The sequence below is a fragment of the Bacillus sp. TH25 genome, assembly GCF_016650935.1.
GTDB lineage: Bacteria > Bacillota > Bacilli > Bacillales > Bacillaceae_G > Bacillus_A > Bacillus_A mycoides.
In genome coordinates, this window is the sequence record NZ_JAEKEU010000037.1 from 230686 (window position 1) to 346028 (window position 115343).

The 115343-nt window shown below is 35.9% G+C and carries 93 protein-coding genes, 16 tRNA genes, 3 rRNA genes and 4 pseudogenes (2 of these 116 only partly in view); 94 read left to right on the top strand and 22 right to left on the bottom strand.

What is annotated here, in order from left to right:
* The 13 genes from nagE to JFT89_RS20280 all read left to right on the top strand — a co-directional run.
* Positions 1 to 117: the final stretch of an N-acetylglucosamine-specific PTS transporter subunit IIBC gene (gene nagE, locus JFT89_RS20220; RefSeq protein WP_016097031.1), read on the top strand. The gene continues 1377 nt to the left of window position 1, outside the view; the window shows 117 of its 1494 coding nt (coding positions 1378–1494); the start codon falls outside the window, past its left edge; its stop codon occupies positions 115 to 117.
* 262 nt (positions 118 to 379) lie between these two features.
* A complete protein-coding gene (locus tag JFT89_RS20225; protein ID WP_201040530.1) occupies positions 380 to 1630 on the top strand; it encodes a serine hydrolase domain-containing protein in 1251 nt (416 codons plus the stop codon).
* Between the two features lie 86 nt (positions 1631 to 1716).
* Complete coding sequence (locus JFT89_RS20230; protein WP_002201859.1) at positions 1717 to 2532, top strand: hypothetical protein; 816 nt, start codon at positions 1717 to 1719, stop codon at positions 2530 to 2532.
* Between the two features lie 169 nt (positions 2533 to 2701).
* On the top strand, positions 2702 to 3103 hold the full coding sequence (locus tag JFT89_RS20235) for an LSm family protein (protein ID WP_033706368.1): 402 nt from the start codon (positions 2702 to 2704) through the stop codon (positions 3101 to 3103).
* A 16-nt stretch (positions 3104 to 3119) separates the two neighbouring features.
* Positions 3120 to 3314, top strand: a complete 195-nt coding sequence (locus tag JFT89_RS20240; RefSeq protein WP_002063684.1) for a hypothetical protein — start codon at positions 3120 to 3122, stop codon at positions 3312 to 3314.
* A 13-nt stretch (positions 3315 to 3327) separates the two neighbouring features.
* Positions 3328 to 4878 carry a glycosyltransferase family 2 protein gene (locus tag JFT89_RS20245; protein WP_016097033.1) on the top strand — a complete coding sequence of 517 codons (1551 nt, stop codon included), beginning with the start codon at positions 3328 to 3330 and terminating at the stop codon, positions 4876 to 4878.
* Complete coding sequence (locus tag JFT89_RS20250; RefSeq protein ID WP_201040531.1) at positions 4865 to 6109, top strand: nucleotide sugar dehydrogenase; 1245 nt, start codon at positions 4865 to 4867, stop codon at positions 6107 to 6109. The genes JFT89_RS20245 and JFT89_RS20250 overlap by 14 nt, the downstream gene beginning before the upstream one ends.
* Positions 6106 to 7071, top strand: coding sequence for an NAD-dependent epimerase/dehydratase family protein (locus tag JFT89_RS20255; protein WP_201040532.1), 966 nt, complete (start codon positions 6106 to 6108; stop codon positions 7069 to 7071). The genes JFT89_RS20250 and JFT89_RS20255 overlap by 4 nt, the downstream gene beginning before the upstream one ends.
* Entirely contained in the window at positions 7064 to 8608 is a 1545-nt protein-coding gene (locus tag JFT89_RS20260) for a glycosyltransferase family 2 protein (protein WP_201040645.1), read from the top strand. Before JFT89_RS20255 ends, JFT89_RS20260 begins: the two co-directional genes overlap by 8 nt.
* Positions 8580 to 8798 (top strand): hypothetical protein, encoded by a 219-nt coding sequence (locus JFT89_RS20265; protein WP_201040533.1) that lies wholly within the window; start codon positions 8580 to 8582, stop codon positions 8796 to 8798. The genes JFT89_RS20260 and JFT89_RS20265 overlap by 29 nt, the downstream gene beginning before the upstream one ends.
* 152 nt (positions 8799 to 8950) lie before the next feature.
* Complete coding sequence (gene pflB / locus JFT89_RS20270; RefSeq protein WP_002063690.1) at positions 8951 to 11200, top strand: formate C-acetyltransferase; 2250 nt, start codon at positions 8951 to 8953, stop codon at positions 11198 to 11200.
* A 69-nt stretch (positions 11201 to 11269) separates the two neighbouring features.
* Positions 11270 to 12001, top strand: coding sequence for a pyruvate formate-lyase-activating protein (gene pflA, locus JFT89_RS20275; protein WP_002010313.1), 732 nt, complete (start codon positions 11270 to 11272; stop codon positions 11999 to 12001).
* A gap of 411 nt (positions 12002 to 12412) precedes the next feature.
* Complete coding sequence (locus JFT89_RS20280) at positions 12413 to 13579, top strand: diglucosyl diacylglycerol synthase (RefSeq protein WP_002139554.1); 1167 nt, start codon at positions 12413 to 12415, stop codon at positions 13577 to 13579.
* 523 nt (positions 13580 to 14102) lie between these two features.
* Here the strand turns inward: JFT89_RS20280 and JFT89_RS20285 are convergent.
* The 4 genes from JFT89_RS20285 to JFT89_RS20300 all read right to left on the bottom strand — a co-directional run bounded on the left by JFT89_RS20285 (position 14103) and on the right by JFT89_RS20300 (position 17314).
* Positions 14103 to 14222, bottom strand: a complete 120-nt coding sequence (locus JFT89_RS20285; protein WP_000358484.1) for a YfhE family protein — start codon at positions 14220 to 14222, stop codon at positions 14103 to 14105.
* 110 nt (positions 14223 to 14332) lie between these two features.
* Positions 14333 to 14890, bottom strand: coding sequence for a GNAT family N-acetyltransferase (locus tag JFT89_RS20290; RefSeq protein ID WP_201040534.1), 558 nt, complete (start codon positions 14888 to 14890; stop codon positions 14333 to 14335).
* A gap of 240 nt (positions 14891 to 15130) precedes the next feature.
* A complete protein-coding gene (locus JFT89_RS20295; RefSeq protein ID WP_002010318.1) occupies positions 15131 to 16261 on the bottom strand; it encodes an amidohydrolase in 1131 nt (376 codons plus the stop codon).
* A gap of 147 nt (positions 16262 to 16408) precedes the next feature.
* Positions 16409 to 17314, bottom strand: coding sequence for a TIGR01777 family oxidoreductase (locus tag JFT89_RS20300; protein WP_042889942.1), 906 nt, complete (start codon positions 17312 to 17314; stop codon positions 16409 to 16411).
* Positions 17315 to 17395: 81 nt separating this feature from the next.
* Between JFT89_RS20300 and recX the strand changes: the two genes are divergently transcribed.
* Positions 17396 to 18208, top strand: a complete 813-nt coding sequence (gene recX / locus JFT89_RS20305) for a recombination regulator RecX (RefSeq protein ID WP_002029629.1) — start codon at positions 17396 to 17398, stop codon at positions 18206 to 18208.
* A 9-nt stretch (positions 18209 to 18217) separates the two neighbouring features.
* Positions 18218 to 18535, top strand: coding sequence for a YfhH family protein (locus JFT89_RS20310; RefSeq protein ID WP_002063694.1), 318 nt, complete (start codon positions 18218 to 18220; stop codon positions 18533 to 18535).
* A gap of 64 nt (positions 18536 to 18599) precedes the next feature.
* On the opposite strand, the gene JFT89_RS20315 is transcribed toward JFT89_RS20310, so the two are convergent.
* Both JFT89_RS20315 and JFT89_RS20320 read right to left on the bottom strand, forming a co-directional pair.
* A complete protein-coding gene (locus JFT89_RS20315) occupies positions 18600 to 18752 on the bottom strand; it encodes a YpzG family protein (protein WP_000122093.1) in 153 nt (50 codons plus the stop codon).
* Between the two features lie 32 nt (positions 18753 to 18784).
* On the bottom strand, positions 18785 to 18943 hold the full coding sequence (locus JFT89_RS20320) for a small, acid-soluble spore protein K (protein WP_002010326.1): 159 nt from the start codon (positions 18941 to 18943) through the stop codon (positions 18785 to 18787).
* Positions 18944 to 19065: 122 nt separating this feature from the next.
* Here JFT89_RS20320 and JFT89_RS20325 point away from each other — a divergent pair, with 122 nt between their 5' ends.
* A complete protein-coding gene (locus tag JFT89_RS20325) occupies positions 19066 to 19332 on the top strand; it encodes a YfhJ family protein (RefSeq protein ID WP_002010328.1) in 267 nt (88 codons plus the stop codon).
* A gap of 24 nt (positions 19333 to 19356) precedes the next feature.
* On the opposite strand, the gene JFT89_RS20330 is transcribed toward JFT89_RS20325, so the two are convergent.
* Positions 19357 to 20337 (bottom strand): metal-dependent hydrolase, encoded by a 981-nt coding sequence (locus JFT89_RS20330; RefSeq protein ID WP_002010329.1) that lies wholly within the window; start codon positions 20335 to 20337, stop codon positions 19357 to 19359.
* Positions 20338 to 20486: 149 nt separating this feature from the next.
* Between JFT89_RS20330 and mutY the strand changes: the two genes are divergently transcribed.
* Positions 20487 to 21584 carry an A/G-specific adenine glycosylase gene (mutY, locus tag JFT89_RS20335; protein WP_201040535.1) on the top strand — a complete coding sequence of 366 codons (1098 nt, stop codon included), beginning with the start codon at positions 20487 to 20489 and terminating at the stop codon, positions 21582 to 21584.
* 238 nt (positions 21585 to 21822) lie between these two features.
* Here mutY and JFT89_RS20340 read toward each other — a convergent pair whose 3' ends face one another.
* Complete coding sequence (locus tag JFT89_RS20340; protein ID WP_002091123.1) at positions 21823 to 21999, bottom strand: hypothetical protein; 177 nt, start codon at positions 21997 to 21999, stop codon at positions 21823 to 21825.
* A 124-nt stretch (positions 22000 to 22123) separates the two neighbouring features.
* On the opposite strand from JFT89_RS20340, the gene JFT89_RS20345 reads away from it, so the two are divergent.
* The 4 genes from JFT89_RS20345 to JFT89_RS20360 all read left to right on the top strand — a co-directional run bounded on the left by JFT89_RS20345 (position 22124) and on the right by JFT89_RS20360 (position 25512).
* Positions 22124 to 22405 carry a gamma-type small acid-soluble spore protein gene (locus tag JFT89_RS20345; protein ID WP_002125062.1) on the top strand — a complete coding sequence of 94 codons (282 nt, stop codon included), beginning with the start codon at positions 22124 to 22126 and terminating at the stop codon, positions 22403 to 22405.
* 187 nt (positions 22406 to 22592) lie between these two features.
* Positions 22593 to 22847, top strand: coding sequence for a YgaB family protein (locus JFT89_RS20350; protein WP_000997588.1), 255 nt, complete (start codon positions 22593 to 22595; stop codon positions 22845 to 22847).
* Positions 22848 to 23166: 319 nt separating this feature from the next.
* Positions 23167 to 23697 carry a nucleoside tri-diphosphate phosphatase gene (gene ntdP / locus JFT89_RS20355; RefSeq protein ID WP_000506630.1) on the top strand — a complete coding sequence of 177 codons (531 nt, stop codon included), beginning with the start codon at positions 23167 to 23169 and terminating at the stop codon, positions 23695 to 23697.
* A gap of 54 nt (positions 23698 to 23751) precedes the next feature.
* Complete coding sequence (locus JFT89_RS20360; protein WP_002063695.1) at positions 23752 to 25512, top strand: ABC transporter ATP-binding protein; 1761 nt, start codon at positions 23752 to 23754, stop codon at positions 25510 to 25512.
* Positions 25513 to 25525: 13 nt separating this feature from the next.
* Here JFT89_RS20360 and JFT89_RS20365 read toward each other — a convergent pair whose 3' ends face one another.
* The 3 genes from JFT89_RS20365 to hemL form a co-directional block, all read right to left on the bottom strand.
* Positions 25526 to 26614 (bottom strand): aromatic acid exporter family protein, encoded by a 1089-nt coding sequence (locus JFT89_RS20365; RefSeq protein ID WP_002063696.1) that lies wholly within the window; start codon positions 26612 to 26614, stop codon positions 25526 to 25528.
* Between the two features lie 424 nt (positions 26615 to 27038).
* The gene (locus tag JFT89_RS20370; protein ID WP_002063697.1) at positions 27039 to 31475 is read right to left on the bottom strand and encodes a glutamate synthase-related protein; all 4437 of its coding nucleotides are present in this window, start codon (positions 31473 to 31475) and stop codon (positions 27039 to 27041) included.
* A 203-nt stretch (positions 31476 to 31678) separates the two neighbouring features.
* Positions 31679 to 32977 carry a glutamate-1-semialdehyde-2,1-aminomutase gene (hemL, locus tag JFT89_RS20375; RefSeq protein WP_002010346.1) on the bottom strand — a complete coding sequence of 433 codons (1299 nt, stop codon included), beginning with the start codon at positions 32975 to 32977 and terminating at the stop codon, positions 31679 to 31681.
* Positions 32978 to 33104: 127 nt separating this feature from the next.
* On the opposite strand from hemL, the gene JFT89_RS20380 reads away from it, so the two are divergent.
* From JFT89_RS20380 to perR, 6 genes are all read left to right on the top strand, one after another.
* Complete coding sequence (locus JFT89_RS20380) at positions 33105 to 34118, top strand: ABC transporter ATP-binding protein (RefSeq protein ID WP_002010347.1); 1014 nt, start codon at positions 33105 to 33107, stop codon at positions 34116 to 34118.
* On the top strand, positions 34111 to 34902 hold the full coding sequence (locus tag JFT89_RS20385; protein ID WP_000521522.1) for an ABC transporter permease: 792 nt from the start codon (positions 34111 to 34113) through the stop codon (positions 34900 to 34902). Before JFT89_RS20380 ends, JFT89_RS20385 begins: the two co-directional genes overlap by 8 nt.
* A gap of 4 nt (positions 34903 to 34906) precedes the next feature.
* The gene (locus tag JFT89_RS20390) at positions 34907 to 35692 is read left to right on the top strand and encodes an ABC transporter permease (protein WP_002091114.1); all 786 of its coding nucleotides are present in this window, start codon (positions 34907 to 34909) and stop codon (positions 35690 to 35692) included.
* 72 nt (positions 35693 to 35764) lie between these two features.
* Positions 35765 to 36169, top strand: a complete 405-nt coding sequence (locus JFT89_RS20395; protein WP_002063698.1) for a potassium channel family protein — start codon at positions 35765 to 35767, stop codon at positions 36167 to 36169.
* Positions 36170 to 36213: 44 nt separating this feature from the next.
* Complete coding sequence (gene bcp, locus JFT89_RS20400) at positions 36214 to 36669, top strand: thioredoxin-dependent thiol peroxidase (protein WP_002010353.1); 456 nt, start codon at positions 36214 to 36216, stop codon at positions 36667 to 36669.
* A gap of 300 nt (positions 36670 to 36969) precedes the next feature.
* On the top strand, positions 36970 to 37398 hold the full coding sequence (perR, locus tag JFT89_RS20405; RefSeq protein WP_165762387.1) for a peroxide-responsive transcriptional repressor PerR: 429 nt from the start codon (positions 36970 to 36972) through the stop codon (positions 37396 to 37398).
* 86 nt (positions 37399 to 37484) lie between these two features.
* Here the strand turns inward: perR and JFT89_RS20410 are convergent, their stop codons facing one another.
* Positions 37485 to 37841, bottom strand: coding sequence for a YgzB family protein (locus JFT89_RS20410; RefSeq protein WP_002063699.1), 357 nt, complete (start codon positions 37839 to 37841; stop codon positions 37485 to 37487).
* 352 nt (positions 37842 to 38193) lie between these two features.
* Between JFT89_RS20410 and JFT89_RS20415 the strand changes: the two genes are divergently transcribed.
* From JFT89_RS20415 to JFT89_RS20500, 18 genes are all read left to right on the top strand, one after another.
* Positions 38194 to 39745, top strand: a 16S ribosomal RNA gene (locus JFT89_RS20415).
* Between the two features lie 146 nt (positions 39746 to 39891).
* Positions 39892 to 42813 (top strand): 23S ribosomal RNA (locus JFT89_RS20420).
* A 101-nt stretch (positions 42814 to 42914) separates the two neighbouring features.
* Positions 42915 to 43030 (top strand): 5S ribosomal RNA (rrf, locus tag JFT89_RS20425).
* The 16S, 23S and 5S rRNA genes sit together here with 15 tRNA genes alongside, the layout of an rRNA operon.
* Positions 43031 to 43038: 8 nt before the next feature.
* Positions 43039 to 43113 (top strand) — tRNA-Asn (locus JFT89_RS20430).
* A 2-nt stretch (positions 43114 to 43115) separates the two neighbouring features.
* A tRNA-Ser gene (locus JFT89_RS20435) sits at positions 43116 to 43207 on the top strand.
* A gap of 19 nt (positions 43208 to 43226) precedes the next feature.
* Positions 43227 to 43301, top strand: a tRNA-Glu gene (locus tag JFT89_RS20440).
* Between the two features lie 5 nt (positions 43302 to 43306).
* Positions 43307 to 43382 (top strand) — tRNA-Val (locus JFT89_RS20445).
* A gap of 24 nt (positions 43383 to 43406) precedes the next feature.
* Positions 43407 to 43483 (top strand) — tRNA-Met (locus tag JFT89_RS20450).
* A 3-nt stretch (positions 43484 to 43486) separates the two neighbouring features.
* Positions 43487 to 43562, top strand: a tRNA-Asp gene (locus tag JFT89_RS20455).
* 9 nt (positions 43563 to 43571) lie between these two features.
* A tRNA-Phe gene (locus tag JFT89_RS20460) sits at positions 43572 to 43647 on the top strand.
* Between the two features lie 14 nt (positions 43648 to 43661).
* A tRNA-Thr gene (locus JFT89_RS20465) sits at positions 43662 to 43737 on the top strand.
* 10 nt (positions 43738 to 43747) lie between these two features.
* Positions 43748 to 43831: transfer RNA gene (locus JFT89_RS20470), tRNA-Tyr, on the top strand.
* 8 nt (positions 43832 to 43839) lie between these two features.
* Positions 43840 to 43913, top strand: a tRNA-Trp gene (locus JFT89_RS20475).
* A 19-nt stretch (positions 43914 to 43932) separates the two neighbouring features.
* Positions 43933 to 44008, top strand: a tRNA-His gene (locus tag JFT89_RS20480).
* 64 nt (positions 44009 to 44072) lie between these two features.
* A tRNA-Gln gene (locus JFT89_RS20485) sits at positions 44073 to 44147 on the top strand.
* A gap of 5 nt (positions 44148 to 44152) precedes the next feature.
* Positions 44153 to 44227 (top strand) — tRNA-Gly (locus JFT89_RS20490).
* 14 nt (positions 44228 to 44241) lie between these two features.
* A tRNA-Cys gene (locus tag JFT89_RS20495) sits at positions 44242 to 44312 on the top strand.
* Between the two features lie 9 nt (positions 44313 to 44321).
* Positions 44322 to 44403: transfer RNA gene (locus tag JFT89_RS20500), tRNA-Leu, on the top strand.
* Between the two features lie 209 nt (positions 44404 to 44612).
* Here JFT89_RS20500 and JFT89_RS20505 read toward each other — a convergent pair.
* Positions 44613 to 44933, bottom strand: a complete 321-nt coding sequence (locus JFT89_RS20505; protein WP_016097179.1) for a DUF3884 family protein — start codon at positions 44931 to 44933, stop codon at positions 44613 to 44615.
* A gap of 658 nt (positions 44934 to 45591) precedes the next feature.
* On the opposite strand from JFT89_RS20505, the gene JFT89_RS20510 reads away from it, so the two are divergent.
* The 19 genes and pseudogenes from JFT89_RS20510 (at position 45592) to JFT89_RS20595 (ending at position 72209) form a co-directional block, all read left to right on the top strand.
* Positions 45592 to 46311, top strand: a complete 720-nt coding sequence (locus JFT89_RS20510) for a YebC/PmpR family DNA-binding transcriptional regulator (RefSeq protein ID WP_002113875.1) — start codon at positions 45592 to 45594, stop codon at positions 46309 to 46311.
* A gap of 304 nt (positions 46312 to 46615) precedes the next feature.
* Positions 46616 to 47041, top strand: coding sequence for an NUDIX hydrolase (locus JFT89_RS20515; RefSeq protein WP_201040536.1), 426 nt, complete (start codon positions 46616 to 46618; stop codon positions 47039 to 47041).
* A gap of 554 nt (positions 47042 to 47595) precedes the next feature.
* Complete coding sequence (locus tag JFT89_RS20520) at positions 47596 to 48372, top strand: transglycosylase domain-containing protein (protein WP_002029649.1); 777 nt, start codon at positions 47596 to 47598, stop codon at positions 48370 to 48372.
* Between the two features lie 186 nt (positions 48373 to 48558).
* On the top strand, positions 48559 to 49212 hold the full coding sequence (locus JFT89_RS20525) for a DsbA family protein (RefSeq protein ID WP_002091101.1): 654 nt from the start codon (positions 48559 to 48561) through the stop codon (positions 49210 to 49212).
* A gap of 115 nt (positions 49213 to 49327) precedes the next feature.
* A tRNA-Gly gene (locus JFT89_RS20530) sits at positions 49328 to 49401 on the top strand.
* Positions 49402 to 49601: 200 nt separating this feature from the next.
* Positions 49602 to 50744: a tRNA epoxyqueuosine(34) reductase QueG gene (gene queG / locus JFT89_RS20535; RefSeq protein WP_002063702.1), complete on the top strand. Its 1143-nt coding sequence runs from the start codon at positions 49602 to 49604 to the stop codon at positions 50742 to 50744.
* A 44-nt stretch (positions 50745 to 50788) separates the two neighbouring features.
* A complete protein-coding gene (locus tag JFT89_RS20540; RefSeq protein WP_002063703.1) occupies positions 50789 to 51676 on the top strand; it encodes an amidase domain-containing protein in 888 nt (295 codons plus the stop codon).
* A gap of 58 nt (positions 51677 to 51734) precedes the next feature.
* On the top strand, positions 51735 to 52223 hold the full coding sequence (gene trmL / locus JFT89_RS20545) for a tRNA (uridine(34)/cytosine(34)/5-carboxymethylaminomethyluridine(34)-2'-O)-methyltransferase TrmL (RefSeq protein ID WP_000538149.1): 489 nt from the start codon (positions 51735 to 51737) through the stop codon (positions 52221 to 52223).
* A 123-nt stretch (positions 52224 to 52346) separates the two neighbouring features.
* Complete coding sequence (locus tag JFT89_RS20550; protein ID WP_016097180.1) at positions 52347 to 54416, top strand: sensor domain-containing protein; 2070 nt, start codon at positions 52347 to 52349, stop codon at positions 54414 to 54416.
* A gap of 402 nt (positions 54417 to 54818) precedes the next feature.
* Positions 54819 to 56714, top strand: a complete 1896-nt coding sequence (locus tag JFT89_RS20555; protein ID WP_002029658.1) for a PrkA family serine protein kinase — start codon at positions 54819 to 54821, stop codon at positions 56712 to 56714.
* A gap of 448 nt (positions 56715 to 57162) precedes the next feature.
* Positions 57163 to 58338 (top strand): sporulation protein YhbH, encoded by a 1176-nt coding sequence (gene yhbH / locus JFT89_RS20560; protein ID WP_002063705.1) that lies wholly within the window; start codon positions 57163 to 57165, stop codon positions 58336 to 58338.
* Positions 58339 to 58489: 151 nt separating this feature from the next.
* On the top strand, positions 58490 to 61933 hold the full coding sequence (locus tag JFT89_RS20565) for a leucine-rich repeat domain-containing protein (RefSeq protein ID WP_201040537.1): 3444 nt from the start codon (positions 58490 to 58492) through the stop codon (positions 61931 to 61933).
* 303 nt (positions 61934 to 62236) lie between these two features.
* Positions 62237 to 65134 carry a collagenase ColA gene (colA, locus tag JFT89_RS20570; protein WP_063218800.1) on the top strand — a complete coding sequence of 966 codons (2898 nt, stop codon included), beginning with the start codon at positions 62237 to 62239 and terminating at the stop codon, positions 65132 to 65134.
* Positions 65135 to 65377: 243 nt separating this feature from the next.
* Positions 65378 to 65926 carry an NfeD family protein gene (locus JFT89_RS20575; protein ID WP_002063708.1) on the top strand — a complete coding sequence of 183 codons (549 nt, stop codon included), beginning with the start codon at positions 65378 to 65380 and terminating at the stop codon, positions 65924 to 65926.
* A 12-nt stretch (positions 65927 to 65938) separates the two neighbouring features.
* Positions 65939 to 67513, top strand: a complete 1575-nt coding sequence (locus JFT89_RS20580) for a flotillin lipid rafts scaffold protein FloT (RefSeq protein ID WP_201040538.1) — start codon at positions 65939 to 65941, stop codon at positions 67511 to 67513.
* 254 nt (positions 67514 to 67767) lie between these two features.
* A pseudogene (locus JFT89_RS30825) lies at positions 67768 to 68805 on the top strand (HAMP domain-containing protein); the annotation flags it as partial.
* Between the two features lie 120 nt (positions 68806 to 68925).
* The gene (locus JFT89_RS30830) at positions 68926 to 69744 is read left to right on the top strand and encodes a methyl-accepting chemotaxis protein (RefSeq protein WP_374191883.1); all 819 of its coding nucleotides are present in this window, start codon (positions 68926 to 68928) and stop codon (positions 69742 to 69744) included.
* Positions 69745 to 69912: 168 nt separating this feature from the next.
* On the top strand, positions 69913 to 71517 hold the full coding sequence (locus tag JFT89_RS20590) for an ATP-binding protein (protein WP_002063711.1): 1605 nt from the start codon (positions 69913 to 69915) through the stop codon (positions 71515 to 71517).
* The gene (locus tag JFT89_RS20595) at positions 71517 to 72209 is read left to right on the top strand and encodes a response regulator (RefSeq protein WP_002029668.1); all 693 of its coding nucleotides are present in this window, start codon (positions 71517 to 71519) and stop codon (positions 72207 to 72209) included. Before JFT89_RS20590 ends, JFT89_RS20595 begins: the two co-directional genes overlap by 1 nt.
* Before the next feature lie 69 nt (positions 72210 to 72278).
* On the opposite strand, the gene JFT89_RS20600 is transcribed toward JFT89_RS20595, so the two are convergent.
* Positions 72279 to 73583, bottom strand: coding sequence for a CitMHS family transporter (locus JFT89_RS20600; protein ID WP_002063712.1), 1305 nt, complete (start codon positions 73581 to 73583; stop codon positions 72279 to 72281).
* A gap of 256 nt (positions 73584 to 73839) precedes the next feature.
* On the opposite strand from JFT89_RS20600, the gene JFT89_RS20605 reads away from it, so the two are divergent.
* Positions 73840 to 74094, top strand: a complete 255-nt coding sequence (locus JFT89_RS20605; RefSeq protein WP_002063713.1) for a hypothetical protein — start codon at positions 73840 to 73842, stop codon at positions 74092 to 74094.
* Positions 74095 to 74230: 136 nt separating this feature from the next.
* The gene (locus JFT89_RS20610; RefSeq protein ID WP_201040539.1) at positions 74231 to 74734 is read left to right on the top strand and encodes a nitrous oxide reductase accessory protein NosL; all 504 of its coding nucleotides are present in this window, start codon (positions 74231 to 74233) and stop codon (positions 74732 to 74734) included.
* A gap of 60 nt (positions 74735 to 74794) precedes the next feature.
* On the opposite strand, the pseudogene JFT89_RS20615 reads toward JFT89_RS20610, so the two are convergent.
* Positions 74795 to 75988 (bottom strand): annotated as a pseudogene (locus JFT89_RS20615) (IS3 family transposase).
* Between the two features lie 354 nt (positions 75989 to 76342).
* Here JFT89_RS20615 and JFT89_RS20620 point away from each other — a divergent pair.
* The 18 genes and pseudogenes from JFT89_RS20620 to JFT89_RS20700 all read left to right on the top strand — a co-directional run bounded on the left by JFT89_RS20620 (position 76343) and on the right by JFT89_RS20700 (position 95084).
* Positions 76343 to 77215, top strand: a complete 873-nt coding sequence (locus JFT89_RS20620; RefSeq protein WP_201040540.1) for an ankyrin repeat domain-containing protein — start codon at positions 76343 to 76345, stop codon at positions 77213 to 77215.
* A gap of 153 nt (positions 77216 to 77368) precedes the next feature.
* Positions 77369 to 77476: pseudogene (locus JFT89_RS20625) on the top strand (GNAT family N-acetyltransferase); the annotation flags it as partial.
* Between the two features lie 307 nt (positions 77477 to 77783).
* Positions 77784 to 78350 carry a glycerol-3-phosphate responsive antiterminator gene (locus JFT89_RS20630; protein WP_016097186.1) on the top strand — a complete coding sequence of 189 codons (567 nt, stop codon included), beginning with the start codon at positions 77784 to 77786 and terminating at the stop codon, positions 78348 to 78350.
* The gene (locus JFT89_RS20635) at positions 78347 to 79444 is read left to right on the top strand and encodes an ABC transporter ATP-binding protein (RefSeq protein ID WP_201040541.1); all 1098 of its coding nucleotides are present in this window, start codon (positions 78347 to 78349) and stop codon (positions 79442 to 79444) included. Before JFT89_RS20630 ends, JFT89_RS20635 begins: the two co-directional genes overlap by 4 nt.
* Positions 79444 to 80376, top strand: coding sequence for a carbohydrate ABC transporter permease (locus JFT89_RS20640; RefSeq protein WP_201040542.1), 933 nt, complete (start codon positions 79444 to 79446; stop codon positions 80374 to 80376). The genes JFT89_RS20635 and JFT89_RS20640 overlap by 1 nt, the downstream gene beginning before the upstream one ends.
* A complete protein-coding gene (locus tag JFT89_RS20645) occupies positions 80373 to 81194 on the top strand; it encodes a carbohydrate ABC transporter permease (RefSeq protein WP_016097188.1) in 822 nt (273 codons plus the stop codon). Before JFT89_RS20640 ends, JFT89_RS20645 begins: the two co-directional genes overlap by 4 nt.
* 27 nt (positions 81195 to 81221) lie before the next feature.
* The gene (locus tag JFT89_RS20650; RefSeq protein ID WP_002010409.1) at positions 81222 to 82598 is read left to right on the top strand and encodes an ABC transporter substrate-binding protein; all 1377 of its coding nucleotides are present in this window, start codon (positions 81222 to 81224) and stop codon (positions 82596 to 82598) included.
* A 419-nt stretch (positions 82599 to 83017) separates the two neighbouring features.
* Positions 83018 to 83722 (top strand): metallophosphoesterase family protein, encoded by a 705-nt coding sequence (locus JFT89_RS20655; protein WP_002010411.1) that lies wholly within the window; start codon positions 83018 to 83020, stop codon positions 83720 to 83722.
* Between the two features lie 212 nt (positions 83723 to 83934).
* Complete coding sequence (locus JFT89_RS20660) at positions 83935 to 84606, top strand: response regulator transcription factor (RefSeq protein ID WP_016097190.1); 672 nt, start codon at positions 83935 to 83937, stop codon at positions 84604 to 84606.
* 11 nt (positions 84607 to 84617) lie between these two features.
* On the top strand, positions 84618 to 85856 hold the full coding sequence (locus JFT89_RS20665; RefSeq protein ID WP_002063722.1) for a sensor histidine kinase: 1239 nt from the start codon (positions 84618 to 84620) through the stop codon (positions 85854 to 85856).
* 235 nt (positions 85857 to 86091) lie between these two features.
* Positions 86092 to 86913, top strand: coding sequence for a hypothetical protein (locus JFT89_RS20670; RefSeq protein WP_002063724.1), 822 nt, complete (start codon positions 86092 to 86094; stop codon positions 86911 to 86913).
* Positions 86914 to 86956: 43 nt separating this feature from the next.
* Complete coding sequence (locus JFT89_RS20675) at positions 86957 to 87685, top strand: C39 family peptidase (RefSeq protein ID WP_002010417.1); 729 nt, start codon at positions 86957 to 86959, stop codon at positions 87683 to 87685.
* Positions 87686 to 88121: 436 nt separating this feature from the next.
* A pseudogene (locus JFT89_RS30920) lies at positions 88122 to 89024 on the top strand (HAMP domain-containing protein); the annotation flags it as partial.
* A 120-nt stretch (positions 89025 to 89144) separates the two neighbouring features.
* Positions 89145 to 89963, top strand: a complete 819-nt coding sequence (locus JFT89_RS30925) for a methyl-accepting chemotaxis protein (RefSeq protein ID WP_452086908.1) — start codon at positions 89145 to 89147, stop codon at positions 89961 to 89963.
* Positions 89964 to 90041: 78 nt separating this feature from the next.
* Complete coding sequence (locus JFT89_RS20685) at positions 90042 to 91646, top strand: sensor histidine kinase (protein WP_002134308.1); 1605 nt, start codon at positions 90042 to 90044, stop codon at positions 91644 to 91646.
* A 2-nt stretch (positions 91647 to 91648) separates the two neighbouring features.
* Positions 91649 to 92356 carry a response regulator gene (locus JFT89_RS20690; RefSeq protein WP_002063727.1) on the top strand — a complete coding sequence of 236 codons (708 nt, stop codon included), beginning with the start codon at positions 91649 to 91651 and terminating at the stop codon, positions 92354 to 92356.
* Between the two features lie 122 nt (positions 92357 to 92478).
* Positions 92479 to 93825 carry a 2-hydroxycarboxylate transporter family protein gene (locus tag JFT89_RS20695; protein ID WP_002063728.1) on the top strand — a complete coding sequence of 449 codons (1347 nt, stop codon included), beginning with the start codon at positions 92479 to 92481 and terminating at the stop codon, positions 93823 to 93825.
* A 59-nt stretch (positions 93826 to 93884) separates the two neighbouring features.
* Positions 93885 to 95084, top strand: coding sequence for an NAD(P)-dependent malic enzyme (locus JFT89_RS20700; protein ID WP_016097194.1), 1200 nt, complete (start codon positions 93885 to 93887; stop codon positions 95082 to 95084).
* Between the two features lie 286 nt (positions 95085 to 95370).
* On the opposite strand, the gene JFT89_RS20705 is transcribed toward JFT89_RS20700, so the two are convergent.
* Entirely contained in the window at positions 95371 to 95895 is a 525-nt protein-coding gene (locus tag JFT89_RS20705) for a DUF4871 domain-containing protein (protein WP_002063730.1), read from the bottom strand.
* A gap of 182 nt (positions 95896 to 96077) precedes the next feature.
* Complete coding sequence (locus JFT89_RS20710) at positions 96078 to 97004, bottom strand: DMT family transporter (RefSeq protein WP_201040543.1); 927 nt, start codon at positions 97002 to 97004, stop codon at positions 96078 to 96080.
* A 120-nt stretch (positions 97005 to 97124) separates the two neighbouring features.
* Here JFT89_RS20710 and pdxR point away from each other — a divergent pair, with 120 nt between their 5' ends.
* Positions 97125 to 98525: a MocR-like pyridoxine biosynthesis transcription factor PdxR gene (gene pdxR / locus JFT89_RS20715; RefSeq protein WP_201040544.1), complete on the top strand. Its 1401-nt coding sequence runs from the start codon at positions 97125 to 97127 to the stop codon at positions 98523 to 98525.
* A gap of 34 nt (positions 98526 to 98559) precedes the next feature.
* Here pdxR and JFT89_RS20720 read toward each other — a convergent pair whose 3' ends face one another.
* The 3 genes from JFT89_RS20720 to JFT89_RS20730 form a co-directional block, all read right to left on the bottom strand.
* On the bottom strand, positions 98560 to 99072 hold the full coding sequence (locus tag JFT89_RS20720; RefSeq protein WP_000351210.1) for a GNAT family N-acetyltransferase: 513 nt from the start codon (positions 99070 to 99072) through the stop codon (positions 98560 to 98562).
* Between the two features lie 146 nt (positions 99073 to 99218).
* A complete protein-coding gene (locus JFT89_RS20725; RefSeq protein ID WP_002063733.1) occupies positions 99219 to 100664 on the bottom strand; it encodes a HAMP domain-containing sensor histidine kinase in 1446 nt (481 codons plus the stop codon).
* A gap of 77 nt (positions 100665 to 100741) precedes the next feature.
* Positions 100742 to 101413: a response regulator transcription factor gene (locus JFT89_RS20730; RefSeq protein WP_002010439.1), complete on the bottom strand. Its 672-nt coding sequence runs from the start codon at positions 101411 to 101413 to the stop codon at positions 100742 to 100744.
* 333 nt (positions 101414 to 101746) lie between these two features.
* Here JFT89_RS20730 and JFT89_RS30530 point away from each other — a divergent pair, with 333 nt between their 5' ends.
* Positions 101747 to 101869 carry a hypothetical protein gene (locus tag JFT89_RS30530; RefSeq protein WP_002010441.1) on the top strand — a complete coding sequence of 41 codons (123 nt, stop codon included), beginning with the start codon at positions 101747 to 101749 and terminating at the stop codon, positions 101867 to 101869.
* Positions 101870 to 102230: 361 nt separating this feature from the next.
* Here JFT89_RS30530 and JFT89_RS20735 read toward each other — a convergent pair whose 3' ends face one another.
* A complete protein-coding gene (locus JFT89_RS20735) occupies positions 102231 to 102737 on the bottom strand; it encodes a GNAT family N-acetyltransferase (protein ID WP_002010444.1) in 507 nt (168 codons plus the stop codon).
* Between the two features lie 501 nt (positions 102738 to 103238).
* Positions 103239 to 104045: a formate dehydrogenase accessory sulfurtransferase FdhD gene (fdhD, locus tag JFT89_RS20740; protein ID WP_016097197.1), complete on the bottom strand. Its 807-nt coding sequence runs from the start codon at positions 104043 to 104045 to the stop codon at positions 103239 to 103241.
* Between the two features lie 295 nt (positions 104046 to 104340).
* On the opposite strand from fdhD, the gene fdhF reads away from it, so the two are divergent.
* The 8 genes from fdhF to JFT89_RS20780 form a co-directional block, all read left to right on the top strand.
* On the top strand, positions 104341 to 107283 hold the full coding sequence (gene fdhF / locus JFT89_RS20745) for a formate dehydrogenase subunit alpha (protein WP_201040545.1): 2943 nt from the start codon (positions 104341 to 104343) through the stop codon (positions 107281 to 107283).
* Between the two features lie 12 nt (positions 107284 to 107295).
* Positions 107296 to 107778: a helical membrane plugin domain-containing protein gene (locus JFT89_RS20750; protein ID WP_002063738.1), complete on the top strand. Its 483-nt coding sequence runs from the start codon at positions 107296 to 107298 to the stop codon at positions 107776 to 107778.
* Between the two features lie 157 nt (positions 107779 to 107935).
* Positions 107936 to 109807, top strand: coding sequence for a glycerophosphoryl diester phosphodiesterase membrane domain-containing protein (locus tag JFT89_RS20755; RefSeq protein ID WP_201040546.1), 1872 nt, complete (start codon positions 107936 to 107938; stop codon positions 109805 to 109807).
* Between the two features lie 369 nt (positions 109808 to 110176).
* Positions 110177 to 111310 (top strand): alanine dehydrogenase, encoded by a 1134-nt coding sequence (gene ald, locus JFT89_RS20760; protein ID WP_002091029.1) that lies wholly within the window; start codon positions 110177 to 110179, stop codon positions 111308 to 111310.
* A 103-nt stretch (positions 111311 to 111413) separates the two neighbouring features.
* Positions 111414 to 112829, top strand: a complete 1416-nt coding sequence (locus tag JFT89_RS20765; RefSeq protein ID WP_002063741.1) for an amino acid permease — start codon at positions 111414 to 111416, stop codon at positions 112827 to 112829.
* 126 nt (positions 112830 to 112955) lie between these two features.
* Positions 112956 to 113507 (top strand): class I SAM-dependent methyltransferase, encoded by a 552-nt coding sequence (locus JFT89_RS20770; RefSeq protein ID WP_201040547.1) that lies wholly within the window; start codon positions 112956 to 112958, stop codon positions 113505 to 113507.
* A gap of 209 nt (positions 113508 to 113716) precedes the next feature.
* Complete coding sequence (locus tag JFT89_RS20775) at positions 113717 to 114094, top strand: ArsR/SmtB family transcription factor (RefSeq protein ID WP_002010461.1); 378 nt, start codon at positions 113717 to 113719, stop codon at positions 114092 to 114094.
* 20 nt (positions 114095 to 114114) lie between these two features.
* Positions 114115 to 115343, top strand: partial view of a heavy metal translocating P-type ATPase gene (locus JFT89_RS20780; RefSeq protein ID WP_002063744.1) — the 5' portion only. The gene runs 1126 nt beyond the window's last position; 1229 of the gene's 2355 nt are visible here — the first part of the coding sequence; the start codon lies at positions 114115 to 114117; its stop codon lies beyond the right edge, outside the window.

The following is a 115343-nucleotide window of genomic DNA, read 5'->3' on the forward strand; positions in this document are numbered from 1 at the left end:
GCGGCATTAAAACGCGCAGGTGCAAAAGGTGTTATGAAATTAAGTAATACAAGTGTACAAGTTATCGTAGGCACAAACGTTGAATCTGTTGCCGATGATATGAAAAAACACGTGTAAATAGTTAGATAAGAGGATATCCAAAAAGATTGATAACAACAGTCTTTTACAGGATATCCTTTTTTTTTGTTAATTTTTTAAAGGGAATCTTACTTTTGTAAATTTTCTTTTTCTTTTTTGAACATATAGGTTGGTTATATGTTCGGTGCGTGATAAAGTAGTGATGACATAGAATGGAGTGTCTATAATCTACAGAAATGATTTGGAAAAAGTCTTGTGTAGATGAATTAAATTATCGGTAAATAAGGGGAAAAAGGTAATTATGGATCAGGAAAAAAATAATGTTAATGGGAAAGCAAATCGGTCGATTGTATACATAAAAAGAACAATCATTCTAGCCCTACTACTTTCACTTGTATATTTCATGTATACAAAAATTGTTGCGCATAATAAAAAAGAGGAAACTTTAAAAGCAGCAGCAGAAATGAAGAAGCAAGAAGAGATAAAAAAGAAAGAAGAAATGAAAAGGCAAGAAGCTGAAAAACAAAGAAAACAAAAAGAACAGGAAGAACAGATAAAGCAGGCGCAAGTTATAGAGAAACCTGCTGAAGGACCGCCTCAAGAAATTAATGAAAACGCTCAATTGGATCAATATTTACAAAACGCAGGATTTAGTGGAACAGCTGTTATTGTGAAGAACGGGAAAGTTCTTTTGAATAAAGGGTACGGTATGGCGAATAAAGAGAAGCAAGTACCGAATAATTCAGAGACGACCTTTTATATTGGCTCTATTTCAAAGGCATTTGTAGCGACTGCTATTATGCAATTAAAAGATCAAAATAAATTACAAGTAGAGGATACGGTTGCAAAGTATATTCCAGATTTCCCTCAAGGTAATAGCATTCAGCTAAAACATTTATTAACACATACATCAGGGATTCCAGAATATGAGCAGGGAACAGAAGATATCTCTCATGAAGAGTTGATAAAACGGATAGGAAACCAAAAGCGTATTGCAGGCCCAGGAGAGAAATGGAAGTATTCAGATTCGAACTACTCTATACTTGCCTACATTGCCGAGAAAGTAAGTGGACAACCATTAGAAGAATATATTAAACAACATATTTTTGCAACTGCTGGTATGAAGCATTCTGGTTTTGGTAAAGCGTTAGAGCAAACAAGGTTCCCATCAACGGGTTATAAAATAGTGAATAACAACATGACAACACCTAACATTCCGAGCATGTCACAACTATATGGTTGCGGTGATATATATACAAGCGCGCATGATCTATATTTATTTAATGAAGCGCTATTCTCTGGAAAATTAATTTCAAAAGAGAGTTATGATCAAATGTTTACAGCCGTGAAAAAGGATTACGGATTTGGCTGGTATGTAGATCCGGGCAGTTATTCCAATCACGGTGTAATGCCAGGTTGGAATTGCTTAAATGGATTTAGTAAAAATGGTAGTGTATACGTTGTTTTATTATCTAACATTCAAAACAACATCAAATCATTTGGTAAAGTGAATAACGACATTTATACAATGTTACGAAATATAGAAGTGTAAAAGACTGTCCTTTTGGATAGTCTTTTTTGCATTGAGGAAATATATGTGCGGTGCGATAATGAAATAAATGGAAAAGGGGGAGGTTTATGAGTATACATAAGCATCATGCACGCAATGCGAAACGAACTTTGTTTATAGCTATCATTGTATGGATTATCGTTGTAATTGGATTAGTTATGGAATATAAAAAAGGAACAATATTCACTTCAGATAAAGAAATCCTGAAATTAATAGGTATTTTGCTACCAGCGTTTGGATTACTAATATATAGTTTTATAGAAAAACGAAGAGCAAAAATGCTTAAACAGGACAATTGTAATATAGGGAGCTCTAGATTATTTGAACAACAAAAGTTCGTTGTTCGTAGAGAGGTAGGAGTATTTCAAGTAATAACGTACTTTGGATTAGATGGCAAGGCAGTAGGTTTTTTAAAAGAAGAGTATAATTCCGTTATTCAAAGTATATGGAAAGGTGCACTTTCTTTTCTTTTTAAGGGACTACATAAGCAACAATTTTATTTATATAATCAATCGGGAGAAAGATTGCTGCGTGTTCAAAAGAAGATGGGCGTGCGTAACTTCTATATATTTTATAGTATAAATGGAAAGAAAATTGGAGAATTGAAACAAGTACTAAGTTTAACAAAATGGGAATGGATATTTTTAGAGATGAATGGTAAGGAAATTGGTAAAGTGACTGGGGACTTTTCAGCAACAATGCAGAAAATAGACTGGCAAGATGGAACACATATTGATGTGAAAGAAGATGGTATTCCGTTAGAAGCTGCAAAATATTTTTCGGCAAGTGGTGGATCCCTTGTTACAGCTTCTATATCCGAACAAGCAGAATTATCAAGAGCGGTATATTACGGCGTAGCTGCCATTGTGACAATTAAAAATTAAAGATTAGCAAAGAGATAGATGGGAAACCATCTATCTTTTTTATGCCCTGAAACAATTATTTCTTTTAGAAAATGTATGCCTTACCTATCACAAAAAAAGTCTGCTTTGTATAAATTAAGATGTATGGATGTAAATTTTTATACTTTAAAAATAATAGGAGGAGAAGCATATGTGTCTGTTCAGAAAATATTGGCATAAATTATCCCGACTGTTTAATAGACAATTAGGTTATTTTTTAGATGACAAGTTACTGCCTGCTGTGGAGCGACTTTTATTTTCACAAAACTTTGCGAAATTTATTCAAAGAAATTCTAAGCAAGCTACGGAAGAATTTATAGAATCAAGTCAATTTCAATCTATTATTTGTAGCATTTTAAAAGAATGCAATACATCACCTTTTAAAGAAATTGCAAAGCAATATTTAGGTAAAAACGTAGAAATTACTGTGACAGTTGGACAGTTAACAGGTGTTATTGTAGCAGTTGGTGACGATTTCTTAACACTGCAAGAAGGAATAGGGACAGAAGTTTTATTACCATTTACAAGTATTATATCAATGAAAGAAGCGTAAGAAAGGAGACTTATATATGTTATTTACTGATGAATTGCGTAACCATGTTGGTGAACTAGTGCAAGTTGTGACAGCTGTTGAAATTGTTGCGGGCATTCTTTTATCTGTGACGGACGGGGCAGTAAGTGTTCGTACTTCTCCTTCTTATGGACCACCGGAAGATGTACTTGTGCGTACTCCTATTATTGCTTATGTTCGCTTGGAAGGGTAAGAGTGATACAAATATGAGAGTATCAGTTGTTATTCCAGCACATAATGAAGCAAGTACTTTATCACAAGTTTTAGTAGAAGTGGAGAAGTTGAAACCTTATGAAATTATTGTAGTAGATAATGGGTCGACAGATGGGACAAAAGAAATAGCATTACAACATCATTGCCGTGTAATTTATTATAAATATTCTCTTGGCAATGATGTTGGACGGGCAATTGGAGCTAGAGAAGCAAAAGGTGAAATTGTATTGTTTTTAGATGGTGACATCGTTATTGAGAGTAAAGAGCTACAACGTTTCGTGAAAGGAATTCAGCTGGGGCATCAAATTGTTGTGAATAATTTAACATGGTCGGTTTATTTAAAGGTGAGACCACATTATACGACAGTTGGAAAATTCATGTTGAATCGTTATTTGAATAAAAAAGAGCTTGTTGTTGGTTCTTTAATCGCAATTCCACATGCGATGAGCCGGGAAGTTATCGAGAGACTTGGATGGTGGAATTTAGCAGATCCCGTATTATTTCAAGCGATGGCGATGTCTAGAGGAGTAGATATTATCGATATGGCTTCGGTCGATGTAATTCACACAAATAAAGTTCGTCCTGTGCATACGGGTACATCACCTGGTTCTCCTTATCCGAAAGCGACTAGTCGTATTATGGGTGATCATTTGCGTGCTTTACAATACGTAATTGAAACATATGGTAAACGCGTCGGTTTTTCGGAAGGAAACAGGGATAGAGAGTTTATAGGGAAGTATAAACCAGTTTTATTACAACGGAAAAAGGCGAAATACAGTGCGATTATACCAGTGTCAGAAGAAAAAATGACTATAAGATCTGTTATACAAGAAGTGAAAAAAGCAGGAGTAGATGAAATTATTGTTGTTGCGAATGGAGCGGATATCGAGACTATTAAACAAGCAAAACTAGAGAATGCTATTGTTGTTGAATTTGGGAAGGCGCTTGGACATAATGTAGCGCGAGCGATAGGGGCCATGCATGCTACGGCAGATATTTGTTTATTTGTTGATGGTGATTTTGCTATTCCTGCAAAAAAGTTAATTCCATTTTTGCATGCTATTGAAGACGGAAATGATGTGGCGTTAAATGATTTGCAATGTTTGTTAGATATGTTTCACCCGGCAGATCCAATTAGTATGGGGAAATATTTCGTGAATTTGGTAGCGAAACGACCAGATTTATGGAATAACTCTTTAACTGCTGTACCACATGCTATGCATAAAAAGGTAATAGAGAAAATAGGGTATGATTCTCTTGTTATTCCGCCACTAGCTCAAATGAAAGCTATTTTGGAGGGATTCTCTATTACAGCAGTAGAATTTGTAGATGTTATAAAAACAAATCGAGTACGCCCAGAGCAACATGGTTTTGTAAACGGACGAATTCCTGCATTCGATCGTATTTTCGGCGATCAGCTTGAGGCGATTGCTTATTTATTAAAACATACAGACGAGCGCGGGAGTTTTACAGATGGAGAAAGGGACAGAGATATAATACTACAATTGAGAAGGGAAGAAGAAAATACAGATGGATGCCAGTAGTAAAGTAACTATTATTGGATTAGGGTATGTCGGCCTTCCTTTGGCGGTCCTTTTTGCAGAAAGAGGACATGCTGTACTTGGATTAGATAAAGATACTAGGAAAATAGAATCAATTATAAAAGGAGAAAGTTATATTCCTGATGTTTCTTCTAAAGTATTACAAAACTTATTAGAAAAAAGAAAATTAATAGTGAATACACCAGATAAAGGTGTTACCGATTTTAAGAATAGCGATTATGTCATCGTGACTGTGCCGACACCAATTAATGAATATAAAGAACCAGATTTAAGTGCCCTTGTTTCAGCCTCCCACTATATACAACAGAATCTTCAAAAAGGACAAACCTTCATTTTTGAAAGCTCCACATATCCAGGAACACTTGAAGAAGTTATTATTCCTATTATTTCTAAAACCGGTAAAAAGGTAGGAGGAGATTATTATATTGGCTATTCTCCAGAGCGAATTGATCCAGCGAATAGCCAGTATTCAGTTGAAACAATTCCAAAAGTTATTAGTGGACAAACAGAGCAGTGTAAACAAAAAGTACAGGATTTGTATAGCACTATATTTGATGTAGTCGTTCCAGTTAGCTCTCCGAAAGTGGCCGAGATGTGTAAGCTATTTGAAAATATTCAGCGCTTAGTTAATATTTCATTAGTAAATGAGTTAAATATACTTTGTGAAAGTTTGAATATTAATTTTTATGAGGTGCTTGAAGCTGCATCTACAAAACCGTTTGGATTTACTCCGTATTGGCCAGGACCAGGAATAGGAGGACACTGTATTCCAGTAGATCCTTTATATTTTCAATGGAGAATAAGAAAGGTTGGAGCAATTAGTCAATTAATTGAGGCAGCACATGTAATTAATGAAGAAATGCCAGCGAAAATAATCGGTAAAGTAAAAGGTGTGGTGCAATTACCCGCAACGGTTTTAATAGTAGGGATTGCATATAAGAAAGATGTAAATGATTTGAGAGAATCACCGGCGTTGCCAATTATTCAATTATTAATAAAAGAAGGATACAAGATAGAATATCATGATCCGTATATTTCTACAGCGAAAATTGGAGATACACTATATCAATCTGTTCCATTAGATGAACAAAGAATTAAACAAGCAGATTGTATTTTAATTGTAACGGATCACTCTAGTATCGATTGGAATCTTTTTAAAGGGATTGAGCGATTAATAGATACACGTGGAATCGTAAAGAAGGTGAGTGTATGAGTGAAAAATGTTTAATTACAGGTGGAGCAGGATTTATTGGTTCGCATTTAGCTGAAGAGTTGGTGAAAAGAGGTTATGAAGTTACTATTGTGGATAACTTCTATAAAGGAAAAAATAAATATCATGAAGAGTTAATGAAAGAGATTTCAGTTATTCCAATAAGCGTGTTAGATAAAAGTTCAATTCATGAATTAGTGAATCAACATGATGTGGTGTTCCATTTAGCTGCAATTTTGGGAGTCAAAACTACAATGGAAAAAAGTGTAGAGCTTATTGAAACGAACTTTGATGGAACGAGAAACATTTTGCAAGCAGCGTTAAAAGGGAAGAAGAAAGTAGTATTTGCATCTACTTCTGAAGTATATGGAAAGGGAGAGCCACCATTCTCTGAAGAAGGAGATCGTTTATACGGTGCAACTTCCAAAATACGTTGGAGTTATGCAATTTGTAAAACGTTAGAGGAAACATTATGTTTAGGGTACGCATTAGAAGGTTTACCTGTAACGATTGTTCGTTATTTTAATATTTATGGTCCAAGAGCGAAAGATGGTCCGTACGCAGGAGTAATTCCACGATTTATTCGTGCGGCTTTGCAAGGTGACGATATTCTCGTGTATGGAGATGGAAAGCAGACACGCTGCTTTACGTATGTAAGTGATGCGGTCGAGGCAACAATTCGTGCAATGGATGAGAAGGTAAATGGTGAAATTATTAATATAGGTTCTGAGAATGAAAAAAATATAAGGGTAGTAGCGGAAGATATAAAAAAATTAACGAAGTCTATTTCCAAAATTGTGCATGTTCCATTTGAGAAAGTATATCCACATGGATTTGAAGAGATTCCAAATAGAAGACCAGACGTAACGAAATTAAGAGAACTTGTTCAGTTTCAAGCGAAAGTAATGTGGGAACAAGGATTGAAAGAAACTATTAAATGGTTTCGTGAAGAAAACAATGGCTAAGTCGTTATCAGTTATTATTCCCGTATGTAATGAAGTGGATACGATTTCAGATGTGGTTCAATCGGTAAAACCATTGAATCCAGTAGAGATTATTGTAGTAGCAAATGGTTGTAATGATGGTACAGAAGCGATTGCTGAGAGCTTAGGATGTACAGTAATCCAGCATAAAGAGTCACTTGGTAACGACGTTGGACGCGCAGTTGGTGCAAAACATGCGATAGGTGATGTATTACTGTTTGTAGATGGAGATTTTGCTATTCAAACTTCAAAATTACAATTATTCCTTAATCCGATTTTACATGATCAGGCGGACATCGTTTTAAATAATTTGGACGCATTATTTTTAAAGAAACAAAAACCACATTCTATTACAGTATGGCGCCAAATATTAAATGCAATGTTAGATCATGAAGAATTAAAAATTGATTCTTTATTATCTGTACCTCATGCGCTGACGAAGGAAGTCGTGCAAAGTATTGGAGACGAATGTTTTGTTAATCCTATTGTGGCTCATCTACGCCTAGTACAAAGTAAATGGAGAATTAGTCGTCATTGTGCAATTGACGTTATTACGCCAAATAAATTTCGTCCATTCGAGCATGCTGCATATGGCACGGATCTTTCTCAATCTGAAAAACGAATGATAGGTGATCATATAGAAGCTGTAGCAGAGCGGATATTGGGCAGCGATGGGCGCGGAGGATATTATGATGGAAATAGGAAAAGAGAGAGTGTCTATCATACTCTAAATTTTGAAGATTTTTATCAAGGATGGGGCGTTACATCTAATTTGTATAAAGGAGAGCAATTATCGGTAATTATTCCTGTGCAAAATGAAGAGAAAACAATTGGAAACGTTATAGAAGAGCTTCGCAAAATTGAACCTTTTGAAATCATCGTTGTTGTAAATGGTTCGTCCGATAAAACGGCAACAATTGCAAAAGACAAGGGAGCAACAACAATTGTGTATAAAGAAGCACTTGGAAACGATGTGGGGCGTTCGCTTGGAACTTATTTTGCAAAAGAAGAAATTGTTTTATTTATAGACGGTGATTTTGTTATTCCAGCTAGTGAGCTATATCCCTTTGCAAAAGCTATTGCAGATGGAACGGATGTCGCATTAAATGATTTAAATCATTATTTAGATTTGAGAGTACCACTTCATCTTGTAACAGCATTTAAATATGCATTAAATTTAGCTTGTGATAGAAAAGATTTAGGAGTAGGCTCTCTTATTGCTGTACCTAATGCGTTTAGTCGTACTTGTTTGAAGGAAATAGGGTATAAATCATTATTGTCACCTTGTGTAGCACAAGTGAAAGCTGTACTTTCAGGTTTTGAAATCGCTTGTGTAAGTCGTATCGATGTTGATAAGATGAACCGTATTCGCCTTAGTGAACATTTCGCAAAAATAGGTCATCCTCCAGCTGTCCTTCGAATTATTGGTGATCATATAGAAGGATTAGAGCAATTAATTGCATTAACAAACAGTCGTGGTGGATTTTACGATGGAAATAGAAAAAGAGATGTTTTATAGTGGTAACAAAAAAAGTGTACAACGTATGTACACTTTTTTGCTCTGTTATAAAAACTATAACAGTTTAGGATATAAGAGTATTACAGCTCTACAATGGGTATCGTTCTTATATTACAAAATAGGACTCGTATATAAGAATACCAAAAAAATACAATTAAAGAAAGGGTTAATTCTAAAGAGTTTTATATGAGGTTAACACTATGTATGTAGTAGTTTGCTCAATATTTCACAAACATGTCACAACTATTTCGTTCACTTCCGAAAAAAAGTAGTATTCTAAGTGTGTAAGCTGTTATATAAAAAAACGTAGTCCTGTACTAATCAAAAATGGAGGAGATTAGGATGACTCAAGTATTAGAAAATGTAAAAAACGCGTGGGAAAACTTTAAAGGTGAAAAATGGAAAGCAGAGATTGATGTTCGCGATTTCATTTTAAATAATGTAAACGTTTACGAGGGAGAAGACTCTTTCTTAGCGGAAGCAACTGAAGAAACGAAAAAACTTTGGGATCAAGTAATGGATTTAACAACAAAGGAACGTGAAAACGGTGGCGTTCTTGATATGGATACAAAAATTGTTTCTTCTATTACATCACATGAACCAGGATATTTAAATAAAGATATTGAAAAAGTGGTCGGTTTCCAAACTGATAAACCATTTAAACGTTCTTTACAACCATATGGTGGTATTCGTATGGCGGAACAAGCGTGTGAAGCGTATGGATATGAAATGGATAAAGAACTTAGCAGTATTTTCAGAGACTGGCGTAAAACTCATAATCAAGGTGTATTTGATGCATACACACCAGAAATGAAAGCGGCTCGTAAATCAGGTGTTATTACTGGCCTTCCAGATGCATATGGACGTGGACGCATTATCGGTGACTATCGCCGCGTAGCGCTATATGGTATAGATCATTTAATTGAAGCGAAAAAAGCTGATTATAATTTAACTGGCGGTGTAATGAGCGAAGATACAATGCGTTTACGCGAAGAATTATCTGAGCAAATGCGTGCACTTCAAGAGTTAAAACAGATGGCTGCTTCTCATGGATTCGATATTTCTAAGCCAGCTACAAATGCACAAGAGGCTTTCCAATGGTTATACTTTGCTTATCTTGCAGCAATTAAAGAGCAAAACGGGGCAGCAATGAGCCTTGGACGTACCTCTACATTCTTAGATGTTTACATTGAAAGAGATTTAGCAAATGGTACTTTAACAGAAGAAGAAGCACAAGAAATTGTTGACCATTTCATTATGAAATTACGTCTTGTGAAATTTGCAAGAACACCTGATTATAATGAACTATTCTCTGGAGATCCAACTTGGGTAACTGAATCTATCGGTGGTATGGCATTAGACGGTCGTCCGTTAGTAACAAAAAACTCATTCCGTTTCTTGCATACATTAGATAATTTAGGACCAGCACCAGAACCAAACTTAACAGTTCTTTGGTCTAAACAATTACCAGAGAACTTTAAAAACTACTGTGCGAAAATGTCTATTAAAACATCAGCAATTCAATATGAAAATGATGACATTATGCGTCCTGACTACGGTGATGACTACGGTATTGCTTGTTGTGTATCAGCAATGAGAATCGGTAAACAAATGCAGTTCTTCGGAGCACGTGCAAACTTAGCGAAAGCATTACTATATGCGGTTAACGGTGGTAAAGATGAAAAGTCAAAAGCACAAGTTGGTCCTGAATACGCACCAATTACTTCTGAAGTATTAGATTATGAAGAAGTTATGCGTAAATTCGATATGACAATGGAATGGTTAGCTGGTCTATACTTAAATACATTAAATGTAATTCACTATATGCACGATAAATATAGCTATGAACGTATTGAAATGGCACTTCATGATACAAATGTTCTTCGTACAATGGCAACAGGTATCGCTGGATTATCTGTAGTAGCAGATTCTTTAAGTGCAATTAAATATGCACAAGTAAAACCAATTCGTGATGAAAATGGTATTGCAGTTGATTTCGAAATTGAGGGAGATTTCCCTAAATACGGTAACAATGATGATCGTGTAGATGAAATTGCAGTAAATCTTGTGAAAACATTTATGAACAAGCTTCGCAAACATAAAACATACCGTAATTCTGTTCATACAATGTCAATCTTAACAATCACATCTAACGTTGTATACGGTAAGAAAACTGGTAACACTCCAGATGGACGTCGTACTGGAGAACCATTTGCACCGGGCGCAAACCCAATGCATGGCCGTGATACAAAAGGTGCATTAGCATCATTATTATCTGTAGCTAAATTACCATATGAAGATGCACAAGATGGTATTTCAAATACATTCTCTATTATTCCAAAAGCACTTGGTAAAGAAGATGATGTACAAGTACGCAACTTAGTATCTATGCTTGATGGATATGCAATAAAAGAAGGACACCACTTAAATATTAACGTATTTAACCGTGAAACATTAATGGATGCAATGGAGCATCCTGAAAAATATCCACAATTAACAATTCGTGTATCTGGTTACGCTGTTAACTTTATTAAATTAACTCGTGAACAACAAATTGATGTAATAAACCGTACAATGCATGAAAGCATGTAAGTGAAAAAAGTGTCCCTCCGCTTTTAATATATAGCGGAGGGAGGCTGTTTCAATAAAGGAGGAAGTAACATGGTAAAAGGAAGAATACATTCTGTAGAGTCTTGTGGTACTGTTGATGGCCCAGGGATTCGTTATGTCATATTTACACAAGGGTGTTTATTACGTTGTCAATATTGTCATAATGCTGATACATGGGAAATCGGTAAAGGTAAAGAAATAACAGTTGAAGAAGTGATGCAGGATGTGACATGTTACCTTCCATTTATTGAAGCTTCTGGAGGCGGTATAACAGTTAGCGGTGGAGAGCCACTATTACAGCTAGACTTCTTAACCCAGTTGTTTAAAAAGTGCAAAGAAGCTGGTATCCATACAACAATCGATTCTTCTGGCGGTTGTTATTCTGAAGAACCAGAATTCCAAAATAAGCTAGATATTTTAATGGAGTATACAGATTTAGTATTATTGGATTTGAAGCATATTGATTCAAAGAAACATCGTAAATTAACAGGGAAACCAAATGAACACATTTTACAATTTGCTCGTTATTTATCGGACAGAAAGAAACCAATTTGGGTAAGACATGTATTGGTTCCCGGTGTTACCGATGGTGAAGAGGATTTGCAAAAATTATCAAACTTTATTCAAAGTCTATCTAATGTTAAGAAAGTGGAAGTGCTGCCATATCATAAGCTCGGTGTTTATAAATGGGAGGCACTTGGACATAAGTATCCACTTGCGGATGTGAATCCACCGACAGAAGAAAATGTTGAACATGCAAAGCATATTTTACAAGCAGTCTAACCTAAACATTTGGTTAGGCTTTTTGTTTCTTCATAATAAAATCTAGAGTATATATTTAGAAAAGAGTATACTGAAAAGGGAATATCCATATTTTTGTAAAGAATAAGCGGAGAAATTTACATAATTGTAAAGGGAAATCAAAATAGTAAAAAGAATTAAGAAGTAAAAGAGTGAGTATTATGGAATATAGAACATTTGTAAGTTATTGCGAAAGCTCTTATAGGAAAGTATAATGTAAAGATATGAGCACAGATAGGATTAAGGGGTCAATCTTATATGCTTTGCATATCCACGACAGATACATAGCTAACAGGGAAGTATTAGAATCCGAGTATGTAGTTTTTAAGGAAAATGTTTTTCCTATTGTCGTATATGCAATATGGAGAAACAAAAAGCTAGGAGTGGATTTGTTTGATAAAAAACCCCAAGGTTTTAATATTAACTGCACATTACGGTAACGGTCATGTGCAAGTGGCAAAAACATTAGAACAAACATTTCGCCAAAAAGGAATCGAAGATGTAATTGTATGCGACTTGTTTGGAGAATCACATCCAGTTATAACCGATATTACAAAATATTTATATTTAAAAAGCTATACGGTAGGAAAAGAATTATATCGTTTGTTTTATTATGGTGTAGAGAAAATTTATGATAAAAAAATAGCATCTTGGTATGCGAATTTTGGGAGAAAGCGTTTGAAGACGCTATTACAGGTGGAGAAACCGGATATTGTTATTAATACCTTTCCAATCATCGCTGTACCAGAATTGAAAAAGCAAATAGGTATTTCTATTCCTGTTTATAACGTATTAACGGATTTTTGTGTGCATAAAATATGGATCCATCGAGAAGTAGATCGTTATTTTGTAGCAACCGATCATGTGAAAAAAGTGATGGTTGATATCGGTGTACCTGCAGAACAAATTGTTGAAACAGGGATTCCGATTCGTAGCAGTTTTGAGCTAAAGATAAATCCAGCAATTATATATAATAAATATCAGTTATGTAAGGATAAAAAGATGTTACTAATTGTAGCAGGTGCTCATGGTGTGCTAGGGAGTGTAAAAGAGCTATGCCAGTCATTTATGTCAGTACCAAACTTACAAGTTGTTGTCGTTTGTGGGAAAAACGAAGCTTTAAAGCAGGATTTAATGGAACTACAGGAACAAAGTTCTGATGCTTTAAAAGTATTTGGTTATGTTGAAAACATTGATGAATTGTTCCGTGTTACTTCTTGTATGATTACGAAGCCAGGTGGTATTACATTAAGCGAAGCAGCAGCATTACAAGTACCTGTCATTTTATATAAACCTGTCCCAGGACAAGAGAATGAAAATGCGTTGTATTTTGAAAAAAAAGGGGCTGCAGTTGTAATTCGTGATGATAGTGAAGTTTTTGCAAAAACAGAGGCGTTATTACAAGATGATATGAAGCTTCTTCAGATGAAAGAAGCAATGAAAAGTATTTATCGTCCTGAGCCAGCTGGTCATATTGTGGATACAATTTTGGCAGAAAATCATGCAGAGCCGAATCATATACCTATTAAATCACCAGTTCTTGCCGAATCTTTTACTTAATATGAAACCCTCTTTTAAGCATTTAAAGAGGGTTTTTTTATTGTTGTAAAAAAAATAAACGTGAATTATTAACTTATCCCGCTATTTGTGGGCAGTAAGACCCCTACCTCAAAATTCAGCGAAAGCAAAGAAGTTAGATGGGGATCACTGCCCGCAAAAGCCCGATTGGTGAGGGCTAATAATCAGTGGGGATAAACAAAACTCCCACTGATTAAAGTTTCACTTTATCCACAAAGGATTGCGCTTCTATTAGACAGTAAAGTCGAAATATTAATAACTATATCCACATAGTCCACAATTTTTAGAAAATTATCCACAATTCTCACGTTACGAATTCATTTAAATAAATGAATTCGTAAAATACTTTTGTAATTTATGCACAATTCTACGGTTTTTGTGGATAAGGTTGTCCACAAAAAAGGTTCCTTATAAATAAGGAACCTTTTTTGCTAATTCATTGGAAAATCTTATGTAATGAAACTGAATAATTAGGGGGGAAACCTTCTAATTATTCAGTTTCACTTTAAATACTTTTTGAGCGATAGCCCGCTGCACGATCTGCTTTTCGAAATTCTCGCTGATAGAGAACTTCTTGTGTACTAGATAATGTGTTTTTTGCTTTATCACGTTTCTTTTTATCCATTACAAATCACCTCGTGTCCTAAAGTCACTATCTATCGTTTCCAAAGACATGGGGTGATATACATATATGTCAAACTAGTAATGATTAATTATCATTTCTGAATTTTTAGATTACGCTTCTTTTAATTGGTGTGCTTCTTGGAATGTTGTATCTCGCATTGTTGCAAGTGTATACTGATCTTTTGGAATTTCATATAAATTATATACTTCTCCATGCGCGTTAATTTCATCATAAACGGCTTTTCTTGTTTCGTTTGCTAGATTTACATATTGTAGTTTTTCGGCAGCTTTAATAGACCGAATATTTATTTTACGAATACGCATAAAAATCGTTTCAATATCTAATTCATAGAAAAGTTCGCTAAAAAATGAATCTTTCGCCAATTTATTATATCCTTTACCATGATATGGTTTGCCAAGCCAAGTTCCGAGGAATCCAGCTTTTTCTTGCACATCAAATAAAGTAATTGTGCCGATGGGGTTACCCCATTCATCTAAAATTGTGCGTGAGATTAATTCTCCACGCTCTTCGGCTTCGATTGTTTGTTTCGTTAAAAATAAATATTCTTCATAAGAATAGGCCTTTTGACGCACAAAAGGGAAGACAGCAGGATCCACCATTAATTCGTATAGAACGTGGCTGTCGTGTAAGTCGCGTTTTTTCAACACACTAACTCCTCCTCACACGAGGGTAGCATGACGAAAAAGCACCCACCCTCGAAATTTTTATATCAATCTTTAAAAAATTTCGGGGTGGGAATCGAACCCACTAGAACCAGTTTCTAACGCTGGTGGCGCACCATTTGCCTTCCCCATTCATCAATTTGAAAATGATAATCACGACACAAATTGATTATGGTTTCATTCAGTTTATAATCGTATAATACTGTATCTAGTCAAAAAAATAAACTAGTTTTTTTTATTTTTTTTGTAAATTATTTTTCCGTCAATCATAGTGAGTACAGGCTTGGCTAAATAATGGAAAGGATGATGTGTCCATAACACGAGGTCAGCATCTTTTCCAACATCAATGCTTCCAATTCTATCCTCCAAACGTAAATTTCGAGCTGGGAAAATAGTGATTCCTTCCAACGCTGTTTTCTCATCTAATCCTTCTCTTACTGCAATGGCAGCGCAAACATTTAAATATTGAATTGGTGTATAAGGGTGGTCGGTTGTAATAGAAACTTCTACTCCATTTTTCGATAAAATATGATAAGTATCCCACGTTTTGTTTTTAAGTTCGATTTTCGAACGTCGCGTAAGAGTAGGTCCAACTGAAACTTTTAAATTGTGTTTCGAAAGCTCTTCAACAATAAAGTGTCCTTCTGTACAATGTTCAATACGTAAATCAAGATTGAATTCTGTCGCAAAGCGTAAAGCTGAAGTGATATCATCTGCGCGGTGAGCGTGGATACGTACCGGTATTTCTCGGCGGAGTGCTTTTAAAATAGGTAGCATTCGAAAATCAGCTTCATGCCCGTAGTGTTGTGCGTCATAGAATGATTCACGAAGTAACCCCATAATTCCCATACGTGTTATTGATTCTTTTGTACCGTTGCTATGGAACTTTTTAGGGTTTTCTCCAAAGGCAATTTTTAAACCAGCAGGTTCCTGAATAATCATATGATCAATACAAGTTCCAGCAGTTTTTATTACGCAAGTAGTACCGCCGATAATGTTTTGGCTTCCGGGCATCACGTGAACAGTCGTAACACCATTTTGTACAGCGTCTTGAAATGCAATATCAAAAGGATGAATCCCGTCTAAAGAACGGATATGTGGTGTTGAAACTTCGGATGTTTCATTTGCATCATTACCAGCCCAACCAGTACCTTCATCGTAGAGGCCAAGGTGAGTATGAACATCAATAAATCCAGGCAAGAGATGAAGAGCTCGTGCATCTATAACGGTCATATCCTGAGTAGTATCAATATGAGGTTTGACCGCGGCAATGCGTTCTCCTATAACGAGTACATCTCCTTGAAACTTTTGGGATGTAATAGGATATACAATGGCTTGTTTGAGCAATATTTTCATAGAGACCTCATTTCCGTCACCTTGTAATGTGTAGAATAGGTTTAGACAAAGTAACTGAAAGGTTTTTCGTGTAGTAATGCTCCGGTGTTTAAAAAGTAAGAAGTCTTGGCGGAGATAGACTACCCGTAAAACTGTATTTTAAAAGTACTACATTGTATGCAAGAGGATATTTTGTAATGCATGGTTAACTGTTGGAAATGTGTATTGATATCCATGTTTAATAGCTTTATTGGGTAATACATGTTGCCCTTCTAATACAAGTATACTCATCTCACCGAGTAAAGCGCGAAGTACAAATGAAGGAACAGGTAGCCAATGAGGTCGCCTAGTTATAGTGGCAATGGTTTTACCGAACTCTTTCATCCGTATTGGCGTTGGCGCTGTAATATTAAAAGGTCCGTCAATTTCTTTTTTGTGAATGATGAAATCAATCATGCGAACGACATCGTCTATATGAATCCATGATAACCATTGGTTTCCAGATCCAAGTGTACCGCCGATATATAATTGATAGGGAAGTAGCATTTTTGGAAGAGCTCCTCCATCTGCGCCCAATACGACTCCAAATCTTGTGTAGACAGTTCTTATTCCAATGGAGCGGGCTTTAGATGCTTCTTGTTCCCATAAATATACTGTGTTTGCTAAAAAGTCATCTCCTGGAGTCTCTTTCTGTTCTGTAAAAGATTCGGTTTCAGATGTCCCATAGTATCCAATGGCACTTGCATTAATAAATGTGTGTGGCTTTGTTTCAAGGGTTTGTAATTGTTTAATGAGTCCTTTTGTTGTTTGAATTCTACTGTTTAAAATTGATTCTTTTTGTTTTTTTGTCCATCTACTATTAATAGATTCTCCAGCTAGATTAATAACTACATCGATAGAGGAGAGAGGGAAGGTCTGTAAATCCGGTGTCCACTGTACGTATTGAAGGTTAGTGTGTGAAGTTTCAGCAATTTTTTTTCGAGTAAGAATGTAAACAGTAAATCCCTTTTGAATAAAAAAACTAGAAAGGGATTTGCCTATAAAGCCAGAGCCACCAGAAATTGCGATTTTCACAATCATTTCCTCCTCATTATATATATTCTTGAAAAGAAAAAACGTTCCTTGACTATGTTAAAATAATAGAGAGGTGAGAGTATGACTGTCATTACAAAAATAGAAGTGCAAAAACGATCGAAAGAACGATTTAATATTTATATTGATAAAGGTCAAGGCGAAGAGTACGGGTTTAGTGTGAATCAATCAATCTTAATGAAACACGGGTTACAAAAAGGCTTAGAAATTGATGAAGTAGCGTTAGGGAATATTTTGTACAATGAAGAGGTACAAAAAGCATATTTACAAGCGATTTCCTATTTATCCTATCAAATGAGAACAAAACAAGAAATAGAAGATTTCTTACGAAAAAAAGAAGTGGGACAGGCCATCATCTCTGAAGTCGTTTCGAAATTATTACATGATCGATATATTAATGATAAAGAGTACGCTATTTCATACGTGCGAACGCAAAGTAATGTGAATCAAAAAGGTCCAACTGTTATTAGGAGAGGGCTATTAAGTAAAGGTGTTCAGGATTTAATCATTACACATAGTTTACAAGAGTATCCAAAGGAGAAGCAAATGGAGAATGCTTTGTTTCTTATAGAAAAGAAGAAAAAATCTTATCAAAAGCATTCATTTTTACAAATGAAGCTAAAGTTAGATGAAATGCTTGTTCGTAAAGGATATTCTAGAGATGTGATTCAAATTTGCTTGGAAGAATTGAAAGACGAAAAAGATGACGAACAGCAACAAGAAGCGTTACACTATCATGGGAATAAATATTATGAGAAATATAAGAAGTATGATGGTTGGACATTCGAAAATAAGGTGAAGCAAGCGTTATATCGAAAAGGATTCTCTATTGATGAGATAGATATATTTTTACAAATGAAACGTGAAGAGGGATGAGGAAATAAGATGGGTACGCCAAAACGCTACAGTGAAATGACACCACATGAGCTAAGGGAAGAAATTGGGGTTTTGAAGGAGCAAGCAGTAAAGGCTGAGCAACTTGGAATTGTAAATGAATTCGATGTATTAATGAGAAAAATGGCTATGGCTCGTGCTTATATGATAGATATAAATAAATTCCATATTGGTGAGACATATGAATTAGTAGAAGAACCTGGTGTGGTATTTAAAATTACGTATTTCAATGGGGTATTTGCTTGGGGATATAAGCAAAATGATAAGGAAGAGATTGGAATACCAATTTCCCTATTGCAAGAAAAATAAAAACCAGAGAGCGAATCTCTCTCTGGTTTTTATCTTTGGTAGGCGTTAAAGGAGATAGGAGATTCTAAAATTGGCGTTTTTTACATTCGTTTGCCAATATAATGAGAGACTGGGTTTGTTGCGTCTGTCCGTTAACTTGCGCTTTCGCATGTTTCGGACGAGTCCACGTATGGTTAAATAATTCAGAACGACTATCTAAACGATCACGGTAGCTCATCTTTATCACCTCGTGTAGGAATTTAATTTGTACTACTCTTCCTGCTGATTTGCAGCACGCATACGTTCTTGTGGGTGCGTGTTAATTGTGCCGTTAGGTCGTTTCGAAGCGAAGCGTGATTTCGCTTTCGGTTGACCGTCGATTTTGCTGTTGTTTTTTGACTCAGACCAAAATTCGGCTTGTCTACCCATTAAGAACGCCCCCTCATTATCAGTTGATACCTCTTTAAGAAGTATCACTTATAGAATGTGCAAAATAGAAGAAACTATCCTTTAGAAATTAAGGGAATAAATAGGTAAAAGGAGAATAGAACATGAATGATATTTATGAAACATTAACGAAAGAATTATTAGATAAAAATGACAACCTTTCTTACGCACAAGCTCGTGCATGGGTTGAATTACTGTGGGAAGACTTCCGAACAACTTATGCTAAATCAGGTCGTTACCAAGGTGAGGAAATGACTGAACAAGTGGTACGAACATGGGTTAATAATCATGGAGGGCGCCTTCATGAAATGCGTACAAATAATCCGAAGTATAGCCATTTAATCAATCAAGAAGATCATTTGAAACATTAAAAAAAGCGACGTAGGTCGCTTTTTTTAATGTGGAAGCAATTCCAGTTTCTTTCGAAGTTTCTCTTCGCTGAAAATCCATCCTGTATATGAACTAATAATATTTAAATTTTGATCGAGCTGAACGATTGCGACGAATGGATAATAATCTTTACTTCGATACCGCAAATCAATAAATCGAACTTCATAATAGTTATCATAATCGAAAATATCCCAGCGATATACAGGCGAGAAAGATAAGAAAGCAGATATATTTTCATCTCGCACAGCAGCTTGCATAATGGCGGTATTCGGGAACGGTACGCGATCGAATTTGTCGTATACAAGGATGTTACCGCGGTGCCATCTTGCGACGTAGTAATGTTCAGTTGTAACGACGGCTAAATGATAATGATAAAATTTGTAAGAAGGAGAAATAATTACTTTCTCTACATTTTTGAAACGTTTGTATACTACGCTTTTGATATTTCGATGCATCATAATGCGCCCAATGTAGTAAACAAACATTAATATATACGCTGCTAAAGCAGTATAGCCTTTATGTGCTCCGACAAGCATACAGGCGATAGCTAGTATATGGATAAAGAAAATGACAGTATCAAACGTATTAATTATGCCGAGCGCTACCCATTTTTTTGTGAAGGGCCTTAATGCCTGTGTACCATAGGCATTGAAAATATCCACAAAGACATGAAGAAAGACGGCAATAAATGACCAAAGTAGTAGATGCAGATAGGGAGCGTCTGAAAAGAAGGCGAAAGAGATGCCACTTATAAGGAGTGACCAAAGGATCACTGCAGGGATGGAATGAGTAATCCCGCGATGATTTCTTATATATTTAGCGTTATTACGCAATTTTAAAACTGTATCGATGTCAGGAATATTGGAACCGGCAATTGTTGCAAGCATCACTGCTTGTGGCCCAATATCACTTTGTGCTATAGCTGGATCTAATGTTGCCAAACTGCCTAGAGTAACGCCCATAACAAGGTGAGTGGCTGTGTCCATAGAAATCCACCTCCGTTTTTTATTAATGTAACTCTTTTTATTCGATACCTCAAGTCCTTTGCCTTCTATTTCCTATGTCATCTTACTTAAATTTTTTCCTAAAATCTTTATAATAGTACGTATATGCAAAAAAATGAGGGGGATCAAGTTTGACACTTGAAATATTAAATGAGTTTAACATAGAACAGTTTCAAAATGATTTAATTGATTGGTTTGAAAAAGAACAACGTGATTTACCGTGGCGAAAAAATAAAGATCCATACCGTGTTTGGGTTTCAGAAATTATGTTACAGCAAACAAGGGTAGAGGCTGTAAAACCATATTACGCAAATTTTATGGGGAAGTTTCCTACGCTTGAAGCGCTAGCAACTGCCGATGATGAAGAAGTATTAAAAGCATGGGAAGGCTTAGGTTATTATTCTAGAGCACGAAATTTACATGCTGCAGTAAAAGAGGTAAAAGAAGTATACGGCGGGACAGTACCGAGCGATGTAAAGAAAATTGAAAAATTAAAAGGAGTGGGACCATATACAAAAGGTGCCATTTTAAGTATTGCATATGGCATACCAGAGCCAGCGGTTGATGGAAATGTTATGCGCGTATTATCTCGTATTTTATCAGTGTGGGATGATATTGCAAAACCGAAAACGAGAAAAGTTTTTGAAGAGATTGTGCGTGAAATTATTTCTATAGAAAATCCATCTTATTTTAACCAAGGTTTGATGGAATTAGGGGCATTAATTTGTATACCGAAAAATCCATCTTGTTTACTTTGTCCTGTACGTGAACATTGCAGAGGGTATGCTGAAGGTGTTCAAAAAGAACTACCAGTGAAGAGTAAAGCGAAAGCACCTACAATGGTACCGCTCGTTGCAGGAGTACTTCAAACTGAAGATGGCCGTTACGTAATTAATAAACGCCCAAGTACGGGATTACTGGCTAATATGTGGGAGTTCCCGAATATTGAACTAAGTGAAGGTATTCGTAATCAAAAACAACAGCTTACGGATTATATGAAGGAGAGCTTTGATCTCTCTGTTTCTATTGATGAATACGCGATGAATGTACAACATACTTTTACACATCGTACTTGGGATATCTTCATATTTTACGGAAAAGTAACAGGTAATATTGTCGAAACGGATACATTAAAGTTTGTATCGAAAGAAGCGTTTGAACAGTTACCTTTCTCGAAATCACATCGTACAATTTACGAAAAGTGTGTTGAGAAAATTACAATGCAGTAAAGTGAAACTTTAATCAGTGGGGGTTTTCTTCATCCCCCACTGATTATTAGCCTTCACCAATCGGGCTTTTATGGGCAGCCCGACCCCAACCTAACTTCTTTGTTTTCGCTGCATTTTGAGGTGTGGTCTTACTGCCCGGCAAATAGCGGGATAAATAATAAAAACGTGTTCCAGAACTTTGGAACACGTTTTTTATATTGAAAATAAATTTGTATTTTGAGGTTGAAAATCCACGCGTTTATAATCCGCCCCGTGACTCGATTTCTTTCACAACTTCTTTATAAATCGTTTGGCCCTCTACATTTAGATAAGGCATAATTTGCTGAAATGAATGATGAAAATAAGCTAATTCATCCTCTTTCCATTCATTTTTGGAAATCATAGTTAGCTCAGTCATATCACGTCCAGTATACATATTCCCACCTCCATCATGTGTAGTTTGAATGAGTGATAAGAGATATATGCGGAAATTATAAAAAGAAAATTACGGATAGATTCTAGATAGATTGGTTACATTATTTGTTGTGGAGGTGAGAAAGATGAGTAAAAAACAACAAGGTTATAATAAGGCAACTTCTGGTGCTAGCATTCAAAGTACAAATGCTAGCTATGGTACAGAGTTTGCAACTGAAACGAATGTACAAGCAGTAAAACAAGCGAACGCACAATCAGAGGCACAGAAAGCACAAGCTTCTGCTGCTCAAAGTGCAAATGCTAGTTATGGTACAGAGTTTGCAACTGAAACAGATGTGCATGCAGTGAAAAAACAAAATGCACAATCAGCTGCAAAACAATCACAATCTTCTAGTTCAAACGAGTAATGAAAGAAAAACACTTCTCCAATTCGAGAGAAGTGTTTTCTTTGTGTGCGTGTCACTGTAATGAAAATAAAGGGAACGACATAACTTCTAATAAGTCAACAAATGTAGTCAAAGGAGAAAGAAGTTCACGATTAGAAATATGTAATAGGAATTATAAATGGCGAATGAATCAAAAAGGGGGTAAGTGATGAACGACTTTGATAAGTTGGTAGGAGAGCAGTTGGAAACGATGGATGAGCTTTTAAAGTTACAATCGCATTTAGAGAAGTATCAGCAAATTGAAATGAGTGAAAGGGATACGTGCGATAAAAAAGAATTGCATTTTATCCGTCAAGAAATATATAGAACAGAAATAGCATTAAAACTTTTACATGAAAAATTTGAACAGCAAACGAATAATGTGATTCAATCTTTTGAAATCGAAAAAATAATTTCAAATTAAGGGTGAGATATGTTGTTGATTTTAGGTGAAAAGTCCTTTCTTAAACAGAGGTGAGGGGGCTTTTCTTTTTGTTATATCTTCGTTTAATCTTCTAAAATACGTATTGCTAATTCATAGGAAATGTTCCTTCGTTAAAAGGGTTAGTGATGTGGTATTCAATAATACAAACTTCATTATATTCCTCATGAAAACAAGTGTCCTATCGCTTTAGTTTTAAAATTTTGACAAAAAAGTTATAATAGAAAAAAAGTGAATGCAGTTCAAGGGGTAGTTAAGACAACTTAAGAAAAGCATTTGCGGTTGAAAGAAGGGAGCATATATGGGATTCCCCAAAGAAGGAGAAAAGGTACAAATACATAGTTATAAACATAATGGCTCCATTCATAGAATGTGGGAAGAGACAACAATTTTAAAAGGGACGCAGAGCCTTGTGATCGGAGCAAATGATCGTACAGTAGTTACGGAATCAGATGGTCGAACATGGGTTACTCGCGAACCTGCGATTTGTTACTTCCATGCTAATTATTGGTTTAATGTAATTGGAATGCTGAGAGAAGAAGGAGTATATTATTATTGTAATTTAAGTTCTCCTTTTGCATATGACTCTGAAGCATTAAAGTATATTGATTACGACTTAGACATTAAAGTGTATCCAGATATGACATATACGCTTTTGGATGAAGATGAGTATGAAAAGCATAGTCAAATCATGCAGTATCCACCTGTTATTGATACAATTTTAAAACGAAATGTAGCACATTTAACACAGTGGATTCATCAAAGAAAAGGTCCATTCGCACCGGATTTCGTAGATATGTGGTACGAAAGATATTTAATGTACAGAAATTAAAACAAACCTGCAGGGAATTTCCCGGCAGGTTTGTCCTATTAGAGGGGGGATTATGTGCAAGGTATAAAAAGATATTTACAATTTGTTAAACCATATCGATGGCTTATTGCTATTACAATTATTATTGGTCTTGTGAAGTTCGGTATCCCGCTTATTATGCCATGGTTATTAAAGTATATTATTGATGATGTTATTCAAGGCACGGGATCGCTTCAAGAAAAAACGTCTCAATTAATAACCGCAATTGGGATTGCTTTTTTTATTTTTGCAGTAGTAAGACCGCCGATAGAATATTATCGTCAATATTTCGCGCAGCGCATTGCCAATACAATACTATACGATTTACGAAAATACATTTTTGGGCACTTGCAAAAATTGAGCTTACGTTATTATTCGAACACAAAAACAGGGGAGCTTATTTCACGTGTAATCCATGATGTAGAACAAACGAAGGACTTTGTAATTACTGGTCTTATGAATGTCTGGTTAGATACTGCAACAATTGTTATTGCCATTATCGTTATGTTTTCTATGAATATAAAATTAACCTTTGTTGCTTTATTAATTTTACCTATTTATGTAGTTGCAGTGAAATATTTTTTCGGGCGCCTTCGAAAATTGACGAAAGAGCGCTCGCAAGCGTTAGCAACTATGCAAGGGTATTTACATGAACGTATTCAAGGGATGCAAGTGACACGTAGTTTTGCATTAGAAGAGTATGAAAGAGGACAGTTTGAAAAGAGAAATAATGAATTTTTAACGAAAGCACTAACTCATACGAGTTGGACGGCGAGAACGTTTTCGGTAGTGAATACGTTAACGGATTTAGGGCCGTTACTTGTTATTGGTTTTGCGACATATGAGGTAATTCAAGGGTCGTTAACACTGGGTACGATGGTTGCTTTTGTTGGATATATGGATAGTTTATATAGTCCGCTTCGTCGCCTTGTTAATTCATCTACAACATTAACACAGTCTTTCGCCTCGATGGATCGAGTGTTTGAATTGTTGGATGAAAAATACGATATTGTTAATGTGCCAAATGCGGTGCAAACGAAAAGGCTAGATGGGGAAGTTATATTTGATAATGTTTCTTTTCGTTATAATGCGGATGAAAAAGAAATATTGCATAATCTGTCATTAACTATGCGCCCGGGAGAGAAGGTTGCGCTTGTAGGGGCAAGTGGAGGAGGAAAGTCATCTCTTGCTAGTTTAATTCCGCGTTTTTACGATGTTTCTGAAGGTGCAGTTTATATAGACGGGATAGATGTAAGAAAGTATAATATGAGAAATTTACGTAGTCATATTGGAATTGTGCTACAAGATAATTTATTATTTAGCGATACAATCGGGGCTAATATTTTATATGGCAATCCGAAAGCTACAGAGGCGGAAGTGATTTCAGCTGCCAAAGCTGCACAAATTCATAATTTTATTACAGAGTTGCCAGAGGGCTATGATACTGTCGTTGGGGAACGTGGTGTGAAATTATCTGGTGGACAAAGACAGCGTGTAGCAATCGCACGGGTTTTTCTAAAGAATCCGTCTTTACTTATATTAGATGAAGCAACTTCCGCTTTAGATTTAGAAAATGAACGATATATTCAAGAGGCACTGCAAACGTTAGCTGCAGATCGGACAACAATTATTATTGCACATCGATTAGCGACGATTACGCATGTTGATACAATTATTTATGTTGAAGATGGTGAAATAAAAGAAAAGGGTTCTCATGAAGAGTTAATGAAAAAGAGGGGATTTTATTACAATCTATATCAACTTCAACATATAACAGAAACAGCTCCTTTAGCGTAAAAGGAGCTGTTTTTTATTCGTCTTCTTTTTTATCTTCGATTTGGAGTTCGCTTTCTGGTTTATGGTATGTGTAGAAGCTATCCACAAGTAAATCTAAATGCTCTACTTCCTCACTGTAGTTAATAATTGAAGAAATAAGAGGGAAGAGGTGTAACCATATTTTATATGCTTCCTCATCGTCCTTATTTTGATAATCCATAAAGATATCAATCAATTCTTGTTTACCGGTTTCAACTTCATCAAGCATCTCAACGGATTGTTGTTTCTTTGCTTTACCAATAAATTTTAATAACACTTGTTCGTGATAATGCGTTAATGAATCAAGTTCGTTTTGAATAGATTCCTGAAACTCTTCTGGCATATAGCGCAGTTCATTTTCGGTGCGATGTAATGATTTTAACGTGCTTAAAGCGCGGCTTGTTGTCGCTAACATTTGTCTGAATAAAACGAGCTTACGAATTTTCGCGAATTGTATTTTTTTCGTATAGCTTCTTTCTTCTTTATACAGCAAATAGTAATGATTTAGTTTAATCATTTTTTCTTTCATGCGATCAATATCGGTTTTTAGCGTTGTAAAATCAGAAGCTTGCCTACTGTTCATACGAATCCATTTAACAATTTCCTCTGTATTATCAACGATGCGATGGTAAAGTTTTGTTTCATATTTTGGCGGCATAAATACTAAATTTACAAGCGAAGCCGCAATAATTCCAATCATAATCGTCGCGAATCGAAGTAAGGCAAAATTAAAGAAATCTTCGCCTTGATACTCCATAATGGCGATAACTGTTACTAAAGCGAGTGATATTGTTTTTTCTAAGCGTAATTGTAAAGTAAGAGCAATTACTAATATACACGTTAATCCAATAATAAAAGGATTATGTCCAAAAGCAGTAGCAAATACGATAGCGAATACAGCACCAATTACGTTTGCTTGAATTTGCTCAAGAGCAGTTAAATACGAGCGGTATACAGACGGTTGAACAGCAAAGATAGCTGAGATTCCCGCAAATACAGGACTCGGTAATTGAAGTAAAATACAAGCAAATAAAGCTAATGTAATGGCAATACCCGTTTTTAAAATGCGAGCACCAAGTTTCATACCCTTATTGATATCCTTTCTCTTGTCATAATGAATGTACAACATGATACTATACATTCATTACAATATGTTAGCAAGTGATATTTTAGTGACGTTAAAAAGTTTAATAAATAAATTACAAATCAATTTATAATTTCTCCAAATTCTCTTTAAACATCTATTCTTTAATAAAAAAACCTGCTGAATTTCAGCAGGTTTCAAATTGTTAGTCTAGATTACTATGCGATGCTCGCTTCGTCAATTTTTTTATCACGCTATTTGTGGGCAGTAAAACTCCCACTTCAAAATGCGACTGGAGCAAAGAAGTTAGGTGGAAGATCAACTGCCCGTAAACGCCCGATTGGTGAGGGCTAATAATCAGTGGGGGATGAACAAAACCCCCACTGATTAAAGTTTCACTTTATGAAAATAAATATTGTACATGTCATTCAGTTGAAATAGATGGATCCGCCTGTTCTTTTTTCGGGATAATTTCATAGAAGTGAAGCTGGATATCATCTAATAATGGTGTTAACAAAGCGACTTCTTCATATTGTTCGTGCTCATTTAATACACGAATGTAGTCTAATAATAATTCATTCACATCTTGCAAACCATTTTTACTAATTGGCTGCAATGTTACATTTGCACCTTTAGCAATTCTTCTTTTTAAAGCGTGTTCTGTTAAACCTAAGTTTGGCTCATGATGTAAATAAACAACACCACCAGTCATGCCGGCACAAATCCATGGACCAGGATCTCCTAAAACAAGAGCGCGACCATTTGTCATATATTCAAAAGCAAATCCTTTTATATTAGAATATACTCCGATATTTCCTTGTTCTTTTTCGCGGAGTGGTTTTGTAATTCTGCCTCCAATTATCATATCTGCTCCAGAAAGGCGAATGCCAGCACGAGCATCAGCGTTACCTTGCACGTATAATGCACCTTTTTGAGCGCCGTATCCAAATCCTTTTCCGACAGAACCGTTATAATATGTTCCATCTGTTCCTTTTGCTTTCGTTATATAAATGCCACCGCCAAATGAAGTTTTTCCAATTCCATCTTGCGCGCCACCATTTACGTGTATAAATAAGTTCTCGCTATTGTACGCGCCTAATCCGTTTCCGGGAACAGATCCGTTTGTATACTTTAATGTAAGTGGTTCAAGATGAGTGTTTTCATATAATTTGCTACGAATACGATAACAGGATTCTAGACCGCCCATTACGCGTTGCTCTACGCCGACGCTTACTAATTCTTTTGACTGGAGAGAATTTGTTGTTTCAAATTGTTTTTCTTGTACAGATGCCGTTATTTTCACAGATGAATCTTCTATCGTTTGTATTAAATTACGTAAGTCTAATAAGTCCTTGCCTCGAGTTTGTTCTAATAAATCCGATCGTCCGATAATATCTTGTAAGTTTGTGTAACCGAGCTGCCCTGTTAAACGTTTCAATTCTGTACCGAAAGTAGTGAATAGGCTTAATAGCCCTGTAACTGCGCTTTCTAATTCACGTGGAACGAAACGGCGCAGTCCATGTTCTTTCGCTTGAGCTTCAGATTCAATTTGTGTTGCAATTCCGACGTGGCACGTATCAAGATGACAACCACGGCAAGTTGTACAGCCAATTGCAATCATTGATAATGTGCCAAATCCGATCCGGTTTGCTCCGAGGAGCATGATTTTTAAGGCGTCATTTACACTTCGAATACCGCCATCTGCCCAAATCTCTACTTTATGTCTCATATTTGCTTCTAGTAACGCATTGTGAGCAGCTTTAACACCAATCTCTACAGGAAGACCAACATGTTGCAATGCGTGAATACGCGCAGCACCTGTTCCGCCATCAAATCCACTAATGTTAATAAAGTCAGCGCCAGCTTTTGCGATACCAACAGCAATTGTTCCGATGTTAGGAACGACAGGAACTTTTACAGCTACTTTTGCAAGATGATTAGCCGTTTTAATTTCTGTAATCATTTGAGCCAAGTCTTCAATTGAATAAATATCATGGTTGTTAGAAGGTGAAATTAAATCCGAACCAATTGTAGCATTACGTGCTTCCGCAATTTTAGCAGTTACTTTTGAACCAGGCAAATGTCCACCTTCACCAGGCTTTGCTCCTTGACCTATTTTAATTTCAATTAAATTTGATGAATTTAGTAGTTCAGCGTTTACTCCAAATCGGCCAGATGCAACTTGTTGTCCGCGTGTATGTGGATACTTACCAATCATATCTTTAATTTCGCCGCCTTCACCGTTCAAACTAATCATATTTAGCTGATCGGCAGCTTCTGCATACGCGCGAAAGGCAATTTCATTTTGAGAACCAAATGACATAGAACTAATAATAAATGGTAAATCATGATTGTGAATGCCGATGGACACTTCTTCAGTCGGAACTACATGCTGTGCTTGTTTTGTTTGAACAAGGTGCCTGATTGCGATGGGAGTGTTTTTTTCTAATTCACTTAACTTGTCGCGGTAATCATCATAAGAATTTCCTTTTGCAACATCACCAATTGCTTTCCAAATCCGCGGGAATATATGAAATGATTTTCGCATTCTAACTTTTGGATTGTTAAAATCCTCAGCTCGAATTTTTGCATCTTCAGCAAGTGATTCAAGTGAAAAAGCTAAATTATTTGAACCGCAGAAGTTTGTAATTTGTAATATATTTGCGATTTCCTCATGTAATCCAATAGAGGAGAAGAGGCGACCGTAACCGCGTAATTCATGAATTCCAATCGTTGAAATTACTTTCTCAAGTCCTTTATTAAGTGCGGTATACAAATTAGTAATTGGTACTTTTGTTTCATCATTTACCGTTGCGAACAATAAATATGGATTAATACCATCTGCCCCTAATCCGTATAGCGTGACGATATCGTGTAAGGAGCGAAGGGCACCGGAACGTATAACGAGAGAGCATTTCCGGCGCAATTTATTTTCAGTTAATGCTTGATGTACTTTAGCAGTAACTAAATGTGGGTCAATCCATAACAGTTCATTTTGATGAGATTTAGCGTCATCTAATAATAGTAGGGAAGCACCATTTTTAACGGCTGCTATCGCTTCGGAACTAATTCGATTTAATGCGATTTGTAGAGTTTCTGATGGACTAAATGTAACAGAAATTGTAGAGACAGAGCTATGAGTAATGAATAGCTGTATAAGTTGTTCGTACGTAATCGTGTGTAAGTCTGCCGCGATAGATTGAGCTAAATTCCCTTCTAAAATAATGGGTGAAAGCATCTCGATTACAAATGGTTGTTTAGAGTTATCAAGTAAACCCGGACGCTCTCCGAGTACAGTACGTGTGGAGAAGTGTTCAACTTCGCGATCGCGATCGATTGCTGGATTTGTAACAACAGCTACACTTTCCTTAATGAAATCAGCAATATTTCGTCTATCTGTATCAAGTGCGGCAAGTGGTGAGTCATGCCCAAGTGACCGAATTGGTTCGACGCCTTTTGTCGCCATTTGTTCAAGGAGCTGAATATGTTCTCGATCCCAGCCGAAAGCGACGTATTGATTCGTTTCAACTTGAACCGAATCACATAATCCCTCAGTTTCTTTCGTTTCAGGGATAGATAAGTTTACATGATAATTGGTAACATCGATTCGTTTCTTAAAACGGTTATATACTTCAATTTGATAATTGTCGTATTCATAGAGAACGAGCTCATCTTGTTGATTCCATTTTAATCCAACTTTTTCTCCAGGAGCGAGTGGTTTCGGCTCTGCTACATATTCAGTTGGTGATACAACTCCAGGTTCAGAAGAGAAAATATAGGAGCTCTCTGTCTCTACTTTCCAAACTGGGCGTAATCCAAGGGAATCGACACTGAAAACAGCTTCATCTTTATAACGTGAAATAATACCAGCTGGACCTTGTGCGAAATGCCCCCAAGCCTCACGTATATAAGTGTATAAGTTTTGTAAGTTTGTTTCGTAAAGTTTTATTTCATTAATAATTGGTGGAAATAATATATCCATTGCTTCAAATAAACTGTAGTTATACTGAACGAGAAGGGTTTCTAAGGTGCGGTTTAAATCTTGGGAATCACTGCCGCCGGCAGTAAGTGGTACATTAATCATTTCAGCTTGATCGCGTAATTTTGCAATCGTGTTAATTTCGCCATTATGTCCGAGAATGCTAAATGGTTGTACACGAAAAAAATTAGATAACGTATTAGTAGAATAGCGATTATGTCCTAGTGTCATAGTTGAAGCGATAAGTGGGTGTTGTAAATCATTGTAATAAGCAACGAGTGTATCGCCAGCACCGAGAACTTTATATACAACATGTTCATGACTTAATGAGGCAACATGAATTGCTTCATTTTCTTCGATTTTTATTGTTACAGAAAATAATGTTTGTTCAATATTTTTAACTTCACTTTCGGCGATAAGGGCAATTTGCCAAAATAAAGGTTCTTCTTGTTTACCAAGAGGACCGAGTGCATCTGAGTTTATTACATCATCATTTTCGAGAACAATTGTAAAGCTTTCATTGTTTAGTTGCGTACGAATGTAATCTTTTAACTCAGCAATGTTTTCTTTTTTGTTTAGAAAAAAATGTCCAACGATAAAGTGGGGATGATCCACAATCGTTGGATTATATCCGCTACTTTTCAGTTTTTCATTCCAAAGTGCTTTTGGCATGTCGATATGAATTCCGATACCATCTCCCTCGCCATTAATGAAACCAGCTCTATGATTCATTTTGACTAGCGATTGTATACAAAGATCGATGTTTTCTTTTGTAGGAATTCTTCGTTTTTCCATAACGGAAACGATTCCACACGCATCATGTTCTGCATTTTTATAATTCCGAAATAAAGACGGTGTCCATTTATTTTTTTTGTTGAGCATCCGTCAATCCCCCCTCTGGAAAATGAAGTTTGAATAATCTTACTATTTAAGGCGTGAACTGCCTTGTATACATGGATAGTAAGGATATAAAAGAATATAAAACAGATAATTATGAATAATTATACTATTAATGAGGGATTTATGAAATAGAAAAAAGGAAAAAAGAGAGATGGGCTTTCTTTTTTCCTTTTGTAATGAAGAGATTATTTATTGTTCGCTAGGGTAGAAAATGCTCTGCCAACAGCTTCAATTGTATATTCAATATCTTCTTTTGTATGTTCTGTCGTTAAGAACCATGCTTCATATTTAGAAGGTGCTAAATTAATACCTTCTTGAAGCATCAGCTTGAAGAATCTACCGAACATTTCACCATCTGTATTTTTGGCTGCATCGTAATCTTCAATTGTATTTGTTGTGAAGTATACAGTTAATGCACCCTTTAGACGGTTTACTGTAATATCGATGTTATGTTTTGTAGCTTGATCTAAAATTCCTTTTTCAAGCATTGCGCCAAGTGCATCTAATTTCTCGTATACGCCTTCTTGTTGAAGTACTTCTAGACAGGCAATCCCTGATGCCATAGAAGCAGGGTTCCCAGCCATTGTACCAGCTTGGTATGCAGGGCCGAGCGGTGCAACTTGTTCCATAATTTCTTTCTTACCACCGTAAGCACCAATTGGAAGTCCACCGCCGATAACTTTACCAAGTGCTGTTAAATCTGGGGTTACGCCAAGTAAGTCTTGAGCGCCGCCATACATAAAGCGGAAAGCAGTAATAACTTCATCATAAATTACTAGTGCACCAGCTTCGTGAACAAGTTCATTAACTTTTTCAAGGAAGCCAGGTTTTGGCTCAACAATACCGAAGTTTCCAACGATTGGCTCTACAAGGATAGCTGCTACTTCATGTCCCCATTTATCTAACGCTTCTTTTAAAGTTTCTACATTATTAAATGGAACAGTAATAACTTCTTGAGCGATACTTTGTGGCACACCCGCTGAATCAGGAATTCCAAGAGTAGAAGGACCAGAGCCAGCTGCTACAAGTACTAAATCGGAATGACCGTGGTAACAACCAGCGAATTTCATAATTTTTGTGCGGCCAGTGTAAGCACGAGCAACACGAATGGTTGTCATAACGGATTCTGTACCAGAGTTCACGAAGCGAACTTTATCTAAAGCGGGCATTGCTTCTTTTAACATTTTTGCGAATTTTACTTCTAATGCTGTTGGAGTACCGTATAGTACGCCGTTTTCAGCCGCTGTTTTAATTGCTTCTGTTACGTGTGGGTGAGCATGTCCAGTAATAATAGGGCCATACGCTGCTAAATAGTCGATATATTTATTTCCATCTACATCCCAGAAATAAGCACCTTTTCCGCGTTCCATTGCAACAGGAGAACCGCCTCCAACTGCTTTAAAAGAACGGGAAGGACTATTAACACCACCAACGATATGTTCTAAAGCTTCTTTATGTAACGCTTCTGATTTTGTGAAATTCACTACAATTCATCTCCTTACAAAAATCTATGTATTATTCTAACATGTTTTTTGAAAAGACGTATTGTTTGTGATAGAAGGAGCAGTTGGGTAAACTATTCGTTGTGACATTTAGGAAGGGGGTCCGATTATGAAATCGGTAATTGAGGTACAAGGGTTACGTAAAGAGTTTACAGCTTATTCAAGCCGTCCGGGATTAAAGGGTGCATTTCGCGATTTATTAAATCGTAATTATAAAATAGTACCAGCAGTAAATGATGTTTCTTTTACTGTAAAGCAAGGTGAAATGGTTGGTTATATTGGTGAGAATGGTGCTGGTAAATCAACGACGATTAAAATGCTTACAGGGATTTTGACTCCGACATCAGGACAAATTACAGTGAATGGAATGAATCCACACAAACAGAGAGAAGAATTTGTAAGAACAATCGGCGTTGTGTTTGGTCAGCGTTCCCAGCTTTGGTGGGATATTGCTGTACAAGAATCATTTCGTTTATTGAAGAAAGTGTACGGTGTATCAGACGCTCAGTATAAGGAACATATGGAACATGTTATTGAAACGTTAGATATCGGTCCTTTGTTAGATAAACCGGTACGGAAATTATCTCTTGGTCAAAGAATGCGTTGTGAATTGGCAGCGGCGTTAATTCATAATCCGCCGTTATTATTTTTAGATGAGCCAACAATTGGACTAGATGTTCTTGTGAAATTGAAAATACGAGAATTCTTAAAAGAGATGAATGAACGTTATAAAACAACAATTTTATTAACGACACATGATATTACTGATATTGAAGCTTTATGTGAACGCGTCATCATGCTTGATGAAGGGAATATTATGTATGACGGATCTTTAGATAATCTTCGTACGCAGTGGGGAGTAGAGAAGGAAATACATTTTCAGTTTGTTGCCCCAGTTTCATACCAGGAGTTATCAATGGTTATGCCAGATAGCCATGTTGTTTGGTTAAAAGCGAAAGAAGAAAACGCATGGGTTGCAAAAATACCGAATGAAGAAGTTATCATTTCTATGTTGATTTCTAAAGTAGTACAAGCCTTTCAAATTAAAGATTTGAAAATTAACGAAGTGTCTACAGAGGAAATTATTCGTAACATTTATGAAGAAGGTATTATGCATGGGTAAGTATATTGAAATGATTCGGATTCGCTTTTTAATGATGCTTGCTTATCGTACAAATTATTACAGCGGGATTTTAATTTATACGATTAACATTGGTGCGTATTATTTTTTATGGCAAGCAATTTATAGCGGGAAAGAGAATATTGAAAGTTTATCTATTTCACAAATGACTACGTATATTGCGATCGCATGGATGGCACGCGCTTTTTATTTCAATAATATAGATAGAGAAATTGCGATGGAAATTCAAGAAGGACGTGTGGCGGTAGAGCTAATTCGTCCGTACAACTATTTAGGTATGAAAGTTATGCAAGGGCTTGGAGAAGGGATATTTCGTTTTGCTTTCTTTTCGATTCCGGGCATGGTTATTGTTACGTTATTATTTTCATTACAAATTACAACGAATTTTCAAACATGGTTATATTTCTTCCTATCTTTAATATTTAGTTTTATCATTAATACACAAATAAATTTAATGACAGGAATGCTTACATTCTTCTTATTTAATAATAGTGGAATTATGTATGCGAAACGTGTTGTTATCGATTTATTTTCTGGTTTATTATTACCGATTAGTTTTTATCCGTTATGGGCCCAAAAAGCAATGGTGTTTTTACCGTTTCAAGCAATTAGTTATATTCCAAGTATGATTTTCTCTGAAGGTATACAAGGAAGTAAGTTATATGAAGCTTTATTATTTCAAGTGATTTGGGCAATTATACTTATTATTCCAATTGTACTGATGTGGAAAACGGCGAGAAAACGTCTAATCGTACAAGGGGGATGATGAGATGATATATATAAAATTATTTTTGCAATATGCAAGTCAATATATAAAAACAAAATTGGAGTATCGTGGCGATTTTATCGTCGGATTACTTTCAGATTTATCACTACAAGCTGTTAATTTAATCTTCATTCTCGTTGTGTTTGGGCATACCCAAGCACTAAAAGGGTGGAGCCGAGAAGAAGTAATCTTTATTTATGGTTTCTTTTTAGTACCGTTTGCCATTTTTTCAGCTTTCTTTAATATATGGGATTTTAATGATCGTTACATTATTAAAGGAGAAATGGATCGTATATTAACGAGACCGATTCATAGTTTATTTCAAATTATATTAGAAAGAATGGAACTTGAATCTTTAATTGGAGCCATTACGGGGATTATTGTGATGGGTTATGCAGCAATGGAGCTGCAATTATCTTTTTACTGGTATGATTTCTTCTTATTCCTACTTATGGTAGGGGGAGGGGCACTTGTGTACGGCGGGATATTTGTTACGCTTGCAAGTCTTGGCTTTTGGTCGGATGCGAAAAGTTCCATTATGCCGCTTATGTATAACATAGGGAATTATGGACGCTATCCTGTTGATATTTATAACCGTGTTATTGGCTTTGTTTTAACGTTTGTTTTACCGTTTGCATTTGTTGGGGTATATCCAGCAGCATACTTTTTAAGAAAAACAGAGTGGAATAGCTATGCTTTCGCAACGCCGATTGTTGGTGTTATCTGTTTTACTATTGCAATTACCCTCTGGAATCAAGGGGTTAAACGATATCGTGGTGCGGGGAATTAATTATAGAAGCTTGTTCGTTTCTAAGGGATAAATCAGCTATAGTCCTCATACATATAAAATGAGGTGGAGGACATGTTATGGGGATTTATTCTATTAATTGCGGCAATCGCTATTTTGAGAAGTGTCCAATTATTATGGAGTTCATATTCAAATTCCAATCGTTTCTTTTCGCTGTACAATTTAGTTACGTTGTTTTTAATTTATACAACGGTACTGATTGCGTTTGGATTAAGTTATGTTGTGCTAGAGGAAATGGGTTTTGCGGTTTTAAAAGAAGATGGGGATAGGCTAAGTGCTCATTCCTTTCAACTCGTTGAAATATGTTTATATTTTAGCGCGGTTACTTTATTGTCCGTTGGATATGGTGATATAGCTCCGATTGGAATCGGAAGATGGATTGCAATTGGAGAAGCATTAATTGGATATACATTACCGTTTGCTTTTGTGGTAAGGACTGTAATGGACAATGAAAAATAAGGTAGCATTTGTTATAGTAATAGAAAAGAAAAGGAGTGATAACAATGATCACAGTAGGAGAAATAGCACCGGAATTCACATTAGAGGGAAGTACCGGAGAACAAATCCGCTTAGCTGACTTCCGAGGTAAAAATGTAGTTTTATATTTTTACCCGAAAGATATGACTCCAGGGTGTACAACCGAAGCATGTGATTTTCGTGATGCATATGGATTATTCCAAGAGAAGGACACGGTCATCCTTGGCGTAAGTCCTGATTCGGTGAACAGACATATGAAATTCATCGAGAAGCATGAGCTTCCATTTGTACTTTTAGTAGATGAAGATCATAAAGTAGCAGAATTGTACGATGTTTGGAAGTTGAAAAAGAACTTTGGAAAAGAGTACATGGGAATCGAGCGTTCTACATTCCTTATCAATAAAGATGGTGAACTTGTAAAAGAATGGCGTAAAGTGAAAGTGAAGGGACATATTGAGGACGTTCTTTCTTATATAAAATAAATCTATATTAATGTGGAAAAAAATACATATGTAAGGCATGCGTCTATACATATTTTCTTGCGATACATAAAGTGAAAGTGTAGGGCATACCTCCTCAGATGATAGTATTCCAAGTGCGATTATGTCGCACTTTTTTCTATGTAAATGTATAGGAAATGCGGGAAGGTACATAAGAATAAGGCTATATACAAAAATAAACCACATACTTATAGTAGAAATATTGACGATTTATAAGAAAAAGAGTACACTCTTTATAAGAATTATAAAATAATAATCCGTATAGAATCGGGGTGCATGACGGTGGTCAAAGAAGAATTAAAAGAAGCGCTAGAAATGCTGAAAAATACGGGTGTACGCATTACTCCACAGCGTCATGCTATTTTAGAGTACCTTGTGGAATCTATGACGCACCCAACAGCGGATGACATTTATAAAGCATTAGAAGGTAAGTTTCCAAATATGAGTGTTGCAACTGTCTATAATAACTTGCGTGTGTTTAAAGAAGTTGGACTTGTAAAGGAATTAACTTATGGGGACGCTTCAAGTAGATTTGATTATGTTACAAGTCAACATTATCATGTGATTTGCGAAAAATGTGGTAAGATTGTTGATTTTCCTTATGGAGGTTTGGAACAGCTTGAAGAGGAAGCTGCGAAAACGACAGGATTCATTATTAATAGTCATCGCTTAGAAATTTATGGCGTTTGTCCAGAGTGTCATAAGGCGTAATATATAATAAAGAAAGAGGGTGACGATTAAGTCACCCTCTTTCTTTATTATATAGGGATGAAAAAATACTAAAGTGAAAGTACGTGTTATCCTTTATAGCTTTTTTTATTGTATTTCTCATTAAATTCTTTTCCTTCTAAACTCGGATCCAGTGTTAAAGGTTGGTTGCAATGCATGCATGCGTCGACACGACCAAGCATTTTTGTTGGCTTATCGCAGCTTGGACAAATAATTTGTACAGTCTTAGTAGATAACATACCAATCCAAAAGTAAACGACAGTACTAGCGATAACAGCTAAAAAGCCAACCATCATAAATGTTGTCATAATAATAATGTTGTCACGGAAAAAGACTCCTAAGTATGCAATGAAGAGACCGATAAATACTAAACTTAATGCGAAGGTCCGAATTTTATTGATTTTGTTCGAATATTTAATGCTCATTCTCACCACGCTCCTATAATAACAATATAACATAAAATTTAGAATTTTCATTCGTGTGTAAACTTAGTAAAATGATAAGGAGATATGATTTTTTAAGCTTTTAACGGGATGTGAAATTTTTTTGTAAAAAGTATTGACCCTACATATACTGCATGATATATTAATAAACGTCGCTGATGCGGAAACGCAGTGAACGACAAAAAAAGAAATTCGAAAAACTTAGTTGACATCGGAATGCGAAGATGTTAACATAAGAAAGTCGCAATTGAGCGACTAAGTAGTTCTTTGAAAACTGAACGAAACAAACAACGTGAACGTCAATTTTTATTTTTAGATGCTAGACAAACTAACTTTATTGGAGAGTTTGATCCTGGCTCAGGATGAACGCTGGCGGCGTGCCTAATACATGCAAGTCGAGCGAATGGATTAAGAGCTTGCTCTTATGAAGTTAGCGGCGGACGGGTGAGTAACACGTGGGTAACCTACCCATAAGACTGGGATAACTCCGGGAAACCGGGGCTAATACCGGATAATATTTTGAACTGCATAGTTCGAAATTGAAAGGCGGCTTCGGCTGTCACTTATGGATGGACCCGCGTCGCATTAGCTAGTTGGTGAGGTAACGGCTCACCAAGGCGACGATGCGTAGCCGACCTGAGAGGGTGATCGGCCACACTGGGACTGAGACACGGCCCAGACTCCTACGGGAGGCAGCAGTAGGGAATCTTCCGCAATGGACGAAAGTCTGACGGAGCAACGCCGCGTGAGTGATGAAGGCTTTCGGGTCGTAAAACTCTGTTGTTAGGGAAGAACAAGTGCTAGTTGAATAAGCTGGCACCTTGACGGTACCTAACCAGAAAGCCACGGCTAACTACGTGCCAGCAGCCGCGGTAATACGTAGGTGGCAAGCGTTATCCGGAATTATTGGGCGTAAAGCGCGCGCAGGTGGTTTCTTAAGTCTGATGTGAAAGCCCACGGCTCAACCGTGGAGGGTCATTGGAAACTGGGAGACTTGAGTGCAGAAGAGGAAAGTGGAATTCCATGTGTAGCGGTGAAATGCGTAGAGATATGGAGGAACACCAGTGGCGAAGGCGACTTTCTGGTCTGTAACTGACACTGAGGCGCGAAAGCGTGGGGAGCAAACAGGATTAGATACCCTGGTAGTCCACGCCGTAAACGATGAGTGCTAAGTGTTAGAGGGTTTCCGCCCTTTAGTGCTGAAGTTAACGCATTAAGCACTCCGCCTGGGGAGTACGGCCGCAAGGCTGAAACTCAAAGGAATTGACGGGGGCCCGCACAAGCGGTGGAGCATGTGGTTTAATTCGAAGCAACGCGAAGAACCTTACCAGGTCTTGACATCCTCTGAAAACTCTAGAGATAGAGCTTCTCCTTCGGGAGCAGAGTGACAGGTGGTGCATGGTTGTCGTCAGCTCGTGTCGTGAGATGTTGGGTTAAGTCCCGCAACGAGCGCAACCCTTGATCTTAGTTGCCATCATTAAGTTGGGCACTCTAAGGTGACTGCCGGTGACAAACCGGAGGAAGGTGGGGATGACGTCAAATCATCATGCCCCTTATGACCTGGGCTACACACGTGCTACAATGGACGGTACAAAGAGCTGCAAGACCGCGAGGTGGAGCTAATCTCATAAAACCGTTCTCAGTTCGGATTGTAGGCTGCAACTCGCCTACATGAAGCTGGAATCGCTAGTAATCGCGGATCAGCATGCCGCGGTGAATACGTTCCCGGGCCTTGTACACACCGCCCGTCACACCACGAGAGTTTGTAACACCCGAAGTCGGTGGGGTAACCTTTATGGAGCCAGCCGCCTAAGGTGGGACAGATGATTGGGGTGAAGTCGTAACAAGGTAGCCGTATCGGAAGGTGCGGCTGGATCACCTCCTTTCTATGGAGAATTGATGAACGCAGTTCATCAATAAACGTTGACTTGTTTTGTTTCGTTCAGTTTTGAGAGAACTATCTCTCAAGTTTAAATGTATGTTCTTTGAAAACTAGATAACAGTGTAGCTCATATTTTTTTAATTTTAGTTTGGTTAAGTTAGAAAGGGCGCACGGTGGATGCCTTGACACTAGGAGTCGATGAAGGACGGGACTAACGCCGATATGCTTCGGGGAGCTGTAAGTAAGCTTTGATCCGAAGATTTCCGAATGGGGAAACCCACTATACGTAATGGTATGGTATCCTTACCTGAATACATAGGGTATGGAAGACAGACCCAGGGAACTGAAACATCTAAGTACCTGGAGGAAGAGAAAGCAAATGCGATTTCCTGAGTAGCGGCGAGCGAAACGGAATCTAGCCCAAACCAAGAGGCTTGCCTCTTGGGGTTGTAGGACATTCTATACGGAGTTACAAAGGAACGAGGTAGACGAAGCGACCTGGAAAGGTCCGTCACAGAGGGTAATAACCCCGTAGTCGAAACTTCGTTCTCTCTTGAATGTATCCTGAGTACGGCGGAACACGTGAAATTCCGTCGGAATCTGGGAGGACCATCTCCCAAGGCTAAATACTCCCTAGTGATCGATAGTGAACCAGTACCGTGAGGGAAAGGTGAAAAGCACCCCGGAAGGGGAGTGAAAGAGATCCTGAAACCGTGTGCCTACAAATAGTCAGAGCCCGTTAATGGGTGATGGCGTGCCTTTTGTAGAATGAACCGGCGAGTTACGATCCCGTGCAAGGTTAAGCTGAAGAGGCGGAGCCGCAGCGAAAGCGAGTCTGAATAGGGCGTTTAGTACGTGGTCGTAGACCCGAAACCAGGTGATCTACCCATGTCCAGGGTGAAGTTCAGGTAACACTGAATGGAGGCCCGAACCCACGCACGTTGAAAAGTGCGGGGATGAGGTGTGGGTAGCGGAGAAATTCCAATCGAACCTGGAGATAGCTGGTTCTCCCCGAAATAGCTTTAGGGCTAGCCTTAAGTGTAAGAGTCTTGGAGGTAGAGCACTGATTGAACTAGGGGTCCTCATCGGATTACCGAATTCAGTCAAACTCCGAATGCCAATGACTTATCCTTAGGAGTCAGACTGCGAGTGATAAGATCCGTAGTCAAGAGGGAAACAGCCCAGATCGCCAGCTAAGGTCCCAAAGTGTGTATTAAGTGGAAAAGGATGTGGAGTTGCTTAGACAACTAGGATGTTGGCTCAGAAGCAGCCACCATTTAAAGAGTGCGTAATAGCTCACTAGTCGAGTGACTCTGCGCCGAAAATGTACCGGGGCTAAATACACCACCGAAGCTGCGAATTGATACCAATGGTATCAGTGGTAGGGGAGCGTTCTAAGTGCAGTGAAGTCAGACCGGAAGGACTGGTGGAGCGCTTAGAAGTGAGAATGCCGGTATGAGTAGCGAAAGACGGGTGAGAATCCCGTCCACCGAATGCCTAAGGTTTCCTGAGGAAGGCTCGTCCGCTCAGGGTTAGTCAGGACCTAAGCCGAGGCCGACAGGCGTAGGCGATGGACAACAGGTTGATATTCCTGTACCACCTCTTTATCGTTTGAGCAATGGAGGGACGCAGAAGGATAGAAGAAGCGTGCGATTGGTTGTGCACGTCCAAGCAGTTAGGCTGATAAGTAGGCAAATCCGCTTATCGTGAAGGCTGAGCTGTGATGGGGAAGCTCCTTATGGAGCGAAGTCTTTGATTCCCCGCTGCCAAGAAAAGCTTCTAGCGAGATAAAAGGTGCCTGTACCGCAAACCGACACAGGTAGGCGAGGAGAGAATCCTAAGGTGTGCGAGAGAACTCTGGTTAAGGAACTCGGCAAAATGACCCCGTAACTTCGGGAGAAGGGGTGCTTTCTTAACGGAAAGCCGCAGTGAATAGGCCCAAGCGACTGTTTAGCAAAAACACAGGTCTCTGCGAAGCCGTAAGGCGAAGTATAGGGGCTGACACCTGCCCGGTGCTGGAAGGTTAAGGAGAGGGGTTAGCGTAAGCGAAGCTCTGAACTGAAGCCCCAGTAAACGGCGGCCGTAACTATAACGGTCCTAAGGTAGCGAAATTCCTTGTCGGGTAAGTTCCGACCCGCACGAAAGGTGTAACGATTTGGGCACTGTCTCAACCAGAGACTCGGTGAAATTATAGTACCTGTGAAGATGCAGGTTACCCGCGACAGGACGGAAAGACCCCGTGGAGCTTTACTGTAGCCTGATATTGAATTTTGGTACAGTTTGTACAGGATAGGCGGGAGCCATTGAAACCGGAGCGCTAGCTTCGGTGGAGGCGCTGGTGGGATACCGCCCTGACTGTATTGAAATTCTAACCTACGGGTCTTATCGACCCGGGAGACAGTGTCAGGTGGGCAGTTTGACTGGGGCGGTCGCCTCCTAAAGTGTAACGGAGGCGCCCAAAGGTTCCCTCAGAATGGTTGGAAATCATTCGTAGAGTGCAAAGGCATAAGGGAGCTTGACTGCGAGACCTACAAGTCGAGCAGGGACGAAAGTCGGGCTTAGTGATCCGGTGGTTCCGCATGGAAGGGCCATCGCTCAACGGATAAAAGCTACCCCGGGGATAACAGGCTTATCTCCCCCAAGAGTCCACATCGACGGGGAGGTTTGGCACCTCGATGTCGGCTCATCGCATCCTGGGGCTGTAGTCGGTCCCAAGGGTTGGGCTGTTCGCCCATTAAAGCGGTACGCGAGCTGGGTTCAGAACGTCGTGAGACAGTTCGGTCCCTATCCGTCGTGGGCGCAGGAAATTTGAGAGGAGCTGTCCTTAGTACGAGAGGACCGGGATGGACGCACCGCTGGTGTACCAGTTGTTCTGCCAAGGGCATAGCTGGGTAGCTATGTGCGGAAGGGATAAGTGCTGAAAGCATCTAAGCATGAAGCCCCCCTCAAGATGAGATTTCCCATAGCGTAAGCTAGTAAGATCCCTGAAAGATGATCAGGTTGATAGGTTCGAGGTGGAAGCATGGTGACATGTGGAGCTGACGAATACTAATAGATCGAGGACTTAACCATATAATATGAAGCTAATGTTATCTAGTTTTGAGAGAATATAAAAAACTTATTGACTTTCAGGGTGAATAAGTTATAATAATGATTGTCTCAAAAGAATAATGTCTGGTAATGATGGCAGAGAGGTCACACCCGTTCCCATACCGAACACGGAAGTTAAGCTCTCTAGCGCCGATGGTAGTTGGGACCTTGTCCCTGTGAGAGTAGGACGTTGCCAGGCAATATTATTCCGCAGTAGCTCAGCGGTAGAGCTATCGGCTGTTAACCGATCGGTCGTAGGTTCGATTCCTACCTGCGGAGCCATTGGAGAGCTGTCCGAGTTGGCCGAAGGAGCACGATTGGAAATCGTGTATACGTCACAAGCGTATCAAGGGTTCGAATCCCTTGCTCTCCGCCATAAGGAATTTATAATATTTGGCCCGTTGGTCAAGTGGTTAAGACACCGCCCTTTCACGGCGGTAACACGGGTTCGAATCCCGTACGGGTCACCACTTTTGGAGGATTAGCTCAGCTGGGAGAGCACCTGCCTTACAAGCAGGGGGTCGGCGGTTCGATCCCGTCATCCTCCACCATATAAATTATATGAATAATATTGTCGCGGGGTGGAGCAGTACGGTAGCTCGTCGGGCTCATAACCCGAAGGTCGCAGGTTCAAATCCTGTCCCCGCAACCAAATGGTCCCGTGGTGTAGTGGTTAACATGCCTGCCTGTCACGCAGGAGATCGCCGGTTCGACCCCGGTCGGGACCGCCATTTTAATAAGGCTCGGTAGCTCAGTCGGTAGAGCAGAGGACTGAAAATCCTCGTGTCGGCGGTTCGATTCCGTCCCGAGCCACCATTTTAATAAAATATGCCGGCTTAGCTCAATTGGTAGAGCAACTGACTTGTAATCAGTAGGTTGGGGGTTCAAGTCCTCTAGCCGGCACCATGTAAGTTTCGGAGGGGTAGCGAAGTGGCTAAACGCGGCGGACTGTAAATCCGCTCCTTTGGGTTCGGCAGTTCGAATCTGCCCCCCTCCACCATTTTACATAGGGGCATAGTTTAAAGGTAGAACTGAGGTCTCCAAAACCTCCAGTGTGGGTTCAATTCCTACTGCCCCTGCCAAATATATAAACACAACATGGCGGTTGTGGCGAAGTGGTTAACGCACCGGATTGTGGCTCCGGCATTCGTGGGTTCAATTCCCATCAGTCGCCCCATTTTTATTTTTTAAAATTACAAATAAAATAATGGATACTTACATATAATTAAGTAAAACTTCGGTGGGCTATAGCCAAGCGGTAAGGCAACGGACTTTGACTCCGTCATGCGCTGGTTCGAATCCAGCTAGCCCAGCCATTTTTGCGGAAGTAGTTCAGTGGTAGAATACAACCTTGCCAAGGTTGGGGTCGCGGGTTCGAATCCCGTCTTCCGCTCCATTTTAACTTCATATGGCGGCATAGCCAAGTGGTAAGGCAGAGGTCTGCAAAACCTTTACCACCGGTTCAAATCCGGTTGCCGCCTTTCTTTTATGCCGATGTGGCGGAATTGGCAGACGCGCACGACTCAAAATCGTGTTCCTTCGGGAGTGTCGGTTCGACCCCGACCATCGGTATCACGAACGGCGTAACATTAAGGCTCTACACTAATTGTGTAGAGTTTTTTTGTGTTTTCTTCACACTACAAAATAAGCACTAATAGTGCGTTGGGGTAGTGTGCGGTGAGTAAGTGACGAACTTTAGATACAGTTGGAAGAAACTATGAAGTATTAAAAGGATAAAATTTCAGTAGAATATTACATATATAAGAATTTTTTCGAGCACTCTAGAGAGAATCTCTCCACCCTGGTGACATGAAGTTAAATCCGATACCACCAGTTGAAATTACCACATTATCAGCTGGTAATTTCGTAATTTCCAAAAACTTCTTTTCAAACTCTTCTCTGTTGTACTTGTACATAGTTGAGTGGCACGACCATATTTGCGTTGAAGTACTCAACCAGTCCCCTAATTCCTTTAATTTAGGGAACGACTCAAATTGAATTGGACCATCCAATTTTATGAATCTCACTTGATAGATAGTTGGGTTTAACTTCTCTCCTATTCCTTTAAAACCATGTGATTTTTTCTCATTTGAATGTGTCATAATTCTCCCCCATCTTTTCTTCAAATTTTTTCCTATTTTAATTATACAGCAATAGAAAGTAATTAAGGAAATATTATGGGATTAGTAGAGGAATGAAAAGGAATAACTTTAGTTTGGTAATGAATAATTCATAACATACTACATAACAAATCTTTAAAAGGACATGGCAGCTTTGCCCTGTTTCTTATTGTTTAGTGAGAAATAATAAAATAAATCATCACAGTAATAAATGAAATATGATAAATTTAATCAAGGGAGAGAAATGAAAATAAAAGGTGTCAGTTATTTAATATGATTCCATTTTGGCTCCGTTTCATTTTAATTTATCATGTTTAAAGAAGCTCAAAATTTTTAAAATGCTTTAAAATAAAGGATTTTAAGGGTAGCACTCTATATAAATGTCACCTAAAAAGACCCTAACAGAAATGTTAGGTTTTTTTGTTAAATTATGCTATGTGATTCTAAAATTCGTAATAAACTTAGGAATTCATGTATAATATAACTTGTCGAAAGAACAAAATGATAGTGATTTATATTATGTCTGTAATATGAATCAAAAATGAACTTTTTATATTTCTTTTAAAAATGTGTTGAATACACATTATATTTCATATTAATATTTTTATGTAGATTTAAAATGGGAAAGAGAGTGGAAAGTATGGGCCGTAAATGGAACAATATTAAAGAAAAAAAAGCATCAAAAGATGCAAATACAAGCCGTATATACGCGAAATTTGGACGTGAAATTTATGTGGCAGCAAAACAAGGCGAGCCAGATCCAGAATCAAACCAAACGTTAAGAGTTGTATTAGAACGTGCGAAAACATACAACGTGCCAAGAACAATTATTGACCGTGCGATTGAAAAGGCAAAAGGCGGTTCAGAAGAAAACTATGACGAGCTTCGTTATGAAGGCTTTGGACCAAACGGATCTATGGTAATTGTAGATACACTGACAAATAACGTAAACCGTACTGCAGCAGATGTACGAGCTGCATTTAGCAAAAACAGTGGTAACATGGGTGTAAACGGTTCTGTCGCTTACATGTTTGATGCGACAGCTGTTATCGGTCTTGAAGGTAAAACATCAGATGAAGTTCTTGAAATCTTAATGGAAGCAGATGTAGATGCACGTGACATTCTAGAAGAAGAAGATTCTGTTATCGTTTATGCTGAACCTGATCAGTTCCATTCAGTACAATCTGCACTTAAAGGTGCTGGTGTTGAAGAATTTACAGTTGCAGAATTAACAATGCTTGCACAAAGTGATGTAGAACTTCCTGAAGATGCTCAAGTACAATTTGAAAAAATGGTTGATGCATTAGAAGATTTAGAAGATGTACAGCAAGTTTACCACAACGTAGACTTAGGGGAATAATAAAGTGAAACTGTAATCAGTGGGGGTTTTGTTCATCCCTCACTGATTACTAGCCCTCACCAATCGGGCGTTTACAGGCAGCACGACTCCCACCTAATTTTTTTGCTCCAGCTGAATTTTGAGGTGGGATTTTTACTGCCCACAAATAGCGGGATATAAGACAGAAGGTCCTTTCCTTTAACAGACAGGGTCTTTTTTCATGGATTTAATTAAGGTGGTAAAGTATTAAAGATATTTTGTAGCTGCTAGGGAATATGGTTAGAGGTTTGTATTTTAAATAATCGTATTTCTAGGAGGTATTTCTGTGGAGCATAAAACACCAAAGCATATTGTTGCCGTAGCAGGTTATTTAACAAATGAAAAGAATGAGGTGCTTTTAACGAAAGTGCACTGGCGAGCTGATACGTGGGAAATGCCTGGAGGACAGGTAGAAGAAGGGGAAGCGCTCGATCAAGCTGTTTGCAGAGAAATAATGGAGGAAACAGGATTAACTGTGAAGCCTATCGGAGTTACAGGGATTTATTATAATGCTTCTATGCATATTGTAGCTGTTGTTTTTAAAGTAGCATATGTTAGTGGTGAAATAAAAATTCAACCTGAAGAAATACAAGAGGCTAAATTTGTTGCTTTAAACGAAGAGAACATTGATGAGTATATAACGCGTCCTCATATGAAATCAAGGACACTTGATGCGATGAAAGCAATGCATTTTATTCCATACGAAACATAGGAAGTTCAGCCATATAATCTTATAGGAAGGTTGTAAAGAAAAGGTTAGTTATTTGAGGACAGCTCAAATTGCTAACCTTTTCTTTATGTATACTGTTTCAGAAAAAGGTCACAATAATAAAGTGTAGGCTAATAATTGGTGGAGGAAGCAGGACTCCCACCTAATTTCCTAGCTATAGCCAAGTTTTGAGGGAGAAGACTTACTGCTCACAAATAGCGAGATTAGTATTGATTTACGGAACGTTTGTTCTGTATAATGGTAATATATCGTATATAATTAGATTGCTAGATGTTTAAAAGTATAAATGTATAAACTGATATAATAAAAGAATAAAGTGAAATTAAGGAGAGTCCTACTGCCTATAAATAGTGTGATAAACAAATGTATATTCAACATTTCATATGAATAGTAGATAAAAAGGGACTGTGATACAATACATTTTTACACCTTACAATGTTGTAAGGTAGGTGTAAGAGAAATCGATGGGATATTCTTTTATAACAAGGTATTCTTAAATTAAGAGTTATATGCTGTGTGGAAAAGAGGTGTTCGAGATGAAAGAACGAGTATTATCTAGAGTGAACTATCATCAAAAAGTTGCATTAAATCCATTAACTAAATTTCTTTATAAAGCCATTATATTATTATTATTGTTAAGTTTTGCATTATTATTCGTTGGAAATGTAATGATTGAGCGAAGTGATATTAGTAAATTACATGTACCTGCTAATTTAGAGGTGCCAGAATCATTAACACACGCATTTATTGCGACGGAAGATAAAAGATTTTATCATCATAACGGTTTAGACTATATAGCGATTATCAGGGCGTCTATTGAGAATATAAAAGCTGGTGGTGTTGTGCAAGGAGGAAGCACGATTACACAGCAGTTATCTAAAAATGCTTTCTTATCTAATGAACGTACATTTTCCCGTAAGTGGAAAGAAATTTTTTATACGAAAAAGATTGAACGTACATTCACAAAGGATGAGATATTAAAATTGTATGTAAGTAATATTTACTATGGAGAAGGCGCATGGGGGATTGAAAAAGCAGCAAACCTTTACTTCGGTAAAAAAGTGGATCAATTAACACTGGCTGAAAGTGCAATGATGGCTGCTATAGTAAAAGCACCGGCTTATTACTCACCTGCACAAAATTATGATAAAGCAGTTGAGAGACGGAATGTAGTTTTAAGGCTAATGGAGAAAGAAGGGTATATAAATCATGATGAATATGTGCAAGCAGTTAGTGAGAAATTAGTAATTCGCCATGATATAAAAACAGAGCAATCCATGTTAAAAAATGCCCGTGAAAAAGCAGTAAGTTAAAAGAAGTTCCTACATAGGAGCTTCTTTTTTTAATAATTTGTGACAAAAGGCGACACAATATTGTCACAAACGTTGTATTTTTGTAATTTATGTGAGCGTGTTCATTGCGTGACCTATGTAAGTATTGATATTATGTGTATTGTGTACAATGATGTATACAGAATATGAAATTAAAGAGGAATGTATATGAAATCATCAAACAAACTCATGGCTCTTGGTATAGTTTTTTCTATCGCAGTATTGATTGTAATCGGGACGATTGTGTATAGCATCATAAATGACAAGAAAGATAAAGGGAATGAGATGTTTGCTTATTCTACGCAACAATCTTTAGGGAAAGATGATGCTCCAGTTAAGGTAGTTGAATTTGGAGACTTTAAATGTCCAGCTTGTCGTACTTGGGATGTAACAGTATTACCACGATTAAAAGAAGAGTATATTGATAAAGGTAAAGTGCAGTTATATTTTATTAACTTCCCGTTTATCGGAAAAGACTCTGATTTAGGTGCAGCTGCCGGTGAAGCAATTTATAAACAAGATCAAGATTCATTCTGGATTTTCTATGATGAGATTTATCAAAATCAAAAGAAAGATACGGAAGAATGGATTACAGAAGAATTACTTCTTAATATTGTGAAAGAAAAGCTTCCGAAAATTAATGTAGAACAGTTTAAAAAAGATTTACACAGTAAAGAAATGAAAGACAAAGTACGTAAAGATTCAGATCGTGCTCAAAAATTAAAAGTTCAAGGTGCTCCTTCAGTATATATAAATGGGAATCTTGCAAACCCTGATTTCGATAGTATGAAGAAGGCGATTGATAAAGAATTGAAAAAGTGATGAGGTATCTCATCACTTTTTCGACTTTTTTCGATAAATTTCTTGCTTCGATTTTTTTTACATGCTATACTACTTTACATAAGTTATTTCAATATCTTATATTTTTTTCATATTTGCGGGTGTAGTTTAGTGGTAAAACAAGAGCCTTCCAAGCTCTGGTCGAGAGTTCGATTCTCTTCACCCGCTCCAAATTTTATTTAATGTTTTTCTAATAAATTGTGATCAACGCAGTGTTTCGTTTCTAAGATAAACGAAGCATTGCGTTTTTTAATGTTTGAAAATCATAATTGTATGCGAAAATAGAAGTGAAGAATATTATTCCAAAAGTGAATTGATAACCAATATAGTCGTTACATAAGGGATGGATTCATCGGTGGAGGCGATTGAAAATGGACTTTGAACAATTAAAGCAAGATGTAATTGCGTATAGTAAAACGATTGGTATAGATAAAATAGGTTTTGCCAGTGCTTCACCATTTGAGGAATTAAAGCAGCGTCTAATCCAGCAACAACAATTGAATTATCAGTCTGGATTCGAAGAGCCTGATATAGAGAAGAGAACGAATCCACAGCTATTGTTACCTGGTGCGAAATCAATTATTGCGATTGCTTTAGCATACCCTTCAAAATTAAAAAATGCACCATTAAGTAAACGAGGGGAACGACGTGGGATTTTTTGCCGTGCTTCTTGGGGCCAAGATTATCACCTTGTTCTACGAGATCGTTTGCAAAAGTTAGAGGCGTATTTAATCGAAAAGCTGCCGGATATAGAAGTGAAATCAATGGTTGATACAGGGGAGCTAAGTGATCGAGCTGTTTCAGAGCGTGCCGGTATTGGATGGAGTGGTAAGAACTGCGCTATTATTACGCCGGAATTTGGTTCGTATGTATACTTAGGAGAAATGATTACGAATGTTCCATTCCCTCCTGATCGGCCAATAGAAGATCAATGTGGAAGTTGTACGAAATGTATTGATATTTGTCCTACAGGTGCTTTAGTACAAGGGGGGCAGTTGGACTCGAAGAAATGTATTGCATTTTTAACACAGACAAAAGGGTTTCTGCCTGAAGAATATCGCGATAAAATAGGAAACCGTATATATGGATGTGATACGTGTCAGACTGTTTGTCCGAAAAATAAAGGAATGGATTTTCATAACCATCCTGAAATGGAGCCTGACCCTGAGTTAGTTAAACCGTTATTAACACCACTTTTAACAATTAGTAATCGTGATTTTAAAGAGAAGTATGGAATTATGTCTGGTTCATGGAGAGGTAAAAAACCATTGCAACGAAATGCTATTTTAGCACTTGCACATTTTAAAGAAACAACAGCAATTCCTGATTTAATCGGTGTTATGAAAGATGATCCAAGACCAGTACTTCGAGGAACAGCAGCATGGGCACTTGGGAAAATTGGTGGAGATGGAGTAGGAGAAGCGATTGAAAAAGCGATGGAACGTGAGAAAGATGAAGAGGTTCTTCATGAAATGAATCGTGGACTTGAATTGTTAGCACAGAAAAAAGAGTAGATAATATCTCCCTTTTTCATATTGTAATATGGGAGGGAGACGAAATGGTTGTAAAAGCGAATATTGAAAAGCAAGTGCAACAGTTTTTAGCATATATAACAGAGAAACGAACAGATGTAGATGGTATTGCAGTAGATTTATTACAAATGGTACAGAGAAAGAAACAATTGTTTCAAAAGCGTAGTGCACATATAGTGAAAGCAACTGCAGATATTTCTTTCATTAGACAATTAAATAGTAATGAGCATCAAGAAATTGATTATCAAATACACTTGAAATATTTAATTAAGCATAAAGAATTATTTTATATCGAAGAGGAACAATTAAAACGACGAGTTTATTTAAAAAATAGTTGTATAATAGATGATTATGCTCTTGAAGTGTCAGAAGAAATAGGAATAGGTGAAATGTTAGAACGGGAAGTCACGAAAGAAAAATACGGTTCATATCAATATAATCGTTTAGAGGCAGTGAAATATGCAGAGCGTTGGTGGGATGATCGCAATTCTGCATACCGTAATTTTCCGGATAATTGTACAAATTTCATTTCACAATGTCTGCACACTGGAGAAGTACCGATGAATGGACATCCTAACATTCGTAAAGGGTGGTGGCAAAGGGGAAACCAGTGGAGTTGGAGCTGGGCTGTAGCACACTCTTTTTATTGGTATTTGTCAGGTGCTACAACAGGGCTTCGAGCAGAAGCAGTAGAAAGGCCAGAAGACCTTATTCTTGGCGATGTAATTGCGTATGATTTTGAGGATGATGGTAGGTGGAATCATACGACAATTGTAGTAGCAAAAGACGCAGATGGTATGCCGCTTGTAAATGCACATTCAGCGAATAGCCGCAGGCGTTATTGGAACTATGAAGATTCTAGTAAATATACACCACAAATGAAATATAAATTCTTTCATATTATTAATGGGTAGAGATTTTTCGTTCAAGTGGTATAATACGTAGTAGATAAAAAATAGAGGTGAATATCGCGTGGGAGTACATGTTGTTTTATATCAACCAGAAATTCCAGCAAATACAGGAAATATTGCACGTACTTGTGCAGCAACTGGAACAGAATTACATTTGATTAGACCGCTTGGATTTTCAACGGATGACAAAATGTTAAAGCGTGCAGGATTAGATTATTGGCAGCACGTAAAAGTTACGTATTATGATTCAATCGAAGAATTTTATGAGAAAAATAAAGATGGTGAATTCTTTTATTTAACAAAGTATGGCGAGAAAGCTCATACAGCATTTGATTATAGCAAACGTGAGAAGGATTACTATTTCGTATTTGGAAGAGAAACAAATGGATTACCAGCTAATGTAATTGAAGAAAACTTCGATCATTGTTTACGTATTCCAATGACGGATAAAGTACGTTCATTAAATTTATCTAATACAGCAGCAATTTTAATTTATGAAGCGTTCCGTCAACAAAATTATCCAGGATTAGATTTAGAAATCGTTTATTAAAAGTCGCCATTTGGCGGCTTTTTTATTTTTTAAAAAATATGTAATCATACATTTTAAAAAAGGTACATATTCATATAGAATGAGATGTATGACTAAAAATAGATAAGACGGGTTGAGATAAATATGAAGGAACAATATAATAATCAAAATACCTTTTTAAGTATGATAGATATGGATTTAGTAAGACAGGGATTGTTACATGCTATTCAAGATTTAGTGTTTATTGTGAAAGTTATTGATGATGAAACTTTTAAATATATTTATGTGAATAAAATAGGAATGGATCACGCCAGGCTAGGGAAAGAATGTTATGGAAAAACTTTTGCAGAAGTATTACCAGAACATACGGCAAGGTTATTGCAAGGACAATATGCAAAAGTAATGAGAGAAGCGAGAGCAATTACATTTTGTGATGTAATTAGTGTGCCAACTGGTGATATACATTATGAATCTTCACTTAATCCAGTATGCGATGTAAATGGAACATGTCAGTTTATTATTTGTATTACTAGAGATATTACAGCACAGGTCAAGAAAAAAGTGGAAATAGAAGAAAAACAAATGTTATTTAAGTCATTACTAGAATATAATAATGATTCCATTATATCTGTAGATTCTATTGGAAGAATTACATATGCAAATCCAGCAACTTATGAAATTTTTGGGTATCGATATGAAGAGTTAAAGGACCAATTTATTTTTCAGTTTATAAATAAAGAATATGAAAAAACTTTTCAAATTATATTTAAAAATGCTTTACAGGGAAGAGCAAAACAAATTGTTGCAAAGAAATATATTCATAAAGAAGGATATGAACTTTATATTTCCGTGAGGACAATCCCCATTATTGTGAATAGTGAAATCGTCGGGGGGTATATTGTTACGAGGGATGTTACGAGGCAAGTATTAAATGAGATGAAAACAGAATATTTAGCTTACTTTGATCAGTTAACGGGGTTAATGAATAGAATATCATGTACAAATAAGCTAAATGAATTTTTAGCTGAGAATAAAGAATTCGCATTGGTTTTTATAGATTTGGATGAATTTCACCTTATTAATGATACATTTGGTCATAAAGAAGGAGATCAAGTCTTAAAAAAAGTTACTGAATGCTTACGAGACCTAAAAATAGAAGATATGCATTTATTTAGAGAACATGATGATCAATTTGTTATGTTACTAGAAAATATAACGAGAGAATACGTAGAGGAAGTTGCACAAACAATATTAAAAAAAATTAGTGGGCATTTTGTAATAGAAGAAGAGGATGTTTATTTGAGTGCATCAATTGGGATTGTAATGGCCCCAGAAGATGGAATGGATGAAAAAATGCTTTTCCAAAGAGTCGACGCAGCTTTGGAAAAAGCAAAGGAAAAAGGAAAAGGGTATTATCATTTTTATTGTAGTGGATTAGATTGTGAACGTGAACAAAGGTTTATAATAGAAAATCAGTTACATCGTGCTATAGAGAAAAATGAATTTTCCCTATATTATCAACCTCAAATTAATATTGAAACGGGAAAGATAGCCAGTATGGAAGCCTTAATAAGGTGGGAGAATAAGGAGCTAGGTTTTGTCTCGCCCAATCAATTTATCCCACTTGCTGAAAGAACAGGGTTTATTATTAAACTTGATGAATGGGTAGTACATCAAGTTTGTGAACAGATACGTGAATGGTTAAATAAAGGATATGAGGTTGTACCAATCGCAGTTAATATTTCAGCTAGACATTTTCGTTCTATTACATTAATAGAGATGATTACACGTGCTTTAAATAAGTACAAGGTTCCCCCTCATTTATTAGCAATAGAAGTTACAGAAGGGGCTCTTATACATAAAGATGTATCAAAAAGAGTGTTACTGCAGTTAAAAGAACAAAATTTAAAGATTCATTTAGATGACTTTGGAACGGGATATTCATCTTTAAGTTATTTAAAAACATATCCGATTGATACGTTAAAAATTGATCGTTCTTTTATGGAAGGTATATATAAAGATGAAAGAGATACGAATATTACGGCTGCAATTATTCATTTAGCACATACTCTAGGGTTAAATGTAATTGCAGAAGGAGTAGAAAAGGCGGAACAAATACAGTTCTTAAAGGAAAAGAATGTGAAAATCGTACAAGGTTATTTTTATAATCGCCCTTTATCGATATACGATGTGGAAAATATTTATTTTAAATAGTGTATAAAAAATAAGGAAAAAAGTGATGTGCTGAAAAGCACATCACTTTTTTTGTGTACCTGGCTTATCGTTATAACCAGATGTGAAAATAGCTGTAAGAAATGTGAGTGATACACCTAAAATTAATAATAACTTCATACTAATTTCCCCTTACTTTTTCGGTTTACGAATCCTATTTGTGAATCGAAATGTATGTAAGGTTCCTAGAAGAAAAGAATTTATTTACAATGAATAGCAGCGTGAAAACTTTAATACCTTTATTATACAGAATTTTCTTTGAATTTTGGAGAGAATTTTATAGCGCTATTATATATTTCGTTTTGATTTAAAGAATGTTTAAGGACATCCTAGCATACCTTTTATAATAATCCGATTGAACAAGGAGATGGGGGAGGAGCTATAATGGATATTCTAAAGAAAATTGAACAATATCGGGAAGCAGAAGAACGTTTACAATGGGAAGGTACGTTTGCGGAGTATTTGGAGCTTGTGAAAGAAAGACCATGGGTGGCTCAAACAGCACACTCTCGCATTTACAATATGATAAAAGATGCTGGAATTGAAGAAGTTGATGGTAGAAGAAAATATAACTTCTTTAGTAATCAGCTATTTGGATTAGAGGATGCTTTAGAACGCCTTGTGGAAGAATATTTTCATCCATCTGCAAAACGATTAGATGTTAGGAAACGTATTTTGTTATTAATGGGGCCTGTTAGTGGGGGGAAATCAACATTAGTTACGATGTTGAAACGAGGATTAGAAACATATTCACGAACAGATCGTGGAGCGATTTTTGCAATAAAAGGATGCCCAATGCATGAAGATCCACTTCATTTAATTCCACAGCATTTACGGAATGATTTCTTTGATGAATATGGAGTAAGGATTGAAGGGAATTTATCACCATTAAATGTTATGCGTCTAGAGCAAGAATACGGGTCAAGAATTGAGGATGTAGTTGTAGAGCGTATTTTCTTCTCTGAAGATCGCCGTACAGGAATTGGTACATTTAGTCCTTCTGATCCAAAATCACAAGATATTGCCGATTTAACAGGTAGTCTAGACTTTTCTACAATTGCAGAATACGGTTCGGAATCAGATCCTCGTGCATATCGATTTGATGGAGAATTAAATAAGGCGAACCGCGGCATGATGGAATTCCAAGAGATGTTAAAATGTGATGAGAAATTTTTATGGCATTTACTATCGCTTACACAAGAAGGGAATTTTAAAGCAGGAAGATTTGCGCTTATTTCAGCAGATGAATTAATTGTAGCGCATACAAATGAAACAGAGTATCGTTCCTTCATAGCAAATAAGAAAAATGAAGCATTGCATTCACGAATTATTGTAATGCCGGTTCCATATAATTTACGGGTTAGTGAAGAAGAACATATTTATGAAAAAATGATTCGTGAAAGTGATGTGTCCAATGTTCATATTGCACCGCATACACTTCGCGTTGCAGCAATGTTCACTATTTTAACTCGTTTAAAAGACCCGAAGCGTCCAGATATTGATTTAATTAAAAAGATGCGTTTATATGATGGAGAAACGGTAGAAGGATATAATACGATTGATGTAGAGGAACTGCAACGCGAATATCAAGATGAAGGTATGAAGGGGATTGACCCTCGTTATGTCATTAACCGAATTTCTTCTACAATTATTCGAAAAGAGGTACCATCTATTAATGCACTAGATGTACTGAGATCGTTAAAAGACGGATTGGATCAGCACCCGTCAATTAGTAGTGAGGACCGAGAGCGCTATATGAATTTCATCTCATTAGCGAGAAAAGAATACGATGAAATTGCTAAGAAAGAAGTACAAAAAGCATTTGTTTATTCATACGAAGAATCAGCTAAGACACTTATGGATAATTACTTAGATAACGTCGAAGCATACTGCAATAAATCAAAATTACGTGATCCGTTAACTGGTGAAGAAATGAGCCCAGATGAAAAACTTATGCGTTCGATTGAAGAGCAAATTGGAATTTCAGAAAATGCTAAAAAGGCATTCCGTGAAGAAATTTTAATTCGCATTTCTGCTTATGCACGTAAAGGGAAACGCTTTGATTATAATTCACACGAACGTCTTCGTGAAGCGATTCAGAAAAAACTATTTGCCGATTTAAAAGATATAGTGAAAATTACAACATCAACGAAAACACCAGACGAAAATCAGCTTAAGAAAATCAATGATGTTGTTGCACGCTTAATTGATGAGCATGGCTATAATTCTTCATCTGCGAATGAATTGTTACGATATGTAGGTAGTTTGTTAAATCGATAGTTTGATAACAAAACGCTGTCTCTTATTCTTGGGACGGCGTTTTGTTATCTATTGATATTTGTAAAAAATGTCATAGCTTGTCCGAATATAATAAATTAAGATGCGATTTTATGAATTTCTTGTCAATTATTTTTACAATATGCATATGATAGAGTAACCAACCATTCATACAAAAAAGCCAACACAATACAATATGTTGCAAAACGAAAATGTGTGCAACAATGCATTGTGTTTCTTTCTTATCAACGGCTGAATGTTTCTTTCTATTATGTGAGTGGCAAAATTTTGTTTAGGATGCTCGGAGTATTGTATGAAAAACGCTATATATGTTTATGGGATGATTTTCGATGAACAGTTATTTTTCAAATATTCTAGTTACGCACACTAGAAAATAAAATTATAGATTGCTGTTCATAGAGGAAGACAATTACAGTAAGGAGGGAAAGGAATGAGCGAAGAAAACCAACCAAATTACACGATTTCACAGGAAAACTGGTCCCTCCATCGCAAAGGATATGACGACCAACAACGCCATCAAGAAAAAGTGCAGGAGGCAATCAAAAATAATTTACCAGACCTTGTAACAGAAGAAAGTATAGTTATGTCTAATGGCAAGGATGTTGTGAAAATACCGATTCGTTCTTTAGATGAATATAAGATTAGATACAATTATGATAAAAACAAACACGTTGGGCAAGGAAACGGTGACAGCAAAGTTGGTGATGTTGTTGCAAGAGATGGATCAGGTGGTCAAAAGCAGAAGGGACCAGGAAAAGGGCAAGGGGCAGGAGATGCAGCTGGAGAAGATTATTATGAAGCAGAAGTCTCAATTTTAGAATTGGAGCAAGCGTTTTTCAAAGAGTTAGAGCTGCCTAATTTAAAGAGAAAAGAAATGGATGAAAACCGGATTGAACATATTGAATTTAATGATATTAGAAAAACAGGATTATGGGGAAATATTGATAAGAAACGGACGATGATATCTGCATATAAACGAAATGCAATGCGTGGTAAAGCATCTTTCCATCCAATTCACCAAGAAGATTTAAAGTTCCGTACTTGGAATGAAGTGTTAAAGCCAGATTCAAAAGCCGTTGTATTAGCGATGATGGATACGAGTGGATCGATGGGGATATGGGAGAAGTATATGGCACGTAGCTTCTTTTTCTGGATGACAAGATTTTTACGCACAAAGTATGAAACCGTAGACATTGAGTTTATTGCTCATCATACGGAAGCGAAGGTCGTCACAGAAGAAGAGTTTTTCTCAAAAGGGGAAAGTGGTGGAACAATCTGTTCTTCTGTATACAAAAAAGCACTTGAGTTAATCGATAATAAATATTCACCAGACCGTTATAATATTTATCCATTCCATTTTTCAGACGGTGATAATTTAACTTCGGATAATGCTAGATGCGTAAACCTTGTGGAAGAGTTGATGAAGAAGTGTAATATGTTTGGGTATGGGGAAGTGAACCAGTACAACCGCCACAGTACGCTTATGTCAGCATATAAAAATATTAAAGATGAGAACTTTAGGTACTATATTTTAAAGCAAAAAGCAGATGTATTTCATGCGATGAAGAGCTTTTTTAAAGAAGAATCAGGAGAAAAAATGGCATAACCCCTTGTAAAAGGGGTTATTTTTTTGTGAAATTTTAAAGAAATTTTTGCGAAATATTTATATTGCTAGTTGACATTGAAAATGAAAATCATTATCATTTATTCGAGAAATGATTACATTTTGATTTATATATTTTGGAGGAGATGTAAAGTTGAAAAAAAATAAAAGAAGACATATAAATGCGATGTTAGTGGCGGCAGCTTTAGCGCTACCGTTTGCTACGTATTCAACACCTGCTTTAGCAGCGGTAGCAATTGAGGCTAATAAAAAGGGATATGCTTTAGAAGATGGTACATATGATGCTGTTATTAAAGCGTATAAAGATAAAACGAATGAAGAATCGTTAGCAGCTGTTTATATAAAAAATCCGAAGTTAACTATTGAGAATGGAAGAAAAATTATAACTGCCACGTTAAATGATAGTGATTTTTTCCAGTATCTTAAAACAGAAGATGGTCAAAACCTGGGTGTTTTTCATGATGTGAAAGTATTATCGGAAGACAAAAAGAAAAATGGGACAAAGGTTATTCAGTTTGAGATTGGAGAATTAGGACAAAGATATAATATGCAAATGCATATTTATATTCCGACAATGGCCTATGATAATAAGTACCAGGTGCAGTTTGAAGTAAATGCGTTAAATCTAGAAAACAATGTTCCAAAAGATCAAAAGGAAAATAAAGAAGAACAAAAAGAAGAAACAAAAAATATAGTAGTGGATAAAAAGTTACAACAATACATTAATAAAAATACTTTAGGTCGAAAAGATATAAATACACCAATAACGAAAGTCGATGCACTACAAATTAAAGAACTAGAGGTATATGTCGGGAAGGGGATTAATAATTTAGCTGGTTTAGAGCATATGGTAAATTTGGAGAAATTCAGATTGCATGAATCTGAAGTGAGTGATTTATCTCCAATTGCTAATTTGAATAATTTGAAGTTTTTAGATCTTTACTCTAATCAAATTGGAAATATTGAACCAATTGCTGGGCTGAATAAAATTCAAGATCTTTATTTAAGAAATAATCAAATTACTGATTTGAAGCCATTAAGTAAATTGAGCAAAGTTAGAGTATTAGATTTAATTGGTAATAAGATTGAAGATATTACACCGCTATTTACAATGGCGTCTCTAGGTAATTTGTATGTGGCTAATAATAATATTAGTGATTTAACAGGAATGGAACATTTAAATAAAGTAAAGGAACTATCGATTGGAAATAATAACATTACTAATCTTGAATCTATTAGTAAAATGGAGAGCCTTACTAAGCTTGCAGTGAGTGATGCAGAAATTACAGATATTACACCGCTAGCTAAAATGAAAAAATTACAATCACTTGATTTAGAAGAAAATTATATTTCGGATGTTTCATCACTTAGTGGGCTAACTAATTTATACGAACTTAATTTAAGTTCAAATGAAATTTCTGATGTAAGACCTATTCAAGAGTTTGGAAAGCGTTTTGTCGTTCAAGTTCACAGACAAAAAATATTTTTGAATGAAGGCGTAGTAAATGAAGATAGTAAAATTCCTATATACGATTTAAATGGCGAATCTCTTCAAAGTATTAAATGGATCAGCGAGGGGGGAACACAAAATAATGGTTCTGTAAAATGGGACAGCCCTGGAGAAAAATCATATGAGTTTAATTTAGAAACAGGTTCTTCAGAGAATAAATTACGTTTTAATGGAACTGTTATTCAAAAAATAGTTAAAAATCAAGAGGGGACGAATGTTGTTCAAGACAAGGAATTACAACGATATATTAATAAAAATAATTTGAATAGAACTGATTTAGAAGCTCCGATTACGAAAGAGGATTTATTAAAGATTAAAACATTTAAGATAACTAATGGGCAGGGTAATGATATAAAAGATGTCTCTGGCATAGCGTTTATGTCGAATTTAGAAAGTTTAGAGTTAGAAAACTTAGAGCTGAAAAATATAGCATTTATCTCGAATTTGAGAAGTTTGAAATCTGTAAGTTTAGCACATAATCAAATCGAAAATATCGAACCATTTTCTAAACTAGAGAAGTTGGAGAAATTAAATATAAGCAATAATAATGTGAAAAATATTGAACCATTATTTAAAATCAATTCATTGAAAAAATTAACGGCCTCAAATAATAAAATTAATAACGATACTATACAAGGAATACAAGAATTAAAAAACCTATCCGTATTAATATTAAATGATAATGAAATTAGTAGTGTAGAAGCAATTAGTGAAATAAGTATGTTGAATGAACTAGAACTAATAGGGAATCAAGTAGTGGATATTGAACCATTAAGTAAATTGAAAAATTTACAATGGTTAAATTTATCAGATAATCGGATTAAGGATATATCAATCTTTGCTTCGATGTTAGATTTAATTAGCTTAAAACTTCCTGGAAATGAGATTCAGGATATAAGACCGATTATACAATTGTCTCAATGGTCAACAATCGATATTAGAAGGCAAAAAATTTTTTTAGATGACGCACAAGTAAATCAAAAAGTGAAAATCCCTGTATATGATGTGGAGGGGGAACCGCTTGAGAATATTACATTAAAAAGTGAGAGTGGCACATTTAATGAGGACGAGGGTACAATCGTATGGAGTACTCCAGGAGAAAAGAAATACGATTTTATTTTTGATGGAACGGAGTATTACGGGCTTGGTATATGGTTTAGTGGTGAAGTTATACAGAATATAGTAGAGAAACTGGAAGAAAAAGAAGAAATAAAAGAGCCAACAGTAAAAGGTGAAGAAGCAAAAGAAGAAGTAAAAGAAGAAACGAAAGAAGAAGTGAAAGAACCAACGAAAGAAGCGAAAGAAGAAGTAAAAGAGCCAACAGTAGAAGTTGAGGGGCCAAAAGAAGAAGTGAAAGAACCAATGAAAGAAGTTGGAGAAACAAAAGAAGAAGTGAAAGAGCCAACGAAAGAAGTTGAAGGTACAAAAGAAGAAGTGAAAGAACCAGCAAAAGAAGTTGAAGGTACAAAAGAAGAAGTGAAAGAGCCAACAGTAGAAGTTGAGGGGCCAAAAGAAGAAGTAAAAGAGCCAACAGTAGAAGTTGAGGGGCCAAAAGAAGAAGTAAAAGAACCAACAAAAGAAGATGGAGAAACAAAAGAAGAAATGAAAGAGCCAACGAAAGAAGTTGGAGAAACAAAAGAAGAAGTGAAAGAGCCAACGAAAGAAGTTGAAGGTACAAAAGAAGAAGTGAAAGAACCAGCAAAAGAAGTTGAAGGTACAAAAGAAGAAGTGAAAGAACCAGCAAAAGAAGTTGGAGAAACAAAAGAAGAAGTGAAAGAGCCAACGAAAGAAGTTGAAGGTACAAAAGAAGAGGTAAAAGAATCAACAACTGGATTGGATCAAGAGCCAAAAGGGGATAATCAAGTCGGGCCAGTGAAAGTGGTAGGACAAGAGAGTACGAAAGAAAAAGATTCAAATAAACAACATGCTAATAAGCAAGAAGAAAATCAGAAGTCTTTAGCAGCAACTGGTGGTCAAGCTAACACATCGACTTTATTTTCTGGATTAGCACTTGTTCTTTCAGCACTAAGTATGTTTGTATTTAGAAAGAGATTATTTAATAAATAAAAAACGTTTTATCTTATTATTATATAAAATGATTATATGAGTTTCTGAGAAGACCTTGTCATAGCAATTTCATGTTGAAATATGCTTATGATAAGGTCTTTTTGAATAGGGGAAGGATATTGATACGAGGATGTTTCGATCGCTTAAATAATGGAGCAACTGTAGCGGAAACTGTAAGTCCCTTTCGTTCACTATATGTTCAAAATGTATGAAGAAATAATATGAAATATTGCATTTTATATCATTTCATCCAGATAATATGTTAATTTCTTGAATGGAATATATAAATAGGGGGGCAATAATATGAACAAGAAATCAAAGATCAATAAAGTGTTGCTTAGTATTAGTACAATGGCGCTATCGCTCGGAGCAATTCAAACGAATGTATCAGCAGAAGAAAAGGTACCGTATAATGTATTGCATTCGAAACCAGTTGGAATTGAAAAACCAGTAGATGAGATCGGACACGCTTCTAAAGCCGAGGAAACATTATCATTTCAAGAACGTTTAAAAGTAGGAGATTTTTCACAGCGACCAGCATCTATTATGAAAAGTTCAGAAGTAAAGCAAATTAAAGAAAGCTATTCAATGGCTGATTTAAACAAAATGAATGATCAAGAATTAGTTGAAACGTTAGGCAGTATTAAGTGGCACCAAATTACAGACTTATTCCAGTTTAATGAAGATGCAAAGGCTTTTTATAAAGATAAAGGAAAAATGCAAGTCATTATAGATGAATTAGCTCATAGAGGGAATTCATTTACGAAAGATGATTCAAAAGGAATTCAAACGTTTACTGAAGTGTTACGTTCAGCTTTTTATCTTGCATTTTATAATAACGAATTAAGCGATTTAAATGAGAGAAGCTTCCAGGATAAATGTTTACCTGCTTTAAAAGCAATCGCAAAAAATCCAAACTTTAAGCTTGGTACAGTTGAACAAGATACAGTCGTATCTGCATACGGTAAATTAATTAGTAATGCATCAAGTGATGTTGAAACGGTGCAATACGCATCGAATATTTTAAAACAATATAATGATAATTTTAATGCATATGTAGACGATCGTATGAAAGGACAAGCTGTGTACGATATGATGCAAGGCATTGATTATGATATACAGTCTTATTTAAATGAGGCTCGTAAAGAAGCGAATGAAACGATGTGGTATGGAAAAGTAGATGGGTTTATTAATGAAATAAATCGTATTGCTCTTCTAAATGAAGTAACGCCAGAAAATAAATGGCTCGTTAATAATGGAATTTATTTTGCTAGCCGTTTAGGGAAGTTTCATAGCAATCCAAATAAAGGATTAGAGGTTGTTACACAAGCAATGCATATGTATCCACGTTTAAGCGAACCTTATTTTGTTGCGGTAGAACAAATTACAACAAACTATAATGGGAAAGATTATAGCGGGAATACGGTAGATTTAGAGAAGATACGTAAAGAAGGCAAGGAGCAATACTTACCAAAAACGTATACATTCGACGATGGATCTATTGTATTTAAAACTGGGGATAAAGTGTCAGAAGAAAAAATTAAGAGATTATATTGGGCTGCGAAGGAAGTAAAGGCTCAATATCACCGTGTAATCGGTAATGATAAAGCTTTAGAACAAGGTAATGCAGACGACGTATTAACGATAGTAATTTATAATACTCCGGATGAATATCAGTTAAATAGACAATTGTATGGATATGAAACAAACAACGGTGGAATTTATATTGAAGAGACAGGTACATTCTTTACATATGAGCGTACGCCAGAGCAAAGTATTTATAGTTTAGAAGAGTTATTCCGTCATGAGTTTACTCATTATCTTCAAGGGAGATATGAAGTTCCCGGTTTATTTGGAAGAGGAGATATGTATCAAAATGAAAGATTAACTTGGTTCCAAGAAGGGAATGCAGAATTTTTCGCAGGATCTACTCGTACAAATAATGTAGTACCGAGAAAGAGCATCATTAGTGGATTATCATCTGATCCTGCAAGCCGTTATACAGCAGAGCGTACACTATTTGCTAAATATGGTTCTTGGGATTTCTATAACTACTCGTTTGCGTTGCAGTCTTACTTGTATACACATCAATTTGAAACATTTGATAAAATTCAAGATTTAATTCGTGCGAATGACGTGAAAAATTACGATACATATCGTGAAACTTTAAGTAAAGATCCGAAGTTAAATAAAGAGTACCAAGCTTATATGCAGCAGTTAATTGATAATCAAGATAAGTATAATGTGCCGGAAGTAGCAGATGATTATTTAACTGAACATGCACCAAAATCGTTAACAGAAGTGAAGAAAGAAATTAGTGAGACGTTGTCTATGAAAGATACAAAAATGACAAAACATGAGTCTCAATTCTTTAATACATTTACATTAGAAGGTACGTTTACAGGTAGTGTAACAAAAGGTGAATCAGAAGACTGGAACGCAATGAGTAAAAGAGTAAATGAAGCTTTAGAACAATTGGCGCAAAAAGAATGGAGCGGCTACAAAACGGTTACAGCATATTTCGTCAATTACCGTGTGAATAGTTCCAATCAATTTGAATATGATGTAGTCTTTCATGGTATCGCAAAAGATGACGGAGAAAATAAAGCTCCGACAGTTAATATAAACGGTCCTTATAATGGGCTTGTAAAAGAAGGAATTCAATTCAAAAGTGATGGCTCAAACGACGAAGATGGAAAAATCGTTTCTTATTCATGGGAGTTTGGAGACGGAAGAACAAGTACAGAAGTTAATCCAGTACATGCATATGAAAGAGAAGGAACTTATAAAGTAGCGTTAAGAGTAAAAGATGATAAAGGAAAAGAGAGTAGAAGCGAGACAACTGTTACGATTAAAGATGGAAGTTTAACAGAATCTGAACCAAATAATCGTCCAGAGGAAGCAAATCGTATCGGGCTGAACACTACTATAAAAGGTAGCCTTATCGGCGGGGATCACACCGATGTTTATACATTTAATGTAGCATCAGCGAAAGATATCGATATTTCTGTTTTAAATGAGCATGGAATCGGGATGACATGGGTACTTCACCATGAATCAGATATGCAAAATTACGTAGCTTACGGTCAAGCTAATGGAAATCGTATAGAAGCAAAATTTAATGCAAAACCAGGTAAGTATTACTTGTATGTATATAAATATGATAATGGCGATGGAACATACGCATTATCAGTAAAATAAGTACTCTTCCAATGTATGTTTAACTTTACTTTTTGTGGAAAATAGTATATTATATAGATATACAATATATCGGTTATTTACTAGGAGGAGCCTGTCACAATAGGTTTCTCCTGTTCTTTTTTAGGGGCCTGCCTTACAGGTTTTTCTTTAAAAGGTAAATAACTGAAAATTAAGAACAATAATCTTTGAAAGAGGTGATTCATACAAATAAAAAGAGGGTTGTTTAAGAAAGGGGGATAAGAAATGGTCTTGTTTGGTTATCCACTTGAAACAATTTATTTATACGGATTTATAATTGCAACTATACTTACTGTTATTTATATCTTTTTTGGAGATATTTTTGAATCAATATTTAGTTTTGGAGGCGGATCTGTATCCGTTGTAACGTTGCTACTTAGTTTTTTCGCCATGTTATGTGGACTTAGTTATATAGGAGAATATTTATTTTCCTTTAATAGTACTATTATTTTTGCTGGTTCATTTGCTATATCTTTTATCGGTGTTTTCATAATGAAAATACTAATTTTAAAACCAATTGCAGAGGCAGAGCAAAATACAATGCACCGTATGGATGAATTTATTGGCCGAAAAGGAGAAGTAATTATATCGATTCCGAAAGAAGGATTTGGAGAAGTATTAATTTCATCCCAATTTGGAAGTAATGCAATACCAGCGAAAACAATTGGGAAAAAAGATATTTCACAAGGAACCGAGGTCATTATTGAGGGAGTTCAAGATGGTGTTTTACTTGTACAGAACATCGCTTATTCTTTAAAAAAACCAAAATTATAAGGGGGAATTTACATGACGATTCCATTAATTATCGGTGGAGTTTTACTCGCAATTTTACTTCTACTCATTTTAGTATTTATTACGAAGTATCGTACAGTTGGCCCGGACGAAGCATTAATTGTAACAGGGAACTGGCTTGGTGGTGGAAAGAATGTCGTTACCACTGATGATGGAAAGAAGATTAAGATTATCCGCGGTGGTGGTACTTTCGTTGTTCCAATTATGCAACGGGCAGAACTTCTTAGCTTATTAAACTACAAATTAGAAGTTGGAACACGTGATACGTATACGAAACAAGGTGTACCGATTACAGTAAACGGTGTTTCTATTATTAAAGTAGGATCGACAATTGAAGAAGTTTCTACAGCAGCTGAACAATATTTAGGAAAAGAAACGGAAGAGTTAAAAGTAGAAGCAAAAGAAGTTTTAGAAGGGCATCTACGTGCTATTTTATCTTCTATGACAGTAGAAGATGCTTATAGTAATAGAGAGCAATTCGCACAAAAGGTGCATGAAGTGGCTTCTACTGATTTGAAGAAGATGGGACTTCGCATCGTTTCCTTTACAATTAAAGAAATAATGGATAAAAACGGTTACTTAGATGCACTTGGTCAGCCGCAAATTGCAATGGTTAAGCGTGATGCAACAGTTGCAAATGCAGAGCGTGAAAAAGAGGCACGAATTGAAAAAGCTCGTGCTGAGAAAGAAGCAAAAGAAGCGGAATATCAACGTGATGCACAAATCGCTGAAGCTGAAAAACATAAGGAATTAAAAGTACAATCTTATAAGAGAGACCAAGAACAAGCTCGCGCAGATGCAGATCTTTCTTATGAATTACAACAAGCGAAAGCACAACAAGGTGTTACAGAAGAGCAAATGCGAGTTAAAATCATTGAGCGTGAAAAGCAAATTGAGTTAGAAGAAAAAGAGATTGCGCGTCGTGAAAAGCAATACGATGCAGAAGTAAAGAAAAAGGCAGATGCAGATCGCTATGCTGTTGAACAATCAGCCGAAGCGGAAAAAGTAAAACAAATGAAAAAAGCAGATGCGGATCAATATAAAATTGAAGCAGAAGCAAGAGCACGTGCAGAAGAAGTTCGTGTAGAAGGTTTAGCAAAAGCAGAAATTGAAAAAGCACAAGGTCAGGCAAAGGCAGAAGTACAAAAGGCACAAGGTACAGCGGAAGCAGATGTTATTAGGCTAAAAGGTTTAGCAGAAGCGGAAGCGAAACAAAAAATTGCAGAAGCATTTGAATTATATGGGCAAGCGGCAATTATGGATATGGTTCTAAAAATGCTTCCGAGTTATGCGAAAGAAATTGCAAGTCCACTTAGCAATATTGATAAAATTACAGTTGTCGATACAGGCGGCGGTGGAAAGAATAGCGGCGCCGGAAAAGTTGCAGGTTATGCGACTGATTTAATGGCAACGATGCAAGAGACGCTAAAAGCTTCTTCTGGTATTGATTTAAAAGAATTACTAGAAGGATTTGCTGGAAAAGGTGCAGTACAGCAGTTATCGAATGATAAACCTGTCGTATCTGTAGTAGAAGATAAGAAAAAAGAAGTAGAAAAAAATAAAGAATAGTAAGGTGGGAAGAACCTCTAGCATGTGCTAGAGGTTCTTCTGTGAATCATAATATTTCGAAAAATATACATTTTTATACATTGTTTTAATTATTTAATTTTTATAGAATGAATTATGTATGCAATAATCTTTTAAATCTAGAAAGATGAGTAAAGAGAAATAGAGAGTCTCATCAACTTATTTATATCTTATAATTTTTATAAATAGATTAATTATAATTTATTGCATGTAAAACGGTATGGAGGGACAGAAATATGTTTCAAGGAAAATTAAGGAGTAGTAGTTTAAAAACAAAGTTACTTGTGTCATTTATTATTATTTTAATTGTACCAAGTATTATAATTGGCTGGACGTCTTATCAGCAGGCGAAGGCAAATTTTAATGAAACAATTTTGCAATCAGCAAAAGATAACGTGAAGATTTTAAATAATGTAATTAATAAAGAATTAGATAGTAAGAAAGTAGATGCAGCATATTTTACAAAATTATTCACTGGAGCAAGTTATCAAGCAGATCAGCTTCAAAACGTGCAAAATAAATTAGAAGAATATAATAAATTACATCCAGAAATGGAAGCAATATATACTGGATCTAGTAATGGGCAATTTATTCAATCACCGGCAATTCAAATGCCAGAAGGGTATAATCCGGCAGAAAGAGATTGGTATAAAGAGGCAGTGAAAAAAAGTGGAGAAGTAATTATTACGGCTCCATATAAATCAAAAACGACAGGAAATATTGTTGTTACAATAGCAAAACAAAATGAGGATAAAAGTGGCGTTCTCGGTATTGATTTAATTATAAATGATATTGTAAATACTTCGAAAATGGTTAATATCGGTAAAGAAGGGTATGTTGCAATTTTTGATCAGGATAAAAATGTGGTAGCACATCCAGCGCTGAAGCCAGGGGAAAAGGTAGAAGAGAAACTTGAAAAGGAACTGTATAAACAAGAAACAGGTGATTTTCAATTTTCATTAGATGGCGAGGATCGCAATATCACTTTTAAAACAAATAAGCAAACCGGATGGAAAATAGCAGGGATTATGCCTTCAAAAGAAATTATTCAAGCGGCTGAACCTATTTTCTATAAAACAATAACTGTTATTGGTATCTCATTAATAATTGGTGGAATTGTAATTTACTTCATACTCGCTTCTATTATTAAACCGTTAAAACAACTTGTTATATCAGCAAGGAAAATTAGCGAAGGTGACCTAACGGAATCAATTGCTGTTCATTCGCGGGATGAAATTGGACAGTTAGGAGAAAGTTTTAATGAGATGGCGGCATCATTACATGATGTAATTTCAAATATTAATACTTCAGCTGGTCATGTAGCGGCTTCTTCAGAAGAATTAACAGCTAGCATGAAGCAAGCAAGTGAAGCAACAGAACAAATTACACAAGCGATGGAACAAGTATCAAGTGGGGCAGAAATACAAACGCGGGAAGTTGAAGAAGGAGCGACTCTGTTAGAAGAAGTTACAGAAGGAATTCAGCGTGTTGCGGATAGCTCTTCATTAGTATCCACAGCCTCTATGTATACGAAGCAAAAAGCTGCAGATGGTGGAAAGTTAGTTGAACAAACTGTGAATCAAATGCAATTAATTCATGAGTCTGTTTCACAGTCAGACAAAGTCATTTCTTTATTAGATGATAAGTCGAAACAAATTGGAGCCATCCTAGAAGTGATTCAACATATTGCAGAGCAGACAAACTTATTAGCATTAAATGCTGCAATTGAGGCTGCAAGAGCTGGAGAGCAAGGAAGAGGTTTTGCAATTGTAGCAGATGAAGTACGGAAATTAGCAGAACAATCGGGACAGTCTTCTACGGAAATTGGTAAGCTAGTGAAAGAGATACAATTTGATATAAAAGAAACTGTAAGCTCTATGAATCAAGTTGGGACAGAGGTACAATCAGGACTTGTAGTTGCAAATGAAACGAAGCAAAGCTTTGTAGAAATATTGAAATCTACAAATGATACAGTTGTACAAATTGATAGTATGGTAGAAGTAGCGAAACGAATGACGATAGATGCAAAACAAGTAAGTGCATCTATTAATGAAATTGCAGCAACGATTGAAGAAAATGCAGCAAGTGTTCAAAATATTGCGGGCTCCTCTGAAGAACAAGTAGCTTCAGTAGAAGAAATAAATTCAGCAGCAGTTCATCTATCGCAAATGGCGGAAGAATTACAAGGGATGATTGGCAAGTTTAAAGTATAAGAGGCAAGTGTTAAGAAACGAGGTAATCATTTTACTTCGTTTCTTTTTTATGGAAACGGTAATGAGATAAAGTGAAGAAATATATAGTAATCGTGTTATGATTAAATACGAAAACAAAAGACTGTATTTTCTTTAAATTCTATTTTCATTGATGTTAGGGGAATAATTTTGAAATTGAAGAAATTGAAACTGCAACCGAGAATTACATTAACTATTAGTACACTTATTCTTGTTGTACTGCTGTTAACGAGTTATTTATTTTACTACATATTATCTGAAACAGTAGAAGACCAAATCGGAAAAAGAGCGCTGCATGTTGCGAAAACAGTTGCTGCTATACCGGAAATCGGGGAAGCTTTTCAAAAAGAAAATCCAGCTTCTATTATTCAGCCAATTGCAGAAAAAATTCGAATCGAAACAGATGCTGATTTTATTGTAGTTGGAAATAAAGATGGTATTCGTTATGCGCATCCTAAGCGAGATAAAATAGGAGAGAGAATGGTTGGCGGGGATAATGAAGGGGTTCTATTAGAAGGGGAGTCTTATGTTTCGAAAGCAACGGGATCATTAGGGCCTTCATTACGCGGCAAAGTACCGATTCGTAATCAGGATAATGAAATTATTGGCGTAGTATCTGTTGGTTTTTCAATGGATGATATTCATGGAGCGATAGAAGTGTATGGAAAGCGTGTGTTTTGGATTACAATAACAGGTCTGTTAATTGGGATAATGGGCTCTGTATATTTAGCAAAAAGTATTAAGCGGATGATGTTTGGAATGGAGCCAGAAGAAATTTCATCTTTATACGAGGAGCATAGTACAGTTATTCAATCTGTACGTGAAGGGATTGTAGTAATCGATAAAAATGGAATGGTTAGTTTAGTAAATCAAGCGGCATACGATATCCTTTCTTTAGATAAACAACAAAATATAATGGGAGAATTTATTTTAGATGTTATTCCTAATTCATCGATACTGGATGTGCTTCAAACCGGAGAAGAACAATTTGATCGCCAATTAAATATAAAGGGGCAGGATGTTATTGCCAATCGCCTACCTATTAAAGTTAATAATAAAGTAACTGGTGTAGTATCCAGCTTGCGCTTGAAATCTGAAATGGATCAATTAACAGCGGAATTATCTCAAACACGGCAGTATACAGAGGCATTGCGGGCGCAAACGCACGAGTATAACAACTTATTGTATACGCTCTCAGGTCTTATTCAATTAGAGTCTTATGAAGATGCTTTAGAGCTTATTCATAAGGAAACGGCAGTATATCAAGAGTTCGTTCAATTTATTATGAAACGAATTCAAAATCCATGGTTAGGTGGGATTTTAATTGGATTTTATAATAGGGCGCGAGAGTTGAAGATTGATTTTATGTTAGATCGGGAAAGTAGTTTAGAAGAGTTAAGTCCGCATATTGAGAGTAATTACGTTGTTTCTATTTTAGGGAATTTGATCACGAATGCATTTGAAGCAATTGAAAGAAATCAAGATCATGATAAGAAAGTAAGAATGTTTGTAACAGACATTGGGGAAGAAATATTAATTGAAGTAGAAGATTCAGGACAAGGTGTTCATGATGAAATAATTACAAGTATATTCTATAAAGGTTTTTCGACGAAAGTGGGCGAAAAACGTGGATATGGATTAGCAAAAGTGAAAGAGTTAGTAGAAGATTTAAACGGGAGTATTGCGATTGAAAAAGGGGATTTAGGTGGTGCTTTATTTATCATTGCATTACCGAAAGAGAGAGGCGAATTGTAATGAATGAGGGGATTGAAGTATTAATTGTAGAAGATGATATTCGGATTGCGGAAATTCATCGTCGTTTTACTGAAAAAATTGAGGGTTTTAAAGTAATTGGAACAGCAACGACTGGAGAACAGGCGAAGGAATGGTTAGAATTTGTAAAGCCACAACTCGTTTTATTAGATGTATATTTACCTGATATGCAAGGGACTGAACTCGTCACATATATTAGGCATAATTTGCATGATACAGATATTATTATGATTACAGCCGCATCAGAGACGGATGTAGTGCGACATGCTTTAAGAGGCGGAGTAACAGATTATATTGTAAAGCCACTTACATTTGATCGGTTTAAAACAAGTTTAGAAAGTTATCAAAAGAAGATTACGAAGTTAAAGAAAAATACTCAATTATCTTCAGAACAGATTGAACATCTATGGTCCCAAAGAGGGGTGCAGGCAAATCAAATAGAATATGCGCCAAAGGGAATCGACCCTTTAACGTTAGCAAAAATAAAAAAGCATATGCTAACTATTAATGAAGAGGGAATTACTGCAGAGATACTAAGTTCAATGGTAGGTGTAAGCCGATCAACTGCGAGGCGCTATTTAGAGTATTTGATCTCTGGAAAGAAAGTGCATGCGGAGCTTATATATGGAAGTGTGGGAAGGCCAGAAAGAAGGTATTTCCGCGTTTCTTCATAGGGGATTTTTACAACAATAAAAACAGTAGAGGATTATTACATTTCCTCTACTGTTTTTTCTAGTTTCATCTTATATTGGAATAATTCCAATTACAATTCCAGTAATCAACATAACCATTGTCGTTCCAACAGCCCAAAGTAAAGTGAATCGTTGGTGTTCACCAAAATCAACCTTGGCCATTCCGACTAATAAATAAGTGGAAGCAACGAGGGGACTCAGTAAGTGAACAGGTTGACCGAGTAACGAAGCACGTCCCATTTCTGCTGCACTAATTCCGTAAGCAGCGGCAGCTTTTGTTAAAATGGGTAGTACACCGAAGTAAAAAGCATCATTGGACATGAAAAATGTGAACGGCATACTAAGAAGAGCTGTAATAATTGGTAGTTGTGGTCCAAGAGCATCTGGTATAAGAGTCACTACACTTTGAGCCATTGCATCTACCATTTTTGTCCCTGATAGAATACCAGTGAAAATTCCAGCGGCAAATACGAGAGAAACAACCGCTAATACGTTTCCAGCGTGAGAAGCAATACGTTCTTTTTGTTGTTCCAAGCTTGGATAATTAATCATCACCGCAATAGCAAAAGCGACTGTAAATAACACAGGTAACGGCATAATTTCTAGTATGAGACAGACGAGTAGGGCAACAGTTAATAAAAAGTTAATCCATAGCAGTTTCGGGCGTTTATGCACGGCAGCTTCGACTGTCGCAGCTTGCTCATCCATTGTTTGCATGTGTTTTAAATATTGGACATCCATAATTCCTAAACGTTTTCTTTCTTTTTTTCCAAGATAGTAGGCAACGAAAACTACCCAAATTGCACCAGCAATCATTCCTGGTATAAGTGGTGTGAAGAGCTCTGATGCATCAAGTCCAAGAGCACTCATAACCCGAGCAGTTGGTCCACCCCAAGGTGTAAGATTTGTAACACCTGCCCCTAACATAACAACCCCAGCTAATATAAGTGGATTCATCCCAAGACGTTTATATAGTGGATACATTGCGGAAACTGTAATCATATATGTTGTTGTTCCGTCACCATCTAATGAAACGATAATAGTAAGAATAGCTGTACCAACAACAATTTTTAAAGGATCACCTTTTACAAATTTTAAAATTTTACTAATAACAGGATCGAATAAACCGCTATCAATCATAATTCCGAAATATAAAATGGCGAACATAAGCATAATACCAGTAGGTGCTAGCTTTTGAATTCCTTCTAACATCATCGGGCCCATATTGGCATAAAAGCCACCAATTAATGCGAAAATAATTGGAACTAATATTAATGCTACTAGTGCAGACATACGTTTCGTCATAATCAAAAACATAAAGACAAATACCATTGTAAATCCGAGTAATGCTAACATGTAATCTCCCCCTCCAAAAAAATGATTACGCTTTCAAAATAAAATAAAAATTCAGATAAAAGGTTTTTTGTTTATAATAAAAGGTTCAATTGGAATGGTAAATAATTTGAAAAATAACATCATTAGAAGCATAATCTTTATTTTGATCATTTTGTTCACAGGGTAATTTTGAATTTTTAAAAAGATAAATGCCTTCGTACAAGAATGATAGAATAAGATGGAAATAGCGAAGCGTGAAGTAGGGAGTAGATTTTGAATGCAAACAAGAATAGAAGAAATTTATAGTTCGTGTAAAGGAAAAGTAGAGGAGATTTTTATTAATGAATCCTCTTACGTATATGAATGGGAAAAGTTAATGATGATCCGAAAAAATGACGGTGAGATTGAAGAAATCGCAGTAGGGATCAGTGGGAATATAAGGTTAGTAAATGTAGAAGTTGGACAAAACATTGATACGGACACATTATTAGTTAAGTTAGAAGATGATTTATTAATTACTGGTTGTGAATGATGAGAGATGTGTAGAAGTAACTGCACATCTCCTTTTTGTCCCATATATTACAAAAAGAACATTGTTTTTTCACAAATCTCACACAACCTTTTGGTATTCTTTTCGTGGAGTATACGGTTTCTAGGGAGGAATATTGATGAAAATAAAATATTTCATACTTGTTATATGTTTATGTTTCATATTTATGATAGTAGGATGTGGGAAAAAGGAACTAAAAGCTGTTGCGATTGATGAGAAACATGATAAGTGTGATATTTGCCAAATTGGGGTAATGGATAATCAATTTGCAACAGAAATCATTTTAGAAAACGGAAAAGCGTTAAAGTTTGATGATATTGGTTGTATGTATAAATGGATGGAGATTAATTCAGGTGAAAAGACGAAAGTAAAATTTGTTCGAGATTATGATTCGAAAGATTGGGTTTCGTTAGAAGATGCCACTTACGTATATGATAAAACAATAACGACACCGATGGCTTATAATGTCATTTCATTTAAAAATAAAAAAGATGCAGTGAGTTTTGTATCTAACTATAAGGGGAAAGTTCTTTCGTATAAAGAGCTATCAGAGCATAAATGGGAAATGAATAAAGAGATGATGGGGAAACCGAAAACAGGGAATCACGGTGGGCATCATTAATAATAGAAAAAGACAACTATATGGTCTTATCCCCGTCAAGTAGACAGCTTTAAAAAAAGACTAAGCAGCCATTGAGATTCGATATTCAATCGGAGCTCGATGATTGAGTCGTTTTTGGAATCGTTTGTAGTTATAATGATAGATGTATGTTTCAATTGCTTGAATCAATTCTTCTTTTGTTTGATAATAATTGAGATAAAACATTTCAGATTTAAAATGAGAAAAGAATGATTCAATACAAGCATTGTCATGGCAGTTTCCTTTGCGAGAGTGGCTGCCGATGGCACCTAGCTGTTGAAGCGTACGATGATAAGCATGAGATGTGTATTGGAATCCTTGATCCGAGTGGATGATGGTTCCATACACATCTCTTTTTTGTTGCTAAATCAAGTGTATCGAGAACAAGTTGTAGATCATTGCGATGTGAGAGTTTCCAGGCAACAATTTCATTATTGTAAATGTCTTGGACGACCGATAAATAGAGAAAATTATCTTTGAATGGCAAGTAAGTGATGTCTGTAACAAATACCTCATTTTGTTTGCGATTTTGGAATTGGCGTTCTACTACATTTGGGAAAATCTTTGAGGATTTCCCTTTAAAAAAGCGACGCTTTTTACGGATGATCGATTGAATTTGAAGCTCTTGCATAAGTCTACATACTTTTTTGTGATTCACTAAAAAGCCCTCTTCTTGTAAGGCAATTGTCATACGAGGATAGCCATATTCCTTGTGTTTTATGTGAATCGCTTGAATTTGTTCACGCAGTGTATCATCCTTTGAAAAACGTAATTTTCTTTGCGTACGTGTTGAACGCCATTTATAGTAGCTAGAACGATTTAACTGAGCAATGACGACAAGCCAGATTACTTTGTATCGAGAACGTAGTTCTTCAATAATCTCGTACTTCGTCGTTTGAGCAAGGACACCTCCTACAGATTTGGATACTGCTTTTTTAAGTACGCCACCTGTGCCTTGTAGTATTCCAACTCTTCTTCCATACTATCGAATTTCGTACGAGGACGACCTTTCAAGGGATTTTTGAGGCCCTTATTACCACTACTTTTTCCCCGTGAGTCTGAAATACCGCCTGTTTCTTGATATTTCCTAACCCACTCTATTAATTGTGTTCTACTTTTAAGTCCATATTTCTTCGCTATAGCTGATTGACTACCCTCACCGTTTAAAAAACTTTCTACAGCTTGTATCTTTAATTCATTTGAATAAGTTTGAAATGTAGACCCTTTTTTAGCCATAATAAAATCCCCTCCAAGTAGAAGTGTAACATCCATGTTTGTTCATGGTCTTTTTACACTGTCTACCTTAAGGGGATAATATCATATAGTTGTCTTTTTCTATTATTACTCAGGTGCAAATATAGAAAAGGTGTAAAAATTTTAGAAGAACGGTTACAATGGAATATAGTAACCTAAAGCAATCATTTATGTACTTTTTAGAAATGTATACAAATGCGGTAAAAACGTGCTAAACTAATTGCTTCATAATGTTAATGATGAGGCCGTCAGGCGTATCATTCCAATAGGTTGAGAAACATAGTATAAGTTTAAGATAATCCGATTAAAGAAGGAATATAAAGGGCTTATGGATAAATGTACTCAAGAAGAGTTATTGTATGTGATGGAGGAATGGTTAAGAAAACATTATCTTTCATAGGAGCTGTAGTTGTGAGAAAACAAAAAATTTTATTATGTATGTTATTAGGATTTTTAATGACGGTAGTGGCTTGCGATAAGCAAGAAGAGCCAGAATCAAAACCGGTTCATGTGAAAAATGAAAAGAAAAAAGAAAAGCATAAAGAACAGGAAGAATCTAAAGAAGAAAAAAGTATAAATTTAATGGACAAACAGTTGCTACTTTCTGCGACGCTTGGAGACACAGAAACAGCTATGAAGCTAATCCAAGATGGAGCGAATATCAATGTAGAAGGTGACAACGGAGAAACGCCTGTCCTTGCAGCGACGTATCAAAATCATGTAGAGACAGTTAAAGCATTAATTGGTGCAGGTGCTAATATTGAAATTAAAGATGAGAAACAAAGCAATCCACTTCTTTATGCAAGTAGAGAAGGATATACGGATATTGTAAAAGTATTAATTAATGCAGGAGTTAATACGAAAGAAACGACTGAGTCAGGTGGAACAGCACTTATTTCTGCATCTGAGCGTGGCCATGTAGAGGTTGTTAAAGAATTATTAGAGCATACAGATATTGATGTGAATTATAAGAATGAACGTGGTGGAACAGCTTTATTAGACGCAATTGTATTAGGAAATGGTAGTGAAAGTCATAAGAAAGTAATTCAAATGCTTATTGACCACGGGGCAGATGTAAATATGGCCAATAAGGAAAATATTACGCCGCTGCAATATGCTGAAAAAAGAGGTTTTAAAGATATTGCGAATACGTTGAGGATAGCAGGAGCGAATGAAGTAGTACAGCCGCAACCACAACTGGCGGAATAACAAGCTGAAGAAATAAAAAGTACGAAATAATCCCATTTAGATAGGCAGAATGAAGAAGTCATTTAGTATGATGGATTCAGTAATGTGTATTTAAATGGGATTTTTGTTTTGAACATGAAAAATAGAGTATGAATGGATAGATAGTATAAATAAGAAAAACGTATTCCACTGTATAGTACTTCTTGGGATAATTGTGCTTCACAAGCAGTGGCGAGAAAACTAAAACTCATTAACTATGGAATGAATTTACATATTGATTGAATTTTAAACATTGTTGTGTTCTGTTGGAGTTTATTCGTATATCTAGATTATTGTAAAATTAATATGGTGAATATTAACATTCGATTAACACCTAATTAACAATTTATCAAAACTGACTTAATAAATGCGTAATATAGTAAAGGTAACAAAATAATTAGGGTAGAGAACATTTGAGAACACCCGCTTACATATAACGTGCCACTTTCTTAGGTGTGCTCTATTCCCTAGAGTTCAAATAAGGAGAAAGGTGTTCTATGTAAGTAGGTGTTTTTAGTTTGGATAAAAATAGAAAAGCTAGGTGGAATGAATGTTTAAAGAACCTTATATTGCGATGATAAAGGATTGGAAAGGGTACAAAACATACAAAAAATTACCGAAAACAGTTTTTCTTATGACTGGTTCAATGCTGGAGTTACCAGAGCGTGTATACGAATTACAGAAACATGGACATGATGTATTTCTTCATTGTGATTTTATACAAGGCTTAAATACGAACACAGAGGAAGCTCTTTTGTATATTCAAGATGTTATCGGAGCACAAGGTATTATTTCAACAAAGGGTTCGACAATTCGAAATGCCAATAAAATTGGATTGAAAACGATTCAACGCATTTTTATTGTTGATACTTTATCTCTTACAAAATCAATTGAAAATTGTAAAACGACTAAACCGAATGCAGTAGAGATTATGCCTGGCATTATGCCTTCTATTATTAAACAGCTAGCGGAGGAAATAAAATTCCCTATTATTGCAGGTGGGCTGATTCAAACGCGAGAGGATGCAGAAATCGCAATTCGTGCAGGAGCAAGTGCGATTTCAACGAGTCATTATGAAGTATGGATACGAGAAGAAAAAAGGAGTGCAACCTTGTGATCGAATTGAAAGATGTTTCAAAGGTATATAAAAATGCGGAAGAGACAGCGGTTAAAGACGTATCGGCTCATATTAAGAAGGGAGAATTTTTTGTTTTAGTTGGACCTTCGGGATGTGGAAAAAGTACATTACTACGAATGATCGCTGGCTTAGAAGAAATCTCTTCGGGAGATTTAATGATTAATGAACGTGTTGCAAATGATTTAGAGCCGAAAGACCGTAATCTATCAATGGTATTTCAAAATTATGCGCTATACCCACATTTATCTGTAGAAGAAAATATTTTATTTGGACTTAAGGTAAGGAAGGTACAAAAAGAAGAGCGACAAAAGCGATTAATGGAAGCTATTGAAATGGTAGGACTGAAAGAGTATGTGAAAATGAAACCGGGCCAATTATCAGGCGGGCAAAGACAGCGTGTTGCGCTTGCCAGGGCGATCGTGAGTCAAGCACCGATTTGTTTAATGGATGAACCACTTTCGAATTTAGATGCGAAATTACGTGCGCAAATGAGGATTGAAATTAGAGAAATTCAGCAACGACTAGGAATTACGATGATTTACGTTACTCACGATCAAATAGAAGCGATGACTATGGGAGATCGTATCATGGTCTTAAATAAAGGAAGTATACAACAAGTTGGAACACCGCTTGATATATACAACGAACCAGCAAACGAATTTGTTGCAAGTTTTATAGGTTCTCCTTCTATGAATATAAATGATGGGGAAGTGGATAAAGAAAAAGGCATATTACATATAGGGCAATTGCAAATCCCATTATCTATTGGACAGCTAAAGCAATTACCAGAAGGAACTATTCGAATAGGTATGCGTCCTGAGCATATTGCACTGTCTGAGGAAGGACAAGAAGTGACGCTGCAATCTGTAGAAGTATTAGGGAATGAATCTATATTAAACTTTGCGATAAACGGAACAACTTGGAGTGCGAAAGTCATCGGACAGTTACTCCTGAACAAAGGTGAAAAAGTAAAATTATTATTCTCGCAAGAAAAGCTATGCTTCTTTCACCAAAATACGAATGAAAGATTAAAAGTGGTAGCTGAAGAAGAGTTGAAAGTGGTGGCGAAATAATGATTGAGGTAGGGAAATTACCAGCTCAAACGAAAGTGTCAAAAAAGAAGGCGTTATGGGGGAGAACGAAAGATTTAAGAATAGGATTATTATTTTTAGCACCATCTATTTTATTGTTTTCGATTTTTCTTTTCTATCCATTGTTTAGGACGATTTACTATAGTTTTTATTTAACAGATATACAAGGGGAAGCTAGCCTATTTGTTGGCTTAGAAAATTATCAATATTTATTCTCTGATCCTGCTTTCTATAAAAGTATAAAGTCAACTTTATTATTTGTTTTATACACAGTGCCTACTAGTATTGTATTCGCCTTATTTCTTGCATTAATTGCAAATGGAAAAGTAAGAGGTATCGGGTTATTCCGAGTTCTGTTTTCTTCAACGATGGGAATATCAGTAGCTGCTAGTGCAGTGATTTGGCTATTTTTATTTCATCCAAGTGTAGGATTGTTTAATAATATATTAGCCTCTATGAATCTTCCTGCAATCGCATGGTTAACGAGTCCGGACTGGGCACTGTTTTCTGTATCGGTTACAACGGTTTGGGTGAATACAGGATTTGCATTTTTAGTTATATTAGGTGGTTTACAAAATATTGATGCGTCTTTATATGAGAGTGCATCTATAGATGGTGCTAGTTATTTATATAAACTTCGCCGCGTTACATTACCGATGCTATCACCAACTTTATTCTTTATCGTGACAGTAACGCTAATTAGTGCGTTCCAAAGCTTTGGACAAATTGATATTTTAACGCACGGTGGACCGAATGATGCAACGAATTTAATTGTGTACTCGATTTATAAAGAAGCATTTGTGAATCATCAATTTGGAACAGCAAGTGCACAAGCGATGGTATTATTCGTTTTCATTTTTATTGCTACATTGATTCAATTTAAGTTTGCTGAGAGAAAGGTGCATTATAAATGATCGTTAAACAGTGGAAACAAAATTTCCTATTATACATGCTGCTCATTATTAGTGCAGTAATGGTGTTTTTTCCTGTACTCTATGCGTTTTTAATAAGCTTTATGACACCAGATGATATTCAAATGAGAAGGTTATTTCCGACCCAATTTACTTTCGATAATTTTATTAATGTTTTTCAAAAAGTACCGCTTTTTACATATTTGTACAACAGTTTAATTGTATCGACGATTGTTATGATTGGACAACTTATCGTATCCAGTTTAGCAGCTTATGCTTTTGTTTTTCTTCAGTTTAAAGGGAGAAACGTAATTTTCTTCCTGTTTATTTCAACGATGCTTATTCCGTGGGAAGCAACGATGGTACCGAACTTTTTAACGATTCAAAACTTCGGATGGATTAATAGTTTTGCTGGGATGACGGTGCCGTTTTTTGCAACAGCTTTCGGTATTTTCTTACTACGTCAACATTTTATGACACTTCCGAATGAACTGAAAGAAGCTGCTTTTATTGAAGGGATTGGAAATGTAAGGTTTTTATTCAGTGTTGTAATTCCGTATTGTAAAACGAGTTTTATTACGCTTGGAGTATATAGCTTTTTAACAACGTGGAATATGTATTTGTGGCCGCTCTTAGTAACCACTGATGAAAAAGTAAGAACGGTTCAAATTGGTGTGAAGCAGCTTCAATCTCAAGAAGTTGCAACTGATTGGGGCAGTGTAATGGCCGGTGTTACGGTTATCGTCATTCCAACGTTGATTTTACTATTTTTAGGGCAAAAGCAATTACAAAAAGGATTAACAAAAGGTGCAATTAAATAAGCATACATAGGAAAAGGTGGGATTGAGATGAGTTTATTGAAAAAAAGTGCTGCTCTTTTAATGGCAGCCACAATGGCATTAACCGGCGCAGCTTGTTCAAATAGTAAAACAGAGGGAAAACCTGAAGCACAGGCAAAAGTAGCTCCAGTTGAAAAGAATGGTGATAAAACTGTAATTCGTTTCTGGCATGCAATGGGTGGAAAAACACAAGGTGTACTAGATGGGCTTGTTGCAGACTATAATAAGTCGCAGAATAAATACGAGATAAAGGCAGAGTTCCAAGGAACATACGAAGAGTCTTTAACGAAATTTAAAACGATGTCTGCAACGAAAGAAGCGCCAGCTCTTGTTCAATCGAGCGAAATTACAACGAAGTATATGATTGATAGCAAAAAGATTACGCCTATCGATAGTTGGATTAAAAAAGATAAGTACGATACATCAAAATTAGAAAAAGCAATTACGAATTATTATTCAGTTGATGGAAAAATGTATTCTATGCCGTTTAATTCATCTACACCAGTATTAATTTATAATAAAGATGCTTTCGCAAAGGCTGGATTAGATCCAGAGAAAGCTCCGAAAACATATGCGGAATTAAAAGAAGCGGCGAAAAAGTTAACGATTAAAGAAGGCGGAAATGTAAAGCAGTATGGATTCTCTATGCTCAATTATGGTTGGTTCTTTGAAGAATTGTTAGCGACACAAGGGGCTTTATATGTAGATAATGAAAATGGCCGTAAAGATGCTGCACAGAAAGCAGTATTTAACGGAAAAGAAGGTCAAAAAGTGTTTGGGATGTTAGATGAATTAAATAAAGCTGGTGCGCTTGGAAAGTATGGGGCAAGTTGGGATGATATTCGTGCCGCGTTCCAGTCTGGACAAGTTGCTATGTATTTAGATTCTTCTGCTGGTGTTCGTGATTTAATTGATGCTTCTAAGTTTAATGTAGGCGTTTCATATATTCCATATCCAGAAGATTCGAAGCAAAATGGTGTTGTTATTGGCGGGGCATCGTTATGGATGACGAACATGGTTTCAGAAGATACACAGCAAGGTGCTTGGGACTTTATGAAATATTTAACGAAGCCAGACGTACAAGCAAAATGGCATACAGCAACAGGATATTTCTCAATTAATCCAGATGCATATAATGAGCCATTAGTAAAAGAGCAGTATGAAAAGTATCCACAGTTAAAAGTAACGGTAGAGCAATTACAAGCAACGAAGCAATCTCCAGCAACTCAAGGTGCATTAATTAGTGTATTCCCAGAATCACGAGATGCAGTTGTAAAAGCATTAGAAGCAATGTATGACGGGAAAAATAGTAAAGAAGCGTTAGATGAAGCTGCAAAAACAACAGATAGAGCAATTAGTATTTCAGCTCGTACGAGTCAAAAATAAGAGAAAGCCGTATCCTTATGAGGGATACGGCTTTCTTTATAGGGAGATAAGGGATCAAAGAAATGATGAACTCTTATCTCTTCTATATGAGTAAAGGATCTAGAACGAATATTGTCTTTTTCATTATTTGTTTAACTCCATTGCAACTTGTTTACCATTTACGAAAACCTCTGCCACCGCTACTACAACTTCCATCACTTTTTTCATATCTCATCTCTCCTTGTTTTTTGTTTCATTTCTTACTTTTAGTATAAGGAAATATAGTAATTGCAACTATCGAATTGAATGACAAGAGACTTACAGTGTTGTAAGGATAATAGTTTTATTTGTAATAAATGTTATTTCGGATTAGTATTCAGAAATTTCCTTCATTTTAATCTATAATTAGAAAGAGAATGGTTTAGAAAGAAGGAGAAGAAATGAAGAGAATACTTGTTATTAGTGATATTCATGGAGAAATAGAAAAGTTCGAACAGTTATTGGAAGAAGCTCAATACGATGCAAGACAGGATCAACTAATTTTGTTGGGGGATTATGTAGACCGTGGCCCGAATGCAAGTGCTGTCATTGAAAAGGTAAAAGAGTTAAAAGAAGAGGGAGCCTTCGTTTTAAAGGGAAATCATGAAGATATGATGATTAAGGCGTTAACGACAGATGAGGAACGTTCATGGAACCATTGGGTAAAAAGGAATGGTGGAGATAAAACGTTATATAGCTATGGATTTGTAGAAGAAGACATTGCGGTTAATGAGGAAAACTTCCAAAAACCGATTTTACAATCTCATATATTAGAGGAACATGTAACGTTTATTCAAGAATTAGATCATTACATTGAAACAGAAGAGTATATCTTTGTACATGCTGGTGTTGAGCCGATGAACCGAGTTTCTGAATCTGAACCATATACATTAATGTGGATCCGTAATGAATTTCATAATGGATATAGCGGCGAAAAGGTTGTTGTATTTGGTCATACGGAAACAAAAACGCTTCATGGTAGTGAGAATTGCGGAGTGTATTTTGGTAGTAATCGTATTATTGGAATTGATGGCGGGGCTGTGTATGGTGGTCAGTTAAATTGTTTGGAGTTGCCAAGCAAAAAGGTATATGTAGTAAAAAATTGAAAGAGATAAGAGGAATCTTATTTCTTTCAATTTTTTATTAAGTAAAATTTAAGAAAGAGCCTTTATAATAAAGATTCAAAATTTTATATCGAGCAAAACTTTAGAAGTGAATATTTGGGAATTAAATTACATAATATGATTACATTATTTCGTTATGAAGAGAAGAGATGCAATAATAAAGAGAGTTGAAATAGATTGTGGAAGGTGAGAATATGCGCTTACTTGTAGTAGAAGATAATGCTTCTTTAATAGAGTCTATCGTACAAATTTTACGCGATGAATTTGAAGTAGATACAGCATTGAATGGAGAAGATGGATTATTTCTAGCTTTACAGAATATATATGATGCCATTTTGCTTGATGTGATGATGCCAGAAATGGACGGTTTTGAAGTGATTCAAAAAATACGTGATGAAAAGATTGAAACACCAGTCCTGTTTTTGACAGCGAGGGATTCTTTAGAAGATCGAGTGAAAGGGTTGGATTTTGGCGGGGATGATTATCTCGTTAAGCCGTTTCAAGCACCAGAACTAAAAGCGAGAATTCGTGCTTTATTAAGACGAAGTGGTAGTTTAACAACAAAACAAACAATTTGTTATAAAGGAATCGAATTATTTGGAAAAGACAAAGACGCACAAGTCGATGGGCAATCAATTAAGTTAACTTTAAAACAGTATGAACTTCTAGAGTACCTCATTCAAAATAGCGGTAAAATTTTAATGCGTGAACAAATTTTTGATCGTGTTTGGGGATTTGATTCTGATACGACAGTAGCAATTGTAGAAGTGTATGTACATCATTTACGTAAAAAATTAGAACCATTCGGTTATCAGAAAGATATTCAAACCGTTCGTGGTATTGGATATATATTAAAAGAACAATGAGAAAGGGAAGCATGTTTCAAAAGACACGTATTCGTCTAACTATATTGAATTCGTTAGTATTTATCCTATTAATAGGTGTATTAGGTAGTATTATTTATTCGTACACATACAAGCGTACTTATAATGAAGTGGATCAATCTATAAAAATGATAACTCAGTATAGAGAAAAATTTGATGTTAAAATGCCACCACCAAGAAAACGTATAGAGAATATCAAAATTCGAGACCCACGGATAACTATAATAACTTGGAATGGAAAAATAGTGGAGATAGAAGGCGATAACCATAAATTTCGCTCTAACTTTGAAGAGGATTTGGAAAAGTTTTCTCCAAAAAAGGTAGGGGATTTGCAAGATATTGAAGTGCAAGGACGATATTTTAGAACGTTCGCGTTTCAAGAAGATGGAAAAATAGTTCAAATTGTACGTGATACAACAGCTGAAGAAGAAATGCTAAATACTTTATTTTTAATTCTCATAATAGGTTGTAGCATAGGCAGTCTATGTGCAATAGGTATCGGTTTTTTCCTAGCTGGCAGGGCACTCATACCTATTCAAAATTCATGGGAGAAACAGCAGCAATTCGTTTCCGATGCATCACATGAATTAAGAACACCTCTTGCAGTTATTCAATCAAAAACGGATGTATTATTCCAGTCCCCATCCGCTACGATAGAAGAAAAAGCCGTGGATATCTCTACAATTTCAAAAGAATGTAGGCGGCTATCGAAACTCGTTAGCAATTTATTGTTGTTAGCACGTTCGGATTCTAATCAAATTGAGATGGATAAGAAAACATTTGAACTGGATAAGTTGTTAGAAGAAATTATAAATCCATATAAAGAAATTGCCTCTTATCAAGAAAAAGCGATGATATTAAAAGTAGAACGTGATATAACGTTTATGGGTGATAGAGAGAGAATCCATCAAATGATGGTCATATTGTTAGATAATGCGATGAAGTATACGAATGAAGATGGGCATATTCAAATTGATTGCACACAAACGAGTAATTCAATTCGTATACGGGTGAAAGATAATGGGATAGGAGTTAAAGAAGAAGATATTCCAAATTTATTTGATCGTTTTTATCAAGGAGACAAAGCAAGAAGTATGTCAGAAGGAGCTGGGTTAGGTCTTTCAATCGCTAATTGGATTGTAGAAAAGCATTATGGGAAAATATCGGTAGAGAGCAAATGGGGAGAAGGAACTTGTTTTGAAGTGATTTTTCCTAAAAACCAAAGATTATAAGTGAGAAGGCGACCTTGTTTTTTACAAGGTCGTCTTTTTTTAAGGGAAAGTTAAGGAACAACTTGTATCATGTATTACATCATGGAAGCTTGTGATGGAAAGAAAAGCTGTAAGGTTTTTTTGAATGAACTGGATAAATCATAAAGTTATTTCTAACAGAGATGAAGTTTATGTATAGTATAAAAAAAATTATGGGAAAGCTGGGAAAAGAAAGCGTGAGAGGGAGGAATTAATTTTGCAAAAGAAAATGATGACGGTATTCACTATTGGAGTAATGAGTTTAAGTATATTAGGGGGTGCCTCTCCTTCTGGAATGAAAAAAGGAAAGACAGATTACACGCAGCGTAGTAAAGAACAATTAAATGATGGGAAAATACATGCAATGCATACGGAAGAAAAAGCGGAAAAGTTAGGCATTGAAACGGATGGGAAAGAACAAATTACGTTAGAAAAAGAAATTCATGAGACTGAGGTAGGAAGAGAAGCAGAACAATTAGGTATTTCGGCAGAAGGAAAAGATGTCGGAACTCTTTCAGAAGAAATCTATGAAACAAAAGTGAAGCAAGAAGCGTCAAAACTAGGCATATCTATAGATAATACATCGATTGTGAATTTGATTACTCAAATTAATACGATTAAAATTAATGATGAAGCGGATAAATTAGGTATTTCGACAAATGGAAAAGAAATAGAAGACATTGCCGAAGAAATCTATGGAACGAAAGTAAGAGAAGAAGCAGGAAAGTTAGGTATTTCTCAAAAAGGAAAAGAGATGGAAGATTTAGCACAAGAAGTGTACGAACAAAAAGTGCAGGGAGAAGCAAAAAAATATCATATTGATTTATACGGCAAAGATATATATCAAGTATTAAGAGAAATTAATGAACAAAAAGTAGTAGAAATGGCAGATGAGCTTAATATGGATAGAACGAATATAGGCATTCAAGAGCTAGCGGAAAAAATAAAACGAGAACAACCTGAAAAAGGAAACGAACTAAAATTTGTACCGATGATTCAAACAGATGCTGATGCGTTTTATTCGTATTTAACGAATTAAAAAGGGCGTGAGAGTGATACGAAAATGGAAGTGGTATATATGTATGTCCGTACTATGTATAGGAATATGGGGTGCATATACAAATGGGATTACAGAGTATGTGGAGAAAGTAAAGGGATTACTATTATCAAGTATACAAAGTCAAAAACGAATAGAGTTTAGTAATAACGATGAAAAAGTCATGTTATCAAATGTGCCTTTAATTCAGCAGTTACCAGAGCTAGAGAGAGGCTGCGAAGTGACAAGCTTAGCGATGATGTTACAATACGCAGGTGTTTCTGTAGATAAGATGAAATTAGCAAATGAAATAAAAAAAGTTAATTTTATGGAAGATGGTGTACGTGGGAATCCGAATGAAGGATTTGTAGGGAATATTTATACCTTTTCTGAATCTGGATACGGTGTATATCACGGACCACTTTTTCAGTTAGCGAAAAAATATTTACCTAATAAAGCTGTGGACTTAACAGGGAAGAGTATAGAAGAAATTTATAAGAGTGTAAAAGCAGGGCAACCGGTAGTCATGATTACGAATGCAACATATGCTCCTTTAGATGAAGATGAATTTACTACATGGGAAACAAATAGTGGGGATGTTTCTATTACGTATAATGAACATTGTGTTGTACTTGTTGGGTACGATAAGGAATCTGTATATATTCGAGATCCCCTCGATGATAGCTTAGATGTAAAAGTGCCAAGAGGAAACTTTGAACAGGCATGGGTGCAGATGGGGAGTCAGGCAATTAGCTATGTAAATAACTCCAAATAAATTAGGAAGAAGAGCATGAACTATATAACTATAAGATGAAGGATAAAGATTTAAGGAATTGTAAGAGAAGTTTTGCAGATTTTTTTTTGAAGAGAAGCTGTTAAGAAATAAGAGAACTTTAGCTTATTATATATGCTAAAGTTCTCTTATTTTTTAGGATTAAAATGTTTAGGAGAAGCGGATATGTAAAAATGCATAATTGACGAAAAAATTACATGTTATCATTATATATTGTTTTATACATGTTGATTGTATAAAATTACACAAGTGTTCTATTACATAAAGGAGGCTTATTATGCAAAATATATTCAATTGGGTTAAAAGCATGAGTATCAAGAAAAAATTAATCATTTCATTTTTTATTATTTTAACTATACCAGGACTTATTATCGGTGGTGTTTCATATCAAACTGCCAAAACAAATTTTGAACATCAAATGACAGATAAAGCAAAGGAGAATATTTCAGTTTTAAATACTGTTATTTCTCAAAATATAGAAGAGAAATTTGTTGATGCGACGTACTTTGCAGAAATCTTAACAGAGGATACATATCCAAATGGACAAGAAGAAATAGTAAGAACGAAGTTAGCACAATATATAAAGCTTCATCCAGAAGTAGAAGGTATTTATATTGGAACGCAGACGGGGAAGTTTATAAGAGAACCATTTATTCAAATGTCTGATGGCTATAATCCAACAGATAGATCGTGGTATAAAGAAGCGCATGAAAATAAAGGAAAGGTAATTGTTACTGCACCGTATCAATCAGCATCTACAAAAAATATGGTAGTGACAATTGCTAAGGAAGTAAAAGATGGTAAAGGTGTTATAGGCATTAACTTGAATTTGGATAACATCCTAAAGGTTTCAAAAATGATTAACATTGGTGAAAAAGGCTATGCAGTTATTTTAGATCAAAATAAGCAAATTGTTAGTCATCCGTCTAGAAAACCAGGTTCAAAGGTTACTGAGCCTTGGATTAAACCAATTTATGAAGACAAACAAGGAAATGTATCTTATACAGAACAAGCTGATAAAAAGAATTTAATCTTTGCAACAAATGAGAAAACAGGATGGAAGATAGTTGGAGTTATGTTTGACGAAGAAATTACCCAAGCTGCGAATCCAGTATTTTATAAAACTTTGATTGTCATTGCTATCGCTATTGCATTTGGTAGTGTATTAATTTATTTCATTACAAATTCTATTACAAGGCCATTACGAAAAATAGCTGATTCGGCACATAAGATTAGTAAGGGGGATTTGACAGAAAAAATTACTATTTACTCCAAGGATGATATAGGAAAATTAGGGGATTCATTTAATGAAATGTCTACCTCTTTACAAGATGTGATTACCCAAATTAGCTTTTCAGCAGAACATGTTGCAGCATCGGCAGAAGAATTAACAGCGAGCGTACAGCAAGCGAATGATGCGACAGATCAAATTACAATTGCAATGGAACAAGTATCAGGTGGGGCTGAATCACAAAGCCAAGGTGTTGAAGAAGGTGCGGCTACATTACAACAAGTAAATACAGCAATTCAAAATGTAACTGGAAGCGCGGAGTCAATTTCCATATCCTCATTACATGCGAGAGAAAGAGCTGAAGAGGGAGAAGAATTGGTTGAACAAACCGCAAAACAAATGCAGTCTATTTCTAGGTCGGTATCCCAGTCAGATGCTATTATTAAACTTCTTGATGAGAAATCAAAGCAGGTAGGAGCTATTTCTGAAGCAATTCAAACCATTGCTACTCAAACGAACTTATTAGCTTTAAATGCGGCTATTGAGGCAGCAAGAGCAGGGGAACAGGGCCGAGGCTTTGCTATTGTAGCAGATGAAGTAAGAAAGTTAGCAGAGCAATCAGGAGAGTCATCTGGAGAGATTGCAAATTTAATTGCAGAAATTAAGGCTGATATTGAACATACTGTTAAGGCGATGGATAATGTGAGTGGGGAAGTTCAGCAGGGCTTAGAGGTTGTAACAAAAACGAAAGTAAGCTTTGCAGAAATCTTAAGTTCTACTACTCATATTGTTTCTCAAGTTAATCAAATGGTAGAAACAACGAAGATAATTGCTGGAGATGCAAATGAAGTAACAAATGCTATTGATGAAATTGCAGCGGCGGCAGAAGAAAATACAGCTAGTATGCAAAGTGTTGCAGCTTCAACAGAAGAACAAGTAAATTCGATGGAAGAAATTAGTTCAGCTTCGCAAAACTTAGCTGAGATGGCCGAAGAACTACAAGCAATGACTAGTAAATTTAAAGTATAATAACAGCAAATAAGTAAGGTGAAAATAATATCACCTTACTTATTTTTCTATTCAGCAATTAGGGGAGTCATTAACGGGATGAAAAAAAGAAAAAGACTATGGAATTTATGGAAAACGATTACATTATTAGTGTGTACCGTTGTCATTTTTTCTTTACTTGTGACAGATATTTTAATCAGCCATAATGTTGAACGAACGACAGAAGAAAGCCAAGCAGAGAAGGCAAAAACGATTGCACATATTGTAGCGAATGATTCGGTGGTAATCGATGGTTTAATTGGGAAAGCAGATACATCCGCCATCCAAACGTATACAAATAGGATATTAAAAAATACAGGTGTTCAATTTATTGTCGTTATGGACATGGATGGGATAAGAAAGTCTCATCCAAATCCTCAAAAAATAGGTCTTCATTTCGTTGGAGGGGATGAAGGAACGGTATTGAAGGGAAAGGAACACGTATCTTTAGCAGAAGGAACTTTAGGGATTTCAATGCGAGTATTCGTTCCTGTTTTTGCTGACACAGGTGAACAGCTTGGTGCGGTTGCTGTTGGTATTTCAGCAGATAATGTAAAAGAAAGAGTTAAGGAAAGTAGACATATTATTTATATTGGTGTCGGAGTTGGATTGTTAATTGGCATTATAGGAGCGATATTGCTAGCTAGACATATAAAGAAGAGTCTGTTTGGTCTGGAACCGCACAGGATAGCGAAAATTCTTGAAGAAAGAAATACGATGTTACAATCGGTCAAAGAAGGTATTATTGCTGTAGATAAAGAAGCGAAAGTAACGTTAATTAATAATGAAGCAAAACGGCTATTTAAGAAAAGTGGACTTGAAGAAGACTTTATTGGTAAAGATGTTGAATTGTATATGCCGAATTCACGTATAAAAGAAGTGTTGCAAACAGGAGAGGTACAATTAAACGAAGAACAAAAAATTTATGGGATTACGATTGTTACGAATCGTGTTCCTTTATATGTAAAAGGAGAAATAGTTGGTGCGATTGCAACATTTCGTGATAAAACAGAAATCAGAAAATTGGCAGAAGAATTAACTGGTATTAGGCTATATGCGGAAGCATTACGGGCACAATCTCATGAATTTATGAATAAAATGCATGTCGTATTAGGGCTAACACATATGAAACAGTATGAAGAATTGCAGAAATATGTAAGTAGTATGGTATCAGAGCATCAATATGAAATTGGGGGGATTATGAAAAAAATTCAAAGCCCAGTATTTGCTGGTTTTTTATTAGGTAAACTTAGCTATGCTAGAGAGAAAAATATAAAGTTAATTATAAGTGAAGGCTCTTATTTACCAGAAATATATGATGAAAGTATGATTCATGAACTTATTACGATTGTCGGAAACTTAATTGATAATGCGTTAGATGCGGTAGCGAATTGTAAAAAGAAGCAAGTTGAAGTTGGTATACAGTATGGGGACACAGACACATTAACTATTACAGTACAAGATGCGGGGAAAGGTATACAAGAAGAGGAGATGGATGCATTATTTACAAAAGGTTATTCCACAAAGGGAGATAATCGCGGTTATGGTTTGTATCTTGTAAAAGAAAGTATACAGCGAATAAATGGGGAAATTCATATTCATTCATTGGTAGGAGAAGGAACAACGATAACAATTGAAATACCTAATAGTAGGGATGAGAGGTAAAGATGATTAAAGTTTTAATTGTAGAAGATGATCCGATGGTGGCAATGTTAAATACACATTATTTAGAGCAAGTGGGAGGATTTGAACTTGTTCATGCAGTTAACTCAGTTAAAGAAGCGATAGAAGTATTAGAGAAGTCACGGGTAGACTTCATATTACTTGATATTTTTATGCCTGAGGAGACTGGATTTGAGCTGTTAATGTATATTCGAAATCAAGAAAAAGAAATTGATATTATGATGATTTCAGCTGTGCATGATATGGGAAGTATCAAAAAAGCATTACAATACGGGGTTGTAGATTATTTAATTAAACCCTTTACATTTGAACGATTTAAAGAGGCGTTAACTGTATATCGAGAAAAATTTACTTTCATGAAAGAACAACAAAAAATTAGTCAATCGGAATTAGATTCATTAATTTTGCAAAAAGAAAGAAGAGAGCCAACTGTCACTAAAGAGCTTCCGAAAGGATTAACAAAGCAAACATTGCAACTCATTTGGCAGAAAATCGCATCGCTTAATGGACAAGCATTTACAACTGATGAAATGGCGCAATTAGTAGGGGTTTCGAGAGTTTCTATTCGAAAGTATGTAATGTTTTTGACTGAAATCGGAGTATTAGAGAATGAAATGGTGTATCAAAATGTGGGAAGACCGGTGAGTAAATTAAGGTGTATTGATCGGAATAAAATAGACTTTTACGTATAAGCGACTTATTATAGGTCGCTTATACTTTTTTTAATTACAAAACCAATTACAAAACTTACAAAAACTATTTTTACTATTGAAAGCGTTTTAATATTGTTATTAAGAAAACAAGGGGGTGCCATATGGGAATTCAAAAGAATGTGGAAGCGGTATCATTTTCTGAAGGCAATGAATTGAAAAGTGAATCTTTCGCTTCTAAAATTATGAACGTTAAAATCGGTGTTATACCTTTACCGTTATACGTAGTATTGGCTGCTATTATTTATGGAGCATCTGTATATAATAAATTACCAGCAGATATGATTGGTGGTTTTGCAGTTATTATGATCATGGGTATTTTCTTAGGTGATATTGGAATGAGAATTCCGATATTAAAAAATATCGGTGGTCCAGCAATTCTCTCATTATTTATTCCATCGTTACTTGTATTTTTTAACTGGATGAATCCAGCTTCAATGGAAGCTGCGACTATGTTAATGAAAAAATCGAACTTTTTATATTTATATATTTCTTGTTTAGTAGTTGGAAGTATTTTAGGAATGAACCGTAAAGTGTTAGTGCAGGGTTTCGTTCGTATGTTTATTCCTTTAGTAGTAGGGACGTTAGCTTCTGTAGCAGTGGGCTTATTAGTCGGTTCACTATTTGGATTTGAAATGAAGCAGACATTCTTCTTTATCATCGTACCAATTGTGAGTGGTGGTATCGGGGAAGGGATTTTACCATTGTCGCTAGCTTATAGTGATATTTTAAATGAATCATCAGCAACATTTGTATCACAGCTTATTCCGGCAGCTATTATTGGGAATATGTTTGCAATCGTGAGTGCAGGGTATATGAAGCGTTTAGGTGAGAAGAAACCGGAGCTTAGTGGTAACGGTGTATTAGTGAAAACAGACAATCAAGCAGATTTATTAAAAGAACAAAATACAGAGAAGCCAATTGACTTCTCATTAATGGGAGCAGGTTTATTAATTGCATGTACGTTCTTCATCTTCGGAGGATTTGCTTCTAAGTTCATCGGTATTCCTGGGGCAATCATTATGATTTTCTCAGCAGCACTTGTGAAATACTTTAAATTAATGCCAGCAAAAATGGAGCAAGGAGCATTCCATTTATATAAATTTATTTCAAAGAATTTAACTTGGCCGTTAATGGTCGGGTTAGGATTGCTATATATTCCGTTAAAAGACGTAGCAGCAGTTCTTTCGGTAGGATATGTTGTTGTGTGCGCATCGGTTGTTCTTACAATGGTAGCGTCAGGTTTTCTTGTAGGGAAAGTGATGAAAATGTATCCAGTTGAATCAGCGATTGTAACTGGATGTCATAGTGGCTTAGGTGGAACTGGAGATGTTGCTATTTTATCAGCTTCAAATCGTATGGAATTAATGCCGTTCGCACAAATTTCAACGCGTTTAGGTGGGGCTGCAATGGTCGTAACAGCGACAATTTTATTAAAAATGTTTTCATGATCAAACAAGCTAGCTATATTCATATAGCTAGCTTGTCAAATTAAGGGGAGATTATAAGTATGTTAGAAAATCAAATTAATGAAAGATCATTGTTATTGCATAAAGAGTTAGTAGGGAAAATTGAGATTACAAGTAAAGTAGAAGTGAATACAGCGGATGATTTAAGTTTGACTTATACACCAGGTGTAGCGGAGTCTTGCAAAGCAATTGCGGCAGATGAGGAAACAGCTTATGACTATACAGCACGAGGGAATATGGTTGCAGTTGTTTCAGATGGAACTGCAGTACTTGGTTTAGGGAATATTGGACCGAAAGCGGCTATGCCTGTTATGGAAGGGAAAAGTATTTTATTTAAGAAGTTTGCGAATGTAGATGCTTTCCCGCTATGTTTAGGTACGACTGATGTGGATGAAATCGTTACCCTTGTGAAAAATTTAGAACCTACATTTGCAGGTATTAATTTAGAAGATATTGCAGCGCCACGTTGCTTTGAAATTGAAAAACGATTAAAAGAAGAAACGAATATTCCTGTATTTCATGATGATCAGCATGGGACGGCTATTGTCGTTTTAGCAGCTGTTATTAATGCATTAAAAGTTGTAAGTAAACAAATGGATGATGTGAAAATTGTTATTAACGGTGCGGGTTCGGCAGGAATTGCAATTGGGAAATTATTATTAAAAGCTGGCGCAAAACATATTACGTTAGTTAGCTTAGAAGGTATTGTTTGTGAAGGTGAAACATGGATGAACGAAGCACAAATCGAAGTTTCAAAGAAGACAAATCGTGAATATGTGCGTGGAACATTAAAAGAAGCGATTCATCAGGCTGATATTTTCATTGGCGTATCTGCTCCTAACGTATTAACGAAAGAGCTTGTACAGACGATGAATGAGAAAGCGATTGTGTTTGCAATGGCGAATCCAATTCCAGAAATATTCCCAGAAGATGCATTAGCAGCTGGAGCTGTTGTAGTTGGAACTGGTCGTTCTGATTATTCAAATCAAGTAAATAATGTATTAGCGTTCCCTGGAATATTCCGTGGTGCATTAGATGTGCGCGCGACTGATATTACAGAAGAGATGAAATTAGCGGCAGCATATGGGATCGCTAACATAATTACGGATGAAGAGCGTAGTGCGAATTATGTAATTCCAAATCCATTAGATAAAAGAGTTGTTCCAAGTGTTGCAGAAGCAGTAGCGAAAGCAGCCATTGATTCAGGTGTGGCGCAAATTACGAAAATGCCAAGTTACTAATAGTTAAAAGCAGTGCCTAAAAAAGGCACTGCTTTTTTTGAGATAAGAAATCAAAATAATGAAGAAGTGTAGAATTATTTATGTTTCTTCACTATTTGTTTAATTCCATTGCAACTTGTTTACCATTTACTAAAACCTCAGTTACTGCTACGATCACTTCTATCATTTTTTATCTCTCCTCGCCTCATTCCTTACTTTAAGTATAGGAGAAGAGAGATAATCTAACTATCGAAGTACGTGATGTAGAAATTCCATTGTTGTAAGGGAGTGTTTTACTATTGTTACTTTACGTAGCATTGATTACAAACTGATCATAATATTTCTCATTCACATATATATTTAATACCCATAATCCAGATGAAGGTAGTGACACGGTGAGAGGGAGTTCGTTTGTAGTAGAATCGATTGTATTTGAAGTAGTCCAACCTTGTTTGGAAGTTTCTTTTTGAAAGAGTACTGGTGTTGGAGTTACAGTTCCTTGTTTTAGCGCAATAATGGATAATTTTCCAGTGGGCATTTCATGGTCTAGAAAGAACCACATTATTTCATTTTGTTCATTTGCGATAATAGGGGTATCAGCCATTGCGATTTTTCCTTCGATGCCTTTTAACGGTATTTTTCCTTCTACGAATGATGGAGCTTCTTCCCAATTTACATCTTTTAAAACACTAAGATGAAAAAAGGAAGGTGCGTTAATTTGAGAGGATGACGTTTCTAGTACTTCTTTTTTAGGTACATTTGAATCTGGCTGCACTTGCGCGCAGCCAGTAATGAGGAAGGAGAAAAGTAGCATAGTTCCGATTTTTTTCATGGTGCCACACTCCTAATTTTTATTGTTAGTGTAATTGTATTTGCTAGCAGGCGGGACAATTCCTTTAAATCATAAAAAGAGGCCGTAAGTTTTGTACGACCTCTTTTGACATTTTCTATCCCGATTGGTGCGGGCTAATAATCAGTGGGGGATGGAACCTCCCCACTGATGAAAGTTTCACTTTATATTTGTTCAGTTGAAAAGGTTGGTTCTCTCTCTTTTTGAGGCATTGTTAAGAAAATAACAGAAAGAACGATACATACTCCGCCTAATAATTGATATGCTCCAAAAGATTCATTAAGCCAAGCGATTGAAACGATGGCAGCTACAAGTGGTTCAATGCTAGATAAAATACTTGTTTCTGTTGCTGCTAAATATTTAAGACTCCCGATATAAAGAAGGAAAGAAAGAGTGCCACTTGTAATGATAAGAATAAGCATAGAAAAAGTTTGAAGTGTGAACGTTTGCGAAAGCTGATTCCATCCAAAAGAACGATTACAAATAAGCAGTGCAATCCCTCCAATTAACATCCCCCAGCCAATTACTATAGTTGTTCCGCATTCTTTAATAAGAGAAGCAGGATGAAGGGTATAAAATGCAAAACCAATCGCTGTTAATAGTCCAAAAATAATAGCTGCTTTAGATAAAACAATATTTTCAATTGAACCGTTTGTAATAATAAAGTATGTCCCTGTTAGAGCAGTTATAATTGCGAGTATTTGCATAGAAGCAGGGAATTTCTTTTGCTCAAACGCAACGTAAATGGTAATAAGAACAGGACCTAGAAATTGAAATAGTGTTGCCGTTACGGCATTACTAATATGAACTGTTTCGATAAAAGCGTACTGCGCACCAAGCATGCCAAGAATAGAGAAAATTATAAGTTGTATATAGTGTTTAGGATGTTTCCAAATGTGAAATATGTTTTGTTTTTTAATAAGCAAGAAAGCCAAAATGAATATTCCTGCGAGTAACAGGCGAATTGTTAAAAAATCAATTGATGATACGTTCGTATGTTGAAATAGCCACTGAATCATGGGACCAGATAATCCCCATAGGGTAGCTCCTGTAATAATCATCATAAGTCCGATGCGTCTACCATTGTCCATTATCATGCATCTCCTCTCTAGTATTTGATTATTAATGTGTTACATGATAAAAGGAATTATATAGAACTTCTGGTACTGTAAAAAGTATCAGTTATGTGTTTTTGGGAGGGGTCAGATGTTGTGTTAGAACTAACGCCTAATTTGAGTGCAAATAGTAAGACAGCATTGTATGTACAATTGTATGAGTATATAAAAAAAGAGATTAAAGATGGAACGATTCCGGCCTTTACGAAATTACCGGCTAAGAGGAAGCTGGCGACATATTTACAAGTGAGTAAAAATACAGTTGAAGCTGCTTATGAGCAACTTCTTGCCGAAGGATATATTGAGTCGATTTCTAGAAAAGGTTATTTTGTATGTGAAATCGAGCAAATGATTCATGTGGAAGGCAGCGAAGAGGTAATAGGAGAAGCGCCTTTTCAAGATAAGAAGTATAAATTTGATTTCACTCAAACGGGTGTGGATACTAATACTTTTCCGTTTCATGTATATCGAAAAATTACGAACGAGGTATGGCAATTTGAAAATAAAGATTTACTTTTTATTGGACATCCGCAAGGGGAGGTAAGTTTACGAGAAGAAATAGCCAGCTATTTGTATGAATCTAGAGGTGTACGATGCGTAGCTAGTCAAATTGTAATAGGAGCGGGTACGCAAATATTAGTAAAAATGTTATTTCAGTTGTTAAAGGGAAGTCGTTATGCGGTTGAGAACCCTGGGTACCATCGGAAAATGGTTGTTTTCGAGCAAGGGGAACAAAATGTACAAATGTTATCTTTAGATAGAGATGGAATTCGTATGTCACAGTTAGTTGATAGCCATGCAAATGTTGTATTTGTTACACCTTCGCATCAGTTTCCTTACGGGATGATTATGCCAATTACGAGAAGAATGCAGCTTTTGCAATGGGCGAAAAAAGAAGAAGGAAGATATATTATTGAAGATGATTATGATAGTGAATTCCGCTATTCTGGAAAGCCAATTCCAGCGCTGCAAGGGTTAGATAGAGATGGGAAAGTAATTTATATGGGGACGCTGTCTAAAGCGCTATTGCCATCATTACGGATGAGTTATATGGTGTTGCCAAAACAGCTCATTAAGCAGTATCAGGAGCAATATTTATTTTACACACAAAGCGTTTCAAGAATGGATCAAGAGATCATTAGGAAATTTTTAAATGACGGGCATTGGGAAAAGCATATTCATAAAATGCGTGTTGTGTACCGAAAGAAGAGAGACCATCTTGTTTCGGTAATAGAAAAATATTTTTCTAGTCGCATTGAAGTAATAGGGGAAGATTCCGGCCTACATATTTTATTAAGAGTGCATAATGGGATGGAAGAGAAAGAATTAATGGAAACTGCAGCTGAAAGGAGTATTAAAGTGTATCCTGTTTCGATGTATTATAAGGAAGGGACTTCTCCCAAAAGTACAGTATTACTTGGATTTGCGACTTTATTAGAGGAAGAAATTGAAGAGGCCATTCAATTATTATATACAGTATGGTTTACAAAAAAGTAAAAAAACACCCTCATAAATGGAGGATGTTTTTTTATTATTTTTCTTCATCTAGGAAAAGAACCATATGCTCTTCATCCCAATATTGTCCGTTATATTTTAATGAGCGTTCTTGCACACCAAATGTTTTAAATCCTAATGACTCATAAAGTTTTTTTGCACCATCGTTTCCGACAACAACATCAAGCATAACTTGCTCTACTTCTAAAGATTTAGCAAGCTCAAGACATTCTTTAATAAGTGCTTTTCCCGCTCCAAGTCCGCGTGCTTTTGGAGATACGTATACTGAACCAATTTTCGCTTTATGTTCTTGTTTTACATATGGTTTCGTTTCCAGTGTTGCAACTCCGATTAATTCTCCATCTTTAAATGCACCTAGTGTATAGTTCTCATCTTGTGCTAATTTTTGGGCTTTATATTCAATAGCACACTCTTTATTAATAATATCTTCATAAGAAGAGCTGAAAGCTTCCGGGTTTTGTTTTAATCCTTCTACTCGAAGTTCTAAGTAAATTTCTGCTTCGTCTTTTGTTAATACATGGATATCCAATTATATCACCCTCCAAATCTTTGACAGTTATACCTATATTTTATATTGAAATAAGAATAATTTCAAAAGCTTAGCTTATATGAGCTGGTTTTATAAATAAAATAGCACCAGTAGTGTTGACTACTACTGGTGATTTCACGCATATATTATTCAAATGGTAATTCAATTATAAATTCTGTTCCGACTTCTAATTCGCTGTTAACTTCAATAGAACCATTATGAAGTTCTACAATTTCTTTTGCAACAGCCAGTCCGATACCTTTTCCTCCTGTAGCTCGTGTTCTGGATTTATCGACACGGTAAAAGCGATCGAAAACATGTGGGATATCTTCTTCAGGAATACCTTCACCTTCATCTTGTACACTTATTGTAAAAGTATTCGTACTCGATAGTACACGTATTGTTATAGAAGTGTTTTCTGGTGAATGTTGATAAGCGTTGTGCAATAAATTTAACAGTACTTGTTCCATACGTCTTTCGTCTATACAAACTTCTAAATCATCTTTGCAGTATATATATAGTTGCATTTGTTTGTTCGTTAATGTTGTTTTTGTTTTTTCAACCATTCGTTCTAAAAATGGCCTCAGGAGCATTTTTTGTTTTTTAATAACGAATTGATGTTGCTCTAATTGTACGAGCATAAATAAATCTTGTACGAGATCAGTTACACTATCGGTTTCATCCTCGATGATTTGTAAATACTCTTCACGTTCTTCCTTCGTTAAAGAATCTCTCTTTGCCACTTTCGCATAACCTTTCATATAGGTTAATGGAGTTAATAATTCGTGAGCGACACTAGCGAGGAATTCATTTCGTTCTTTTTTCATATACGTAAGTTCACTAGATAAATCTTCAATAGTTTTTGCTAAGCTTCCAAGTTCATCATTTCGTTTAATTCCTAATTGAATTGGCTTGTTTAATTTGGACATTTTTTCAGTAGCTCTTTTCATTTTTATAAGAGGTTCTGTAATAACCCGAGAAAAAACAAAGACAGAAATAGTTGTTAAAATAATTGTCAAAATACTAATGATAATAAATTGATTCATGAGTTTAAGTAACATATTTTCTAAGAAAGATGTCTTTAATAACATATGTAAGTTACCTTGAAATCCATCTATTTCAAGTGGGCTTACTGTTGAGATGAATTTCGATTTTTTCCAGTTTTTTTCTACAATCAACCCGCTTTTAGGAATAGTTTCCGTTTTACAAGTAAGTTGTTTTTGCATTTCTTTCGTTACGGGTTCTGAGGTGGAAATGATTTTGCCGTTATTGTCAGTTATAATGATAGTGATATCGGTATTAGCAATTAATTCTGAGCCAATTAATTCTTCAGCTGCATGCTCGATAGTGAACTCTTGATACCAAGGGCGTTTAGGACGTTCGGTGTTTGGTTTTTGTTTAGAATGCTCATTCCATTTTGCACGGTTTACAATTTTGTCACGATACCGATTGCCTTTCTCTAATAGAGCAACTGTTTCCTCTTCAACCCGCATTTTTGAAAGGCTTTTATAAAAAGATACGAAAGCAATTGTTTCAATACATAAAGCTAATATTAAAAAGTATGTCCCAATTTTAAGGGAAAGTTTACTCATTTTCTCACCATACCTTATTTCATATAGAGTGAAACTTTAATCAGTGGGGTTTTATCCATCCCCACTGATTAAAGTAATTATTCACTTTTCCATTTATATCCGACTTTATAGACGGTTTCTAAGTAATCTTCAACTGGAAATTCTTTTTTGCGTAATTTATCACGGATATTACGAATATGTGAATCGATAGTTCTGTATTCGATGTCTGTTTGATATCCCCAAATTTTTTCAATTAAATCATCACGGCTGTAAGCACGGTTTGTATTTTGTAAAAAGAGTCCAAGTAACGAGAATTCAATAGGAGTTAGTGAGATTCTTTCACCATAAACGGTAACAGTATGTTTCGTTTTATCCCACTCAATACCATTGAAGCTAACAAATCCGTCTTTCTTCGTACGGCGTAATATGGCCTCAATTCGTGCAACTAATACATGCTCATCAAATGGTTTTGTAATATAGTCATCTGCTCCCATGGTCAGGCCTTTGACCATATCATAATTTTGGTTGCGAGCTGTTAGCATAATAATTGGAACGTTGGAAATTTGACGGATTTGATAGCAAGTATCCCACCCATCCATATTCGGCATCATAACATCTAATAAAATAATATCGAAGTCCTTTTGTTCGATTAATTCTAGCGCTTCAAGGCCAGAAGTAGCTTTCATACAAAAATAGCCACGAGGGCTTAAGAACAGATCTAACAATCGTAACATACGTTCTTCATCGTCTACTAATAAAATTTTCACCATAATCTTGTGCACCCCAAACTATTCATTCTACTTGTATAGTTTACATGAAAATAATAAAAAACTCTTTTTATGTGATTGAATGGATGGCTGATTTTTTCAATCAGGGCAATTGACATAAAAAATGCACTAGTTTTGCACAACTATTTTTTATAATAGAAAACGTAGCGACACAAATACCCTATGTTGCGACATAACGTCATGTCATTTTATTTATAAAATGACAATTCCATTCTATTGTGTATGTGAGATAGAGAGGGTTTTCGTATTCACCTCGCATCGGATAAGAAAAATTTCCTATCTCACACTTTTTTTAATATAAAGGGGATTGTACACATGAGTAAAAAAGTAGAACTTTTACAAAAAGAAAAGCAAGATCGTAATGCGATTGTAATGTGTGTTGCGGTATCTATGCTTATTATGATAAGTTGTGTAAATAAATTTTTCGGGATTTTATAATAGAAAAAAGCTTATTGCTTCTTAAGAAGCAATAAGCTTTTTTAATGTGTTCTATATAATAAACCAAGGTAGAATTGCCAGTCCAGAAGTTACAATTGCTGTAGCAAATATTAAAAAGATAGCTTGTTTGTTTTGTTTCATGTTACATTCTCCTCCACATATCAATTGCATGCTATACGTTCATTTAATAATTAGCGGGAGACGGATCCTCCTCGCTGAGTGAAGTTTCACTTTATATTTTTAGTATAACGAATGGAAAGGATTGGAACGATCGATAAAGGTGACATGAAGATTACATTGTTGTAATGAAAAAAGCATCTTAATTAATAAGAAGATGCTTTTGAAAAATTATATTAAAATGTTAATTATTTAAGAATAAAACCATATGCTCTTCGTCCCAATATTGGCCATTATGTTTTAAGGACCGTTCTTGCACACCGTAAGTTTGGAAGCCGAGGGACTCATATAATTTTTTTGCAGCAGTGTTATCAGCGACAACATCAAGCATAAGCTGTTCTACATGTAATTTATCGGCATTTTCAATAATCGCTTTAATTAAAGCTCGTCCTGCACCGAGGCCACGCGCTTTTGGAGAAACAAAAACTGAGCCGATTTTTGCCTTATGCTCTTGCTTAATAAATGGCTTTGTTTCTAGAGTAGCAATACCGATTAAATCATTATCTTTGAAGACACCTAGAGTATACTTATCCGGATTGCTTAATCGCTTTGCCATAGCAGCGACAGGGTTTTCCTGTTTAAGAACATCTTCATAAGAAGAGCTAAAAGCCTCAGGGTTTTTCATTAAACCTTCCATACACACTTTCAAATAAATTTCTGCATCCTCTGTTGTTAATAAGCGAATTTCCATAGTTGTAACCTCCTAGATTGATTCAAATTTAATTCATTAACTTTGTAAGATTAAGTTTAGTTAAATGTATTCTGTGACTATTCTTTCTTAATTTGTAAAAGAATGAAAAGATTATGCTACTATGTTTTCATTTTATTTATCACGCTATTTGCGGGCAGTAAAACTCCCACCTCAAAATTCGGCTGGGGCAAAGAAGTTAGGTGGGAGTCGGGCTGCCCGTAAAAGCCCGATTGGTGAAGGCTAATAATCAGTGGGGGATGAACACCCCCCACTGATTAAAGTTTCACTTTATGTAATGAAATTATATATTAACTTTATTAACTATTCAAGGTTTTAATATGTTACATTTTTATAACTAAAATTCCCGCTTTGTAAAGGAGTCATTTTTATTCAACTATTCGTGGGAGTCGGATTGCCCGTAAAAGCCCGATTGGTTAGGCTAATAATCAGTGGGGAGGGAAAAACCCTCCACTGATTAAAGTTTCACTTTCTTTTACATATTCAATCGTTTATTTTGTAGCCATCGATTCGTTCCGGATGTGTATAAATATTGCAAGATCCATTTCGAATAAATCCTACTACGGTAATACCTAAATCGTGGGCGAGTTGCAGAGCTAGTTTAGTTGGAGCTGATTTAGATAGAACAATTTCGCAACCTATTTTTGAAACCTTTAACAAAATTTCAGATGAGATGCGTCCGCTAAACGCAATGATTTTCCCTTGAACAGAGATATTGTTTCGTAAACAATGACCGTATATTTTATCTAGCGCATTATGCCTTCCGATATCCATTCTTGATAAAAGAATGTTATTTCGATCACATAAAGCGGTATTATGCACACCACCCGTTTGGCGAAATGTAGTTGAAGATTGTTGTAAGGAAGTCATTAGGTGAAAACATTCTTCCGGAGTAATAGTTATATGTATATCATGTAACTTTTTTGCTTTTGCTGCATCGTTGACGAAAACAAAACCTTGTCTACTTTTCCCGCAACAAGAAGTTACGTACCGTTTATTATATAAAGTTTGATAGAGTGGATTAATTTTTGATGATTTTACATGGACAATTCCGTTTTCTTTTTGGATCCATAATTCTTCAATATCTTTATAAGAAGAAATAATTCCTTCAGAAATTAAAAAACCGATTACCATATCTTCAATGTAATTAGGAGTGCATACAACTGTTACGTATTCTTCGCTATTTAATTTAATTGTAATAGGAGATTCTGTAACAACCTCATCGGTTTGTTTTGAAAATGTACCAGATTGATAACGTACAATTGTATATGTTTCTTGAATAGGCCCCATATTAAATTCCCCTTTATATGTATTTTTCTCCATATTTATCATAAAACATCGAAAAAACAAAAGCATCTACTAACAAGAAGATGGCAGATTATTTTGGTTATTATTGTATATGTACGATATAATAGATTTGTAGAATAGCGACATTTTCAAGCTTTTGTAGTTATACCTTATAACATCTAGAATCGACTTCCAAAGGAAAGTATTTCAACAGGGCGCTTCAAAAATATGTACAACACAATTATGAAAACGGATTCATAATTGTGTTGTACAGTTAGTTGTAAGGAGAGGGGAAACTATGACAGAACAGACAGTCCGTGTAACCGTTGATGGTAAAGAATTTTTCGTATCAGGTGAAAAGACGATACTCCAATTGTTTAACGAAAGTAATTTAGAACATCCTCAAATTTGTCATGTACCAGAGGTAGATCCTATTCAAACTTGTGATACATGTATTGTAGAAGTGAATGGAAGTTTACTACGTGCCTGTTCGACGAAGTTGGAAGATGGCATGCATATTGAGAGGCAATCGGAACGTGCAAAGGAAGCACAAACTGAAGCGATGGATCGAATACTAGAGAATCATTTATTGTATTGTACAGTATGTGATAACAATAATGGTAACTGTAAAGTCCATAATACAGTACATATGATGGAGATTGAAGAACAGAAATATCCATATGAACCGAAAGTAAGTGCATGCGAAGTGGATACGTCGCATCCATTCTATCGATACGATCCAAATCAATGTATTGCTTGTGGGCAGTGTGTAGAAGTATGCCAAAATTTACAAGTGAATGAAACTTTATCGATTGATTGGAGTTTAGACCGTCCACGTGTTATTTGGGACAATGGTGTGAGTATAAATGACTCGTCTTGTGTTAGCTGTGGGCAATGTGTAACAGTTTGTCCTTGTAATGCATTAATGGAAAAAACGATGCTAGGAGAAGCTGGATTTATGACTGGTTTAAAACCAGATGTGCTAAATCCAATGATTGATTTTGTAAAAGATGTAGAGCCTGGATATAGCAGTATTTTAGCAGTTTCAGAAGTAGAGTCCGCGATGCGTAAGACGAAAATTAATAAGACAAAAACAGTTTGTACATTTTGTGGTGTAGGTTGTTCATTTGAAGTATGGACGAAAGATCGTCAAATTTTAAAAGTGCAACCTGTTTCAGATGCACCGGTTAATGGTATTTCCACATGTGTAAAAGGCAAATTTGGATGGGACTTTGTGAACAGTGAAGAGCGTATTACAAAGCCGTTAATTCGCCAAGGGGATATGTTTGTTGAGGCTTCATGGGAAGAGGCTCTTGAAGTTGTTGCATCTAATATGCAACATATTAAATCAGAATATGGTAGCGATGCGTTTGGGTTTATTTCTTCTTCGAAAGTAACAAATGAAGAAAACTATCTTATGCAAAAACTAGCTCGTCAAATATATGGAACAAATAATGTAGATAACTGTTCCCGTTATTGCCAATCTCCAGCAACAGACGGTTTATTTAAAACTGTCGGTATGGGCGGAGATGCTGGAACAGTGAAAGATATTGCTGAGGCAGGTCTTGTTATTATTGTAGGTGCAAATCCAACAGAAGGACATCCTGTACTTGCAACTAGAGTGAAACGGGCTCATAAATTACATGAACAAAAACTAATTGTCGCAGACCTTCGTAAACATGAAATGGCGGAGCGTGCTGATATATTTGTTCACCCGAGTCAAGGAACGGATTATGTATGGCTTGCTGGGATAACGAAATACATTATTGATCAAGAATGGCACGATAAAAAGTTCATAGCTGAAAATGTAAAGAACTTTGATGAATATAGCAAAATGCTAGAAAAATATACACTTGATTATACTGAGAAAATCACAGGGATTTCTAAAGCTCAGTTAAAAGAAATGGCTCGTATGGTATATGAAGCAGATGGTACTTGTGTACTTTGGGGAATGGGCGTAACTCAAAATACAGGAGGAAGTACAACGTCGGCAGCAATTTCAAATTTACTTCTCGTTACAGGTAACTACCGTCGTCCTGGTGCCGGTGCGTATCCGTTACGCGGGCATAATAACGTACAAGGTGCTTGTGATATGGCGACATTACCGAACTGGCTTCCGGGTTACCAAGCAGTTTCAGATGATGTGCATCGTGCGAAATTTGAAAAAGCATATGGTACTACCATTCCGAAAGAACCGGGATTAAATAATATCGCAATGTTACTTGCGGCCGAAGAAGGAAAACTGCGTGGTATGTATGTTATGGGAGAAGAAATGGCTTTAGTAGATTCAAATGCCAACCATGTACAACATATTTTAGCGAATTTAGACTTCCTTGTTGTTCAAGATATGTTCTTATCGAAAACAGCTCGTTTCGCCGATGTTATTTTACCAGCAGCACCAAGCTTAGAAAAAGAAGGAACGTTTACGAATACAGAGCGCCGTATTCAAAGATTATACGAAGTATTGAAACCGCTTGGTGATTCAAAACCAGATTGGTGGATTTTACAAAAAGTGGCTCGTGCACTGGGCGGAGACTGGAATTATGGAAGTCCAAGTGAAATTATGGATGAAATTGCATCGCTTGCCCCGTTATACTCACAAGCAACGTATGACCGTTTAGAAGGCTGGAATAGTTTATGTTGGGGTAGCCATGATGGTAGCGATACACCATTATTATATGTAGATGGATTTAACTTCCCGGATAAGCTAGCACGTTTATCACTAGATGAATGGGTTCCGCCAGTTGTAGCACCAGATGAGTATGATTTACTATTAAATAATGGCCGTATGCTAGAGCATTTCCATGAAGGGAATATGACGAATAAGTCGGCTGGTATTTTATCTAAAGTGTCTGAAGTATTTGTTGAAATTTCACCTGAACTTGCTAAAGAACGCAATGTGAAAGATGGTGGTCTTGTAGAGTTAGCATCACCATTTGGAAAGATCAAAGTACAAGCGCTTGTTACAGATCGTGTAACTGGAAATGAGTTATATTTGCCGATGCATGCGACAGTAAATGAAGAGGCAATCAATATTTTAACAGGAACAGCAACAGACATTTATACGTGTACACCAGCTTATAAACAAACAATGGTGAAACTGCGCGTATTACGTGAAAAAGGAAATCGTCCGTTACCATCTTCAAACCCGAGAGATAAAAAACGTCATCCGCAAAATGGTGTTGAAATCGAGCGAAAGTGGCAAAGAAAACAATACGTATCACTTGTGGACCAGAATTAGGGGGCGGAGATAATGGCAAAAGAGATTACTTTAATTAAAAAGAAGATTGTCACAGAAGAAGAAAAAAAACAGCAAGTAAAAGATGAGTTGTTAAATGATCTAGCTGAAAATAGAGAAGCAGTAGAAGAGACGATGCAGCTATTAGCGCAGTTGCAAAAAGCTGGAATTTTAGATGCAGCAATTAGTTTACTTGCTGCAAAAGAAGATGTTTCCAAAATAGCTGTTGAACAATTGAATCGTGAACCAGTAAAAAACGCATTAAACAATATGATGGGGGCAGGAGAGGCATTATCTTCAGTGGACCCAGAAATAACGAAACAAATAACATCTAGTTTAGTCACTGGATTACAATTTGCAACGGATGAGCTGAAAAACGGAAAGAAAACAAAAGTGATGGATTTCTTTAAAGTGTTAAAAGATCCAGATATCAATAGAGCAATTACATTCGGTTTTAGCTTCTTGAAAGCATTTGGTCAAGGGTTAGAAAAAAAATAGAGTAAATGAAAAAGTGATGGCAAGTAGCCATCACTTTTTCATTGTATGTATAAGAGTGTTCATGTTAAGCGGAATATATTATTATTATTAAAAAGATGGGTTGGAAATGGAAATATGGAATCCATCTCAAATATCGTTTTAGAATGTGGAGGAATATATGCAACACCGTAAAAGACTATCTATACCAGGAGTAATGGGACATTCCTTTCAAACAGTTAGATTTGCTTTTTGGAATGTATTAACCTTTCAACTTGCTTATAAATTATTAGCAGCGATTGTATTTGTCCCGCTATTTGGGATCATTTTTAATAAGTTATTGTATTTTGGTGGTTATGCAAATGCGACGAATGATGAATTATTAGCTTTTTTAAAGACACCATACGGCATTTTGACAATCGTAATTTTATCATTGTTAGCACTGTTTCTTATCTTTACGGAATTTGCGGTGCTTATTATCATTTCGTATTTCGCTCATAAAAGACAAAAGGTGAAATTACGTCCGATTTTATATAAAACCGTAACGTATTTACCTACTCTTTTCACATATTGCTTACCAGGGTTTATTTTATATGCTGTCGTATTGTTACCTCTTTTAAATATTGGATATGAAACGGCATTAATTCCGCAAATTCAAATTCCTAACTTTATTACAGGAGAACTGTTTAAGACAACGATGGGACAAGTTGGTTATTACACGTTCTTTGCTGTAGTTGCGTATTTGAACCTTCGCTGGATTTTTGTTCTACCTATTGTTGTTTTAGAGCAAAAGCCGTTTCGCACAGCAGCACGTAAAAGTGCAACGTTAGTAAAAGAAAGTTTTTTTAAAGTACTATTCTTTTTAGTAGGATTTTTTATTTCAATAGGGATTGTGTACGGTGTATTTTTTGGAATGTATTTATTGTGTCTATGGGGCATGTATGAATTTACAAATCCACAGGGAACATTTGCATTATTAGCGGAATCAACAATGTCTGTATTTTTAACGAGTACATTGTATTTATTTAGTTTTATCGTGACGCCATTTTATATTATGGCAATAACACGATTGTATTTACAAAAGGTTCCGGTTGAAGATGTTTTATTAGAAGAAGGATTAGATTATTCGAAAACAAAAGCAGATAAATGTTTCTTCCAAAAACATCGTTGGAAATTTATTAGTGTATATATTGTAGGAATTATTACTGCCGGAATGGTCGTTGCCTTCATTGTAACGTTTATTTCAAATTCATATAAAGAACCAATTATTATGGCTCATCGTGGTTATATTTCAAAAGGTGTAGAGAATACGAAAGAAGCTGTGCAGGGGGCTATTGATGCCAAAGCAGACTACGCTGAAATTGATGTACTGCAAACAAAAGACGGTGAACTAGCAGTTATACATGATTTGAAGCTAAAACGTCTTGCTAATGCTAATGTTCATGTGTCAGATTTAACGATGGAGGAGTTAAGACAGCTTACCCTTAGTCAAGATGGTTTTTCAGGACAAATAAGTACACTTGATGAGATCATTAAGCTGGCAAAAGGAAAAATCAAACTTAATATTGAAGTGAAGCTTCATGGTGGCGAAAAAGATTTCGTAAACAAAGTATTAAAAGCGATTAAAGATAATGAATTTGAGAAGCAATGTGTCATTCAAACGTTACACTATCCGCTTATTAAAGAGTTTAAACGTGCAAATCCAAATATAAAAGTAGGATATATACTGTATGCGAGTAGAGCTAACTTAAAGAATGTGAAGGCTGATTTTTATGTAGCAGAAGAATACATGTTAAATAAGAAATTAGTAAAAGAAGCAAGGAAGTTAAACAAGCCAATTTACGTATGGACGGTAAATGATATGGAAAGTTTAAAGAGATATTATAAGTTAAACGTAGATGGTATCATTACCGATTATCCTGAAGATGCACGTGAAACAATTAAGATGTTAAAAGAGCAAGAAGATCGTGAAAGTGATATGTTTGATAAAATTACTGAGACGACAGAAGATTTATTTTTAAAGTTATTTATGATCTATCCAGCTGCTGGTTAAATGCTAGTAGCTGTTTTTTTTATGAAAAGAATATATTTCTAAAGTATTGTACAAAGTAATAAGTGTATATGTACACGTAACTACTTAGTTTTTTGCATTGTTACATTATTGTCAAATAATAAATAATTACTATGCGTTTTGAGTGGATATAATGTAAATAGAGTGATAGATAATGCGATGGTACGAATAACCCAATAGAATCAATGTTTCTTATATTTACACTATTCTAAATATATAAACTTTTAAAAAATGGTATGTTAGCGTTTTCATAATTTTTAAGTTATGCTAGAATAAGGACATAAGTTATTAATTATTACAAAAAGAAAAAAGAATTCCTTTTTTCTGTTAATTATAAGGGGGCATTTCATTATGCGTATTGGGGTACCAGCAGAAATTAAAAACAACGAAAACCGTGTGGCAATGACACCAGCAGGTGTTGTACATTTAATTCGTAACAATCACGAAGTATTCATTCAAAAGGATGCAGGTGTAGGGTCTGGTTTCACAGATGCTCAGTATGTTGAAGCGGGAGCAAAAATTGTTGATACAGCTGAAGAAGCTTGGAACATGGAAATGGTTATGAAAGTTAAGGAACCAGTTGAAAGCGAATACAAACACTTCAGTGAAGGTTTAATCTTATTCACATACTTACACTTAGCTCCAGAACCAGAATTAACAAAAGCGTTAATCGAGAAGAAAGTTGTTGCTATCGCATATGAAACAGTACAATTAGAAAACCGTTCATTACCATTACTTGCACCTATGAGTGAAGTAGCTGGTCGTATGGCTGCACAAATCGGTGCGCAATTCCTTGAGAAAAACAAAGGCGGTAAAGGTATCTTACTTGCAGGTGTTCCAGGAGTTAAACGTGGTAAAGTAACAATTATCGGTGGTGGACAAGCTGGTACAAATGCTGCTAAAATTGCAGTTGGACTAGGTGCGGATGTAACAATCATCGACTTAAGTGCAGAACGTCTTCGTCAATTAGATGACATTTTCGGAAACCAAGTAAAAACTTTAATGTCTAATCCTTACAATATTGCAGAAGCTGTAAAAGAATCTGATCTTGTAATCGGTGCAGTATTAATCCCAGGTGCAAAAGCGCCAAAACTTGTAACAGAAGAAATGATTAAATCAATGGAACAAGGTTCTGTTGTTGTAGATATCGCGATTGACCAAGGTGGTATTTTCGAAACAACTGACCGTATTACAACTCATGATAACCCAACTTATGAAAAACACGGCGTTGTTCATTATGCAGTTGCAAATATGCCAGGTGCGGTTCCACGTACATCAACTCTTGCATTAACAAACGTAACAGTACCATATGCAGTACAAATTGCTAACAAAGGCTACAAAGAAGCTTGCCTAGGCAATACTGCATTATTAAAAGGTATTAATACATTAGAAGGCTACGTAACATTCGAAGCAGTTGCAGAAGCTCACGGTGTAGAGTACAAAGGTGCTAAAGAATTATTAGAAGCAGAAACAGTATCTTGCTAATAGAAGCATTATACAAAACAAAATCGAACAATATATAAAACAACATGATAAGAGCTAAGAGATAATACCTCTTAGCTCTTCTTGGTAAAAGGGGGCATTCATCGTGGCCAACCTATTTAAAAAGAAATCCGTTACGCAATTGTTAGGGGAAAGTAAAAGTAAAACTTTGACGAAAACGCTAGGGGCATTTGACCTAACAATGCTAGGGATTGGTGCGATAATTGGTACAGGAGTTCTAGTATTAACGGGATTAGTAGCAGCAAGAGATGCTGGTCCAGCAGTTATTTTTTCATTCATGATTGCAGCAATTGTTTGTGGATTTGCAGCTTTATGTTATGCAGAGGTTGCATCTGCACTTCCTGTTTCAGGTAGTGTGTACACATATTCATATGCAACAATTGGTGAGTTTGTTGCCCATTTAATGGGATGGACATTGCTATCCGTATATGTCGTAACGACTGCCGCAGTAGCTGGCGGATGGACAGGTTATTTCAATAATTTAGTGAGTGGATTGGGACTTGAAATTCCAAAAGCGTTGTTAACGATTCCATCGCAAGGTGGTATGGTGAACTTACCCGCAGTTATCGTTACGTTGGTGATAACTTGGTTATTATCACGAGGTACAAAAGAAAGTAAGCGTGTGAATAACATAATGGTATTAATTAAAATTGGTATTGTTGTTTTATTCATTGCAGTTGGTGTATTCTACGTGAAACCAGAAAACTGGATACCATTTGCACCGTACGGCTTAAGTGGAGTCTTTGCCGGAGGAGCAGCAGTATTCTTCGCTTTCTTAGGATTTGATGCATTAGCAACTTCTGCTGAAGAAGTGAAAAATCCACAACGTGATTTGCCGATTGGTATTATTGCTTCATTAGTCATTTGTACAATCATTTATGTTGTAGTTTGTCTCGTTATGACAGGTATGGTTTCTTATAAGGAATTAGATGTACCTGAAGCGATGGCCTATGTATTAGAAGTTGTAGGACAAGATAAAGTGGCTGGTGTAATCGCTATTGGAGCTGTAATTGGTATTATGGCTGTAATTTTCGCATACATCTACGCTACGACACGTGTATTCTTCGCTATGAGCCGTGACGGTTTATTGCCAAAATCTTTTGCGAAAATTAACAAGAAGACAGAAGCACCAACATTTTCAGTTTGGTTAACAGGAATTGGTAGTGCTTTAATTGCCGGATTTATCGATTTAAAAGAATTGTCGAATTTAGCGAATATTGGAGCGTTATTAACATTTGCGATGGTTGGTGTAACTGTCATCATTCTTCGTAAAACGCATCCGAAATTACAACGTGGATTTATGGTACCACTTGTACCAATCTTACCGATTATTTCAGTTGCAAGCTGTCTATTCTTAATGGTAAATCTACCGTTAAAAACATGGATATACTTCGGTGTTTGGTTAGCAATCGGAGTGGTTGTATACTTTGTTTATTCGAAAAAACATAGTCATTTAAAAGACGATGGAAGTTCGCAAGATAGTTTAGAAAAAGCTAATTAAAGGGATATAAAGTTAGTAAGCCTTGTGCGTCTAGGGAGCGCGCAAGGCTTTTTCTTTTGGGGAAATAAAGGAGACCAATGTTATGTTGTCGAATTTTTATGTCGGAATATAAGAAGGGGTGGAAAGATGGAGACGAAAGTTGTCGTTGGAGCAGAGGGATATAATAATAACCCAGGGTGGTTACATACGAATGAAAAAGAATTACATTTATTAAAAAGAGAAACGTGGCTTAATAAATTTCAGCCTAATTCTTTATCAGTAATTTTAGCTGAGCACGTATGGGAGCATTTATCGTATGAAGAAGGTATAGAAGCAGCTAAAGTTTGTTATGAGTTTTTAGAAGATAGTGGATATATTCGCTGTGCAGTGCCGGATGCATTTTTCCAAAATGAAGAGTATCAGCGTGGTGTGCAAGTGGGAGGACCTGGCCCGTTAGATCATCCAGCTGCAAGTCATAAAATTGTACATAACTATAAAACGATTGTATCAATGTTTGAGGCAGCGGGTTTTCAAGTAAAGTTGCTAGAGTATTGCGATGAAAATGGAGAATTTCATTATAATGATTGGAATGAGCAAGGAGGTTTTATTTATCGTTCGAAGCGCTTTGACCATAGAAATCAAGATGGAAAGTTAGGATTCGCTTCGTTAATTGTGGATGCAGTAAAAGTTAATAAATAAGAAGGGATGCACGGTAGTTTTCGTGCATCCTTTTTGTATGAAGAGCATGATAGATGCGGAGAATATTTATATGTTTATTTTGAAATGTGAACGAAATGTTTTAAAAAATGTATGAGAATTCATTGACACATATGAATGGACGTTCATATAATAAAGGTATAATACATATGAATAATTGTTCATATGTTCAAATAAAGAGGTGAGCTGTGATGGCTGAAAATAAAGTAGAAACGCAACAGGAAGCATGTTCTCAAACGGTAATTCACGAGGAAATCGTGGATCAAGTAAAACAAACAATTCCGACTGATGAAAGTTTAAGTAAAGTAGCAGAATTATTTAAAGTATTAGGTGACCGTACACGTACGAGAATATTACATGCATTATTTGAAGCTGAAATGTGTGTTTGTGATTTAGCTTATTTATTAGGAATGACGCAATCTTCAATCTCACATCAGCTTCGTGTATTAAAGCAAGCAAAGCTTGTAAAGAACCGTAAAGAAGGAAAGGTAGTTTATTACTCATTAGCTGATCAACACGTAATTCATATCTTCGAGCAAGCGTTTGAACACGTAAACGAGGAAGAATAAAAAAGCGAGGAGGGAGAACGATGGCAGAAGCATTAGTGAAAAAGAAACTTATGCTAGAAGGTTTAGATTGTGCAAATTGTGCAATGAAAATTGAAAAAGGTGTTGGGAATATAGAAGGGGTAACATCTTGTTCCGTAAACTTTGCAACAAAAACGATGCTTTTAGAAACACCGCGAAATAAAGAAAATCAAGTTGTTACGGAAGCGAAGCAACTTGTTACAAAATTAGAGCCACATATTAAAGTGCAAGAAGAGCAAAAAACAAAATCAGTAAAAGAAGTATTTGTATTAGAAGGCTTAGACTGTGCAAATTGTGCAATGAAGATTGAAAATAAGGTAAAGGAAATGCCAACAATTTCAGAAGCGACTGTTGATTTCGTATCAAAGAAATTACGAGTAGAAGTTGCAAATAAACGAGAACTTGAATCGACTGTACAAAATATAAAAAATGTTGTTCAAAAGTTAGAGCCTGATGTAAAAGTTGTTCGTGAAGAGGAAAAAGGACACGACCATGATCATGGTGATGGAAATGTGAAAAAGATGATAGGACGATTAGTAGTCGGTGGAATTTTGACAGGAATTGCTGCGTTAGCCGGATTACCGCAAATGATAACAATTCCATTATTCGTCCTTGCTTATTTATTAATAGGTGGAGATATCGTTTGGAGAGCGGTAAGAAACATAACTCGCGGCCAAGTGTTCGATGAAAACTTTTTAATGGCAATTGCAACTTTAGGAGCTTTCGCGATTCAACAATATCCAGAAGCGGTAGCAGTTATGCTATTTTACCAAGTAGGGGAACTGTTCCAAAGTATTGCAGTAAATCGTTCCCGAAAATCAATTACGTCATTAATGGATATTCGTCCTGACTATGCGAATGTGAAAGTTGGAAACGAAACGAAACAAGTGTCACCAGAAGATGTGCAAATTGGTGAGTATATTATCGTAAAACCAGGTGAAAAAGTACCGTTAGACGGGAAAGTAGTTGAGGGAACATCAATGATGGATACTTCAGCGTTAACAGGTGAGTCTGTACCGAGGGAAGTAGAAGTTGGTAATGACGTATTAAGTGGTTTTGTAAACCAAAATGGTGTATTAATTGTCGAAGTTACAAAAGAGTTCGGTGAATCCACTGTATCGAAAATTTTAGACTTAGTACAAAATGCAAGTAGCAAAAAAGCGCCAACAGAAAACTTTATTACAAAGTTTGCACGTTATTATACTCCTGTTGTAGTTATAACAGCAGCAAT

Bases quoted from the DNA above. Each gene is read 5' to 3' on its own strand.
- JFT89_RS20225 (WP_201040530.1), top strand. From the start codon at position 380: ATGGATCAGGAAAAAAATAATGTTAATGGGAAAGCAAATCGGTCGATT.
- JFT89_RS20230 (WP_002201859.1), top strand. From the start codon at position 1,717: ATGAGTATACATAAGCATCATGCACGCAATGCGAAACGAACTTTGTTT.
- JFT89_RS20235 (WP_033706368.1), top strand. From the start codon at position 2,702: ATGTGTCTGTTCAGAAAATATTGGCATAAATTATCCCGACTGTTTAAT.
- JFT89_RS20240 (WP_002063684.1), top strand. From the start codon at position 3,120: ATGTTATTTACTGATGAATTGCGTAACCATGTTGGTGAACTAGTGCAA.
- JFT89_RS20245 (WP_016097033.1), top strand. From the start codon at position 3,328: ATGAGAGTATCAGTTGTTATTCCAGCACATAATGAAGCAAGTACTTTA.
- JFT89_RS20250 (WP_201040531.1), top strand. From the start codon at position 4,865: ATGGATGCCAGTAGTAAAGTAACTATTATTGGATTAGGGTATGTCGGC.
- JFT89_RS20255 (WP_201040532.1), top strand. From the start codon at position 6,106: ATGAGTGAAAAATGTTTAATTACAGGTGGAGCAGGATTTATTGGTTCG.
- JFT89_RS20260 (WP_201040645.1), top strand. From the start codon at position 7,064: ATGGCTAAGTCGTTATCAGTTATTATTCCCGTATGTAATGAAGTGGAT.
- JFT89_RS20265 (WP_201040533.1), top strand. From the start codon at position 8,580: ATGGAAATAGAAAAAGAGATGTTTTATAGTGGTAACAAAAAAAGTGTA.
- pflB (WP_002063690.1), top strand. From the start codon at position 8,951: ATGACTCAAGTATTAGAAAATGTAAAAAACGCGTGGGAAAACTTTAAA.
- pflA (WP_002010313.1), top strand. From the start codon at position 11,270: ATGGTAAAAGGAAGAATACATTCTGTAGAGTCTTGTGGTACTGTTGAT.
- JFT89_RS20285 (WP_000358484.1), bottom strand. From the start codon at position 14,222: ATGGATAAAAAGAAACGTGATAAAGCAAAAAACACATTATCTAGTACA.
- JFT89_RS20295 (WP_002010318.1), bottom strand. From the start codon at position 16,261: ATGAAAATATTGCTCAAACAAGCCATTGTATATCCTATTACATCCCAA.
- recX (WP_002029629.1), top strand. From the start codon at position 17,396: ATGACTGTCATTACAAAAATAGAAGTGCAAAAACGATCGAAAGAACGA.
- JFT89_RS20310 (WP_002063694.1), top strand. From the start codon at position 18,218: ATGGGTACGCCAAAACGCTACAGTGAAATGACACCACATGAGCTAAGG.
- JFT89_RS20315 (WP_000122093.1), bottom strand. From the start codon at position 18,752: ATGAGCTACCGTGATCGTTTAGATAGTCGTTCTGAATTATTTAACCAT.
- JFT89_RS20320 (WP_002010326.1), bottom strand. From the start codon at position 18,943: ATGGGTAGACAAGCCGAATTTTGGTCTGAGTCAAAAAACAACAGCAAA.
- JFT89_RS20325 (WP_002010328.1), top strand. From the start codon at position 19,066: ATGAATGATATTTATGAAACATTAACGAAAGAATTATTAGATAAAAAT.
- JFT89_RS20330 (WP_002010329.1), bottom strand. From the start codon at position 20,337: ATGGACACAGCCACTCACCTTGTTATGGGCGTTACTCTAGGCAGTTTG.
- JFT89_RS20340 (WP_002091123.1), bottom strand. From the start codon at position 21,999: ATGTATACTGGACGTGATATGACTGAGCTAACTATGATTTCCAAAAAT.
- JFT89_RS20345 (WP_002125062.1), top strand. From the start codon at position 22,124: ATGAGTAAAAAACAACAAGGTTATAATAAGGCAACTTCTGGTGCTAGC.
- JFT89_RS20350 (WP_000997588.1), top strand. From the start codon at position 22,593: ATGAACGACTTTGATAAGTTGGTAGGAGAGCAGTTGGAAACGATGGAT.
- ntdP (WP_000506630.1), top strand. From the start codon at position 23,167: ATGGGATTCCCCAAAGAAGGAGAAAAGGTACAAATACATAGTTATAAA.
- JFT89_RS20365 (WP_002063696.1), bottom strand. From the start codon at position 26,614: ATGAAACTTGGTGCTCGCATTTTAAAAACGGGTATTGCCATTACATTA.
- JFT89_RS20370 (WP_002063697.1), bottom strand. From the start codon at position 31,475: ATGCTCAACAAAAAAAATAAATGGACACCGTCTTTATTTCGGAATTAT.
- JFT89_RS20380 (WP_002010347.1), top strand. From the start codon at position 33,105: ATGAAATCGGTAATTGAGGTACAAGGGTTACGTAAAGAGTTTACAGCT.
- JFT89_RS20385 (WP_000521522.1), top strand. From the start codon at position 34,111: ATGGGTAAGTATATTGAAATGATTCGGATTCGCTTTTTAATGATGCTT.
- JFT89_RS20390 (WP_002091114.1), top strand. From the start codon at position 34,907: ATGATATATATAAAATTATTTTTGCAATATGCAAGTCAATATATAAAA.
- JFT89_RS20395 (WP_002063698.1), top strand. From the start codon at position 35,765: ATGTTATGGGGATTTATTCTATTAATTGCGGCAATCGCTATTTTGAGA.
- bcp (WP_002010353.1), top strand. From the start codon at position 36,214: ATGATCACAGTAGGAGAAATAGCACCGGAATTCACATTAGAGGGAAGT.
- JFT89_RS20410 (WP_002063699.1), bottom strand. From the start codon at position 37,841: ATGAGCATTAAATATTCGAACAAAATCAATAAAATTCGGACCTTCGCA.
- JFT89_RS20505 (WP_016097179.1), bottom strand. From the start codon at position 44,933: ATGACACATTCAAATGAGAAAAAATCACATGGTTTTAAAGGAATAGGA.
- JFT89_RS20510 (WP_002113875.1), top strand. From the start codon at position 45,592: ATGGGCCGTAAATGGAACAATATTAAAGAAAAAAAAGCATCAAAAGAT.
- JFT89_RS20520 (WP_002029649.1), top strand. From the start codon at position 47,596: ATGAAAGAACGAGTATTATCTAGAGTGAACTATCATCAAAAAGTTGCA.
- JFT89_RS20525 (WP_002091101.1), top strand. From the start codon at position 48,559: ATGAAATCATCAAACAAACTCATGGCTCTTGGTATAGTTTTTTCTATC.
- queG (WP_002063702.1), top strand. From the start codon at position 49,602: ATGGACTTTGAACAATTAAAGCAAGATGTAATTGCGTATAGTAAAACG.
- JFT89_RS20540 (WP_002063703.1), top strand. From the start codon at position 50,789: ATGGTTGTAAAAGCGAATATTGAAAAGCAAGTGCAACAGTTTTTAGCA.
- JFT89_RS20550 (WP_016097180.1), top strand. From the start codon at position 52,347: ATGAAGGAACAATATAATAATCAAAATACCTTTTTAAGTATGATAGAT.
- JFT89_RS20555 (WP_002029658.1), top strand. From the start codon at position 54,819: ATGGATATTCTAAAGAAAATTGAACAATATCGGGAAGCAGAAGAACGT.
- yhbH (WP_002063705.1), top strand. From the start codon at position 57,163: ATGAGCGAAGAAAACCAACCAAATTACACGATTTCACAGGAAAACTGG.
- colA (WP_063218800.1), top strand. From the start codon at position 62,237: ATGAACAAGAAATCAAAGATCAATAAAGTGTTGCTTAGTATTAGTACA.
- JFT89_RS20575 (WP_002063708.1), top strand. From the start codon at position 65,378: ATGGTCTTGTTTGGTTATCCACTTGAAACAATTTATTTATACGGATTT.
- JFT89_RS20580 (WP_201040538.1), top strand. From the start codon at position 65,939: ATGACGATTCCATTAATTATCGGTGGAGTTTTACTCGCAATTTTACTT.
- JFT89_RS30830 (WP_374191883.1), top strand. From the start codon at position 68,926: ATGGAACAAGTATCAAGTGGGGCAGAAATACAAACGCGGGAAGTTGAA.
- JFT89_RS20595 (WP_002029668.1), top strand. From the start codon at position 71,517: ATGAATGAGGGGATTGAAGTATTAATTGTAGAAGATGATATTCGGATT.
- JFT89_RS20600 (WP_002063712.1), bottom strand. From the start codon at position 73,583: ATGTTAGCATTACTCGGATTTACAATGGTATTTGTCTTTATGTTTTTG.
- JFT89_RS20605 (WP_002063713.1), top strand. From the start codon at position 73,840: ATGCAAACAAGAATAGAAGAAATTTATAGTTCGTGTAAAGGAAAAGTA.
- JFT89_RS20610 (WP_201040539.1), top strand. From the start codon at position 74,231: ATGAAAATAAAATATTTCATACTTGTTATATGTTTATGTTTCATATTT.
- JFT89_RS20620 (WP_201040540.1), top strand. From the start codon at position 76,343: ATGTACTCAAGAAGAGTTATTGTATGTGATGGAGGAATGGTTAAGAAA.
- JFT89_RS20630 (WP_016097186.1), top strand. From the start codon at position 77,784: ATGTTTAAAGAACCTTATATTGCGATGATAAAGGATTGGAAAGGGTAC.
- JFT89_RS20640 (WP_201040542.1), top strand. From the start codon at position 79,444: ATGATTGAGGTAGGGAAATTACCAGCTCAAACGAAAGTGTCAAAAAAG.
- JFT89_RS20645 (WP_016097188.1), top strand. From the start codon at position 80,373: ATGATCGTTAAACAGTGGAAACAAAATTTCCTATTATACATGCTGCTC.
- JFT89_RS20650 (WP_002010409.1), top strand. From the start codon at position 81,222: ATGAGTTTATTGAAAAAAAGTGCTGCTCTTTTAATGGCAGCCACAATG.
- JFT89_RS20655 (WP_002010411.1), top strand. From the start codon at position 83,018: ATGAAGAGAATACTTGTTATTAGTGATATTCATGGAGAAATAGAAAAG.
- JFT89_RS20660 (WP_016097190.1), top strand. From the start codon at position 83,935: ATGCGCTTACTTGTAGTAGAAGATAATGCTTCTTTAATAGAGTCTATC.
- JFT89_RS20665 (WP_002063722.1), top strand. From the start codon at position 84,618: ATGTTTCAAAAGACACGTATTCGTCTAACTATATTGAATTCGTTAGTA.
- JFT89_RS20675 (WP_002010417.1), top strand. From the start codon at position 86,957: ATGTCCGTACTATGTATAGGAATATGGGGTGCATATACAAATGGGATT.
- JFT89_RS30925 (WP_452086908.1), top strand. From the start codon at position 89,145: ATGGAACAAGTATCAGGTGGGGCTGAATCACAAAGCCAAGGTGTTGAA.
- JFT89_RS20685 (WP_002134308.1), top strand. From the start codon at position 90,042: ATGAAAAAAAGAAAAAGACTATGGAATTTATGGAAAACGATTACATTA.
- JFT89_RS20690 (WP_002063727.1), top strand. From the start codon at position 91,649: ATGATTAAAGTTTTAATTGTAGAAGATGATCCGATGGTGGCAATGTTA.
- JFT89_RS20695 (WP_002063728.1), top strand. From the start codon at position 92,479: ATGGGAATTCAAAAGAATGTGGAAGCGGTATCATTTTCTGAAGGCAAT.
- JFT89_RS20700 (WP_016097194.1), top strand. From the start codon at position 93,885: ATGTTAGAAAATCAAATTAATGAAAGATCATTGTTATTGCATAAAGAG.
- JFT89_RS20705 (WP_002063730.1), bottom strand. From the start codon at position 95,895: ATGAAAAAAATCGGAACTATGCTACTTTTCTCCTTCCTCATTACTGGC.
- JFT89_RS20710 (WP_201040543.1), bottom strand. From the start codon at position 97,004: ATGGACAATGGTAGACGCATCGGACTTATGATGATTATTACAGGAGCT.
- JFT89_RS20725 (WP_002063733.1), bottom strand. From the start codon at position 100,664: ATGAGTAAACTTTCCCTTAAAATTGGGACATACTTTTTAATATTAGCT.
- JFT89_RS20730 (WP_002010439.1), bottom strand. From the start codon at position 101,413: ATGGTGAAAATTTTATTAGTAGACGATGAAGAACGTATGTTACGATTG.
- JFT89_RS30530 (WP_002010441.1), top strand. From the start codon at position 101,747: ATGAGTAAAAAAGTAGAACTTTTACAAAAAGAAAAGCAAGATCGTAAT.
- JFT89_RS20735 (WP_002010444.1), bottom strand. From the start codon at position 102,737: ATGGAAATTCGCTTATTAACAACAGAGGATGCAGAAATTTATTTGAAA.
- fdhD (WP_016097197.1), bottom strand. From the start codon at position 104,045: ATGGGGCCTATTCAAGAAACATATACAATTGTACGTTATCAATCTGGT.
- fdhF (WP_201040545.1), top strand. From the start codon at position 104,341: ATGACAGAACAGACAGTCCGTGTAACCGTTGATGGTAAAGAATTTTTC.
- JFT89_RS20750 (WP_002063738.1), top strand. From the start codon at position 107,296: ATGGCAAAAGAGATTACTTTAATTAAAAAGAAGATTGTCACAGAAGAA.
- JFT89_RS20755 (WP_201040546.1), top strand. From the start codon at position 107,936: ATGCAACACCGTAAAAGACTATCTATACCAGGAGTAATGGGACATTCC.
- ald (WP_002091029.1), top strand. From the start codon at position 110,177: ATGCGTATTGGGGTACCAGCAGAAATTAAAAACAACGAAAACCGTGTG.
- JFT89_RS20770 (WP_201040547.1), top strand. From the start codon at position 112,956: ATGGAGACGAAAGTTGTCGTTGGAGCAGAGGGATATAATAATAACCCA.
- JFT89_RS20775 (WP_002010461.1), top strand. From the start codon at position 113,717: ATGGCTGAAAATAAAGTAGAAACGCAACAGGAAGCATGTTCTCAAACG.